127 protein-coding genes, 3 pseudogenes, 1 riboswitch and 2 other annotated features (2 of these 133 running past the window's edge) are annotated in these 115343 nt (G+C 36.4%); of the genes and pseudogenes, 42 read left to right on the forward strand and 88 right to left on the reverse strand.

The features are described from left to right. The 11 genes from ACVWXS_RS01950 to hmpA all read right to left on the reverse strand — a co-directional run. Window positions 1-707 carry the 5' portion of a c-type cytochrome gene (locus ACVWXS_RS01950; protein WP_427420313.1) on the reverse strand. It extends 244 nt beyond the left edge of the window, so only the first 707 of its 951 coding nucleotides appear in the window; it begins with the start codon at window positions 705-707; its stop codon lies beyond the left edge, outside the window. 233 nt (window positions 708-940) lie between these two features. After that, on the reverse strand, window positions 941-1645 hold the full coding sequence (locus tag ACVWXS_RS01955; RefSeq protein WP_456955641.1) for a DsbA family oxidoreductase: 705 nt from the start codon (window positions 1643-1645) through the stop codon (window positions 941-943). A 13-nt stretch (window positions 1646-1658) separates the two neighbouring features. Next, a complete protein-coding gene (locus tag ACVWXS_RS01960; RefSeq protein ID WP_456955643.1) occupies window positions 1659-2435 on the reverse strand; it encodes a sulfite exporter TauE/SafE family protein in 777 nt (258 codons plus the stop codon). 95 nt (window positions 2436-2530) lie between these two features. Further along, the gene (locus tag ACVWXS_RS01965) at window positions 2531-2758 is read right to left on the reverse strand and encodes a sulfurtransferase TusA family protein (RefSeq protein ID WP_368637536.1); all 228 of its coding nucleotides are present in this window, start codon (window positions 2756-2758) and stop codon (window positions 2531-2533) included. A gap of 90 nt (window positions 2759-2848) precedes the next feature. Continuing rightward, on the reverse strand, window positions 2849-3976 hold the full coding sequence (locus ACVWXS_RS01970) for an MBL fold metallo-hydrolase (protein ID WP_456955645.1): 1128 nt from the start codon (window positions 3974-3976) through the stop codon (window positions 2849-2851). 74 nt (window positions 3977-4050) lie between these two features. After that, entirely contained in the window at window positions 4051-4446 is a 396-nt protein-coding gene (locus tag ACVWXS_RS01975; protein WP_427497731.1) for a DsrE/DsrF/DrsH-like family protein, read from the reverse strand. 13 nt (window positions 4447-4459) lie between these two features. After that, window positions 4460-5014 carry a sulfurtransferase TusA family protein gene (locus ACVWXS_RS01980; RefSeq protein WP_456955647.1) on the reverse strand — a complete coding sequence of 185 codons (555 nt, stop codon included), beginning with the start codon at window positions 5012-5014 and terminating at the stop codon, window positions 4460-4462. 74 nt (window positions 5015-5088) lie between these two features. Next, window positions 5089-5385: a rhodanese-like domain-containing protein gene (locus ACVWXS_RS01985; RefSeq protein WP_456955649.1), complete on the reverse strand. Its 297-nt coding sequence runs from the start codon at window positions 5383-5385 to the stop codon at window positions 5089-5091. Window positions 5386-5397: 12 nt separating this feature from the next. Further along, window positions 5398-5760: a rhodanese-like domain-containing protein gene (locus ACVWXS_RS01990; RefSeq protein WP_456955651.1), complete on the reverse strand. Its 363-nt coding sequence runs from the start codon at window positions 5758-5760 to the stop codon at window positions 5398-5400. Window positions 5761-5781: 21 nt separating this feature from the next. Further along, window positions 5782-6042, reverse strand: coding sequence for a metal-sensitive transcriptional regulator (locus ACVWXS_RS01995; RefSeq protein WP_368637530.1), 261 nt, complete (start codon window positions 6040-6042; stop codon window positions 5782-5784). A gap of 263 nt (window positions 6043-6305) precedes the next feature. Continuing rightward, on the reverse strand, window positions 6306-7472 hold the full coding sequence (hmpA, locus tag ACVWXS_RS02000) for an NO-inducible flavohemoprotein (protein ID WP_456955653.1): 1167 nt from the start codon (window positions 7470-7472) through the stop codon (window positions 6306-6308). Between the two features lie 190 nt (window positions 7473-7662). Here hmpA and ACVWXS_RS02005 point away from each other — a divergent pair, with 190 nt between their 5' ends. Then, window positions 7663-8100 carry an Rrf2 family transcriptional regulator gene (locus ACVWXS_RS02005; RefSeq protein ID WP_068984961.1) on the forward strand — a complete coding sequence of 146 codons (438 nt, stop codon included), beginning with the start codon at window positions 7663-7665 and terminating at the stop codon, window positions 8098-8100. 53 nt (window positions 8101-8153) lie between these two features. Here ACVWXS_RS02005 and ACVWXS_RS02010 read toward each other — a convergent pair whose 3' ends face one another. From ACVWXS_RS02010 to ACVWXS_RS02030, 5 genes are all read right to left on the reverse strand, one after another. Beyond that, window positions 8154-9134, reverse strand: a complete 981-nt coding sequence (locus tag ACVWXS_RS02010) for a GNAT family N-acetyltransferase (RefSeq protein WP_456955655.1) — start codon at window positions 9132-9134, stop codon at window positions 8154-8156. An 85-nt stretch (window positions 9135-9219) separates the two neighbouring features. Beyond that, window positions 9220-9597 carry a VOC family protein gene (locus tag ACVWXS_RS02015; RefSeq protein WP_402987727.1) on the reverse strand — a complete coding sequence of 126 codons (378 nt, stop codon included), beginning with the start codon at window positions 9595-9597 and terminating at the stop codon, window positions 9220-9222. Next, on the reverse strand, window positions 9594-10031 hold the full coding sequence (locus ACVWXS_RS02020; protein WP_402987729.1) for a DUF1801 domain-containing protein: 438 nt from the start codon (window positions 10029-10031) through the stop codon (window positions 9594-9596). The genes ACVWXS_RS02015 and ACVWXS_RS02020 overlap by 4 nt, the downstream gene beginning before the upstream one ends. A 60-nt stretch (window positions 10032-10091) precedes the next feature. Then, entirely contained in the window at window positions 10092-10748 is a 657-nt protein-coding gene (locus ACVWXS_RS02025; protein ID WP_456955658.1) for a YdeI/OmpD-associated family protein, read from the reverse strand. A gap of 105 nt (window positions 10749-10853) precedes the next feature. Beyond that, on the reverse strand, window positions 10854-11348 hold the full coding sequence (locus ACVWXS_RS02030) for a DUF1648 domain-containing protein (RefSeq protein ID WP_456955660.1): 495 nt from the start codon (window positions 11346-11348) through the stop codon (window positions 10854-10856). Window positions 11349-11662: 314 nt separating this feature from the next. Between ACVWXS_RS02030 and ACVWXS_RS02035 the strand changes: the two genes are divergently transcribed. Further along, a complete protein-coding gene (locus ACVWXS_RS02035) occupies window positions 11663-13357 on the forward strand; it encodes a methyl-accepting chemotaxis protein (RefSeq protein WP_456955662.1) in 1695 nt (564 codons plus the stop codon). A 369-nt stretch (window positions 13358-13726) separates the two neighbouring features. On the opposite strand, the gene ACVWXS_RS02040 is transcribed toward ACVWXS_RS02035, so the two are convergent. Beyond that, window positions 13727-14476, reverse strand: a complete 750-nt coding sequence (locus tag ACVWXS_RS02040) for an HAD-IIB family hydrolase (RefSeq protein WP_456955664.1) — start codon at window positions 14474-14476, stop codon at window positions 13727-13729. An 83-nt stretch (window positions 14477-14559) separates the two neighbouring features. After that, window positions 14560-14703, reverse strand: a complete 144-nt coding sequence (locus tag ACVWXS_RS02045; RefSeq protein WP_456955666.1) for a hypothetical protein — start codon at window positions 14701-14703, stop codon at window positions 14560-14562. 351 nt (window positions 14704-15054) lie between these two features. Further along, window positions 15055-15293 (forward strand) — a binding site (T-box leader). A 127-nt stretch (window positions 15294-15420) separates the two neighbouring features. On the opposite strand from ACVWXS_RS02045, the gene ACVWXS_RS02050 reads away from it, so the two are divergent. Further along, window positions 15421-16992: a 2-isopropylmalate synthase gene (locus ACVWXS_RS02050; RefSeq protein WP_427520406.1), complete on the forward strand. Its 1572-nt coding sequence runs from the start codon at window positions 15421-15423 to the stop codon at window positions 16990-16992. Window positions 16993-17213: 221 nt separating this feature from the next. Here the strand turns inward: ACVWXS_RS02050 and metG are convergent, their stop codons facing one another. The 6 genes from metG to rsgA form a co-directional block, all read right to left on the reverse strand. Beyond that, window positions 17214-18848 carry a methionine--tRNA ligase gene (metG, locus tag ACVWXS_RS02055; RefSeq protein ID WP_456955668.1) on the reverse strand — a complete coding sequence of 545 codons (1635 nt, stop codon included), beginning with the start codon at window positions 18846-18848 and terminating at the stop codon, window positions 17214-17216. Window positions 18849-18962: 114 nt separating this feature from the next. Then, window positions 18963-19353: a binding site (T-box leader), on the reverse strand. Between the two features lie 144 nt (window positions 19354-19497). Beyond that, complete coding sequence (locus ACVWXS_RS02060) at window positions 19498-20145, reverse strand: HAD hydrolase-like protein (RefSeq protein WP_456955670.1); 648 nt, start codon at window positions 20143-20145, stop codon at window positions 19498-19500. Between the two features lie 163 nt (window positions 20146-20308). Beyond that, window positions 20309-21322: a DUF4179 domain-containing protein gene (locus tag ACVWXS_RS02065; protein ID WP_456955672.1), complete on the reverse strand. Its 1014-nt coding sequence runs from the start codon at window positions 21320-21322 to the stop codon at window positions 20309-20311. Next, window positions 21315-21848, reverse strand: a complete 534-nt coding sequence (locus tag ACVWXS_RS02070; RefSeq protein WP_456955674.1) for a sigma-70 family RNA polymerase sigma factor — start codon at window positions 21846-21848, stop codon at window positions 21315-21317. The genes ACVWXS_RS02065 and ACVWXS_RS02070 overlap by 8 nt, the downstream gene beginning before the upstream one ends. 108 nt (window positions 21849-21956) lie before the next feature. Then, window positions 21957-22379, reverse strand: coding sequence for a FosM family fosfomycin resistance protein (fosM, locus tag ACVWXS_RS02075; protein WP_456955676.1), 423 nt, complete (start codon window positions 22377-22379; stop codon window positions 21957-21959). Between the two features lie 143 nt (window positions 22380-22522). Further along, window positions 22523-23599 carry a ribosome small subunit-dependent GTPase A gene (rsgA, locus tag ACVWXS_RS02080; protein ID WP_456955678.1) on the reverse strand — a complete coding sequence of 359 codons (1077 nt, stop codon included), beginning with the start codon at window positions 23597-23599 and terminating at the stop codon, window positions 22523-22525. Between the two features lie 369 nt (window positions 23600-23968). Here rsgA and ACVWXS_RS02085 point away from each other — a divergent pair, with 369 nt between their 5' ends. Continuing rightward, window positions 23969-25051 (forward strand): type III polyketide synthase, encoded by a 1083-nt coding sequence (locus ACVWXS_RS02085; RefSeq protein ID WP_456955680.1) that lies wholly within the window; start codon window positions 23969-23971, stop codon window positions 25049-25051. A 1-nt stretch (window position 25052) separates the two neighbouring features. Next, window positions 25053-25595 carry an isoprenylcysteine carboxyl methyltransferase family protein gene (locus tag ACVWXS_RS02090; RefSeq protein WP_456955682.1) on the forward strand — a complete coding sequence of 181 codons (543 nt, stop codon included), beginning with the start codon at window positions 25053-25055 and terminating at the stop codon, window positions 25593-25595. A 24-nt stretch (window positions 25596-25619) separates the two neighbouring features. Here ACVWXS_RS02090 and ACVWXS_RS02095 read toward each other — a convergent pair whose 3' ends face one another. Next, window positions 25620-26813 carry a GTP-binding protein gene (locus tag ACVWXS_RS02095; RefSeq protein ID WP_456955684.1) on the reverse strand — a complete coding sequence of 398 codons (1194 nt, stop codon included), beginning with the start codon at window positions 26811-26813 and terminating at the stop codon, window positions 25620-25622. 366 nt (window positions 26814-27179) lie between these two features. Here ACVWXS_RS02095 and rpmG point away from each other — a divergent pair, with 366 nt between their 5' ends. Further along, window positions 27180-27329, forward strand: coding sequence for a 50S ribosomal protein L33 (gene rpmG / locus ACVWXS_RS02100; RefSeq protein ID WP_004231780.1), 150 nt, complete (start codon window positions 27180-27182; stop codon window positions 27327-27329). A gap of 110 nt (window positions 27330-27439) precedes the next feature. Here rpmG and ACVWXS_RS02105 read toward each other — a convergent pair whose 3' ends face one another. The 4 genes from ACVWXS_RS02105 to ACVWXS_RS02120 form a co-directional block, all read right to left on the reverse strand. Further along, entirely contained in the window at window positions 27440-28231 is a 792-nt protein-coding gene (locus ACVWXS_RS02105) for a hypothetical protein (RefSeq protein WP_456955686.1), read from the reverse strand. Window positions 28232-28245: 14 nt separating this feature from the next. Continuing rightward, a complete protein-coding gene (locus tag ACVWXS_RS02110; protein ID WP_427520415.1) occupies window positions 28246-28557 on the reverse strand; it encodes a hypothetical protein in 312 nt (103 codons plus the stop codon). Continuing rightward, window positions 28550-29125 (reverse strand): hypothetical protein, encoded by a 576-nt coding sequence (locus ACVWXS_RS02115; RefSeq protein ID WP_456955688.1) that lies wholly within the window; start codon window positions 29123-29125, stop codon window positions 28550-28552. Before ACVWXS_RS02115 ends, ACVWXS_RS02110 begins: the two co-directional genes overlap by 8 nt. Window positions 29126-29262: 137 nt before the next feature. After that, complete coding sequence (locus ACVWXS_RS02120) at window positions 29263-29892, reverse strand: BMQ_0737 family morphogenetic spore coat protein (protein WP_456955690.1); 630 nt, start codon at window positions 29890-29892, stop codon at window positions 29263-29265. Between the two features lie 258 nt (window positions 29893-30150). Between ACVWXS_RS02120 and ACVWXS_RS02125 the strand changes: the two genes are divergently transcribed. Both ACVWXS_RS02125 and ACVWXS_RS02130 read left to right on the forward strand, forming a co-directional pair. Then, on the forward strand, window positions 30151-31551 hold the full coding sequence (locus tag ACVWXS_RS02125) for a hypothetical protein (RefSeq protein WP_456955692.1): 1401 nt from the start codon (window positions 30151-30153) through the stop codon (window positions 31549-31551). 248 nt (window positions 31552-31799) lie between these two features. After that, window positions 31800-32453: an exosporium glycoprotein BclB-related protein gene (locus tag ACVWXS_RS02130; RefSeq protein WP_456955694.1), complete on the forward strand. Its 654-nt coding sequence runs from the start codon at window positions 31800-31802 to the stop codon at window positions 32451-32453. Between the two features lie 262 nt (window positions 32454-32715). Here ACVWXS_RS02130 and ACVWXS_RS02135 read toward each other — a convergent pair whose 3' ends face one another. The 13 genes from ACVWXS_RS02135 to ACVWXS_RS02195 form a co-directional block, all read right to left on the reverse strand. Next, window positions 32716-33231 carry a YfiT family bacillithiol transferase gene (locus ACVWXS_RS02135; RefSeq protein WP_456955696.1) on the reverse strand — a complete coding sequence of 172 codons (516 nt, stop codon included), beginning with the start codon at window positions 33229-33231 and terminating at the stop codon, window positions 32716-32718. Between the two features lie 150 nt (window positions 33232-33381). Beyond that, the gene (locus ACVWXS_RS02140; RefSeq protein WP_456955698.1) at window positions 33382-33864 is read right to left on the reverse strand and encodes a hypothetical protein; all 483 of its coding nucleotides are present in this window, start codon (window positions 33862-33864) and stop codon (window positions 33382-33384) included. A 92-nt stretch (window positions 33865-33956) separates the two neighbouring features. After that, window positions 33957-34607: a hypothetical protein gene (locus tag ACVWXS_RS02145; RefSeq protein WP_456955700.1), complete on the reverse strand. Its 651-nt coding sequence runs from the start codon at window positions 34605-34607 to the stop codon at window positions 33957-33959. 5 nt (window positions 34608-34612) lie between these two features. Further along, window positions 34613-35086: a GNAT family N-acetyltransferase gene (locus ACVWXS_RS02150; RefSeq protein ID WP_456955702.1), complete on the reverse strand. Its 474-nt coding sequence runs from the start codon at window positions 35084-35086 to the stop codon at window positions 34613-34615. 196 nt (window positions 35087-35282) lie between these two features. Further along, window positions 35283-36062: an alpha/beta hydrolase gene (locus tag ACVWXS_RS02155; protein ID WP_456955704.1), complete on the reverse strand. Its 780-nt coding sequence runs from the start codon at window positions 36060-36062 to the stop codon at window positions 35283-35285. Beyond that, window positions 36059-36841: an ABC transporter ATP-binding protein gene (locus ACVWXS_RS02160; protein WP_456955874.1), complete on the reverse strand. Its 783-nt coding sequence runs from the start codon at window positions 36839-36841 to the stop codon at window positions 36059-36061. Before ACVWXS_RS02160 ends, ACVWXS_RS02155 begins: the two co-directional genes overlap by 4 nt. Window positions 36842-36871: 30 nt before the next feature. Further along, on the reverse strand, window positions 36872-37903 hold the full coding sequence (locus tag ACVWXS_RS02165; RefSeq protein WP_456955706.1) for a FecCD family ABC transporter permease: 1032 nt from the start codon (window positions 37901-37903) through the stop codon (window positions 36872-36874). Beyond that, entirely contained in the window at window positions 37896-38903 is a 1008-nt protein-coding gene (locus tag ACVWXS_RS02170) for a FecCD family ABC transporter permease (RefSeq protein ID WP_456955708.1), read from the reverse strand. The genes ACVWXS_RS02165 and ACVWXS_RS02170 overlap by 8 nt, the downstream gene beginning before the upstream one ends. Before the next feature lie 114 nt (window positions 38904-39017). Beyond that, window positions 39018-40001: an ABC transporter substrate-binding protein gene (locus ACVWXS_RS02175; protein WP_456955710.1), complete on the reverse strand. Its 984-nt coding sequence runs from the start codon at window positions 39999-40001 to the stop codon at window positions 39018-39020. A 346-nt stretch (window positions 40002-40347) separates the two neighbouring features. Further along, entirely contained in the window at window positions 40348-41178 is an 831-nt protein-coding gene (locus ACVWXS_RS02180) for a helix-turn-helix domain-containing protein (RefSeq protein WP_456955712.1), read from the reverse strand. Further along, complete coding sequence (locus tag ACVWXS_RS02185; protein ID WP_456955714.1) at window positions 41160-41600, reverse strand: DinB family protein; 441 nt, start codon at window positions 41598-41600, stop codon at window positions 41160-41162. Before ACVWXS_RS02185 ends, ACVWXS_RS02180 begins: the two co-directional genes overlap by 19 nt. An 80-nt stretch (window positions 41601-41680) precedes the next feature. Further along, complete coding sequence (locus ACVWXS_RS02190; RefSeq protein WP_456955716.1) at window positions 41681-42247, reverse strand: nucleotidyltransferase family protein; 567 nt, start codon at window positions 42245-42247, stop codon at window positions 41681-41683. A 43-nt stretch (window positions 42248-42290) separates the two neighbouring features. Beyond that, window positions 42291-43103 carry an alpha/beta fold hydrolase gene (locus tag ACVWXS_RS02195; RefSeq protein WP_456955718.1) on the reverse strand — a complete coding sequence of 271 codons (813 nt, stop codon included), beginning with the start codon at window positions 43101-43103 and terminating at the stop codon, window positions 42291-42293. Between the two features lie 358 nt (window positions 43104-43461). Between ACVWXS_RS02195 and ACVWXS_RS02200 the strand changes: the two are divergent. Further along, a pseudogene (locus tag ACVWXS_RS02200) lies at window positions 43462-44186 on the forward strand (sulfite exporter TauE/SafE family protein). Here the strand turns inward: ACVWXS_RS02200 and ACVWXS_RS02205 are convergent. Both ACVWXS_RS02205 and ACVWXS_RS02210 read right to left on the reverse strand, forming a co-directional pair. Continuing rightward, window positions 44183-44542 carry a YybH family protein gene (locus ACVWXS_RS02205; protein WP_456955720.1) on the reverse strand — a complete coding sequence of 120 codons (360 nt, stop codon included), beginning with the start codon at window positions 44540-44542 and terminating at the stop codon, window positions 44183-44185. The pseudogene ACVWXS_RS02200 and the gene ACVWXS_RS02205 sit on opposite strands and share 4 nt — an antisense overlap. Window positions 44543-44639: 97 nt before the next feature. Beyond that, complete coding sequence (locus tag ACVWXS_RS02210) at window positions 44640-45599, reverse strand: proline dehydrogenase family protein (RefSeq protein ID WP_456955722.1); 960 nt, start codon at window positions 45597-45599, stop codon at window positions 44640-44642. Between the two features lie 113 nt (window positions 45600-45712). Between ACVWXS_RS02210 and pdxR (ACVWXS_RS02215) the strand changes: the two genes are divergently transcribed. Together pdxR (ACVWXS_RS02215) and ACVWXS_RS02220 are read left to right on the forward strand one after the other, a co-directional pair. After that, window positions 45713-47110 carry a MocR-like pyridoxine biosynthesis transcription factor PdxR gene (gene pdxR / locus ACVWXS_RS02215; RefSeq protein WP_456955724.1) on the forward strand — a complete coding sequence of 466 codons (1398 nt, stop codon included), beginning with the start codon at window positions 45713-45715 and terminating at the stop codon, window positions 47108-47110. A gap of 16 nt (window positions 47111-47126) precedes the next feature. Continuing rightward, window positions 47127-47618, forward strand: a complete 492-nt coding sequence (locus ACVWXS_RS02220; RefSeq protein ID WP_456955726.1) for an SRPBCC family protein — start codon at window positions 47127-47129, stop codon at window positions 47616-47618. A gap of 57 nt (window positions 47619-47675) precedes the next feature. Here the strand turns inward: ACVWXS_RS02220 and ACVWXS_RS02225 are convergent, their stop codons facing one another. The 3 genes from ACVWXS_RS02225 to ACVWXS_RS02235 form a co-directional block, all read right to left on the reverse strand. Beyond that, window positions 47676-48470, reverse strand: coding sequence for a hypothetical protein (locus ACVWXS_RS02225; RefSeq protein WP_456955728.1), 795 nt, complete (start codon window positions 48468-48470; stop codon window positions 47676-47678). Window positions 48471-48640: 170 nt separating this feature from the next. Further along, window positions 48641-50272 carry a ribosomal protection-like ABC-F family protein gene (abc-f, locus tag ACVWXS_RS02230; protein WP_456955730.1) on the reverse strand — a complete coding sequence of 544 codons (1632 nt, stop codon included), beginning with the start codon at window positions 50270-50272 and terminating at the stop codon, window positions 48641-48643. Window positions 50273-50740: 468 nt separating this feature from the next. Beyond that, window positions 50741-51130 (reverse strand): hypothetical protein, encoded by a 390-nt coding sequence (locus ACVWXS_RS02235; RefSeq protein WP_368638373.1) that lies wholly within the window; start codon window positions 51128-51130, stop codon window positions 50741-50743. A 159-nt stretch (window positions 51131-51289) separates the two neighbouring features. On the opposite strand from ACVWXS_RS02235, the gene ACVWXS_RS02240 reads away from it, so the two are divergent. Continuing rightward, window positions 51290-52150, forward strand: a complete 861-nt coding sequence (locus ACVWXS_RS02240; RefSeq protein ID WP_456955732.1) for an endo alpha-1,4 polygalactosaminidase — start codon at window positions 51290-51292, stop codon at window positions 52148-52150. Window positions 52151-52215: 65 nt separating this feature from the next. Here the strand turns inward: ACVWXS_RS02240 and ACVWXS_RS02245 are convergent, their stop codons facing one another. Both ACVWXS_RS02245 and ACVWXS_RS02250 read right to left on the reverse strand, forming a co-directional pair. Beyond that, the gene (locus ACVWXS_RS02245; RefSeq protein WP_456955734.1) at window positions 52216-52728 is read right to left on the reverse strand and encodes a DNA-deoxyinosine glycosylase; all 513 of its coding nucleotides are present in this window, start codon (window positions 52726-52728) and stop codon (window positions 52216-52218) included. Window positions 52729-52746: 18 nt separating this feature from the next. After that, complete coding sequence (locus ACVWXS_RS02250) at window positions 52747-53541, reverse strand: DUF2268 domain-containing protein (protein WP_456955736.1); 795 nt, start codon at window positions 53539-53541, stop codon at window positions 52747-52749. 108 nt (window positions 53542-53649) lie between these two features. Here ACVWXS_RS02250 and ACVWXS_RS02255 point away from each other — a divergent pair, with 108 nt between their 5' ends. Next, window positions 53650-53910 carry a hypothetical protein gene (locus ACVWXS_RS02255; protein WP_374964782.1) on the forward strand — a complete coding sequence of 87 codons (261 nt, stop codon included), beginning with the start codon at window positions 53650-53652 and terminating at the stop codon, window positions 53908-53910. A 102-nt stretch (window positions 53911-54012) separates the two neighbouring features. On the opposite strand, the gene ACVWXS_RS02260 is transcribed toward ACVWXS_RS02255, so the two are convergent. Beyond that, window positions 54013-54750: a polysaccharide deacetylase family protein gene (locus ACVWXS_RS02260; protein WP_456955739.1), complete on the reverse strand. Its 738-nt coding sequence runs from the start codon at window positions 54748-54750 to the stop codon at window positions 54013-54015. A gap of 284 nt (window positions 54751-55034) precedes the next feature. On the opposite strand from ACVWXS_RS02260, the gene ACVWXS_RS02265 reads away from it, so the two are divergent. The 6 genes from ACVWXS_RS02265 (at window position 55035) to ACVWXS_RS02290 (ending at window position 58255) form a co-directional block, all read left to right on the forward strand. Then, window positions 55035-55157: a hypothetical protein gene (locus ACVWXS_RS02265; RefSeq protein WP_368638368.1), complete on the forward strand. Its 123-nt coding sequence runs from the start codon at window positions 55035-55037 to the stop codon at window positions 55155-55157. Window positions 55158-55334: 177 nt separating this feature from the next. Further along, window positions 55335-55637: a YunC family protein gene (locus ACVWXS_RS02270; RefSeq protein WP_068985005.1), complete on the forward strand. Its 303-nt coding sequence runs from the start codon at window positions 55335-55337 to the stop codon at window positions 55635-55637. A gap of 130 nt (window positions 55638-55767) precedes the next feature. Next, the gene (locus ACVWXS_RS02275) at window positions 55768-56391 is read left to right on the forward strand and encodes a DUF2238 domain-containing protein (RefSeq protein ID WP_456955741.1); all 624 of its coding nucleotides are present in this window, start codon (window positions 55768-55770) and stop codon (window positions 56389-56391) included. A gap of 93 nt (window positions 56392-56484) precedes the next feature. Further along, window positions 56485-57135 carry an SIMPL domain-containing protein gene (locus ACVWXS_RS02280; RefSeq protein ID WP_427520439.1) on the forward strand — a complete coding sequence of 217 codons (651 nt, stop codon included), beginning with the start codon at window positions 56485-56487 and terminating at the stop codon, window positions 57133-57135. A 312-nt stretch (window positions 57136-57447) separates the two neighbouring features. Then, a complete protein-coding gene (locus tag ACVWXS_RS02285; protein WP_456955744.1) occupies window positions 57448-57609 on the forward strand; it encodes a hypothetical protein in 162 nt (53 codons plus the stop codon). Between the two features lie 250 nt (window positions 57610-57859). Further along, the gene (locus ACVWXS_RS02290; protein ID WP_456955746.1) at window positions 57860-58255 is read left to right on the forward strand and encodes a helix-turn-helix domain-containing protein; all 396 of its coding nucleotides are present in this window, start codon (window positions 57860-57862) and stop codon (window positions 58253-58255) included. Window positions 58256-58362: 107 nt separating this feature from the next. Here ACVWXS_RS02290 and ACVWXS_RS02295 read toward each other — a convergent pair whose 3' ends face one another. The 5 genes from ACVWXS_RS02295 to ACVWXS_RS02315 all read right to left on the reverse strand — a co-directional run bounded on the left by ACVWXS_RS02295 (window position 58363) and on the right by ACVWXS_RS02315 (window position 62614). Continuing rightward, window positions 58363-59013 carry a uridine kinase family protein gene (locus ACVWXS_RS02295; RefSeq protein WP_456955748.1) on the reverse strand — a complete coding sequence of 217 codons (651 nt, stop codon included), beginning with the start codon at window positions 59011-59013 and terminating at the stop codon, window positions 58363-58365. A 181-nt stretch (window positions 59014-59194) separates the two neighbouring features. Then, window positions 59195-59734 (reverse strand): histidine phosphatase family protein, encoded by a 540-nt coding sequence (locus ACVWXS_RS02300; RefSeq protein WP_456955876.1) that lies wholly within the window; start codon window positions 59732-59734, stop codon window positions 59195-59197. Between the two features lie 331 nt (window positions 59735-60065). After that, window positions 60066-60938 carry a DUF4097 family beta strand repeat-containing protein gene (locus ACVWXS_RS02305; protein ID WP_456955750.1) on the reverse strand — a complete coding sequence of 291 codons (873 nt, stop codon included), beginning with the start codon at window positions 60936-60938 and terminating at the stop codon, window positions 60066-60068. A gap of 61 nt (window positions 60939-60999) precedes the next feature. Further along, a complete protein-coding gene (locus ACVWXS_RS02310) occupies window positions 61000-61698 on the reverse strand; it encodes an ABC transporter permease (RefSeq protein WP_456955752.1) in 699 nt (232 codons plus the stop codon). Then, a complete protein-coding gene (locus ACVWXS_RS02315) occupies window positions 61691-62614 on the reverse strand; it encodes an ABC transporter ATP-binding protein (protein ID WP_456955754.1) in 924 nt (307 codons plus the stop codon). Before ACVWXS_RS02315 ends, ACVWXS_RS02310 begins: the two co-directional genes overlap by 8 nt. Window positions 62615-62771: 157 nt before the next feature. Between ACVWXS_RS02315 and ACVWXS_RS02320 the strand changes: the two genes are divergently transcribed. Next, the gene (locus tag ACVWXS_RS02320) at window positions 62772-63497 is read left to right on the forward strand and encodes a response regulator transcription factor (RefSeq protein ID WP_456955756.1); all 726 of its coding nucleotides are present in this window, start codon (window positions 62772-62774) and stop codon (window positions 63495-63497) included. Continuing rightward, window positions 63488-64597: a sensor histidine kinase gene (locus ACVWXS_RS02325; protein ID WP_456955758.1), complete on the forward strand. Its 1110-nt coding sequence runs from the start codon at window positions 63488-63490 to the stop codon at window positions 64595-64597. Before ACVWXS_RS02320 ends, ACVWXS_RS02325 begins: the two co-directional genes overlap by 10 nt. Before the next feature lie 59 nt (window positions 64598-64656). On the opposite strand, the gene ACVWXS_RS02330 is transcribed toward ACVWXS_RS02325, so the two are convergent. Both ACVWXS_RS02330 and ACVWXS_RS02335 read right to left on the reverse strand, forming a co-directional pair. Further along, the gene (locus tag ACVWXS_RS02330; protein ID WP_456955760.1) at window positions 64657-65520 is read right to left on the reverse strand and encodes a DMT family transporter; all 864 of its coding nucleotides are present in this window, start codon (window positions 65518-65520) and stop codon (window positions 64657-64659) included. Beyond that, window positions 65517-66428 carry a DMT family transporter gene (locus ACVWXS_RS02335; RefSeq protein ID WP_456955762.1) on the reverse strand — a complete coding sequence of 304 codons (912 nt, stop codon included), beginning with the start codon at window positions 66426-66428 and terminating at the stop codon, window positions 65517-65519. The genes ACVWXS_RS02330 and ACVWXS_RS02335 overlap by 4 nt, the downstream gene beginning before the upstream one ends. A 115-nt stretch (window positions 66429-66543) precedes the next feature. Between ACVWXS_RS02335 and ACVWXS_RS02340 the strand changes: the two genes are divergently transcribed. Both ACVWXS_RS02340 and ACVWXS_RS02345 read left to right on the forward strand, forming a co-directional pair. Beyond that, on the forward strand, window positions 66544-67881 hold the full coding sequence (locus ACVWXS_RS02340) for an aminotransferase-like domain-containing protein (RefSeq protein ID WP_456955764.1): 1338 nt from the start codon (window positions 66544-66546) through the stop codon (window positions 67879-67881). Between the two features lie 89 nt (window positions 67882-67970). Next, window positions 67971-68213, forward strand: coding sequence for a group-specific protein (locus ACVWXS_RS02345; RefSeq protein WP_368638355.1), 243 nt, complete (start codon window positions 67971-67973; stop codon window positions 68211-68213). Between the two features lie 52 nt (window positions 68214-68265). Here ACVWXS_RS02345 and ACVWXS_RS02350 read toward each other — a convergent pair whose 3' ends face one another. From ACVWXS_RS02350 to ACVWXS_RS02385, 8 genes are all read right to left on the reverse strand, one after another. After that, on the reverse strand, window positions 68266-68424 hold the full coding sequence (locus ACVWXS_RS02350; protein ID WP_068985017.1) for a DUF1540 domain-containing protein: 159 nt from the start codon (window positions 68422-68424) through the stop codon (window positions 68266-68268). A 664-nt stretch (window positions 68425-69088) separates the two neighbouring features. Then, on the reverse strand, window positions 69089-70351 hold the full coding sequence (locus ACVWXS_RS02355; RefSeq protein ID WP_456955767.1) for an erythromycin esterase family protein: 1263 nt from the start codon (window positions 70349-70351) through the stop codon (window positions 69089-69091). A gap of 104 nt (window positions 70352-70455) precedes the next feature. Next, window positions 70456-71193: an ABC transporter permease gene (locus tag ACVWXS_RS02360; RefSeq protein WP_456955768.1), complete on the reverse strand. Its 738-nt coding sequence runs from the start codon at window positions 71191-71193 to the stop codon at window positions 70456-70458. Further along, window positions 71193-71903 carry an ABC transporter permease gene (locus ACVWXS_RS02365; RefSeq protein WP_368638352.1) on the reverse strand — a complete coding sequence of 237 codons (711 nt, stop codon included), beginning with the start codon at window positions 71901-71903 and terminating at the stop codon, window positions 71193-71195. Before ACVWXS_RS02365 ends, ACVWXS_RS02360 begins: the two co-directional genes overlap by 1 nt. Beyond that, window positions 71900-72811 (reverse strand): ABC transporter ATP-binding protein, encoded by a 912-nt coding sequence (locus tag ACVWXS_RS02370; protein WP_427520453.1) that lies wholly within the window; start codon window positions 72809-72811, stop codon window positions 71900-71902. The genes ACVWXS_RS02365 and ACVWXS_RS02370 overlap by 4 nt, the downstream gene beginning before the upstream one ends. Window positions 72812-72870: 59 nt before the next feature. Beyond that, a complete protein-coding gene (locus ACVWXS_RS02375; protein ID WP_456955771.1) occupies window positions 72871-73068 on the reverse strand; it encodes a hypothetical protein in 198 nt (65 codons plus the stop codon). Window positions 73069-73317: 249 nt separating this feature from the next. Then, on the reverse strand, window positions 73318-74670 hold the full coding sequence (locus ACVWXS_RS02380) for a HAMP domain-containing sensor histidine kinase (protein ID WP_456955773.1): 1353 nt from the start codon (window positions 74668-74670) through the stop codon (window positions 73318-73320). Continuing rightward, window positions 74667-75335, reverse strand: coding sequence for a response regulator transcription factor (locus ACVWXS_RS02385; RefSeq protein WP_456955775.1), 669 nt, complete (start codon window positions 75333-75335; stop codon window positions 74667-74669). Before ACVWXS_RS02385 ends, ACVWXS_RS02380 begins: the two co-directional genes overlap by 4 nt. A gap of 231 nt (window positions 75336-75566) precedes the next feature. Between ACVWXS_RS02385 and ACVWXS_RS02390 the strand changes: the two genes are divergently transcribed. The 4 genes from ACVWXS_RS02390 (at window position 75567) to ACVWXS_RS02405 (ending at window position 80546) form a co-directional block, all read left to right on the forward strand. Next, window positions 75567-76301 carry an ABC transporter ATP-binding protein gene (locus ACVWXS_RS02390; protein ID WP_456955777.1) on the forward strand — a complete coding sequence of 245 codons (735 nt, stop codon included), beginning with the start codon at window positions 75567-75569 and terminating at the stop codon, window positions 76299-76301. 29 nt (window positions 76302-76330) lie between these two features. Next, window positions 76331-78298 (forward strand): FtsX-like permease family protein, encoded by a 1968-nt coding sequence (locus tag ACVWXS_RS02395; protein WP_456955878.1) that lies wholly within the window; start codon window positions 76331-76333, stop codon window positions 78296-78298. 75 nt (window positions 78299-78373) lie between these two features. After that, a complete protein-coding gene (locus ACVWXS_RS02400) occupies window positions 78374-79963 on the forward strand; it encodes an ATP-binding protein (RefSeq protein ID WP_456955779.1) in 1590 nt (529 codons plus the stop codon). Next, window positions 79932-80546, forward strand: coding sequence for a response regulator transcription factor (locus tag ACVWXS_RS02405; protein ID WP_423490114.1), 615 nt, complete (start codon window positions 79932-79934; stop codon window positions 80544-80546). The genes ACVWXS_RS02400 and ACVWXS_RS02405 overlap by 32 nt, the downstream gene beginning before the upstream one ends. Before the next feature lie 68 nt (window positions 80547-80614). Here ACVWXS_RS02405 and ACVWXS_RS02410 read toward each other — a convergent pair whose 3' ends face one another. Continuing rightward, complete coding sequence (locus ACVWXS_RS02410) at window positions 80615-81055, reverse strand: VOC family protein (RefSeq protein ID WP_456955781.1); 441 nt, start codon at window positions 81053-81055, stop codon at window positions 80615-80617. A 370-nt stretch (window positions 81056-81425) separates the two neighbouring features. Between ACVWXS_RS02410 and ACVWXS_RS02415 the strand changes: the two genes are divergently transcribed. After that, window positions 81426-82271, forward strand: coding sequence for an aldo/keto reductase (locus tag ACVWXS_RS02415; protein WP_456955783.1), 846 nt, complete (start codon window positions 81426-81428; stop codon window positions 82269-82271). 68 nt (window positions 82272-82339) lie between these two features. Here ACVWXS_RS02415 and ACVWXS_RS02420 read toward each other — a convergent pair whose 3' ends face one another. Then, the gene (locus tag ACVWXS_RS02420) at window positions 82340-82723 is read right to left on the reverse strand and encodes a winged helix-turn-helix transcriptional regulator (protein WP_456955785.1); all 384 of its coding nucleotides are present in this window, start codon (window positions 82721-82723) and stop codon (window positions 82340-82342) included. Window positions 82724-82833: 110 nt separating this feature from the next. Here ACVWXS_RS02420 and ACVWXS_RS02425 point away from each other — a divergent pair, with 110 nt between their 5' ends. Next, window positions 82834-84018 carry an MFS transporter gene (locus ACVWXS_RS02425; protein WP_456955787.1) on the forward strand — a complete coding sequence of 395 codons (1185 nt, stop codon included), beginning with the start codon at window positions 82834-82836 and terminating at the stop codon, window positions 84016-84018. A 72-nt stretch (window positions 84019-84090) separates the two neighbouring features. Here ACVWXS_RS02425 and ACVWXS_RS02430 read toward each other — a convergent pair whose 3' ends face one another. Beyond that, the gene (locus ACVWXS_RS02430; protein WP_456955789.1) at window positions 84091-84642 is read right to left on the reverse strand and encodes an SMI1/KNR4 family protein; all 552 of its coding nucleotides are present in this window, start codon (window positions 84640-84642) and stop codon (window positions 84091-84093) included. Window positions 84643-84782: 140 nt separating this feature from the next. On the opposite strand from ACVWXS_RS02430, the gene ACVWXS_RS02435 reads away from it, so the two are divergent. Together ACVWXS_RS02435 and ACVWXS_RS02440 are read left to right on the forward strand one after the other, a co-directional pair. After that, on the forward strand, window positions 84783-85181 hold the full coding sequence (locus ACVWXS_RS02435) for a hypothetical protein (protein WP_456955791.1): 399 nt from the start codon (window positions 84783-84785) through the stop codon (window positions 85179-85181). Between the two features lie 164 nt (window positions 85182-85345). Next, window positions 85346-85449, forward strand: a riboswitch (SAM riboswitch). 118 nt (window positions 85450-85567) lie between these two features. Further along, window positions 85568-86305, forward strand: a complete 738-nt coding sequence (locus ACVWXS_RS02440; RefSeq protein WP_456955793.1) for a cyclase family protein — start codon at window positions 85568-85570, stop codon at window positions 86303-86305. Window positions 86306-86357: 52 nt separating this feature from the next. Here the strand turns inward: ACVWXS_RS02440 and ACVWXS_RS02445 are convergent, their stop codons facing one another. After that, window positions 86358-86954 carry a DedA family protein gene (locus tag ACVWXS_RS02445; protein ID WP_402990910.1) on the reverse strand — a complete coding sequence of 199 codons (597 nt, stop codon included), beginning with the start codon at window positions 86952-86954 and terminating at the stop codon, window positions 86358-86360. A gap of 144 nt (window positions 86955-87098) precedes the next feature. Beyond that, window positions 87099-87875 (reverse strand): Cof-type HAD-IIB family hydrolase, encoded by a 777-nt coding sequence (locus tag ACVWXS_RS02450; protein ID WP_456955795.1) that lies wholly within the window; start codon window positions 87873-87875, stop codon window positions 87099-87101. Window positions 87876-88484: 609 nt separating this feature from the next. Between ACVWXS_RS02450 and ACVWXS_RS02455 the strand changes: the two genes are divergently transcribed. From ACVWXS_RS02455 to ACVWXS_RS02465, 3 genes are all read left to right on the forward strand, one after another. Next, window positions 88485-89180, forward strand: coding sequence for a DUF2225 domain-containing protein (locus ACVWXS_RS02455; protein WP_456955797.1), 696 nt, complete (start codon window positions 88485-88487; stop codon window positions 89178-89180). Between the two features lie 23 nt (window positions 89181-89203). Next, window positions 89204-89557, forward strand: a complete 354-nt coding sequence (locus ACVWXS_RS02460) for a hypothetical protein (RefSeq protein ID WP_068985038.1) — start codon at window positions 89204-89206, stop codon at window positions 89555-89557. A 488-nt stretch (window positions 89558-90045) separates the two neighbouring features. Then, window positions 90046-91470: an erythromycin esterase family protein gene (locus tag ACVWXS_RS02465; protein ID WP_456955799.1), complete on the forward strand. Its 1425-nt coding sequence runs from the start codon at window positions 90046-90048 to the stop codon at window positions 91468-91470. 221 nt (window positions 91471-91691) lie between these two features. Here ACVWXS_RS02465 and ACVWXS_RS02470 read toward each other — a convergent pair whose 3' ends face one another. The 3 genes from ACVWXS_RS02470 to ACVWXS_RS02480 all read right to left on the reverse strand — a co-directional run bounded on the left by ACVWXS_RS02470 (window position 91692) and on the right by ACVWXS_RS02480 (window position 95243). Continuing rightward, complete coding sequence (locus tag ACVWXS_RS02470; RefSeq protein ID WP_456955801.1) at window positions 91692-92867, reverse strand: DUF4272 domain-containing protein; 1176 nt, start codon at window positions 92865-92867, stop codon at window positions 91692-91694. 13 nt (window positions 92868-92880) lie between these two features. Continuing rightward, complete coding sequence (locus ACVWXS_RS02475) at window positions 92881-94155, reverse strand: SMI1/KNR4 family protein (RefSeq protein ID WP_456955803.1); 1275 nt, start codon at window positions 94153-94155, stop codon at window positions 92881-92883. 257 nt (window positions 94156-94412) lie between these two features. Further along, complete coding sequence (locus tag ACVWXS_RS02480; protein WP_423473876.1) at window positions 94413-95243, reverse strand: MerR family transcriptional regulator; 831 nt, start codon at window positions 95241-95243, stop codon at window positions 94413-94415. A gap of 159 nt (window positions 95244-95402) precedes the next feature. Between ACVWXS_RS02480 and ACVWXS_RS02485 the strand changes: the two genes are divergently transcribed. Both ACVWXS_RS02485 and ACVWXS_RS02490 read left to right on the forward strand, forming a co-directional pair. After that, window positions 95403-95870, forward strand: coding sequence for an N-acetyltransferase family protein (locus ACVWXS_RS02485; protein ID WP_456955805.1), 468 nt, complete (start codon window positions 95403-95405; stop codon window positions 95868-95870). After that, window positions 95857-97206 (forward strand): MATE family efflux transporter, encoded by a 1350-nt coding sequence (locus ACVWXS_RS02490; RefSeq protein WP_456955807.1) that lies wholly within the window; start codon window positions 95857-95859, stop codon window positions 97204-97206. Before ACVWXS_RS02485 ends, ACVWXS_RS02490 begins: the two co-directional genes overlap by 14 nt. Before the next feature lie 66 nt (window positions 97207-97272). Here the strand turns inward: ACVWXS_RS02490 and ACVWXS_RS02495 are convergent. From ACVWXS_RS02495 to ACVWXS_RS02515, 5 genes and pseudogenes are all read right to left on the reverse strand, one after another. Beyond that, window positions 97273-97395: pseudogene (locus ACVWXS_RS02495) on the reverse strand (excalibur calcium-binding domain-containing protein); the annotation flags it as partial. A 194-nt stretch (window positions 97396-97589) separates the two neighbouring features. After that, a complete protein-coding gene (locus tag ACVWXS_RS02500; RefSeq protein WP_456955809.1) occupies window positions 97590-98039 on the reverse strand; it encodes a GNAT family N-acetyltransferase in 450 nt (149 codons plus the stop codon). A 602-nt stretch (window positions 98040-98641) separates the two neighbouring features. After that, a complete protein-coding gene (locus ACVWXS_RS02505; protein WP_456955811.1) occupies window positions 98642-99181 on the reverse strand; it encodes a GNAT family N-acetyltransferase in 540 nt (179 codons plus the stop codon). A 128-nt stretch (window positions 99182-99309) separates the two neighbouring features. Further along, on the reverse strand, window positions 99310-99573 hold the full coding sequence (locus ACVWXS_RS02510) for a CD3324 family protein (protein ID WP_456955813.1): 264 nt from the start codon (window positions 99571-99573) through the stop codon (window positions 99310-99312). Between the two features lie 347 nt (window positions 99574-99920). Continuing rightward, window positions 99921-100961: an AI-2E family transporter gene (locus ACVWXS_RS02515; protein WP_456955815.1), complete on the reverse strand. Its 1041-nt coding sequence runs from the start codon at window positions 100959-100961 to the stop codon at window positions 99921-99923. 702 nt (window positions 100962-101663) lie between these two features. Between ACVWXS_RS02515 and ACVWXS_RS02520 the strand changes: the two are divergent. Then, window positions 101664-102003, forward strand: a pseudogene (locus ACVWXS_RS02520) (RidA family protein). A 99-nt stretch (window positions 102004-102102) separates the two neighbouring features. On the opposite strand, the gene ACVWXS_RS02525 reads toward ACVWXS_RS02520, so the two are convergent. From ACVWXS_RS02525 to ACVWXS_RS02535, 3 genes are all read right to left on the reverse strand, one after another. Continuing rightward, a complete protein-coding gene (locus ACVWXS_RS02525; protein WP_456955817.1) occupies window positions 102103-103503 on the reverse strand; it encodes an amino acid permease in 1401 nt (466 codons plus the stop codon). A gap of 364 nt (window positions 103504-103867) precedes the next feature. Then, entirely contained in the window at window positions 103868-104236 is a 369-nt protein-coding gene (locus ACVWXS_RS02530; RefSeq protein ID WP_427420403.1) for a YunG family protein, read from the reverse strand. A gap of 30 nt (window positions 104237-104266) precedes the next feature. Further along, window positions 104267-104791 (reverse strand): GNAT family N-acetyltransferase, encoded by a 525-nt coding sequence (locus tag ACVWXS_RS02535; RefSeq protein ID WP_423490136.1) that lies wholly within the window; start codon window positions 104789-104791, stop codon window positions 104267-104269. A 164-nt stretch (window positions 104792-104955) separates the two neighbouring features. On the opposite strand from ACVWXS_RS02535, the gene ACVWXS_RS02540 reads away from it, so the two are divergent. The 3 genes from ACVWXS_RS02540 to ACVWXS_RS02550 are packed head-to-tail and all read left to right on the forward strand — an operon-like array spanning window position 104956 to window position 107265. Beyond that, window positions 104956-105297, forward strand: coding sequence for a PadR family transcriptional regulator (locus ACVWXS_RS02540; RefSeq protein WP_402990957.1), 342 nt, complete (start codon window positions 104956-104958; stop codon window positions 105295-105297). Beyond that, a complete protein-coding gene (locus tag ACVWXS_RS02545) occupies window positions 105294-105791 on the forward strand; it encodes a hypothetical protein (RefSeq protein ID WP_402990960.1) in 498 nt (165 codons plus the stop codon). Before ACVWXS_RS02540 ends, ACVWXS_RS02545 begins: the two co-directional genes overlap by 4 nt. A 7-nt stretch (window positions 105792-105798) precedes the next feature. Beyond that, the gene (locus ACVWXS_RS02550) at window positions 105799-107265 is read left to right on the forward strand and encodes a serine hydrolase domain-containing protein (protein ID WP_456955820.1); all 1467 of its coding nucleotides are present in this window, start codon (window positions 105799-105801) and stop codon (window positions 107263-107265) included. Window positions 107266-107291: 26 nt separating this feature from the next. Here ACVWXS_RS02550 and ACVWXS_RS02555 read toward each other — a convergent pair whose 3' ends face one another. Together ACVWXS_RS02555 and ACVWXS_RS02560 are read right to left on the reverse strand one after the other, a co-directional pair. Next, window positions 107292-107837: a cupin domain-containing protein gene (locus tag ACVWXS_RS02555; protein WP_456955822.1), complete on the reverse strand. Its 546-nt coding sequence runs from the start codon at window positions 107835-107837 to the stop codon at window positions 107292-107294. A 326-nt stretch (window positions 107838-108163) separates the two neighbouring features. After that, window positions 108164-109288 carry a serine hydrolase gene (locus ACVWXS_RS02560; RefSeq protein WP_456955824.1) on the reverse strand — a complete coding sequence of 375 codons (1125 nt, stop codon included), beginning with the start codon at window positions 109286-109288 and terminating at the stop codon, window positions 108164-108166. Between the two features lie 382 nt (window positions 109289-109670). Here ACVWXS_RS02560 and ACVWXS_RS02565 point away from each other — a divergent pair, with 382 nt between their 5' ends. Then, complete coding sequence (locus ACVWXS_RS02565; protein ID WP_368638320.1) at window positions 109671-110510, forward strand: YitT family protein; 840 nt, start codon at window positions 109671-109673, stop codon at window positions 110508-110510. 239 nt (window positions 110511-110749) lie between these two features. Here the strand turns inward: ACVWXS_RS02565 and ACVWXS_RS02570 are convergent, their stop codons facing one another. The 5 genes from ACVWXS_RS02570 to ACVWXS_RS02590 form a co-directional block, all read right to left on the reverse strand. Continuing rightward, on the reverse strand, window positions 110750-111664 hold the full coding sequence (locus ACVWXS_RS02570) for a D-alanine--D-alanine ligase (protein WP_456955827.1): 915 nt from the start codon (window positions 111662-111664) through the stop codon (window positions 110750-110752). A 4-nt stretch (window positions 111665-111668) separates the two neighbouring features. Further along, window positions 111669-113117: a MocR-like pyridoxine biosynthesis transcription factor PdxR gene (gene pdxR / locus ACVWXS_RS02575; protein ID WP_456955829.1), complete on the reverse strand. Its 1449-nt coding sequence runs from the start codon at window positions 113115-113117 to the stop codon at window positions 111669-111671. A gap of 206 nt (window positions 113118-113323) precedes the next feature. Further along, a complete protein-coding gene (locus tag ACVWXS_RS02580) occupies window positions 113324-113512 on the reverse strand; it encodes a hypothetical protein (protein WP_456955831.1) in 189 nt (62 codons plus the stop codon). Between the two features lie 234 nt (window positions 113513-113746). After that, window positions 113747-113926, reverse strand: coding sequence for a GrpB family protein (locus ACVWXS_RS02585; protein WP_456955833.1), 180 nt, complete (start codon window positions 113924-113926; stop codon window positions 113747-113749). Between the two features lie 4 nt (window positions 113927-113930). Further along, entirely contained in the window at window positions 113931-114629 is a 699-nt protein-coding gene (locus tag ACVWXS_RS02590; protein ID WP_456955835.1) for a class I SAM-dependent methyltransferase, read from the reverse strand. A 182-nt stretch (window positions 114630-114811) separates the two neighbouring features. Between ACVWXS_RS02590 and ACVWXS_RS02595 the strand changes: the two genes are divergently transcribed. Then, on the forward strand, window positions 114812-115343 hold the 5' portion of the coding sequence (locus ACVWXS_RS02595; protein ID WP_456955837.1) for an ABC transporter ATP-binding protein. The gene runs 248 nt beyond the window's last position; 532 of the gene's 780 nt are visible here — the first part of the coding sequence; it begins with the start codon at window positions 114812-114814; its stop codon lies beyond the right edge, outside the window.

Raw genomic sequence — 115343 nt, forward strand, 5'->3', positions numbered from 1 at the left:
GCCATACCCGCTCCATCATTAAATGAATTTTCACCCCATAATGCCGGACCTGTATTAGCACCAGTACCTGAACCATCAACTGCATGGCAAGTAATACAAGACTGGGCATATAACTCTTCACCGTTCGTTACGTCCGGTATAGGAACGTTTTTCATAGTACTTGTACCTGCCCATTCACGCTCCGCTCCAATAGGTACACCTTCTGAAATATAGGTGAAGTATGAGACCATAGCTTCTAACTCTTCGCTGTTCATGTCAAATTTTTTACCGTTCATACTACGAACCATACAACCATTAATACGCTCTTCAATCGTTACAACATCTCCTGATCGTGCAATATATTGCGGATAATTCGCTGTAACACCAACTAATGACGCAGCTTGCTCATCATTGCCTGCTCCTGCATGACAGCTTGTGCAAGACAATTGATTCCCAACATATTCATCTGCAGCAACATGTGTATTATTGACAAGCTCATAGCCATTTAATATCGTTTCTTTCATAGGTCCATCTGGTACTTCTTCAATACTCGGCGGTGCATAGACAGCTGACTGAGCAGCTGCTGTTGTTGGTATTTTTGTCTGTTCTGCGGCTTCTTTGCTTTCTCCGTTAGCATCACCTAAAATTTTATCACTAATGACTGCCCCTACAAAAAGTGTACCTGCTAATAATACTGTCCCCGCTACTCCTGCTACTATAGGTTTCATCTACAATACCCCCCTTTGTATAATCACCTACATTTTAGCAAAACAGCATATTTTTCGATGTGATTTTCCTCACACCTCGCGCAAATAGAACCATTCAGATGATAAAAATGGATAAATTTTGTAGTAATTATTGTTATATAACACAATAAACACAACTTAATACCTGTTGCAGTATGTATAATTTCCTCCAAAAATGCCGAGCACAGCATCGTACCCGGCATTTTAGAATTCCTTTATAATTTACATTCACCATCAGCACAAGTAGCTTCACCGCCGCCTACCATCTTTAATACCGGCCGAATACCCGCTATCTCTGCCGCTTGATGCAAAGTTCGTACGAAAACCTCATTCGGCTCCGCCCCTTTAATTCCGTAACGATTTTCAAAAACAAAGAACGGTACACTTTGTACACCTAGCTGTCGGGCATCATATCGATCCTTATCTAAATCTTCACTGAAGTCCTTTGATGAAAGAACACTCTTCGCTATTTCAACATCTAAGTCTAAATCTTTTATGACCGTTAATAAAAATGTATCCTCATTTAATTCTTTTCCTTCTGTAAAATAGCCACTCATAAGCGCTTCTGTATAAGCTCCCTCTTTGTCAAACTGCTTTGTCCACTTTGCCAATCGATGAGCTTTTTCAGTATGCGCTGTTTTCATATTTTGAAAATTGTAATGTAACCCAACCTCTTCAGCACGCTTTGCTATACCCTCAGTTAGTTCCTTTACTTCTTCTAAAGTTGAATCATATTTTACAGCCATACTCTCATATAAAGTTGGCGCATTTTGCTTAGGCGTATCTAAACCAATTTGATATGCTTTGTATTCAATTTCTACTTGCCCTGTATAACCTGCTATGTCAATAGCACGTTCTAATTCTCGTTTGCCAATGTAGCAGAACGGACATGTAAAATCCGAGAAAACCTCAATTTTCATTTACTACAACCCCCTACAATATATCCATCCAAATTTTAATGGCCGTTGCTAAAATAAGCACCGCTAAACTGCCTTGTAAAACTTTTGTATTTAATTTTTTGCCTGCTTTTGCACCTAATGGGGCTGCTATTAAGCTAGCTACAATCATAATGAATGCAGGATAGTAATCAACTTGACCCGTCATCAATTTTCCAATTGTCCCACCTATTGAGGATATAAAGGTAATAGCAAGGCTTGTAGCGATTGTCATACGTGTTGGTATCCCTAATATCACTAGCATTATAGGTACTAACAAGAAGCCACCAGCTGCCCCAACAATCCCCGACCCAATACCAACAATAAACGCTAATATGGCCGCTATTGGCTTATTGAACGTCACTTCATCCAACGGCTTGTCGTCAATTTGCTTCTTAGGAATAAACATCATCACCGCGGCAATCAATGCCAACACACCATAAACGACGTTAACCCCCGCTTCTGATAAAAATTTGGAGCCATAACTACCAACGAAGCTTCCTACTAATATGGCACCACCCATATAAATAATCAGTGATTTATTTAAATAGCCACCTTTTCGATATGCCCATACCCCAGCAATAGAAGCAAAAAATACTTCTACTGCACTAATACCTGATACCTCATGTGCCGAAAATGCAGCAAAACCAAATAAAGGCGGGATATATAATAACATTGGATATTTTATAATCGCCCCGCCAATCCCTAGCATTCCCGATACATATGAACCCACAAAGCCAATCAAAAATATTGTAATGACCCATGCTAAATCCATCTTTTTTCCTTCTTTCTAGCCACTCATCCCTACCAATATCAAATGAAAGGAGGGTTGTTCTAAACTTCAAACCGAAGAAACAACCCTCACTAGCCTTAAGCTTTTTGAATAAAGAATGTAATAACACCAGCTTCTTCACATTTATCTAAAATTGCATGACCGCCAGCTTTTGCCCAAGCAGGGATATCCGCCAAAGATCCCTTATCTGTTACTTGAACCTCTAAAATTTCACCTGAAGCCAATGTATCGATAGCTTTTTTTGTTTTCACTATAGGCATTGGACAAGATAAGCCCTTTGCATCTAATTGTAAGTTTGATTTCATATTTTTCTCCTTTGGAACAGCAAAGGTTGTAAACCATTTTGCCGGTTCTAATTGTTTTCACACGACTTTACAAAAATAAGATATAACATACTATCGAACTGCACAGCGATTCGGACCAATTTCCATCTCTGTTTGCTCATCTTGCGCAGGGGTCAGCTTCCCCATATTTACTTGACGAATTTCTTGATAGGCATTTGGCTGCGGAGGCAAATGATCTGTCACAATGCTACGGAAATTAACTGCATCTTTAATATTTAAACCGTGATTTTCTGCAAATAATTGCCCAAGACGTTTTGCAACAGTCCCATCTCCATTTAATTCATCAATAATCATAAAATGAGCCGGTAAAACAATAAGTTCATCCGATAATTCTCTATATCGCTTGTAAAGTGTTTCGCGCAAATCACCCACCCAATCTTCAGCAAGACCCGCTAAATCAGGGCGTCCAATTGAATCAATAAATAAAATATCTCCGGTTAATAAATACTTGTTGTCCACAACGAATGACGTTGAACCAATTGTATGACCAGGTGAATAAATCGCTCCTACATCAATTTGGGATGCGCCAATTTGGACAGTTGTTCCATCAATTAAAGGTGCATAGTCAAACACAACCTCTTCTGCATCTTTTGGCGGTAAATAATACGTTGCACCCGTTGCAGCTGCGATATGGCGTCCACCAGATATATGATCCGCATGCAAATGTGTATCATATACATATTTAATTTTTACGTTTTTATCATCTGCAAAGCTTGTGAATGCGTCTGTAAAACGCACAGCATCGATAATAGCCGCTTCGCCACCAGAGATGACCATATAAGAAAGACAGCCCTTCCCTAAACGAACAAATTGATAAAGCTCACCACCACCTGTTAAATCCCCCACTTTAATCGGTTCTAAATATTCACTCCACGTTTTCATTCCACCTGCTAAATAAGCAACTGTACGTCCTGCTTCTGATAGCATCTCAGCTACCATCATCGATGATCCTTCTTTCGCACAAACGACTAACACATCTTTATCCGTTGGAATCTTCGGTAAAATATCCTCGACACCATCTAAAAGCTCAAAATACGGAATATTAAGATACTCAAATTTACGCCCATCAATTTTCCAATCTTCGAATGCATCCGCATTTCGAACATCTAAAATAAATAACTCCTCATTGTTAATTACTTTTTCCGCCACTTGGGCTGCGCTCCATTTTAGAACTGACACTTCACTTACCCCCCGCAGTATTATTCTATTGATTTTTTTAGCGGGTGTTTGGATACCCGCTAAAAGAAGTTAAATTAGAATGTTAATGATGGTGCTGCATCTTTAGCAAACTCCAAGAATGTCACTGCTCCCCCAACTTCGATACCATCAATAAAATCCTCTGTCGTTAAACCCATTACATCCATCGTCATTTGACACGCGATAAATTTCACGCCTAATTCCTGTGCCAATTCCACTAATTGCGGAATTGCTGGTACATTGGCTTTCGCAAATCCTTCTGCATAATGCTCCGCCCCCGCAGGCATCGGCAATGCATACATTCCTTGTTTATGAATTAAATTCAACCCTTCGAATGTGAAGAAAATAGCCACTTCTTTCTCTGAAGCTGCCGCTGCCGTTGCAATATTAAACACCTTATACGCATCAAAAAGACCACCGTTACTTGCAATTATCGCTACTTTATTTGACATAATAAAATTCCTCCTAAATGTTTTTTATTAAAGTGCCCTTCCAGGATGTCATACCTGGCAGAACGTTATATACCTTCGCAAAGCCATGTGCCGAGAGCCTTTGTGCAGCTAAATCACTGCGCTTCCCAGTTCGACAAATAATATAAATCTCTTGCTCTGTATCTAGCTCAGAAAGGCGTGCCTCCAGCTCCCCCATCGGTATAGACTTTGCTCCCTCAATATGACCAAAAGCAAACTCTACCTCCTCACGCACATCAAGAATTACCCCTCCTCTTTTCGTGACTTGCTCTAACTCAATTGTGTGTTCAAACGTTTTTTCATCCAACATGTCATTTGAACATTTACGAATGTAATGCTTAAGCACATTTTCCTCTTCCACTGTCCCAATATATTGGTGACCCACAGTTTCAGCCCATGCGGCAAGATCCGCCTTTGAACCTTTATCTGTTGCTAACACCTCTAGAATTTGACCATCCACTAACTCAGCCATCACCTTCTTTGTTTTAACAATCGGCATCGGACAAGAAAAACCTTTGGCATCCAGCTGAAAATCTACCTTAATACTCATAACTTCCGCCCCCCCTCTATACCTACACGGGTATTGTTTTTGCTAAAAAAATATAGCAAACTCTACAGATTCCCTTACTTTACTTCACCTTCCCAAGCGAGCATACCACCTACCATATTAGATACATCAAAACCTTGGCTTTCTAAAAATCGAGTAGCATTACCACTGCGACCACCAGATCGACAGACTATAACATATGGTTTATTTTTATTCAGCTCATGCATCCGAAATTCAAGTAAGCCTAGTGGAATATGAATGATACCCGGAATATGTCCTGACTCCACTTCGTCTAATTCACGTACGTCAATTAAATTTAATGCCTGACCTCGCTCTATAGTTTGTTGTACTTCCTTTGCTAAAGTCTCTTTCATGCTATTCTCCTCCTAATATGCGCTCATGCCACCACGGACATTTGTTACACGCTCAAAACCTTGTTTTTTCAATCGCTTACACGCCTGACTACTACGCATGCCACTTTGGCAAATCACAACTATTTCTTTATCTCTCGGTAATTTATCAAAGCTAGAGCCGAGCGGTATATTTTTAAATTGCAGTATATTGCGCCCCTTATATTCGGCTGGTGTGCGTACATCGATAAAAACTTTATCCTTGTCATTCAGTATATTTTTCAATTGTGCCGCTGAAATTGTCTTTACCCCTTTCGTTGGCTTCATTCGCCACACAAAGAACGCTATTACAACAGCAAGTATCACCCATGTTCCCAAGTAGTATCGCCTCCTTCCCATACGATTAAGGGTATATAAAATTTATCTACTTTTCACGACTAGATCCATTGCCTCCTGGATGACTTCATTCATCTTTTCAGCATCCCCTTCAGCAGTCGATACACAATCCAATAAATTTTCACTAACAATAACTCCAATAGTCCGATCAACCGCAGAACGCACGGCAGATAGCTGTGTAATCACATCTTTACAGTTTTTTTCTTCTTCCATCATGCGTAAGACACCGCGCAGTTGACCTTCTATACGCTTCACTCGATTAGCTGTTTTTGTACCGTAAGCCATACCGTTCACGCCCCTTTCAAAACGATTGATTGCACTCGCTTACGAGATTTATAATATACCCCATTAGGTATATTGTCAACGGGAAAGCTTGGACTTTTTGAAGCGCACAATCTGGAGAGTTCTTGTTCTATCTGTCGCTCCGCTACTTCTATCCGCTCTGAAGATTCTATCCGTCACCTTGCCACTTCTATCCGCCGCTCAACATCCCCAACAAAAAAATCCCTGCCATGAGTCGTTACTCATAACAGGGAAATTCATCATTATTATTTTGCTAGCTGCATTGCTGGACCAAAGAATTCATAATGAATTTTTTCGTCTTTCACGCCAATTTCATGTAACTTTTTAATAACTGCTTCCATAAAACCAACAGGTCCACAAACGTAAACATCTGTATTATTGGCTACTTTTTCAGCTAATAATTCTGTTGTGATCAGTTTATCTTCATCTGAATATAACGCTGTATAAGTTGCATTTGGCAGTGCATTCACTTTCCCTTGAATATCATCACTAAATGCCACTACTTTTTCATTGCGCGCACATTGGATAAAGTTCACTTCATTAGCCGCATCATCTTTCAATGATTGCAACATACTGTTTAATGGTGTTACACCGATACCGCCACTAACAAATGTAATTGGAGCAGCAGTTTCTTCTAAAACAAATAGCCCTGCTGGAGCACTTACATCTACTAAATCTCCAACTTGTAATACGTCGTGAATAAAGTTTGATACTTTACCATTTGGTGTATGATCGCTTTCACGCTTCACTGAAATTCGATAGCCCTCTTTTGCACTCGCTTGTGAGAGTGTATATTGACGATTCATTAAATATTCTTCGCCTGGTACTTTCACACGGATACTGATATATTGACCAGGCTCATAAGTTGGTAGAGGGGAACCATCTTCATTTTCAAAGTAAACAGATGTTACAAGATCACTTTCTACTACTTTTTTCGCCACTTTCAACGGTTTAAATAAGCGCCATCCGCCATTACCCTCAGCTTTTTGATAGAGCTCTTCTTCTACTTGAATGAAGATATCCGCAATGACACCATATGCTTCAGCCCAAGCATTAATAATGTCATCTGTTGCCGCATCACCTAGCACTTCTTTAATCGCTTTTAGTAAGTTTTCTCCTACTATTGGATAGTGCTCAGGTAAGATACCTAGACTACGGTGTTTATGGGCAATTAACATAACCGCTGGTAAAATAGCTTCTAAATTTTCAATATGAACTGCAGCAGCATAAACTGTGTTTGCTAACGCTGTTTGCTGACGACCTTGTTCTTGGTTTGTATGGTTAAAAATATTTAATAATTCTGGATGAGCTTGAAACATATTTTTGTAAAACGTCTTCGTAATCTCCACTCCGTGAACTTCTAATACAGGAACTGTCGCTTTAATAATTTGTACTGTTTCTTGTTTTAACATATCGCATACCATCCTTTCGTGATTACAATATAACGCTATCAATCCTTTAAAGCAATATATAAAATACATCTTTAACAAAATGGACATAATTAATGTATTTTAAATACATCTTTAAAAAAGTATTGAATTTATTATACTTCAATGTAAAAATGCTATAATTATTTTGAACTATAGAAAGTAGGGTGTTCTTATGCGCTTAACTTTATACACAGATTATTCTCTTCGAACACTCATATATTTGGGTGCGAAGGATGAAGGCCAATTATCAACGATCCAAGAAATTTCGGATGCTTATAATATATCGAAAAACCACTTAATGAAGGTGACACACCAACTTGGGTTATTAGGCTATATTGAAACGATTCGTGGGCGCGGTGGCGGTATACGTCTAGCAATTGATCCAACAACTATCACAATTGGTGAAATAGTACGTCATACAGAAGAGGATTTTCATCTTGTCGAATGCTTTGATAAAGAAAATAATTTATGTAAAATTGCTCCAGAATGTCAGCTGAAGGGCGTATTATACGAAGCACTACAGGCCTATTTAGCCGTCCTGGATCGCTATACACTTGATGATTTTTTACATTCGAAAGAAAAGTTGATGGCACTGTTGCTTGGCGAATAAAAATACCCGCACAACTCAAAGTTGGACGGGTATTTCTTTATGTCTATATTACTTTACAATGCCTTTGAAAAGAAAATCATATCTAGTGCACGAATTCCATTTTCATAGATTGGCTCTGGGTAATTACTGAAAAAATCTTTTTCAATTGCTTCCATACGAAAACCAGCTTTTTGATAGAAGGCAATATTATCAATACTAGAATTTGCAGTTCCAACTATTATCGTTTTATATCCCTGAGATCGACAAACTGTTGTGATTTGTCGCAGTGCTTCTTTCCCAAGCCCTTTACCTTGATACTTCGGTACAATCGCAATATTTTTTAACTCAACTGTCGTATCAGACTGTTCAAGAAGTAACGCTACACCCGCTAACTGCTCGCCACATTTAATCTCATATAATTCACCATCATTTAAATATTCTCGAACAGCGACTTCACTTTCATCAGCTAATAATAATTGTGGTAAATAGTCTCCCCTTTCGCTTTCAACTTTTTCTAAACTTGTGCGATATCGGACAAAATCTTTGCGTTCAAAAACATTTAAAACACACGGTTGCTTTTCTTTAACCTCTAACCATGAATGCTCCTCAGGAAAATCATTTTCTACTCCTAATCGAACAAAAGGCAACTTCTCCTGTGCCTTTTGCGAGCGAATATTGACCATTCTAGCGCCTGCAAAAACACGCTCTAGCCCTAACTCAAAAAATGCTATATCTAAAATGGCCATTTTTGATTCAAGATTGTAGCCTTTTCCCCAAAATTCATAGCCAAGCCATGAACCAATATGACAGCTCTTTTTATTGTGATCAATAAACATTAACGCCGTCACACCAATAAGTTGTCCTTCTTCATCTAAAACAACACGAGGGACTGTCTTTCCAGCCTCTTCGTCCACACATTCACGTTTAATAAAGTTAATCGTATCTTCAACTTTGCCAACAGGTAACCCTAGTGCATCTCGAACCTGTGGCATGGAAGACAACGCATGCATTGCTTCAGCATATTTTATATCGTGTCTTACTAAAGTTACTGTCATATTCTATTCTCCTTTTACCATAATTTTGCCTTATTGCATCGGATTTTATTTCATCCTCTACCGGCATATGAAGTTATTATTCAGTTCAATTATACGTTAGCTGCCAGGATACACCGAAGCGATCCTGAACCCAGGCAAATTGCTTAGAAAATCCATAATTATCAAGTGGCATTAACGCCTGTCCACCTTCTAAAATTTGAGCTACCAGACTGCCGATTTCTTCAGCAGACTCACATTCCACATAAATAGATGTTGACGGCGTAAATGTAAAGTTATGCTTTATCGCACTATCATTGACCATAATTTTCAAACCTTTTAAATGAAGAACAGCCATTGCAACCTGTTGTGAGTTTTCCATATAAGTTAAGCTTTCTACCTGTAAATCGGAAAACCACTGTTGATACTGCTGAATAGCTTCATCAGCTTGTCCCTGAAACATTAAAAATGTAGTGGCACTTTTCATTTATTAATCTCTCCCTCGTATTTTGAAATCCATTGTGCTGGTGTCATTTTTGAAACAAGCTCTCCAATTAATTCATACGGAATAGTTTTAGTGCTTGTAAAACGAATACAGCTTTTCCCCATATTGAGCTTTGTCGGTACTCGTTTCATATATTCCTCTTGGAACCAGGAGAGCAACGCTGGATCTGAATAAATGCCCATATGATATACTGCAATATGGCGTTTTTGTGCAGCTAGGCTTATAAAGGGGAGAGGTGTATTTGGCGTGCAATGATAACCTTTCGGATACGTTGATAAAGGGACAACGTAGCTAATCATGTCATAATTCATACTTTCTTCAAAACCTTCTGGTAAGTTACTTTCGACCACATCCACAAGCTTGGCAAACCCCTCGCGCCATTTTTCATCCACTTGTTCAATATATGTGTTTTTCATATTCTGCCCTCTCTTCAACATAGTATTAGCGCTACCTGATCCTAAAGATCCATTCGTCATTTACGCCTTACCCTCGGCTTTTGCCTTACGATACAATTCCTTTGTTTTGTAGCCTAATCTTATAATTTCACGCATTTCTCCCAAGCGTGCTACCTGCGTTTCTTCCTTTTTCGCACTATAAATATAACGAGCCCAGTCCTTTTGATAGCCTGGTGTTAATCCATCGTAAAATGCTAAATCATCAGGATGTTCTGCAAGTGAATTACGCAATGGAGGAATCATACTTTCATAGTCACTTACGCACTGACTACTGGCTGTTTTTTTCTTACCTTGCCCCTTGCCATCTTTCTTGATGCTCAATATAGAGAACGTCTCATCTAACGACATAAGACTTGCAAATTTATAATCACTGCCTACAATATATTTTTCATCGTCCACTTGAATAGCCGGGAAAATTTCATCACGATGGATAAACTGTTCATATTTCTTATTTCCCTTTTTCGGATAAACAAAAAATAAATATCCCTGTTCTGTGAGCGTGTTTAACTTTAATGCATTTTGTAAATACGTTACCATTTCGTCAATATTAAACACAAAAGCAATCATACGATCATATGGCATTTCCCCTGATTGAGAAATCCCCTCTAGTATCAAATCCTGTGGCTGGTGATGAATTGCAATGGACAATCCATCCTTAAGTTTAAATTTCTTTTGCATAGCTTTGGCCCTCTTCTAATTTTCCTCTTGGTTTTGATAGTATAGCTGATTTAGTGAAATTTTCGTACCAAAAAACGCTCGAATATTTTCTCGAGCGTTTGAGATTTACTTTATTTTTATAGTGGCCACTATTCCTTTAATAATCGGAATAGCTGTTCCAATCAGCACTATTGGTAGGAACCACCACCCTAGAGACTCTGCCTCTCCTAGAGAAATACGCACCATTTGGAATGATATAGCTGCAAATAAAATTAGGCAGAAGTTTTTTACTTCGTTTAATATTTTTCGGCTATTCAAATAAAATGCCTCTACATTTCTTTCGTTTAAGCGTGCTGGGTAATTATGCATATGCGGGGCTTTTTCGAGTAAACCCAGGAAAATCCATAGAAAAATTCCGATAAACGGAAGTATGAGTAATTCCATTTTTGGGCCCCAACGGTCAACTTCTCCTGCACCATTAAAGTGACCTGGAATCTCTTCGGGTAATTTGCCCCACATGACAAAAATATAAAAAATGGATAGCACAAATAATCCGCCACCAATACAGTCCCATATCTTTTCATATTTTGTTTTTGGTAATTTCAAAATAGGTCTATACATCTTCCCACACCCTCGCTTACTTCTTTATTCATTCTACGTTGCTATCGCTCATCAAGTTTCAAATTTACGAAAATTGTCATAATTTAAAATGTTATATCGGTAATTATCCGCTTCCACTAACAGTAAAACGGCAATTTATTCTGCTTTTTTTATCATTCTAGCTACAACTTACTTCCTTTTTTGATACTATTGTTTAATGTAAAAATACTCATAATACTTTGTAAAATTCATATAATCTGATATAAATGGTATATATACATATTTCAAAATTTTGTAACATTTCTACTAAATTACTGAGAAAGGGAACTACAACTATGCGATTTACAATCTATAAGAAATTAATACTCGCTTTTTTTATTGTTATTTTAGTGTTAGTCGGCACAATCGGATTAAATATCAAACAACTTAATTCCGTAAACGAGACGTATCGTGTGTTACTCGAAGAACAAACAACTAAATCTCTTAGTATTCAAGAACTACAAGTGATTGCTAAACAAGAAATTGTAAGTATGAGGGGTTATCTATTACTTGGGGATAAACACAATCTTCAAAGTAATACAGAGTCACGTGAAGAATTTAAAAAGAAATATGATGAATTAATGGCATCGTTCGATTCTAAAAAATCTATTGAATTATTAGAGGCTATCAATAAAAGTGAGCAGGATGTCCAACGGTTCGCAGATCGCATGTTTTCATTAAGGGCTGCCGGAGAAACAGAGAAATATGAAAAACTGGATAGCACACAAGGCCGCCTGATTATTAAACAATTCGACGAACGCGTAGAAAACCTTGCCGACTATCAAGAAGAATATATAGCAGGGAAAATCGCTGCTACATCAAAAGAGATAGAAGCTATTAAATCCCAAATGATTATTCTTGGCGTGTTTGCTGTTGTCCTTAGTCTGATCATTGCTATTGTCATAGGAAGACTTATTTCCCGCCCTATTAAAGGTATGGCAAAGACTGCTAAAAAGATTGCTGAGGGCGATTTAACAGCTGAACAAATTCACATAAAAAATCGAGATGAAGTGGGTGATTTAGCGCTTGCCTTTAATCAAATGGCGCTAAATTTAAAGGATCTTATTACAAATGTACGTCATAACACCGTGCAGGTAAGTGGCTCTGCTGCTGAGTTAACCGCAAGTGCCGAGCAAACAATCCAAGCAACAGAACAAATTACTTCCTCCATACAAGAAGTTGCAAGTGGCTCCGAAGCTCAAGGCAAAAATGCTACTGAGAGCTCAGAGGCTATGAAAAATATGACAAAAGGCATTCAACAATTAGCTACAACCACAACTGCCGTTTCTGAACTGGCTATAGAAACAAATACAGAAGCTAACAAAGGGAATGAATCACTACACCGTGTAATTGCACAGATGGACACAATTAATTCAGCAGTTTTAGAATCTGCTAGCGTTGTGAAAAATTTAGGAAATCATTCCGTTGAAATCGGAAATATTATTGGCCTCATTACGGATATCGCGGAGCAAACAAATTTACTAGCACTGAATGCTGCAATTGAAGCGGCTCGCGCAGGGGAACACGGTCGTGGCTTTGCTGTAGTTGCCGAAGAAGTAAAGAAATTAGCGGATCAATCCAAGCAATCTGCTGAACAAATTGCCGGTCTGATTTCAGAAATACAACGAGAGACAAATCGTGCAGTTACCGTAATGGATAATGGAACACAAGAGGTTCAAATAGGTATGCAAGTTGTAAACGTAGCTGAAGAAGGCTTTTCAAAAATCGTTGACCTGATCGCACAAGTATCCAATCAAATCCAAGAGGCAACGACAGTTTCTGAAGAAATGTCATCAAGTGCTGAGCAAATTTATGCATCCTTCGATGAAATTGCAATCATTGCACAAACGTCTTCTTCAAATCTACAAAATGTAGCTTCTGCTTCTGAAGAACAACTAGCAACTATTGAAGAAGTTGCCGCTTCTGCTGCTACATTATCAAACATGGCCGAAGAATTACAAACACAGGTTTCACGTTTTAAGGTGGAGTAAAAATGATAAGAGTAGGTGCAACTCCCCTTCAGCAATGATTAACATTAACGGCCTTAACCTAGATTTATTAACGAAATAATAGCATTAATTTCAAAACTGTTAAAATCAATTTTTTCAGGTATTCAAGCATATTTTGATAATTCAAATGAACCCTAAGAAACTTGATTAATCTATCTTGTTTTTTCTCTAAAAAGGGAGAGGTATTAAATATGATACCTCTCCCTTCTATATTATTTTTATCTACTTATATGTCATTTCATGCTCAATTACGAAAAAGAAGGCACCAACTTGATACACCACTGAGATACTGCGGGAAGTTGCGCCCATCAACTGCTCGGGTAGCCGAGGAATCCGCTTAGGAAAAGCCGCTTATTTGTACTTTTCACTTAACGTTTGTAGCATCTCAATCACCGCTGCTTCCTCACTTGATACTTGTAAGGACGCAAGCTCACGCACTTTATGCTCACCTACACAGACACTTTCTTTTGCCTTTACAAACATTGACGCATCATTCGCATCATTACCAAACGCTATAAAATCACCTTCAGATATACCCAATTTCGTTAAACCATTCCATTTATCTATGCCATTCGGGCTCATATCTACAATATTTTCTGATGCATGTTCATATATCGAGATTGGTAACTTCTTTAACTCTATTAATATTTCATTTAGATGCTCTCCTGGAAATAATACAATTTTCACTATACCCTTAAGATCCTGTAATGCTACTTTTTTCGCAAGCTTTAGTGGATCTAGATTTTGATAAATTGGATGTGCCTCACTACCTGTATATGCATAATCCCAATCACCGTCTACTAAATACGGCAGTTGAAATGCTGAAATAATGTTTTGAATCTCTTCTACTATTTCTGCCTCAAATGCTGTTACCTCAAGTGTTTCGCCATTTCGTGCTACAAATGCCCCATTTCCCCCGACCATTGGAAATTGACGCATTGTTTCAGGTAATACCGGCAATAAATCACGAATTGGACGAGCTGATGCAAAGATGATTTCATGCCCATTTTCTATACAAGCTTCTAGAGCTCTAGTAATTCCCTCACTTAATGGTTGTCCCTTAAAACAAATCGTACCGTCTAAATCAAATACAAATTTCATAGTCACGCCTTCTTTCTAAACTATTAATTACCCAAATATTATCTCATAAATATTTACATTAATTGTGGAAATAATGATTATTATCATAACGTAGGGTTGATTTCCGTTCCGCCTGGGCGCTTTGTTGTTGCTGTCGTTGCACTTTCGCACAGATAAAACAATGCTGACGCTTCGCTTTCGCGCAGAGCAGAGCTTCCTGGGGGCGTCCGATGAGCCGCTTGGGGCAACAGATGTTTTTTGCGCGAAAGCGTAGTGCTAACGTAGCGGCAGCAGCAGGATGTTGGTCACGAAGGCGTTATCACAGGACGTGATGGTTTTAGCCTTCGTTCCTCTATCGCTAATCCCCAAGGAGTCGCCCAGCCTCCACTCCAATCAACCTATAATACATGGCATACGATTTAACAACATCATCCCCAAATTGCGGAGATAAGTCATAAATAAGAGGGCTTTTTATTATTATCAAATGATTGACTTTATAATAAATTGTTGCCCCATCACAACAAGACAGAAAAGAAATAATTTTTAGAATATTATTGACAAAAGGACAATATCAAAGTATCATTGCTTTCAACAACACATTGTAGGCCAAGATTGGAAATAGTAGAAATGGTAAGTGTACTTCTAGAGAGTCGGTGGTTGGTGCAAACCGATAGGCACACATTTTGAACTCGTCCATGAGCTACTCCCTGAACCTCGAGTAAGGGATGTCGGTTTCCTCCGTTAACGGGATAGACAGTGATGGCTGTCGATAAGGGGACTTTTTCTGTAAAGAGAAGGTCAATTAGAGTGGTACCGCGAGCATAAACTCGTCTCTATATTTTTATAGAGACGGGTTTTTTTATTTTTGTAAAAATCCATTGGCCTAGATGTAGATTCCGTCTCTATTGTGCAAGGCTGAGACATGATCAATATAATAACAACTACTACAAAAGGAGTGTTTGAAAATGGGAAGAAAAATTTGGGTGTTTGATACAACTTTACGTGATGGCGAGCAAGTGCCAGGTGCAAAACTGAATTTATACGAAAAGGTAGAGATAGCACAGCAACTCAAAAAATTAGGCGTCGATATTATCGAAGCCGGTTTCCCTGCTTCATCACAAGGTGATTTTGATGCAGTCAAAGCTGTTGCACAAAGAGTTGGTAATACAAGCGACATAATGATTACTGCTTTAGCACGTGCTGTAAAGGCAGATATTGATGCTGTTTATAACGCTGTAAAATACGCTGAAAATCCTATGATTCATATGGTACTTGGTACTTCAGATATTCATGTTGAGAAAAAATTTAGCAAGTCCAAAGATCAAATTCTACAAATTGGCGTGGATGCCGTAAAGTATGCAAAAACGCTTCTACCACAAGTCCAATATTCAACAGAAGACGCATCTCGCTCTGATTTTGAGTATCTTTGGAAAACGATTGAAGCCGTTATGAAGGCTGGTGCAACAATGATTAATGTACCTGACACAGTCGGCTTTGCAGAGCCAGAAGAATTTGGTGCTATGATTTATAAACTAAATGATCGCATGAAAAATTTAGACGATAGTGTTTTACTAAGTGTTCATTGTCATAACGACCTTGGTATGGCAACTGCTAACACGCTTGCTGCAATTAAAAATGGCGCTGACAAAGTAGAATGTACAATTAACGGCATTGGCGAACGTGCAGGTAATGCGGCCTTAGAAGAAGTTGTAATGGCGCTGAAAACACGTAGCTCTGTGTACAATGCTGAGACACGTATCAACACAAGAGAGATTATGAATACATCACGTCTTGTTTCTAGCTTTATGGGTCTAGACGTGCAAGTAAACAAAGCCATTACTGGAGATAATGCTTTTGCCCATTCATCTGGTATCCATCAGGACGGTCTTCTTAAATCACGTGATGCTTATGAAATTGTCCATCCAGAAGATGTAGGTCTTGACGATATGGAGCTAGTCCTTACAGCTCGCTCGGGGCGTCACGCAGTGAAAAATGCCCTTGAAAAACTTGGCTTCTCAAACCTGTCGGCGGATGAATTTGAAGGGATCTTCGAAGGCTTCCTGAAGCTTGCGGATGCGAAGAAAGAAGTTTACGATCACGATTTATACGTTATTGTGGAAAGCTACTATGAAAAACATGACGCAAACAATGCAAATGCCACTCATTATAGCGATCAGTTCTTTAATTTCGATGATTTACAAGTCGTCAGCAACGCGAGCTTCCCTTCAGCTAGTGTAAAAGTTCGTAAAGGTGACGAGGTGTATAAAGCTAGTGCTGTTGGCTCAGGTCCAATTGATGCCCTTTATTCAGCTATCGCAGAAATTACAAATATTGATGTAAAACTTGTGGAATATAATATTAATAGTGTTTCTCGTGGTAAAGAAGCGCTTGGTAAAGTAAAAATTACAATCGAGCACGAAGGCGAAAAGTATATCGCAAAAGCTGCAGATACAGATATTTTAAAAGCCAGTGCGCTAGCTTATATTAATGCCATCAATAGCATTGTGGTCGCTAAATTAACGCCTGTTATGAACTAAATGGATCAATTATGCCTCTGCATAATTGCGTCCGGAGGCTTAACTTCTTTCGCGGATGTTTGGACACCCGCTGAAAAGTGACTTTAAACCGCATTTATCTCACCACCTATAGAGGTGGGAGAATTCTGTACCTATCGCTACGCTTTCGGTTCAAAAGACATTTGCTGAAAGAAGTTAAAAGCAGTATGACAATATTGAGTCATACTGCTTTCGTATTTTTCCTATCGACTGCCTTCCACTAACTTTTGATATTCCTCTTCAATCAATTCAACATTAAGACGTTCAAACAGTGGTGTCACTTCACTAATGCTTTCTGGCAATTCTACTTGCTCACGCCACTTCACTTCATCTATGCCTAACATTTTTCTCACTTTCTCAGCTGACAGCGGTAAGAATGGATGTAGTAGCTGACCTAGATTAGCAATTATATAAACACATGTTGCAAGTGTCTGATTTCCAGCTTCCACATTGTCTTTCACCTGTAGCCATGGCTGTTGCTCGTCAAAATAATGATTAGCTGCACGAATATATTCAAAAATAGCCTCTAAAGCTTGTTTAAAATGACCCGCTTCAATATGAGCCCCAACATCATGAAACAGCTGAGTCGTGTACTTTTGAATAGTACCATCTACCTCCGCATGAGGAACTTTACTATCGAATGATTTCTCTAAAAACTTCAATGTACGATTAACAAAATTACCATAAGCGCCAAGTAACTCACTGTTATGACTATAAATAAATTCTCGCCAAGAAAAATCAGTATCACGGTTTTCAGGTGCGTTCATTGTTAAAAAATAACGAATAGAATCTGCATCATAACGACTTAAAATATACGGCACCCATACCGCCCAGTTTTGGCTCGTCGATAATTTTCGTTTTTCTAATGTTAAGTATTCATTGGATACAATATGTGAAGGTAAAGCCTTTGCTCCGATTCCCATTAGAATGGCCGGCCAAATAACTGTATGGAACGGGATATTATCCTTCCCATGCACATAATACGAAATCGTTTCTTCATTCCATAAATCTTCAATAGCTATTTGATGTTGCTTTGCCCATTCGATACTTGCGGTGAAATAACCTGCTACCGCTTCAATCCACACATATATTTTTTTGCCTTCAAAGCCTGGTACTGGTACATCTATTCCATTTGGCAAATCCCTCGTTACAGCTCGATCTGGAACCCCTTCTGCTAAGTAACGCTCCGTTAACCCAATAGCATTGTTGCGCCACCGTTTCTCAGTCTTTGCCTCTGCTAAATAAGATTCGAGCCTCCCTTGAAACTGACTAAATGCAAAATAAAAATGCTCTGTCTCCTTGATTATTGGCTCATTCCCACAAATTTTGCAGCGTTTATCAATTAAATCGAGCGGATCTAAAATTGTAGCGCAATGATCACATTGGTCACCTCGTGCCTTCGCACCACAGTTTGGGCATATCCCCTCTACAAATCGGTCCGGCAAAAACTGTTTATCCGTTTCACAATAGGCGTGTTCAATTTTCTTTTTATATAAAAAATTGTTTGCTAGTAGTTGTAAAAAAATTGTCTGAACAGATTCATGATGGTGCTTAGCGTCTGTTCTCGAATACAAATCATACGTAAATCCTAAATCATTGAAGCATTGCGTAAACTCCTCATGATAATGATTAGCAATAGCCTCCGTTGTCGTGTTTTCCTGTGCAGCCCGAATCGAAATCGGGGTACCATTACAGTCACTACCTGAAACATATAAAACCTTCTCGCCCTTTTGTCGGTAATATCTAGCCAAAATATCACCTGGTAATAATGCGGCAACATGCCCTAAATGCAATGAACCATTTGCATATGGCCATGCCCCTCCAATAACAATCGTCATCCTAAGTTGCTCCCCTCGAAAAAATTATAAAAAAGTGTAAGGTGTGTTGATTAACCATTTTTATCTAATCAACATACCTAAAAAAGTGTATAAAAAAACGTCCTAATCAAAATTGATTAGGACGAGTATACCCGTGTTACCACCTATATTTACAAATAGCTCACGCTATTTGCCTCCATCAGTGCGTCTCATTTTATCCATTATGCCTCGGCATAATTGCGTCCGGAATCGGCTTTGTGCTTGCACAAAGCACTCCTTTCCGATTCCGTGACATCCGCCGGAGGCTTAAACTTCTTTTAGCGGATGTTTAGACATCCGCTAAAAGAAGTGAGAGATACTGCCGCTGTTGTAACGAGTGCCCATCTCGTCGTAATCTACTCGCAAACTTGCTTTCGGTACGAAGCTCAAAGGTCATTTTCAAAAGGGGTCATTTACCTCATTTCCACCAACAGAGGCTCTCTATTTAACGCTTACCCAATTTACTTTTCCTTATCAACGCTTTTACTATATATTGGAATCATTTTACTATTTTTCCTTATGAATTGCAATGAATGTCGATAAATGACTGAAAACTTTCGATAAACCATTCATAGTTCTCGATAAAATGAAAAAGTTGGTCGATAAAATAGAAAATGTAGTCGATAAAATTTTATCCTAGCTTTATAAAAAGTAATTCTTTTAAATCATCAATGACGATGTCTGCTTTTTGTAATTCCGTTTCTTGTGCGAAGTCAAAGCGAACACCAACTGAGAGTAGCTGATTGTCAATAGCTGCTTGAATATCAGAAGAACGGTCACCAACTACCGATCCTTGTTGAATAGCATTTTCCTCCATGACCTTTTTCACTAAATCAGATTTATGACCACTCGAAATGGACTGAATGCTATATGTATCTTCGATAAAACGCTGTAATTGATAAGTTTCTACTATTGCTTGTAAATACTCAGTTTGTCCATTACTTGCTATAAATAAATGATAGTTTTCTGCCAAAGCCTCAAGTGTTTGCTCTGCATTTGGATACAATGCGCCCTGGCGATTACGTATTTGTTCAATAAGCTTAACATGGAATAATGCATTGCTCTCTTCACGTGTCTCTAACGTATGCATAGGACATAACGTTTCCCACACAACAGGTAATGGAACACCCATAATTTCTCGGTACTTCTCTATCGGTGTATCTCCCTGCCACAAGCCCTTTGCACGCAATACATCGAACGTTGCCGATAGTGCAGGCTCTAATATTAGATTTGTTTGAAATAAAGTGCCATCCATATCAAAAATAATCGCTTTTTTCATAAAAACACCCCTTCTAAATATTAACAAATTTATTAGAAGAGTTGTTGCAACTATTTGACATCAAAAACTCCATATGCGTTTTTTCCTTTTTATTGTTTCTCTTTAATGCCATTTAAAATAATATGCCCCTCTAGTTCCTAAAACTAAAGAGGCATATTATTTTTTAAGGTTCTAGAGGTACTACCATTTCTAATTCCTTTATTTCCTCCCAATAACCTTGCTCATTCGTCTTACCTGGTTTAAGCGTGAAATATTTCGGTATTTTTTCCATAGGAGGAAGTGCTAGTATAATATGGTGTCCATAATCCTTGGTCGCCCCCATTTGTATATTAGCCCCATCGTATAACTCCCCTTCACTATCAGTCACCTCAAACTCAAAAAATGGCCATTTATCATTTCTGTCTAATTCGCTTGGATAATCTACTAGGACATCTATACGTGTCGATAGTGGTGTGAATGATACCTGTGCAACGTTTAACTTATATAACCCATCATTAGTACTAGATTTTACATTTGGATGGAAGGTAATAACTTCTTCCTTTAATTTTTTAAGAGTAAAATCCACATGCCAATTACCTTTGTATCCAAATAAATCTCTTCCATCTAACGCGACTTCTATTTTATCCCCGTATATATCTGTATTTGATAACGTTAATTCATGATGTTCAATAATTGTGTTTTTATCAATATCATCCTGACCTGCAGAACCTATCGCAACATCTATTGGCTCCCCATTGATTGTTAGCTCACTCGTACCTACAACATCTTCTTTTAAAGAAACACCATTCTGCCCTGTATAAGCAACCGTAACTAATAATCTATTACCATCATATACCGCTTCTTCAACAGCCATTGTAAGACCTGCATGCTTATCCTTATTTCCTATTTTTGTCATCAGATGGTTTTGTTCAATTTTTTTAGCTGCTATATCCCCAAATTCAGCATAAATGGCTCCAATATAAGGTACATTGGCTAGTGCAGTTGCTATTGCGGGGGAGAAAAACCCCGAACCTAGTAGCGCTATGCACAATCCACAGGCAATAAGAAGAGGTTTTATAATTCTAATGTTCAGCTTCTTCCTTTTTGCTGCACTTATTGCCGCTTGCTCTCTCATCAGCAATTGTTGAAGTGGAATATCGATTCGATCAATAGGTTGATTATTATTTTCTTTACTCATACAAGTAGCCCTCCCTTAAGATTGGTTTTAACTCTTTCTTAGCTCTATTAATATAGGATTTCACTGTTCCTTCAGGACATCCCAGCATTTTTGCAATCTCTTTAACAGAGAAATCATGATAAAAGCGTAACCACATAATCGTTTTATACTTGGCATCTAATGTTTCAATAGCCTCTTTTAAATCCAATGAACAATTAACATTGTCCATATTTTGATTTCCAGCTAACTTTGCAAAAAACTCCTCATCTCCTGAAGTAAATTTTCTTGAATCTTTTCTAATAAAATCAATAGATTTAAAAACAACAATCTTAACAATCCACCCTGGAAAACTGCTTGGATGCTTTAACGTTTTCAATGTTGTATAGGCTTTATAAATAGATTCTTGATAAATATCAAGCGCATCCTGCTCATTTCGAACATACGAGTAGGCCGTGCGATATAATTTCTCACGCATTAAAGCAATCAACTGCTCAAAGGCTTCATCATCCCCCCTCTTTGCGCTTTTAACCAATTTTTCTATATCCACCGAATCTCCTCCTTCTAGCTACACTTTAAAGTCGTTTGAGAAAAGGAAAACGTTGCAAAAAAAAATAGATGTCCTCCTTTTACAGATAGAGACACCCATTTTTTAATTTTAATCAAAAAACTCCATATGTGTTTTTTCCTTCTTATAGTAATCCAATCGATCCTGTAAAGTCCCTGTATGGAATTCGAATTTATGACCGTCTGGATCTGTGAAATAAATCGATTTTTTATCTCTTACATCTCTTTGTCTACCTTCCAGAATGTTGACATTATGTTGAATTAGCTTTTCATACATTTTGTCAAAATCATCCTCATGGATAGAAAATGCGATATGAGTATAGGATTGATGTATTTCATTGCGTGGAATATCCTTTTCTACATTAAGAGCAAGCCACAGCCCATTTACATCAAAATAGGCTGTACTTCTCCCCTTCACTAATAACTTGGCGTCAAAAACTTTTTCATAGAATGCGATGGATTCCTCTAGATTTGACACAGAAAATAATAAATGATTAATGTTCTGGATTGTCATGCGTATGCTCCTAACTTTGAAATCGCTGATAGAAGTGTGATTATCGCTGATAAACTGTTTAAAATCGATGATAAATCCTATCCCACCGCTGATAAAACCTTCAATATCGCTGATAACTCGCTCCTTCTTAGATCAAGAGTCATTTATTTTGATTTTTTACCTTTCTTTAAGCCTTTCGAGATTTGCTTCCATTTGCGTTGCTCAGTTAGTCTTGCCTGTGCATTTGTTTTTCGTTCGATAAAAGCAAGCTCTTTCTGTAGCTTAAAATAGCTTTGGAGACGCGATTGTTCCAGCACACCATCTGTAATTGCTTGCTGTACAGCACAATGTGGCTCCTTTTGATGTGTGCAATCCCGATAATGACAGGCTGCCGAAAGTTCCTCGATATCCTTAAAGCTAGAAGATAAACTATCACCCTGATCCCATAATTGTAGCTCTCGCATTCCAGGTGTATCAATTAAACAGCCACCACCTGGCAATACAACTAACTCACGATGTGTTGTTGTATGGCGCCCCTTCGCATCATCTTCTCGAATATCCGAAACCTTCATAAGTTCTTCACCACTAAGAGCATTGGTCAAAGTGGATTTCCCTGCACCAGAAGAGCCAAGCAATGCTCCTGTCACGCCTTCTGTAAATAGCGCGCGAATATCTGCTAAGCCTTCACCTGACAGAGCGCTAGTCACAAAAACATCTACACCGAACGCTACAGATTCAACCTCACTGATCATACTAGAAATATCTTCACATAAATCAGCCTTCGTCAATACAACAACCGGCTTCGCACCTGAATCCCACGCAGCTACTAAATAGCGTTCTAAACGACGAATATTAAAGTCTGCATTTAAACTCATAACTAAAAGCACGATATCAACATTCGATGCTACAATCTGCTCTTGTATTTCCGCCCCCGCGGCCTTACGTGAAAAGACTGATTTTCGTGTAAACAATTTATGAATAATCGCCTTTTCCTCACCAGGCATTTTCTCAACTAGCACCCAATCTCCAACCGCCGGGAAATCCTCACGTGCTAATGACGTATACGCGTAATGTCCAGCAATCGTCGCTAGCCACTCTCCTTCTTCAGCCAGTACACGATAGGAATGCTTATGTTCTAGGGTAACCCTAGCCGGTACACAGTTTGCCAGCTTAGCCTCCTGTTTAAATCCAGTCATTTGCTCTTCAAAATATGTTAAAAATCCTAAAGTTGTTAAATTCAATTTGTTTTCCTCCTAAATGTGCATATCATTTGTCATCAATTGATAAAAAACAAAAAAAACCTTGTCTCTGCGCAATTCGGCAGTTACAAGGTTCACAGGCACATTTAAGAGAATATACAAATCACCACAATGTGATTTAAAAACAATGCGTGGTTAATTTATATATTTTAGGCGTGTGAAATTGAACAAACCGAATTGCAGTTCGTTAAAAACGGCTCTATTCATCATGTCACATCACCTACTTCCGATATTAGTTGTTTTTAATATAGCGGAATTTTCCGAAAATGTCAATTACAATTTTACAAGCATGTATCCCCTCCTCCATTGCATACAATGAACAAGACCACTATTTGCAAAGGAGATGTTGAATTGTCAAAAATTATTTCTATCAGTACATACAAACCACCGTACACATTACAACAGACAAACGCAGAGGAACTAACGAAGGAGCTGTTTCATGCAAAAATCCCTAAATTAGAACGCTACTTAAAAGTTTTTGAGAATGGTGGTATTGCAACACGTCATTTTTGTGTGCCGCCAGAATGGCATCGTACGGATCATTCCTTTGAGGAACGTAACAATTTATATATTGAGCTAGCTACACAATATAGTGTTGAGGTCATTCAAGCCTGTTTACAAAATGAAGCGTTTTTAGAAACACCGATTTCTCCTAAAGATATTGATGCCATTATTTTCGTGAGTAGCACCGGCATTTCAACTCCAAGTATTGATGCCCGAGTTATGAATAAACTTCCTTTTTCAGACAGACTTAAACGTATTCCACTCTGGGGACTTGGTTGCGCTGGTGGTGCGGCCGGCGTTAGTAGAGCCTATGATTTTTGTCATGCCCATCCAGAAGCAAAAGTTCTAGTCGTTTGTGTCGAGCTTTGTAGCCTAACCTTTCAGCCAAATGATTTTTCAAAAAGTAATTTAATCGGTGCCTCTCTTTTTGCAGATGGAGCCGCATGCATTCTTGTCTGTGGAGATGAGGCGAAAATTACAGTAAAAAAATCAGTACCTGCTATTATCGGGACTGGATCTAAATGGATGCCAGATTCAGAAAATGTGATGGGGTGGAATATTAAAAATAATGGTCTACATGTCGTTTTTCAGAAAAGTATTCCTGCAATAATCACCAATTGGCTCGGGCCATTCATTGAACAATTTTTATTGGAACATGAACTATATAGTGAACAGCTTAACCATTTTATTGCACATCCTGGCGGTAAAAAAGTGTTAAAAGCTTATGAGGATACTCTGTACCTAGCTCCCAAAAAAACTGATATTTCTCGGGAAATATTGAAATTTCACGGAAATATGTCATCTCCTACGGTGCTATATGTATTGGAACAATTTATGTTAAACGAAGGACAAGTAGAGGATACCGGTTTGCTCGTCGCTCTCGGCCCTGGCTTCTGTGCTGAAGCTGTATTACTTAAATGGAGGGAGTAGCATGATTTTTTACATTATTTTGTTTCTCATCATTCTACAAAGATTGACAGAAGTTTCAATTGCAAAACGCAATGAAAAATGGATGCTTTCACAAGCTGCCTATGAAGTGGGCGCTTCACATTATCCATATATGGTTACGATGCACATTAGTTTTTTCCTCTTTTTAATCGTTGAAGTAGTTACTAATAACACTGGTTTATCACCCTTATTTCCGTTATTGTTCTTTTTGTTTGTTATCGTGCAAGCATTGCGTATTTGGTGTATTCGATCACTAGGAACTTTTTGGAACACCAAAATATTGATATTACCTGGCGCAGAAGTGGTAAAGAAAGGGCCTTATACATTTATGCGCCACCCAAATTACGCCGTTGTTTGTTTGGAAATTCTTCTTCTACCTTTAATGTTTCAAGCATATTTTACGGCATTTTGCTTTACACTTTTAAATATGACAATATTATCAGTACGCATTCCAATTGAGGAAAAAGCTTTGCGAGATGCTACAAATTATAATCATGTATTTCAAAAAAAGATTTCGGAATCCTAGCCGAAATCTTTTTTGTTTTTTTCTTTAATGCCATTCCCAATCGAACGGGTCTTGTAAATTCTCCCACGGTTTCTTAAACTCATCTTCCGTTAATAAACATGTGTCCAATTCTTTTATAATCGATTCTTTATCTAGATCAATCCCAATGAGCACAAGCTGGGTCATCCGATCTCCGAATTTTTCATCCCAATCTTCTAGTACCTCAGGGCTCTGCAAGAAAACATCTTGCTGCTGTTCCCTTGGCAAAGCGGCTACCCAATAAGAAACGGGTTCTATTTTTGCCGATGAGCCAGCCTGAGATAGTAATAATGCAACATCTTGATGTTTCGCACTCCAAATAATACCCTTTGCTCTAACAATCGATTCTGGCATATGATCACACCATTCTACAAAACGCATTGGATGAAATGGTCTACTACGCTTATAGGTGAAAGAAGAAATACCGTACTCCTCTGTTTCTGGTGTATGATTTTCATGACCTAGCTCTAATTCCTTTAACCAACCAGCAGATTCTGATACCCTTTTAAAGTCAAAGCGCCCAGTATTTAAAATTTCAGTTGGCTCTATGACACCATTAACTGTACGGATTAGCCTAGCTTCAGGTTGTAAAGCGCGCAAAATACGCTCTAATCTTTCAAGCTCGTCCACTGATACTAAATCACATTTGTTTAATATAAGGACATCACAAAACTCAATTTGGTCGATGAGTAAGTCGGCAACATCCCGCTCGTCTAATTCACCTACTGCCTCCTTACGCTCTAAAAGACTTTCACCTGATTGGAAATCGTGCCAAAAACGATTCGCATCGACAACAGTCACCATCGTATCAAGCTGGCAAAACTTTGTTAAATCAATACCAAGCTCCTCGTCTAAATAGCTAAACGTTTGGGCAACTGGTATGGGCTCACTAATCCCCGTCGATTCAATTAAAATGTAATCAATAGTACCGAGCTTCGCGAGACGTTCCACTTCCTGCAACAAATCCTCACGCAACGTGCAGCAAATACAACCATTCGATAACTCCACAAATTTTTCCTCTGTTCGTGAAATGCCACTTCCATTTGCGATTAGCTCTGCATCAATATTAATGTCACTCATATCATTGACAATTACAGCCACACGCATATCCTTTTCATTTTGTAGAACGTGATTCATCATTGTTGTTTTACCAGAACCTAAATAACCACTTAAAACTGTAACAGGAATTTTCTTTACCATTTTTACATTCTCCCTCAAATCGTAATCATTACTATTTATAATTTGTAATTAAACCATAGATTCCTACATAATGCAACAATCAATTATGCCTCGGCATAATTGTGTCCGGAATCGGCTTTGTGCTTAGGCCTGCACGATGCAGGTCAGTTAGCCGTTATCGCATGGATGCGATGATTTTAGGCTAACATCCTTTAAGAACTCCTTTCCGATTCCGTGACATCCGCCGGAGGCTTTAACTTCTTTCAGCGGGTGTTTGAACACCCGCTGAGGAAGTTAAAATTTTGTGAAATTACCTTATTGACAGATTTCATTAAAAATAATAATGTATAAAGCGTAATTATTACTATTTAAAGAAGGAGGCTTTTTATGCGCGTACAAGTAACTTTAGCCTGTACCGAAACAGGTGATAAAAACTACATCACAACGAAAAATAAACGAAATAATCCTGAGAGACTGGAGCTTAAGAAATATTCCCCTCGTTTGAAAAGAGTCACACTGCACCGAGAAACGAAATAATTCCCCTAAAACATAAAAATGGCTGTTTCAAAAGTGACTTCACTTACTTTTGAAACAGCTTATTTAAAATGGGATGAAAAAATGATATGATCCCCTTTCAACAACCTACTTTATACGGTTTTATTAGTGTTCATTTCTATAGCAAGCTCGTTCAATTTCTGCTCCATTTCATCAAGAAAACGTAATTTATGATTCAGCTGCCCTTCAAAGTCTACAGATTGAGCCAATACTTTATTTACCTGAGCATCCAATTGTGTAAGAACTCCCGGATGAATCATCGTTTTACCATCCAAGGAAGATATTCGTTTTTTTTCATCCGCTAATTGTTGCGATAATTTTTCTATCTCACTGCTTTTTTCCTCTATTTCTTTAGTTAAATACTTATTGAGATTATCTGAATTGGCTTGTTCTAAGCGCGATTTCTCCATTGCTTCAACGATTGCCTCCATTTGTTCGCTTATTTCTTTTGTAAAATCACTCACCTTGTTTTCAAGGCCAGCAATGTCCGCCTTATAATTAACATCTGTATTCACTGAAAGTAATTCAACTTTAGTGTCTTTTAATAGTTTATTTTCTGCACGCAGCTCTTCTATTTCTTTTAATAATGTCTCGATCGAAGAAATTTGTTTTTTTTTGTAAATTTCTCTTGTTTGAATATCATCATCGTTGGCCTGTGTTTCTTTTTCATAGTCTCTCTTCAGCTTTAAAAGCTCCATCGAAAGCTCCTTCTTTTGATTGGTTAATTGGACATTTTCTCGCTCTAGTCTTAGTACTAATGAATAATAATCACTATCTCTGAGCCTGTTAACTTCATTTTTATATTTCGCTAATTCAGCTCTTAAAAAAAGGATCATCTGTTGTAGCTGCACAGGATCATTATTTTTGACAATATCATTATCCATATTTGCACCTCCTATCACGAAAGCTTTTTAAGCAAATCAATCACTTCTTCAAATTGCTCCTTACTCTCCTCTAACATTTCATCAAGCTGCTTCATAATCTTCAATTCTAGTTCTTCGTTGTAAATTTCTTCATGACCAATTTCTCCAGTTTTTCTCTTTTCCCCTGACATTAAATAGGCAATGAGTAGATTCAATGTGCCTTTTTCGAGATAAGCAAAACTATTATTTTCCTTTTTACTATTGTTAGGTAGATTCATGAGCTGTTCCTTCATAAGTTGATGGAGAACACTATCTATTTTTTGATTCATATTTTCAAACTCACTCATTTTCATCCTCCTGTGTTTGACTAATTCCATTAAGATTAATAGGATTTAAGACAACGATGCCATCTTCCAGCTGATCACAATATGTAAAACCCATGATACTTCCTGAATAAGAAAAATTATGACCCCATTTGATTTGAAAGTTAGGGAATGATAATGTTTCGTTTGGCTCTAACGTTGTTTTTCCTATAGGTCTAAGCCAAAATTCCTCCTTGCTTGATTGATCATTGATTCGCTCCCAGCTACTGTTTCCCTTTAACTTTGGTGCGAAATGTTCATAGACGTACCTTCCAGAGAAAGAGAATGGAGAGTCTTCAGGCAGTTTTATACATAGATACGGATTTGTTATAGGCTGATTACCTATATTGCGAATATGATAAGAGCCCAAGCATAGGCTCTCCTCATCAGGATTATAAGAAATATTGAACGAGGATGTGAAATAACTAATGATGTTGACACTATCCGGAACAATAAGCTCCTCAACCGTTTTTTTAATTTCATGAACATAAAAATCCGTTTGTTTTTTTAGTTCATTGATCTTTTCTTCCACACGATCGATACGAGTAGTCATAATTAGTACCCCCTTGCCAATAGTATTAAATTAATCAACTCACTTTAAGCAATAGCTACTGTCTGAAATCCTTTCATAAAAAAAAGAGAGGATTATCCTCTCTTTACAATATGATTTTCTTCTATGTGTTAGTACCATTAACGAACATTTGGTGGGAATACAGCAGGGCATTGCGCTGGGCGAACTACACCCGGACATGCAAACGGTAATTCTGCTCTTGGCTCGCAGAAAGTTGCTAAGAATTCTACTGTAACTGGGAATGTAGATTGAATACTTTGGCAAACTGATATAGTAACTACTAATGCAGAAAACGTAATTGTGTTTGTTCCAGGAGTTAGAGTTCCTGTTGAACACACGAAACAATCTAAATCTGTGAATAAAATCTCTACATCTGTCCCTTTCGGCGCGCATAATGTAACTTGTTCACAACGGGAAACTGTAATATTATTGCTTGTAAACCTAGTACCATTTGGTAAAGTAACAACTAATGTAAGAGTAAAGTTCTTTTGAATAGTCAGATTTTGAAGACATACCGTTGCACCATCAATGGTGAATTGACGATTCTCACGGTTCAAAATAACAACAGGATTAGTTGCTCTTGGAACTACATTACATGTAACTACCGCACCTGCTAAGCTAGTCGTTGCTGTTACTCCTGGAAATGTAATTGGTCCAGTAGGGGAAAACTCAAACGACGCTTCCTTTACAATCCAGTCAAATACCTTATCGACATTTATACAAATTGGTTCCTGCAGTTGGGATGGCATACTATCTAGCATCCTTTTGACACCTCCATAATTTTTTTACCTTTCGTTTGTATCTTATGTTTTCTGACTAAAAGTGCATGGGCTAAAAAGTAATTCGTTCTGATTTTTATTAAAATACTTAAGTATCACTATGTACCGTTTTTGCTTACATCTCCTCTTCTTAAGGAGAAACTAAAATGTTTGAAAGGACCAGTATATTTGTAACAGAAAGTAAATATTTTTAATAAAATATTAGTGGACTGAAAGGGGTGAATTGCAATGGAAGATTCAAAATTGTACTCCACGCAAGACATTGAAAATTTGAAGCAAAGGATTGAAACGTATAGGGAAACGTTAACCTCATTAAAAATGGGGACTTCAATGGAAGATTACCTATTTATGAAAAAGGAATTTGATGCGATTAAAACACAAATCGCCCATTTAGAAGGGCTAACGGAAACATTAGACGATAAGCAAAATTCACAAATTAGGGGCTATGAGGAGCAGATAAGACTTTTTTCGTCGCAAATCGAGTCTCTAAATCAAACCATCGAGGGAATGAATCAAGAAATATTAACGGTTTTAAATAAATTAGTGATAGAAGATCCTAAAGCTACAACCACTACACCTAATACTGAAAACACTTCTACTTTTATGGCTAACGATGAACAAAGTCATCCAAGAATCAAAGAATCAGCAAATCAATCGGCTGTTACATCGGTGCCACCATCTTATAAATTGCTACAAAGTTTGGCGGGTAAAGCAATAAGTATACAATCAAATCCCAACAATAGAATACCTTCTTCTCGTCAGGATAATTTGGAAGACTTAACCCCAAAACGCCATTTTAATCAACAATACTTTCAATCAGTAAATACACATCCAAGCCAAATCTATAATGGCTTATATAGAAACATTACTGCAGAAACTACCGTCCATTTAAAAAATTTTACTGACGCGAAAGAAATCCCAATAAATAATTTTGAGACTACTATTACAATCCCTTCTCTTATAGCTAATGAATCTACGGCTAAAACTACTTCCGTTCCTTCGATTATTAATGAATCAGCCGATGTTATCGTGTCTGAAAGTCATCATGATTTTATGGATACGAATACTTCCGCTCCTTCAATTATTAATGAATCAGCCAATAATAACGTGTCTGAAAGTAACCATGATTTTGTGGATATGAATACCTCCTCATCTTCAATGGTTAATGAATCCGTCGATGATACCGTGTCTGAAAATAATCAAGATTTTGTGGACATTAATACTTCTGCTTCTTCAATCGTTAATGAACCCGTCGATGATACCGTGTCTGAAAATAATCAGGATCTTGTGGACACTAATACTTCTGCTTCTTCAATCGCCAATGAATCCGTCGATGATACCGTGTCTGAAAATAATCAGGATTTTGCGGACACGAATACTTCTGCTTCTTCAATGGTTAATCAATCGGCCGATGTTATCGTGTCTGAAAATAGTAATGATTTTATGGATATGAATACTCAGCCACCAACAATAACCGAGGAAGCAGAAAAAATTGATGCTATAGCAGAGGGATATGATGAAATGTCTCAGTCAACCGAAGAAGTAAACAAGCAAACAGAATCAGTAGAAAAAGAGCATAAGAAAGAGAAAAATTCCTTTATTTTAAACTTCCTAAGAAAATGGAGTTAATTTAAAATTTAAAATTGTGATGCTTCTGCTTCATAAAATCGTCCAATATGTATGAAAAATGCGTATTGGATTTTTTTGTGTTCCATTAAACTACAAAGATAAATCCATTTTTAAAGGTTACATTTAATAATCCCCAGATGGACTGAATTTGTTTATAAAATCTTTAAAGAATAGCGGCCCTCTGTAGATAATTGTCCTTACTTCCCTAGCCTTAGCTGAATAGAATAATGAAGAAAGGGGGTGTAAAAATGTGTATGAATCATTCAATGAATCATGGCGGGTGTGGATGTGACGGATGCTCGAATGGGGATCAATGCCACAACCTTGGGCCATTCTTGGCTGTTGATGCTGCATGTATTCCACAGCCACAACCACGTAATACTGGCTCAATTATCGCATTCTCCTCTGGTTTAACAACTCTTTTAACGACTGCAGCTAATGGCTTAATCGGTGCAGTAAGCCTTGTTGGATTCGGTAGTACAGTTACTGGTCTAGCTCTAGCTGGAAATAATGTTGACTTAACGAATCTTGCGTTTACTGAGGCTTTTACGGTACCTCGTACAGGTAATGTTACGTCTATTGCTGCAAGCTTCACAGTAACAACAGCTATTGCGTTGCCAGGCCTTCCAGGAACAACAGTAGTCAATGCTCGAATTTATCGTGCGCCTGCGGGAAGCGCAGTCTTCAGCCCTACAGATGTAAGTGTTAATTTAAACCCAGCATTGGTAGGAGTAATAAATGTAGGTACAGTATTAAGTGGCACATCTGATAGCTTCCCACCACTACCAGTAGTAGCTGGTGATAATTTATTAATGGTGTTCTCCATTACTGCTACAGGAACAGCACCTACTTTAGCCGCAACTGTTATAGGTACTGCAAGTGCAGGTATTACAATTGATTAAGAATTTATATCATTAAAAAAACAAGATAAACTATATTAAATTTAAAGCCCTTTTCACAGTGTAAAAGGGCTCTTATTTCTAAAAATTGCGACTGCCGAAACTTAACTTGATCGATGGTAACCCTCTATGCTACGGAATTGTAAGCTGGTGATATCAAGCCCAGCATTCATCTTTTCAACTGTTACAAATTAGACAACTTCTTGATTTGAACAAGAAGTCGTCTAATTTTGTCTGTAATGAATGCACTTAGTTATTTACAGTTTTATGATTTCCCTAAAGTATTCTGAATATGAGCAAGGTGATGCTTCCCGTGCCATGCATATAAGGCTAAGGCTTTTTCAAGTGTCATCAACCCTGAATCAGGATGATTAAATGCTCGTTGTAATTGCTCTGCTGTTAAGCTTTTCAGCAAATAAACCCAGCGTTCATGTAAACCCTCAACTAATTGATATGAGGCTGCGACAGGCATTTCTGTATCCGGGAGCTTTGCCCATTCTTCCTCATCGTAAGGCTTAATCGTTGGAGTATTTTCTGTCAAAGCTAGCTTAAAACGGATAAAGCTATTCATATGACTATCAGCAATATGGTGGACAAGCTGTGTAACCGTCCAACCATTTTCTCGGTAGGATTTTGTTAATTCTTGTTCACTTATTCCTTTAAGTGCCTCTCCTAGTTGTTTCGGTAATAGACGAATATCCTCCATCCATTCCTGTACTTGCTGTGCTGTAACTACTTCCGGAAATTGAAATTGTCCAATTGGATATCGTAAATCAGTCATAATAGCTATCCTCCATTTCTATTTTCTTACTTTTTATATTACCAATTTTATATTTTTCACGCTATTTGCTTTAATTCTTTTTAGTAAAACCCTCGTTTTGCAAGAATTATACTTACAAAAACGAGGGTCGTTGTGTGAAATATTCACTCTCTATTCATTTATATCGTAAATTAACGTATCAAAATAACTTTCATTAATATATAGTAAAATCGCCCACTCACCGGGTTTTGGTATTTTCACACTTGAAGGTGTATGAGCATCTGCACCATTAACAGGTCCACCAAGCCCTATAGTCCAACCATCTACTAAGATAGGATGCACTGTTTTAGATTCTTTATGATACCCGACAATGGTTAACTTGCTATCACGACCTTCTTCAATTCCCCAAAGATGCCACATCCATTTTTGAGTGCTTAAACTTGGCATATTGACCCCGATAACACCTGATTTATTCACATTACCGACAATACCTCTGTCTCCAAATTCTACTGCCTTTTTGTCCCAATCAATTGATGTAAAGTCACTTTCTTGTACAAAATCAGGTAAATTATCTGGCAGAGCAACCGTCTTCTCATTCATTGTACAGCCTACCAACAATAACAACACTGTTACCATAAGTACCCATCGCCTCATTACTACACTCCCTACAAGTCATAGTTATTTCCTATGAAACGAATATATCGCACAAATTGTTACAGAGTATTCCAAAAATTTTATACGAGCTATTATTCTATAGATCTCATCACAAATTTAACTAACGACTTTAACGGATGAGTAATCGTTACACCTGACTCTTTTTCGAGTTGCCGTGCAGCCTCAACCATCGAAAGCTGTGCAACTGTAATATGCTGCTGTTCCTCTGCTACATCAAGAAGAGCTTTTATAATAGCGTTATTATATGCATCCTTTTTCCCCTGGATAATTAATTCAAACGTTTTGTTGATAACTTTTATTTTAGTATTAATGGATTTTTCATGTAGTAAAGCATATTGTTGAAGTCTGTTCATCGTACCTTCTACGGTTTCAGGATTTGTAAAAAGAATCGTTTGAGGCTGTTTTTCTTCACATACTGTTTCAAAGAACGGCTCATCGATTTTAATAATTGGAATAGAATGTTCCAGCTGTTCATCCTTTAACAATGCGATATAATTTGTACAAGTTATTAAAATGGCGTCCATATCACAACTTTCCATCCATTCAAGTTGCTCTTTAACCTTAAAAGCTAACCCGTCAGTCCCTTTTGAAACTTGCTGTATAAGACCTGGATCCACAAAATGGACTAGCTCAACTTTCTCAATGTTTTGAAATGCTTGCTCTATATACTCAATATTTGAATGATGTGCATGTAAACAGCCAAGCTTTTTCCTCAAGTGCAATCCCCCTAATTAGTAAGCTGTTTTTCCATCGTCGCGATAGCAAGAGAGACGCCATTACGATTCTCTCCCGTTTCCTCTTTTATTACAACATAGCCTAATGAGCGATATAACTCAATATTTCTTGGTACACTCATGCGTACTTTACATTCGCTAGTACTTTTTCCATTAGCAAGCGCATATTGTTCAAGCTCTTCAATTAATGCCTTAGCCAATCCTTGTCCTTGCTTTTCTGGAATAACAGATAATCTAAAAAAATAAATCCCCTGAGCACTGAGTGTAAATCTTACCATTGCAACTGGTTGTTCATCGATATATCCGATGAAAGCATATTCTCCTTTTTTTATCGCCTGTTCAATCGACTCAACTGTTTCACTTAGTGCGCTTGACGGTGGTGTTGCGTGCTCATACTCTTTAAAGGCTTGCAACATTACTCTGTGAATTACTGGTGCATCCTTTACTTGCGCTAAAACAATATTCATCTTCCATCACCCCTTAATGAATTAATATACATTTTAACGTATTACCAGAAATAACAAAGAGGCTGGGACATAATTATATATTCTAAGCAAAATTCAAAACCTTCGCATCAGAAAAGCGCGAGAAATCAACGTTTCTAAAATTGATTTCTCGCGCTTTTTAAGGTTTTGTCCAGTTATGTCCCAGCCTCTATCAAAATTAATTTTTATTCACAAAACGAATTGCTCTACTCATAACCGTTGGAACAATTGAAGCATGATTTTCCTCCAACGCTTCATAAAAAGCAATATCCATAATTTTCTCTAAATCGCCGGCAATCTGTTTTGCATCATCAACCATAAAGGTTTCCAGTTCCCCCACCCCTATGAATAATTTTTCATAAGCAAATGGACGCTCTTTTATAAATGTTGAAGCATACTTTAATAGTTCATGCTCATTCCACCAAATAGAAGGACTAATCGCAATATAACGTTGGAAGCTTGCTTGATGATGGAATAATTGCCAAAGTACAAAGTAACCCGCTAATGAATGTCCGAACAGTGCTTGTTGCTGTACATTTACAGGGATTTGCGCCTGAATACTTGGCTTTAATTCCTCCTCTAAAAATCTACTAAAGTTCTCTGCTCCTCCATGTTTCTCATGGCCCTTCCCTTTAAATCTTGCGGGATACGTATACGTCTCAGCTTGTCCTGTAAAATCATAAAATCGTCGTTCGTGCAGATCAGCTCCATGCCCAATGCCAACTACAATAGCTGGTAAAATACCTGTTTTAGGTGCATTACGACTTTGCAGGCGGACTGCTTCCTTCACAAGGTGAAAATAGGATGAACCGTCCAATACATATAAGACTGGAAAACCACCTTCTGGTACGTCTCCATTCGGTACATAAATGTTTACCGTATACGTATAATCCGTAAAATTCGATGTTAATTGCTGCGTTGTATAATCAGATGCTGCTGCAATTTTGTCTATCATCATTTGTCGACCTCCTTCAAAACATCATAGCCATAGCATACGGGTGTTTTCGTAACAGGATCTTCCATAATACGTGCATTAATATTGAATACTTCTCGCATCACATCTGCGCATAAAATTTCCTGAGGTGTTCCCGTTTTCATCACAACTCCCTGTCGCATCGCAATTAAATGATCGGAATATCGTGCCGCGTGATTAATGTCGTGCAATACCATAACAATCGTACAACTATGCTGCGCGTTCAGGTTTTTCACAATTTCTAATACCTCTAACTGATGCGCCATATCTAAATAAGTTGTCGGTTCGTCTAATAACAAAATATTTGTTTCTTGCGCTAAGGCCATTGCAAGCCATACACGCTGGCGCTGCCCCCCTGACAGCTGTCCAAGCTCGCGATTGCGATAGTCATTTGTATTTGTAACAGTTAAGGCCCACTCAATCATTTCCTCGTCCTTCTTTGTTAAGCGATTCACATTATTTCGATGCGGATAACGACCATAAGCAATAAGTTCCTCAACCTTTAGCTGACCTGGTGCAATAGGCGTCTGAGATAAAATCGCTAGCTTTTTCGCAATTTCCTTTGTCGATAAATTTTGCATGTTTTGGTCCTGCAAATAAACCGTGCCCTGCTGCTTCTTTAATATACGACCAATTGTTTTTAATAATGTTGATTTTCCACATCCATTAGGTCCTATGATGGTCGTAATCTTCCCATCCTCTATCGTTAAATTTAAGCCTTCAAACACACGAACCTGCTCATAGCCGGAAGATAAATTTTCCATTCTAAATGCCGTTTGCACACCTATTTCCTCCTATGCCTTTGATTTCACTAATAAATATAAGAAATACGGAATCCCAATAATCGAGACAACGATTCCAACCGCTAGCTCAGACGGTGCAAATACTGTTTTTCCTATAAAATCAGCTATAATAAGCAATCCTGCGCCAATCAATGCACTTACTGGCATGACATAACGATGTTGTATACCAACAAGCTGTTTTGCAATATGTGGTGCCATCAATCCAATAAACCCGATACTACCTGATACTGATACACAAGCACTGACTAAGCCAACGCTTGCCATTAACAGCTTCTTCTTCTCTTTTTCTACCGGTATCCCTAAACTTGTAATACTATCCTCTTCCAGTTGAAAATAATCGAGCAAATACGCTTTCCGATGGACATAAAAGCCCAGTAATATAAGCCAAGGTAGCATAGTCACAACAAAAATCCAGTTTGCATTATAAATAGAGCCTGCCATCCAAACTGCGGCAGATTCGAAATCTTGAGCACTCATTTTTAATGATAAAAACAGTGACAGTGCCCCAAAACCACTGTTTATAGCAATCCCGGTTAAAATAAGTCGCTGCATATCTAAATGACCATTTTTCTGGGCAAATGAAAAAATAAGTAGCGCAGCCAAAGCACCGCCTACAAACCCGAACATGGGCATCATTAAAATCGATAACCAGCTACTTATATCTGCAGATGTGAGACGTAATTGAAAGAAAAACATGAATATAACCACTGCTGCCCCAGCACCCGCATTAATCCCTAAAATACCTGGATCGGCTAAGCCATTTCGTGTTATGCCCTGTAGCACAACCCCTGCCATCCCTAAGCCAACACCAACAAGCGCTGCAATGACAATACGTGGTAAACGGAATTCAAAAATGACAAGATCAAATTTTGGATTTGGATCAATACGTAGCAATGTTTTTAAGACATCTATCACCGTCATATCAAAAACACCATTTGTCATATGAAGATAACTGGCACCCAAAATAAATAAAATGAGTATTGAAACAGTCATAACGAATACACTCGAGGTTTTTTTACGCACCTTTTTCACCTCCGTGTTTACGAACTAAATATAAGAAGAACGGAACACCAACTAATGCCGTTAATACGCCAATTGGAGTTTCATATGGGTAATTAACAAAACGACTAAGCACATCACAAAGTGCTAAGAAGAACGCACCGATGACAGCTGCACATGGAATGATAAAGCGGTAATCTACTCCAACAAGAAAACGCGTAATATGAGGAATGACTAACCCTACAAAGGCTATCTTTCCTACAAGTGCAACTGCCGTACCTGTTAAACAGACAACAGCAAGCATGCTTATGATTCTCACCGCTTTTGTTTTTTGGCCAAGTCCAATAGCGATATCTTCGCCTAATGAAGTGATCGTAATAGCTTTAGCTGAAACGAATGCAAGGATTAAACCAATCAGCCCAAATGGAATCGATAGCATGAGCATATCCACATCCACCATATGTACCTTTGTGTTATACCAAGCACTTACTGTTTGTGATACTTGGAAATACATCGCAATGGCTGTGGCTATACTGCTTAAAAATGTACCAATGACTGTCCCAATAATGGCAAGTCGTACCGGTGATAAACCATTTCGAATTAAAGAGCCAAAACCAAATACAATACCTGCCCCTAATGCAGAACCGAGCATAGAGAGTAGGATCATTTGGTAATTTGGAAGCCCTGGGAAAAATACGATCGCTAACGTAATCACAAATGCAGAACCATCATTAACGCCCATTAATGAAGGAGACGCTAAATAATTTCGTGTTATGCCCTGCATAACAGCGCCGGCTACTGCTAAAAATGCTCCCACTAATAAAACTGCGGCAATTCTGGGAATTCGTCCTGTTCGCACAATTTGGTGGTCCACATTTGAAGGGTCGAATGCAGAAATCGCCTGCCACACCGTTATTGCGCTAATGTCTTTTGTACCGTACATAACGGAGACTAATGCCACAATCGCAATGAGGAATGGAGAAGCTGCTAATATTGAAAATGCCGCAATGTTTGTTTTTTTCAACTTCCACACCTTTTTCTTTATCAATTTCTCTCTCAATCTTATAAAAGGCTGGTAATAGCCTGGTGATGCCACCAAATCTACTACCAGCCTATCTATGCCAAGGCATAATTGATACTATTTAAGTAATTTTTCAGCTGCGACATCTAAGAATTTCACCTTAGACCATGCAGTACCACCTTGCGCTAAAGGATCAATCGCATTGACGAAAATTTGATTATTTTGTGATGCCTTCAAGCTTGCAAAAATCGGATTCTTTTGTAGCTCTTCCAGCGCTTTTGGTGCATCGGCATTTTCTGATTCCTCGAACTGAAGGAAAATAGTATCAGGATTTACCTCTGCTAATGTTTCAAGAGATAGTTCAGCCTGAGCCTTTGTAGTTTTTAAAATTTCTGGTATTGGAGCCCATAAATCTTCATATAGCACAGGGTTTAAGTAAACTCCTGCAGGATAAATATACATTACGCCACCGCGTACTCGAATAACTAGAATCTCCTTGTCCGCTAGTTGCTCTTTAGATTTGGCTTGCGCATCAACAACCTTCGCATCATAATCTGCAATGATTTTTTTAGCATCATCTTCTTTACCTGAAAGCTGTGCAAGTAATGTTAAGTTCTCTTTCCAATTTGTAGAGACATGTGAATACGGAATCATCGTTTGAATTTTATTTAGCTTTTCAGCAGTTTCCTCAGGGAACTTTGAGGTACCTAAAATAACATCTGGATCAAGACTTAGAATGGCCTCTGCATTCGGCTCCATTTTATTTCCTATAAGCTTAGCACCCTCTAATTCTGAAGCAAGATATGATGGAATTTTGCCACCAACTTCTAGTACACCGGCAGGCTTAATACCAAGCATCGCCGCATCTTCCATAGATTCTAAGCTTGCCGTTACAATGTTTTTCACATCTGCAGGAACTTCATATTTCTCTCCCAAATATGTAATCGTTTGTGTTTTCGCTTGATCTGCTTGCGTTTCTGTAGCACTTGTTTCTGCCGCATTATTTGTGGATGTAGTAGACTCTTCTGCCTTATCCGTTCCACACGCAGCCAAGGATAGCGCTAATAGAGCAGGTGCACACATTTTAAAATATTTATTCATCATTATTCTCTCCTAACAAATCGCTATCTACCGATAATGATAATCGTTTTCAATTATAAGTCAATAGGAATTAGCGATTCAATTGATATTCATTATCATTTACGGATACTATCCTAACAAAGCGAAAAACAATTGTGAATGGATAATTTCATGAACAACATGGACTTTTGCCGATTTTCAACTTCTTTCAACAGATATTTTTGTACCGAAAGCGTAGCGGCAGGTACAGAAGTCTCCTACCTCTATAGGTTGTGAGATGAATGCGGGTCTAAGTTACATCTTGTTGGCCCAAAGCCTCTGGCAGATGTCACAAAAAAAGCTGCTTCTTTTTCAAGAAACAACTTGTTTATACGTATTTTGCTTCCTCAAGCATTTTTTTTCGATACGCTGTCGGGGACACTCCCGTACACTTTTTAAATACCCGACTAAAATAAAAACAATCTGCATAGCCTACACATTCTGCTATTTCCGCTACAGTAGCATCGTCATATTGCAGTAAATCCTTCGCCCGTCGTAAGCGATACTCCGTTAAGTAGGCGCTAGGGTTCATACCCGTATGCTGTTCAAACAAATAGGCAAACCTACGACGCTCCACGCCAAATTCCTCAGCAATTTTTGAAACAGAAAGTTGTGTAGCATAGTTCTCATGTATGTATTGTAAAGCTTGCTCCATCTGGTCGCTTGCCGTATCGAGAACCTTCACTTTTGCCGACACAAGAATAGCTTCCAAAAGATTCATAAACAGAGTCTTTGCTTTGAATATGGACATATTACCTGGCAGTGAATGGCTTTCTATTATTTGCTGTACATAGTCAATAATTTTAGTATGATAACCTGTATGAATTAAAAAGTGCTGAGCTGCTAATGGATATAAAGATACGTCTTTCTGAGGAATATTATAATGGACAACTGCATACTCCCATACTTTATCGCCAGAAACTTTAATTTCAATTGGCATTTGTGGTCCTGCGTGTACGACCATACCTGGCTCCATTACATAAGGGATACCATTAAAACTAAATATGGCACTACCAGCAAGTGGCACAACTAACCCGCACTTCCCAGGAGCTGTTGTGCGTCCTGTATCTACTTGACCTGGCTCCATTTTATTTGTAAAAACATCCGTAAAACTTACAGACGCATGTGCATAGTAATCAATTAAATGCTTGATATCCACTTTATAGCTCCTACATTCTTTAAAACTTTTTGGATTTGTGAAAAGTGATGCAAATCATGATCGACTAAACTAGCAAAATACCCGTAAAGCGTTAATTCTGAAGCACCTATTGTAAAAGGCTGTCGCCACTGCTCATCCACTATATGATAAAGTGCGTCAATTAGCTGCTGTCTCTGATTGATAAAATCGGCTACCGTTTCTTCTTTACTTTGTGTACGACTATTCATTGCTGCATTTGCATTCATCTCTTCTACATCTGGCCCTTTGGGTAAGTTTTCTTCTGTAAAAAGAAACGGTAGACGTTGGTTTACCACGAATTCATCCCATGGCGTAAGATGGCCAATAATTTCTGCTACCGTCCATTTTCCAGCTTCAATAGGTGTACGCCATTGTTCTTCCGTAACATTTGCTAAATTTTCCACAAATGCTATAGATCTTTCATAATGCGAGAGGATCTCATTTTTATCGTGACACAAAATTCTTCAGCTCCTTTGCTCCTTTTTTAGTAGACAACCTGTAACTTTGGCCAAAGTGATTTCCACTGCTTGCTTTGAATCCTCTTCTTATAAACCTCATGCATTTGTGAACCATTTTGAAAGTATGGTGTAGGAGCGACCATCCCAGAAATTAAGTGCTGAATACCATGAGGTGCAGCAATCTCAAGTCTTCCATTAGTAAGTCTCACACCGATAGCTGTCGGTATTTCTGGAAAATGAGCCATACCATCAATAGATGATTGATAAGGTTCACTATTATTTACTACATGCATTCTCGCTTGATTTTTCACAGACCAAGGCTCATTCGGTAAATACTTCGTCAATTCTTGTTCATACTGCTTCTCATATTTTTCTAAAGAATTTACTTTATCAAAATATATCACATCAATATCGGCTAATGGTGTTCTATATTCCTTTTCATGTAGATGATCCCACACCTTCGAGCGAATAAATCCAGCACATACCCATGAATCAGGTAATTGTAGTTTCTCTAAGGTTGTTAAAATGTTCATCATCCATTCATCTTCTGCAATTAAGCTTTTTAGCTCTTCTTCTGTTTTTATCAGTTTCATTTACCTCTGAATTTGTCATACCAATGCTTGCGCTGTTTCCTTATTAATGATTCTCAACCCATGTTCTTATTTTTTTGGCAACATCCTTATGTGCTTCACGAAAAATATCATGGCCTGCATCAACTATTGGTTCAAAATTCAAGTTTTTAATTTTAGTTTGCAAAATTTGAATACTCTTCTTTCTAGTAGGTTCTAATTCGCTTGGTTTTGTAGCATGAATTAAAAAAGTCGGGCAATGCACCTGTTCCACTATATCTGTGACTGGTTCCGCATATAAACCTTTTATTATGGATTGTCCTGTAAAAGTGGAAATCGTTAGTCTGATTTCTCCATCCTGCTCCTTAACTTGTGCTTTTGACGCTTCTTCAAGCTCTTCAGACCAACGTGAAAGCTCTTCTTTTTCTGATTCAAAAAATACGTCCCAAGATGGGAATCTTACTTCATTGCAAAATTCCTCTATACCTTGTAATTCGTTTTCTAATGTCATGCCTAAATCTTGCGATGACAAGTAACCGCCATCTAACAAAATTATCCTCTTTATTCGTTTAGGATATTTAGCAGCATAATGCAATGCCAGATCAGCTCCAAAAGAATGACCAATTAAATAATGAGATTTACTACCTAACTGCTGATTTATTATTTTTTCTATACCTACAATCAAATTGGAAGGAAAATAAGCATTCTCTTCTTCCAAAGCTTTTGCATAACCATGTCCAGGTAAATCAAAGGATACAATATGATACTCTGGTAAATGTTTCGCTAGTTCCCCAAATGCTAAACCCGTACTCCCTAGTCCATGTAAAAAGATTAACGTTGGATTTTGTGAGTTACCCCATTGATATATATTTTGCTTCATTTCTACCATCCCCTTTGTCGAATAATCACTTCCATTAATTACAATAATAACTATTTTTAGTTCTATTTCAAAGGTGCTAAGGTGATAAAAATAAGCATGGCAAACTGGTGCGGTTAGAGCTTTAAGGGGACTGTATTTCGAGTAGTATTTATAGCAGAAGAGAAAAAATTTGCTGTACAATATACAGATTATATTTATAAATCTAATTTATACAAAACGGAAAATAATATATTAGAATTATGATTTATTTACCAGTACCCTTTAACTAATAACGTTAAAGGAGACGCATATGAAAAAATCTTTTATTTTGATTGTGTCCTTTGCCATTGTAGTTGGACTTTTTTATACAAAGCTTTCAATGACGCTTGTTTGTATCGGAATTTTTGCTGCTTTTATCGGTACCCTTGCTGGGGGTGGTGGGCTTATTACGATCCCTGCTATGATGCTTGTTGGCATACCTATTCAACAAGCATTGCTACGAATAAATTTTCATCAGGCATTGCAGCGTTGTCGAGTATCTTTTATCTTCTTTATCATGAAGAGCTTCGACTAGCATCTATTATAAAATACGTTGCAGTAGCCATTGCTGGAGGTATTTGTGGAGCACTTCTAACTGTATCTATGTCAGAGAAGGCCATGAATATTATTGCATGTACTTTACTTATTTTCGCCCTATTTGTAACGTTGAAAAATAAAGAATGGACTGTTACCTCGGAAGAAAATGACACGAAACACAATAATAGATTATGGCAGCCGTTTTTAATTGCGGCTTATGATGGTGGCTTCGGACCTGGCTCTTCAACCTTCAGCATACTACATTATTTACGCTACCATTACTCCTACATAAAGGCAGTACAGCTCACACGTGTGCTTATATTCGGGAGCTGTACTGGAGCATTTTTAGTATTTTACCAAACTGGCTTTATTCAATGGGAATACGCGATTGCGATGGCAGTAGGGTCTATTATCGGCTCTCAACTCGGACTTTTAGTTCTACCGAAAATTCCGATAAAAGCAGCTAAAATACTACTAATAGTTATTATTTCATTACTACTTATTCAAGTAACAATAAAAATAATTTAACGGCTTAAATGCTCATGAATTAGCTTCCACTCATTATTCTCTTTTGCAAAAACATTCGTCGCTCTTCCGCTACCTGATACAAATTTCCCGTTATGATACCCTTCATAATGGTATGTATAAAGACAGGTAGCAGATTTTTCATCAACCGTAAGCCATTGAACATCAGTAGCAGAATAAACTTCTTCCTTTATCAAATTCCATGCATTATTAAAATAAGCTCCTATTTCTTCTAAGGTTGTGCATGATTTATCGCTAAACCAATACACAGCTTGAGGATGCAAAATTTCCTTTACGTTATGAAAATCATGGGAATTTGTCGCTGTAATATAACGCTCTAAAGCTTTTTGATACATCAAGAAACCCTCCTTTTCCAACAATATTAGCTGAAATACCATTATATAGGAATATCATTATGGCTAATTACGAGAAGTACATGCTAGTAGTATTGCTTGTTTAATAATTTTCACTTCTAGTTAACATAGCTGGATTAATGATGTCTGCTACAGCCAAATATAGATTCTCCGGATATTCAGCAAGACGATGGCATAAGTATAAATACCAATCAGTTCCATACGTAAGATAAATCTTACAGCGGTACCCCTTCTCTTTTAATTGACGTATCAAATCAGGCTGGACACCATAAAGCATTTCTATCTCAACATTTGGCTGATTAAAATATTGTCTTTGTTCCATTTCTTGAATCAATACTTCATCATGCGTAGCTATCGAGATAGAATGCTTGGCATTAATCAACTGCTCTACATAATGAAGATAACGTTCATTCAGTGCTTCTGATCTTTTCATAGCAAGGTCGATCGGCTCCTGGAAAGCACCTTTAACAAGCCTTATTTTCCCTGGATATTGAATAAGCTGCTGTATATCCTCCTCTGTACGATAAAGATGAACTTGTAGTGTAATCCCGACATTGGTATATTGGCTTGCTATTTTTTTATAAATATCGAGGATATCGCTCGTCTTTGATGACTCCTCCATACTAATCATTAATGTAATTCTGAACTGATATGCTTTTTTAGCTAGCTCCATTAAGTGTTTATATGCTAGTTCTGCATTAACAGAAAGTCCAATATGCGACAAATCTAATGACACTGTTTGTCTTATCTCCAATGCACCCATTCCCTCAATAAGCTGCAAATATTCATCTTTAGCCTTTTGACATTCCACTAAAGCAGTTGTATTCTCCCCTATAAACTCTAGGGATATTTGATAATCCTTGGTGATGAATTCTCGAGCAATCGGAATAGCATCCTTTCTCCCTTCACCGGTAACATACCGTTTCGCTGCCTTCCATAATAACGGATAGAGTTCTGTTGACTGTTGAACGTCCTGTTTCATTTGAGCATTTCTTGCTGCAGATTTTAATGCTTGAATCACTATTTCTTCTGTCTTTTTCATTTTTATTCCTCCTCTTTTCTATTTTCCAGTACTTTAACATGATAAAATTGGTAGGAGTAGAACCACTTTATAGAATTTTTCAAGGTACCAATTTTAAGTAGGAGGAGAGAAAGTTGTTATGGATACCAATCGATCGTTCTTCAGATATACCTCTAAACCGGCAAGTTTATCAGCAAATTCGGGAAAAAATATTAAATGGCCATCTTCAAGCAGGTGAAAGGCTAGCATCAACACGTGAGCTCTCTTTCGAGCTGAAGGTTTCAAGAAATGTCATATTGGAAGCTTACGATCAATTGTTAGCAGAGGGATTTTTAATTGCACGAAGTGGTTCAGGTACATTTGTTGCAGAGGGGGCCTTTTTAACACAGCATGAGGCACCATTTTTATTTGAAGTCGATGAAAAAAAGATGAAAAATCATATTATTAATTTCCGTTCAGGTATTCCAGCATTGGACTTATTCCCCCGTAAAACATGGGCCAAGCTATCACATCAACTGTGGAATGATATTGAATCAACTAATTTTGGATATGATTTTCCAGAGGGTCGTTTAGAATTAAGACAAACGTTAGCACACTACTTATTAAGAACTAGAGGTGTTCACTGTCATCCAGAACAAATTGTCATTACATCCGGCGCTACACAAGCATTGACACTTGTTTCTCGATTGCTTTTATCACCTAATGATATAGCCATTATAGAAGATCCTATTACGAATGATATTCAAACGATTTTTAAATCTTCAGGTGCCTCTCTTTATCCAATACCTGTAGATGAATATGGGATGAAGACAGCCTTAATACCAGAAAATTTGCATCCTAAATTTGTCTTCCTAACTCCATCACATCAATTCCCACTAGGGGGTACGTTACCAATACAGCGCAGAATTCAATTAATCAATTTCGCCAGAAGGAATAATTGTTTTTTAGTTGAGGATGATTATGATAGTGAGTTTCGCTATGAAGGTCCACCTGTCAGCTCTTTACAAGGTTTAGATCTAGAACGTGTACTCTATATAGGCTCTTTTAGCAAGATTCTTTCTCCAGCATTAAGAATAGGTTACATCGTTCTCCCAACTCATTTAATCGAGAAATGTCGGCAGCTGAAATGGCTTACTGATTTACACACACCATCATTAGATCAGCTTATTCTTGCTCATTTTATTAAAGAAGGCTATTTAGAAAGACATATTGCAAAGATGAAGAAGTTTTATAAAAACCAGCGAGATTTTCTTATCCAATGTTTGCAAACAACCTTTTCAAATAAAGTGAAGATTTTAGGTTACTCTACTGGTATGCATTTAATTGCTGAATTAGAGGATATTCATTTTTCTAAAGAGCTATTGTTTAAAATCGAACAACTTGGTGTAAAGATATACCCTGTAGAGGATCATTCGATAGAGAAAGGGAAAAATACTAATCGGATTATTTTAGGGTATGGACATTTAAAGAAGAATGAAATAGAAGAAGGCGTGACAAGACTATTTCAAGCAGTCTATGATGAGGTAAAGTAAAAAAAGGGGATATCAAATGCTCGCTACTGTTCAGAAACAACAAAATAACTATGTCGTAAAATTTAATCGTCCACTGTCACATTCAGTTGATGCTGTTTGGGCAGTATTAACGGAGAATGGCAAACTTCAAAAATGGATGAATAATTTAGAAATCATTGATCTTCGAAAAAACGGTAAAATCCATTTTAATATGAATGATGGAACAGATGCTTATATGGAAATAACGATTACAGACTATGTTGAGAAGGAAGTGCTCGAATTTGAATGGGGTAAAGATACAGTCCGATTTGAACTCTCCCCCACTAGTAGCGGTTCCATATTAGTTTTACTTGAATCGATTGGTGAGCTAACTGAGCATACACCAAAAGATTTAGCTGGCTGGCACATATGCTTAGACCTGCTTTCAGACTTATTAAATGGAACTGTACATGAAGAATTTCCAATGGAAGAATGGCAAAAATGGTTTGCAGAATATAAGCAACTTGTGGATGACGTAGAAAAGATTTAACCATCATAAATAAAACTCCTAGGATGTGTGAAGTTCACCATGCCCTAGGAGTTTTTATTAATGATAAAAAGCTGTAGCCATTTCAAGTGCTTTTAGCGGCTCCTTGATTGAATCAAGTGTATAGACAAGCTTGTCGTCCTGCCACACGATTAAATTTCCTGATTCATATACATCTAAATGTGCAGATCCGTGTTGCTTTGGAATAGGAAGCATATGCGATTCTAAAAATTGTACTGCCTGCTTAGCAAGCTTTACACCGGCTTCCGGATTGTCTGTTCTTGTTTGAGTCGCTATTGCCCATCTTCCCTCATTCCAACCAGTCCATAAAGAGCCAGCACCTGCATCCTGATAGCCTTTTATGTTGGAACTAAGGTCAACCTCTTGACCGCCATTTTGATGATAGTTCTCAAAAGAAATTTGCTTACTTGCTTCGTCGGCACTTTCATATTGCTTCACTAAGAGACGAGCAATAACGGTCGCTCTATCTGGTTGTTTTAGTTTAATATCGTTGATTGGCAAATACTCTTTGCTTTCAAAAAATACTATTTCAACTTCGTTAGCTTCCGCCTTCGTTGTTGCCGTTAAAAATGTACCTTCTGTGATCGGTAGCCCTTTTGGTAAAGTTATAGGTAAATCCGTTTTAAGCTGGTCCTTAACATTTTTTAGTGCCCCAGCCTGTGTAATCGATGCTACTGTGTTTTCCTTATTCGTTTTAGAAGATTCCTGTTGATTTTCCTGCAATTGCTGCTCTTCTTGCGGCTTGTTTGGCACGTTAGGTTTTTCTTCTTTATCAGAGCATGCAGTGATTATACTGAAACTTAAAAGCATGAATGTAAAAACTACTTTTTTCATGGCGTTGGCCCCCCCTTTATTAAGAGCGATCGAGCTGACCTTAGAAGTAATCTGGTATGCCCCGAAGAACTGATCGGGTTCGATCCGAAACTGATCAGGTCCCCCCGGGTTCATCTCAGAACTAATCGTGTAAGGTCACTTCTTTCTTCCCTACCTAAAAACTATTTTAGTTACTTAAGTTCATTAATTTGCTTCGTCAGTTCGTTAAACTTTTGATCAAGCATAGCGTAATCCTTATCCTTTACCGTAAGAAAACTAAGCTTGCCGAGTATTTCTTGTCTTTCATTTTCAAGTTTTAAACGAAGAGCGGCTTTATCATCGACTTGAGAAGGAGCACTATCTCTCCATTTTTTCTCAATGCGTTTATTTTGAACTTCCCACACACTATCAGTTACCTTCTCAAGAAAATATCTATCATGTGAGACAACAAGTAATGTTCCCTTATATTGCGCAAGTGTTTTCTCTAACTGCTCCCGAGAAGGTAAATCAAGGTGATTCGTCGGTTCATCTAAAATAAGCACATTTTTATCCTCTAAAATATATGCCATTAGTTTACACTTTACACGCTCGCCCATACTCATTTTGCCTATTGGAGCAGTCCAATGTGCTGGTGTAAAACCTAAATGCTTCATTAAATTTCGAACTTTCCCTTGCTCCTCAAAGGTTTCTTTATAAAAGTATTGCTCCGGTGTCTGATCCAGTGGTAAATCAAATACTTCCTGTGTTAAATAGCCGATGTTTGCAGCAGGAGATAGCCAAATTTCCCCTTCTGCCTCTACCTGCCCTAAGAGTATCTTTAATAATGTTGTTTTGCCACTACCATTTGTCCCAATAATGGCAATTTTCTCACCAAATTTTGCAATTAAATTTACATCCTTCAATAAAGCTCGTTGCTCAAAGCACTTCGTTAAACTCTTTGTCTCTAAAAAACGCTTGCCCACTCGTTGATTTGTGTCTAAAGAAAAACGAATCTCTTCTTCAGGTTCTACAGCTTCAATTTTAACCTTCGCAAGCTCCTTCTCTAATCGTTTTTTCTTAGATTTAACTTGCGAGTCCATACGTTTTGCTTTTACACGATAAAATTCCTTAAAGCCCTCCTGCTTTGTAGACTGCGCATGTGCCTTCTGTGACCAGGATGTTAACTCTTTCATCTGTGCCTCTATACGTTCAATATTTTTTTGCTGTTTATCATAGGCACGTTGTTGTGTTAGTCTTTGGTGTTCTCTAGCGGCCATAAAACTACTATAATTGCCACTATGTTCAATGAGCTTCCCTTCTTCTAGCGACCAAATTTTAGTTGCAATCTCATCTAAAAAATAGCGATCATGAGAGACAACAATGATGGTACCATCGTAATTTTTTACTTGCTCAATTAACAATGCCGTACTTCGCTCGTCTAAATGATTCGTTGGCTCATCTAGTAAAAGTAATTGAGCATTTTGTGCAAAACCATCAGCAAGACGCATTTTTAGCTTCTCTCCACCACTTAATGCTGAAAATAACACATCTGGCACCTGCCATTTAGCAAGCAAATCAGCCTCGTTTGCAGTTACCTCCAGCGTATCAAAATGCGCACTCTCCTGTTCTACATAAGCAACTTTAGCAGACTGCAACCAACGTAACTGTCCCGAAGTCGGCACGATCAAGCCTGCAATCAACTGCAATACTGTGGATTTACCAGCACCATTTCTACCAATTATGCCGATGACCTCGCCCCTCTTCGCAGTTGCTGTTACCTGTTCAAAAATCTTTGTATCCTGTATTTCATAACGTACATCTTGTAATTTTAAAAGTTCCTTCATAACATCCATCCCTTTCCGTTCGGAGGGACAAAAAAATCCCTCCAAGTATTTTGGAAGGATTAGTCTTAAAAATATCATACACAAAAAAGCTTATGAACAAAGCTTTGTTTGTGTTCCATTACTAAGTAAGCCACTTCTCCTATCTGCTTCTAAATAAAGAGGTTCAGATGGAAAATGAAGCACTTGTAAGTATCGTACAACCTCGTATCGACAAAGCTTGTTCGATACGAGATGCGCGTTATGGAAAATGGGCAGACTAATCCTATTTTGATTCTGAAATATAAAATTTCATGCGCAAAAAATAAGATTAGTTAATCATTAGCCACCCATCGTCCCTTCATCTGTAATTACAATAATTGTAACATCATTGTCTTTAAAACAACAACGGTAAAGTTGTAAAATAATTCTTCACAAGTAACATCATACTAACCAGGCAATTCTTATTGGTTCATAGTGTCCTACACTTCATTACCATCTCGAGCAATCATACGAGCGAATCTCTCTTCTTGCAATGGTTTGGAAGCGCCAACCCCTTCTGCTACTCCATCGGAACCCAGCAATAGACTCTCTCCCTACAGCAGTTAGGAAGAACCAAAAGCTTGATCCATTAAACATCCATATATACGTATTTCTAAATAAGCATGATTGAATACCACTTGTACCTATTCCCCACGGTGGAGTCGATGGCACAAAACTAGGTGGTGGTCCAAGAGGCATTTGACCTGCTGGTGGTGGGCCAAAATTAGGCGGTCCAAATGATGGTGGTGGTCCAAATCCAGGCGGTCCAAATGATGGTTCGAAATTAGGTTCATTCCCGCTTGGAGGTCTGAAATCCTCTCCATATGGATTGTTATACATTAAAAACTCCTCCTTTTACATATTTCAATATATGTAAAAAGGCGAATAACCGTTGAGCAATTGCCTATCTTTAGGGGAGCTTTGTAGACTACACTCAACCAATTATTCCATTGGCTAATATTGTATAATGGGAGAGTATTTCCAAGAAAAGGAGCCCTTATGCGAAAACTATTTTTAATAATTACTTCCATAATTGTATTACTAGGCATTTGGTTACTAATTTCTTCGAATCAAGCCACTGAATCTACAACAAGTATCCAAGCGAAGCTAGCTGACGTAAAGGATTTCAAATATTATTTAGATCAAGGAAACGATAAGATTGGCAAGGAAATGGCTAACATGGATTTGGTCATTGTGGAACCAATCGAAATGCAGCAGAAGTATATCGACCATGCTCAAAAAAATGGAACACTAATATACGACTATATAAACGCTATGGAAGCAGACAAATGGAATTCAGCGCTTTATAGTCAATTAAATGAAGCAGACTTTTATAAAGATGCGTATGGAGAAAAGATGTATTTCGCTGAGTGGGATTCGTATTTAATGGATATGACCTCTCAACACTATCAAAAGCTTTTACTAGAAGAAATTCAGAAGCAAATTGTTCAAAAAGGATTGGATGGTGTGTTTTTAGACACTGTGGGCAACATTAATTCTTATTTACCTGAAAAAGAGCAGGAAGTACAAAATAAAGCAATGTTATCCTTCATCAAAAAAATAAAACAGCAATATAACGGCTTGTCTGTTGCGCAAAATTGGGGCTTTCAAACATTAGCTGATTATACAGCGCCATATATCGACTTTATCATGTGGGAAAACTTCTCGTATGATGTAGTTGGAGAAGATGACTGGGCATTGGATAAGATGAAGCAATTAGTTCACATACGAGATAAATTCGGTACTCAGGTGATGGCGATTGGATTTGAGGATGAAGAAAAAAGTCGTGCTTTAGCAGAGAACTATCAATTTAAATTTTTCTATAGCCCCGCTGGATCTCACTACAATACTTGGCAGTAAAGTCCTTTAATAGCACTATAATACCCTCTGCAACACTAATCAGAGGGTATTTTTTAGTAGTGAAATTATATAGATAAATAAGCTTGCATCACTCGCCAATCCTCAAGCTTTTCCTCAAAAGATTTAATATTTTTACCTGGTATCGGACTGGTCGAGGGCATTTTTTGATAGGCTCGACCAACTAAAACCTCAAAGCCAATATGTTTTTTAAAAACTTCGAATGCCTTTCCACCATTAAAAAGCACCAACTCAATATTTGGATACTGTTTAAAAAGCATTTTAAAATCATTCGGCTTTTCATTACGAATAGCTGCATCTAAGCTTCCTTTACGCTCGCACGATTCTATCGTATCCCAAAGGCCAATATGATTGCTCTTTAACAATTTTAATCTTCGTTCATAGTCATCTGGTATATTTACCTCTAATATTTCTCCTAAAATCGGCCAAAAGTGATTGCGTGGATTGCCATAATACTGCTGTTTCTCTAATGATTGCTTTCCAGGCATTGAACCGACAATTAGCACCTTTGTTGACGAATCAATAACTGGTCGCAAGACATTTTTTAGTTCATTTGACACTACAATCACTCCTTCCCTTTATTGTAGCGGAAAATCAGAGCCGACAAGTATTTCCTTCGAACTTTTTACATGAAGTTTATTTGATGAAAAATTTTTTATATAAGACCTTACGATTTCATAACCAATACAGTACCCTATCCATTTAGGAAGCTTTCCACCATATAAAAATTCAATATGATTGTCTAATCCTTGAATATTAATTTGAGGTAAAAAACGCTGCTTCCATATCTTCAACATTTTATCCAAAGAGTAGTAACTCAACCAAGGGGCTAACCATTGATCTCCGTAAATTTCTTCAACTGCACATTCTGCTAAGCCTTCTAAAATTAAAGAATCCAATAAGGACACTTCGTCTAGCGTCTTATTTAAATATTGTAAACGACAAACATGATTGTACTCATGTGCAAATAACGCTTTAAGTTCCTCTTTTTCAAGCTCTCCTATAAATAAAAACAAAGCATTTGGATAGGCGACACCATTTTTATTTGTCATTGTTTGTTCCTGTGTTATCGGAAAAATATAGATTGGTATATTTGGACCGCTCCATCTCTTTTTTAAATAAATAAATTCCTTTTGCACCACTTCCCACACATTTTGTTCCTTTAACTTTTTTAAATCTATTTTTTCATGTGGCTGAAAAAGACCCTGTTGCTGTAGTTCAAATTGTAGTTCTTCCGGATATCCACCATGAAAGATTTCAACTAAACGACTACAAAGAATGTAACACTGTATTTCATTAAGATTCCTACTGTGATTTTGCCTTTGAGTCTCTATTAATTCATTAAGCCACTCATCGGTAGGTATTACTGACATCCCCTCACCTCCTGCTATAGCTTATGTCTCAAATAGACAATCGGCTAGTGAGGAATGTATGAAACAGCATATATTAATTTGTAAGGAAGTCGAAAGGAGGGATATTTTATGAATCCAGCTGATACTTATAATCTTTGCTGTAAATATCATGGTAAACGTGTAAGAATTACAGATGCATCTGGCAGAGTACATGTTGGAGAGATAACGATGGTGGATAGAAAACATGTGTGGATTCTACCTGATAGACGATATGGAGGATATGGTTTAGGTTTTTTTGGTCGTCGGAATTTTAGAAGACCAGGTTTTGGTGTTGGGATTGTACTCGGAACTATTATCGGAATTGCACTCGCACCTCTATTATTTTTCTAAAATGAGATGTCCAATGATCAGTATCCGCTGCGATATGGCAGACTCATTTTTTTATTTGAGGGAAAAAAAGCCATTTCAATGGTTGAGATGGCTTATTTCCCCTTATTGTACTTGCTCTTGTTGTTGTTTGCTTTCAATCAACTCGGATATTGTGACAAATGTATAACCTTGTTTTTTAAGTTCTGGTACTATTTTTTCCAGTGCCTTAATGGTTTGCGTGCGATCGCCGCCTCCATCATGGAATAAAACAACATCTCCAGGCTTCGATCCCTTCAATACCTTTTGTGTAATTTTTTTCACACCTGGTTGTTTCCAATCTTGAGTATCCTGATGCCAAGACCACATAACTACTTTGTATCCATCCTTTACTGCAGCATTAATCATTTGATCGTTATAATTACCACCTACAGGACGGAATAAAACTGGGGAAAATCCAGTAATACTATTAATGATTCCCTTTGTCTGACGCAGTTCCTTCTGCAATTCAGCTACGGAAACATTAAACGGATGTGAATACGTATGATTGGCCAACTCATGACCTTCAGAATAAGACCTTAAAACAAGCTCCGGATATTTTTCTGCATTTTTTCCAATAATAAAAAAGGTAGCTTTTGCATCATACTTTGCCAGTACATCTAAAATAGCTGCCGTATACTTAGGATCGGGTCCATCGTCAAAGGTTAGGGCAATTATTTTGTCTTCTGTGTTAATGTCCCACACAACTTCGCCTGTCTCCTCATAATAATGTCGACCTTTATCCGCATAGATGGTCAGCTCTGTAAAAAATACCGATATGATTAAAATACAAAGGGTTAAAAGCAATACATATTTACGTGTCATAGCATCACCTCCCAAGTTCAAATTCACATAACTCCGTCAACTTACTATTTACGAATTACAATGAAATATACTCGTGAAAGATTGGCGGTTTTCATTACCTTGTATCACCGATAAATTGCTGTTAAATTTTGAACGAATTGTGAAAACACTCACAAACCACTTTATTTTTTACTAATTAATGTAAAATAAAACACACAAACTGATATACAACAACCATTGGTTTAATTAATTTTTATGCCTGTTGTTATAGTACAAAAAAAAAAAACAACAAAGGGGATTTCATTATGTGGATTATTACAGTTTTTGAACAAAATACTTATCGTATGTTCGAGTACGACACTAAAAACGAGGCAACGATTGCATTAAAAAAATTCAATCATACAGCAATGCTTTCTTATACGAAATAAATAAAAAGAATCAACTCATTCTTACAAAAGGGAAATCGGGTTGATTCTTTTAGCTTTTTACGAACAACATATCTTATTTAAGGTGGCAGAATTACGCTTACAATAATTTTTTTACGGAAAATGTCGAACACCTTTTTATCTATTGCCATATGTATATAGAGAAAAGGAGTGATATTAATGGTGACAATTGAGCCTATTATGATTAAGGGTCATTTTTTCACTGCAGTGATTGTTCAATTACCTAAAACAACACTACTGACAATTTCAAATGAAACGGGCTACATCATGTGTGGGGCTTTAGATATTGGTTTATTAAATGATCGCTTAGCTGACCGTAAAATTATTGCAGGTCGTGCAGTTGGTGTGAAAACAATCGATGAACTATTGACAGCCCCATTAGAATCCGTGACGTATGAAGCGCAGCAGCTCGGTATTACGGAAGGAATGCCTGGTGTAGAGGCATTATTAAAAATGATATAACCGGAAGTTTTTATGTATAAACAAAGCGTCAGTTCAATTTCGACTAGACGCTTTTTTTGTTGATGTATTATGTACAGTTTGAATAAGCTAGACACTCTTTCCCTATACTTTGGGCAAAGGAGTGTTCGTTTTGGATAAAGATAAACATTGGAAAATACATGTAATATTGTTATTAATAGTCGTTATTATTTTTGTCTGGTCTGTCATAAAACCAGCTACCTATTTGGATTGGCTCGCAGAAGTTAGCCCTGCTGTGGTTGCTATTATTATTGTAGTCGCTATTTACAACAAATTCCGCTTCACAACTTTCTCATATGTGATCATTGCCCTTTTATCCATCTTAACATTTATTGGCGGGCACTATACTTATTCAGAGGTTCCGCTTTTTAATTGGATAAAAGAAGAATTTCACTTACATCGGAATAACTACGACCGTTTTGGACATTTCCTAAAAGGTTTGATGGCCATTGTCATTAGAGAAATATTGATACGAAAAACACCACTAACGAAAGGCGCTTGGTTAACAGGTATTACAATAAGTATCATGCTGGCAACTGCTGCTCTCTACGAAATCATTGAGTGGCTCAGTACAAAAGTTTCAAAAGGCGGCAAGGGAGCTAAAGATTTTTTAGGGATGCAAGGAGATCGCTGGGATGCTCAGTGGGACATGTTTTTAGCCCTCATTGGAACCATTTTAACTTTACTGTTATTTACAAAATTCCATGATAAATTATTGAAAAGGCAGGCAAAGTAAATTAATTTCGCCTTGGGCTAAATGATGATAAACAATTTTCCTCTATAGTAAGCATAGCATAACTAATATGAACCTTTCGAAGGGTGGTATTCTATGTACTATGCAAATGTAAGTCAGCACTCGCCCCATCCATCTCGTGTGATTGACGTCACTGGAAACGGAAAAGTAATGGCTACTCCAAGTTATGTTCAACTTCAAATTGAAGTCCAGACAAGAGGAAAAAATGTTCAAGAAGCACAGCAGGAAAATGCAATCATTATGAATCGTGTTATCCAAGCTCTTTTAGATCTCCATATCCCAAGGGAAAATATTCAAACAGCTGTCTATACAATTTCACCACTTTATGATTATGAGGACGGCAAACAGATTTTTAAAGGCTATGAAGTCACAAATGGTATTACCGTTAAAGTAACGGATATGAATCAGATTGGTGTAATTATTGATACAGCTGTGGAAAATGGTGCAAATCGAATCTCCTCTATCCAATTCAACATTGACAATGCCGATGCCTATTATCAACAAGCTCTTAGTTTAGCCCTTCATAATGCGCAAATGAAGGCTAAAACGATTGCCGAGACAATGCATTTGCCTTTACAACCACAACCTATCGAAATTGTTGAGGAACTAGAACATGCGCCAGTTCTGTATAGATCAATGGCGATGGCCGATTCCAAAATTTCTACGCCTATTGAACAGGGTCAAATAGCCATTAATGCGACTGTTCGAGTGAAATTTCAGTATTGAAATGTATAATTCAAAAACGAAAACTCCTCTCTTGGTTTGTCTCGACAACAATTACAATACGAGAGTTTTCTCTTTTCTTCTACAGTTAAATGTAAGATTATTGAATTTATAGAAAAAATAATACGTCATCACCAAAAGTTGCGGATGATATTTTTAAAATATATGCCCTGTATATTAGTTGATTGGAGTGGAGACTGGGCGACTCCTTGGGGATTAGCGATAGAGGAACGAAGGCTAAGAGCATCACGTCCTGTGATAACGCCTTCGTGACCTACATCGTGTAGGCCCGAGACTCTGGAGCGAGCAACGCGAGTGAAGCGGCTCATCGGACGCCCCCAGGAAGCTCTGCTCTGCGCGAAAGCGAAGCGTCAGCGGCAAATGTTTTATCTGTGCGAAAGCGAAGCGTCAGCGGCAAATGTTTTATCTGTGCGAAAGCGAAGCGACAGCAAATGTTTTATCTGTGCGAAAGCGTAGCGACAGCAACAACAAAGCGCCCAGTCGGAACGGAAATCAACCACACGTTATGATGATGAGCCAAAATAACCGCAAGTTTTAATTAAGAACCCAAAAACATTCTTTCGAGAGGATTTAAAACAATGACACTCTCATTCCATATTTAATCTAATTGCAACGTAGCATTGCGGACTTGATACTATTGGTTTCGTTTGCAACAGCAGTAAATTTGGTATGGTGATGATATCAAATATAAAAAGGAATGATAAAAATGAAAATTAGCAAATCGATTTTAGATTATCGTAAAAGTAATAATTTAAGCCAAGAACAATTGGCAAATAAAATCGGTGTGACTAGACAGGCCATTTCAAAATGGGAACAAGAAAAAGGTGCTCCAGATATTGAAAATTTAATTTTGTTAAGCGATGAAATGAATATTAGTTTAGATAATTTGATTAAAGGTAACAGCCCTATAAAAAAGCAAATCGCGAATAATGAAAAAGCAGTAAAGTTTCATTTTCTAGTAATTTTATTTTTAGTTGCTATTGTAATTTATATAGCTTATTTTGCACTTGTACACGAAATTTTTATGATTGGATTTTTAATTGCAACGCTCTTTATGCTAGGTATTGAACTTTATGTTTACATGAGGAAACATTCGAATTAGTTACGTCAAAATCCCAAGGAAAAGAGGCCTATCTGCTTTTCCTTGGGATTCAACATGCATGCCAATACATATGGACATCAAGAATATTCCCCATACATGACTATATATTATTTAGGATTAAATAAATTTTTTTCTAAACACACTACTTCGTCAGACATTTTAAAAATAATATCAAATTGCTGACTATACGAATGCATAAACAATTCATATTGAATCCGACGTTCTTCATGGGACTGCTTTAAATAATTGATATCGGTTCCTCTTTCAAGTACATCACGACCCGACCTCCTTACAAATTCCGTCTCACTATCTGTATAAAAATAAATTTTTAAGTCAAATAATTTGGGATTAATAAATGCTACACTCATTCCCTCTACAATTGTTACTTTAGTTTTTGAAGAAATTAACGCACTTTTCATATAATGCGTATCTATTGTCAATAAATCTAGACCTTCTCGAACCATCTGAATATCTCTTTCTAAAGAAGGCAAATGATGGGCTGCTGGATGACAAGCCGTCATTTTAAAACAATGGTTTTCATTTTGATATGTATAGTCGATAATTGTTTGCTTACGTATATCTGAACTAACAATATACGGATCTGTATTCATATAATTCACTTCATTTTGATTTAGACAATTAACAAGTTTATTGGCAAACGTTGTTTTTCCTGCAGCTCCATGCCCAGAGATACCAATAATAATCCTTTTATCATTTAATTTTATCCAATTCAGTATTTCTTGTAGTATCTTCTCCATCTTCCTTCTCCTTTTACCAACAATCACAAAATAGATGGTATGAAATTCGATTCATACCACCTCATTAATTCGCAATTTTTTATTAGCTCCTGTTGCCGCCCTAACAAACGCAGGAAAACGTAGCTACAGAAGCGATCTTCTTGCTATATCGGGAGGCGAATTTAAGCAAAACAAACTTTTATCATTTCCATACACGTTCTATTGTTATTTCATTATGCTTAGTACTTAATTGAAAAATATCTGGATTACTTAAATTTCTCCAAACTTGAAAATCGACATCATTATTATAATGCTTCAATAGTAAAGTAATTATATTTCCATGACTAACAATAATGGAATGCTCGGCATCACTTCGGAAAGTTTCCTCCACTACGTGAACGATCCGTTTCATTGCTTCATTACTTGACTCTCCACCGTCAAACTTTAACTCCGTATCGGTAAAAGTTGCTTGAAGTTTTTCATACCAATCGGGTAAATCTCTACTGCTTAAAATGCGTTCTGAAAGCCGTTCATCGATCTCAATATTTATATTTTCCCTATTACTCAGCGGCTCTATAGTTTGAATTGCACGTAAAAAGGGACTGGCAATGATCCGATCAATTTTTATGTCAGCGAAAAAATCAGCTAAATCTTCTGCCTGATGAAAGCCATCTTCTGTTAAAGAAGCAGCCGACGATTGTCCTTGAGCTTCGCAATGTCTAATTACATAAATATGCTTCACCATATAAACCTCCTAGAGAAAATATGGAGAACCGACATCATTGTTATTAATCACAATATCTGCATTGTCTTGAGGGTTATGTTCCTTTAAATATAAACTTGATGCAGCATGATACCGGTTAATGAACATAGCCTCTGCACTTTCATAGCTTCCGAATGCAATCGCCTCCCGTTTTGCTCAGCAGTTCATTGGCAAAAGTTGTTTTCCCTGAAGCTGTTACTAATTGCTACTCTTATTGGATGGTGAAGTTGTAAATCTATAAACGTGTTGGCTACTTCTGAAATCAGTTCTCGTCTTAACATCTCTCATTGACCTCATAGATTTTTAGATTTTAATTTACAATTATTATACCTTCTTTACTAATTAGTTCCAATTTATTTAATGCGTCACCAATCTTACCTTTCTTTAATTGCTCCGTATGTTCTTCTTTCTGATAACCTTCTAAATCCACGCTTATGTCGGATGATTCACTATTCGCCATAAGCTCTAATGATTTGGGTGCCTCTTTGTAGGATATTGTAATATCTCCCGAAGCAGTCTCTACAAATAATGCTTTTCCTTCGATGATTTCTTTCATAAAAACTTCACCGCTAGTCGAAGTAATTTTCGTTTTCGGACTGTTGACTCTAGTCATATAGCTGTCACCATTTGTAGAGGCAATCGTTAATTCATTCACGGTACTATCCATCATTTTCAATTCTCCATCCTTCGATGTAATTTCACCTTTATCAGCAGATAGTCCCTTAATGCTTTTAGAGCCAGAATCCGTTGAAATCGACAGTTCTTCTGTTTCAATGTTGTTCATTTTAACATCACCATAGCTGTTTTTTATTGCAATCTTATTCACCGCATTTTTAGGAACAGAAATGTGAATAGTACCCTTTTTTCCAAAGCTAATGTTTTTCATAACCCCTCCTTCAGTGTCTTGTTGATATACTACAACTTTATTTCCGTCTTTCTTAATTTCAACAGGGTTGTTTTCCTGTTTTTCTTGTAGCTTACCTTCAACTTCAATTGTTATTTTTTCAGAATCTGTATTTTCTAATGCTATATCCCAAGACTCACCGTTTATTTCAAGTTCCTCAATTTGCTGAACATCAAAGGACTGTTCTTCGTTAATACCCTTTTCACCATTTGTTTTAAGGGTGAATATAATTCCTCCTATTGCAATTACAAATATCAAAACTATGATCGCTTTTTTCACTTTACATCCTCATTTCTCATATCAATTACGCCTCGGTACAAACAATATTTGCTGAAAAAATTTACGTTAAGTCTACTTTGTCGACTTTATAATAAGAGAGATAACCAATAATAAGCCCTAATAGACACATGATGATTGGGACACCGACAAATTGGAATAAACTAGCCGATGAATCCCCATTTGAAACTGTTGCATTAATAACAAATCCAATTAAGACCGCTGACGTAATTGTCGAAGCTGTTGATTTTCTTCGCATACCAAAGTACAAAGGAATTAAACTTACCCCGGCCATCATAAAAGCATTAACAAAAGTAGATGGGATTGTAGCTACCATCTCCTGAATCTCTACAGGCGTATCAAACAGGTTCATCATTGGATTTAAGAAATAAACAGCAATATTAATCATAAAAGTTGCAACGATAATACTAAAGAAACAAAATCCGAAAACTAGCGACAGCTTAGCAAGAATTATTTTTTTCCTTTTTAATGGATACGTAAATAATAATTGGACCGTCTTATTTTTATATTCGTCAATGACTAAACGCGATAAAATTACACTCGAAAAAATAATAAACACAATTCGAATTAAAATATTTGTTAAAGACATAAAATCTGTATAATCCCGAAACACCTGTTCATCTCCGGAACCCAAGGCCATAAGCACAACCGCCGCCAAAATTCCAACAATAGAAATGATTAATCCTTTAAAATAGCCAGCTATACAATTCTTTTTCCATTCAAGCCTTAATAGTTTAAGCAATTTGATTCCCTCCATTAATAAGATTTAAGAAATACTCTTCTAAATGCTGTTGCTGTTTTTCAATTCCATTGACAACAATGTCATTTAAAATAAGCTCTTTATTAATTTGAGATTGAGAAATATCATGTTCAAAAATTCGAATACAATGCTGATGGACAATTTCATATTTTCGAATTCCTAACTTGTTCTCTAGCACATGAATCGTTTTTTTCAAATCGTCTATTTTAATTTCCAAGTACTCCATGTTTTCTTTTCGAATATCCTCCATTTTTACTTCCTTTAATAATTTCCCATGATGAAGGATGCCGATTGTATCTGCTATTGATTCAACTTCTGACACGATATGACTTGATATTAAAATAGTGATTCCATGCTCTTCTTTTAACAGCATTAAAAGCTCGCGGATATCTTTAATACCTATAGGATCAAGACCATTTATCGGCTCATCCAGAATTAGAATCTCTGGTTTCGTAACAATTGCCCGTGCGATGCCTAATCTTTGCTTCATCCCTAGCGAAAATTCATGTATTTTTTTATGTTCCACTCCATCTAGACCTACAATAGCTAGTGCCTCTTGTATAGCCCCTTTTTCATAAATACCAACATACTCGCAGTGAAGCTCTAAATTCTCCTTCGCTGTTAGCCTTTCATAAAATTCCGGATACTCGATAATGCTGCCTATTTTGTTTAAATATTGATAGGAGGTCGTTGTGATTAGATTATTAAAAATTTTTATTTCACCTGAAGTTGGTTTTACTAAATTTAAAATCATCTTCATAATCGTCGTTTTCCCCGCTCCATTCGGACCTAAAAACCCATAAATCTCTCCCTTCTTAACGTTCATATTGACATTCGTGACCGTTTCAACTCCTTTAAAGCTCTTACTTAATTGTTGTATTTGAATAACAGTTTCCATGTTGTTTACTCCTTACCATTTTGAATTCGTTACATTTATCTTAATAAATGAAAGTAAAAACAAAGTAAACTCGATGGAAAATGACAGTAATTTTTGCAAGAGAGTAAGGATATAACAATCAGAAGCTGTTATGATGAAATTGAAATGAGGGATAAAAATGGAATCTACAGAAAAAATCTTAATCGTAGATGATGAGATTGGTATATTAAAATTATTAGAAATTACACTTAGAAAAGAAAACTTTACAAATATTGATACTGCATCGACAGGCAAAGACACATTACAGCTTGTCAAAACCAATATATACGATATTATTTTGCTCGATATCATGTTGCCAGATATAAGTGGCTTTGAGCTCTGTACGGAAATACGGAAACATACAAATACACCTATCATTTTTGTCAGTGCTCGCTCTACAGATTTTGATAAATTAACAGGACTAGGAATCGGTGGAGATGATTATATTACAAAACCTTTCAATCCGTTAGAGGTCATTGCTCGGATAAAGGTCATCCTTCGACGTCAAAAAATGTATGAGAATTCACAGCAACAGCAAAGTGTGAAGTTCGATTTCGGTTATTTTGCTCTTAATCCTGAATCTGCAACATTAATCGTTAATAATCAGATCGTCGAATGTACAGCTAAGGAGTTAGAGCTACTGCAGTTCTTTTGTAAAAATCCTAACCGTATTTTCACTACTACACAGCTCTATGAATTTGTTTGGGGAAATGACGTTTATGGTGAGGAGAAAACCGTTACGATCCATATTTCGAAGCTAAGGAAGAAGCTTGGAGATGATACGCGTAACCCTAAAATCATTGTAAACTTACGTGGAATCGGTTATAAATTTATTCGACCAAAAGAGGATTCACGATGCGAATAAGTACGCGATTTATGTTTCACCTCGCATTGGGGATAATTTTGTGGATATTTGCATCAGGTATTTGTATTTTGATTGGTGTAGAAGGAATCCTTCCACTTATCAATAAATCTGTCAATGAAGATTCTGAGAATATTATTGTACTATGGACTTTCGGGTTCAGCACTATAGCTTGTATCGGAGCATTTGGATGGTATTTTGGGGGTCCTCTTGGATTTATCATGACATGGATTCATCAGCTTTCACAAGAAAATTACGAAAAGCCGGAGGGATTCTCTAAAATCTATACTCGAAAAGGAAAGCTTCGTATGCGCTATCTTTTATATCAAGAGGTACTTCAACATTTACAAAGCTTATCTTTCAAATTACAAGCAGCGGAGATAGAACGAGAAAAAGTAGAGCAAGCTAAACAAGAATGGATTGCCGGTATTTCGCACGATTTAAAAACACCATTAACTTATGTTACCGGCTACTCTACTCTGTTATTAAACGAGCAATACGAATGGTCTCAAGGGGAAGCCCTATCCTTTATTCAAGAAATTGCAGATAAAGGCAAGCATATGGAGGAACTTATTCAAGATTTAAGTCTCGTTATTCAGTTAAATAGTGCGAATGGCTACTTACCTTTGCATAAAGAAAATCTGGATATAGTTGAATTTACTAAACGAATTGTTGCCAATATGAGCAATAACCCACAAGCTAATGACTATAGGCTTCATTTTGAGACGGATATTTCAATACTTAACGTTGAATTTGATGCCAAATTCATGCAACGGATATTGCAAAACATTCTTATGAATTCAATTATCCACAATCCACATAACACAGATATTTATACACAGATTTTTAATAGGTCAGAGCATGTAGAAATTCACATTGTGGATAACGGTGTGGGGATGTCCCAGCACATGTTAGATAAAATTTTCCAGCAATATTATCGCGGGACTACGACAGATGCGTCTTCTGAAGGTACTGGACTGGGCATGGCGATCGTTTATAAGCTTGTTCAAGCTCATAATGGTACCATTTCTATTGAAAGTGAGATTTCAAAAGGAACTACATTTAACATTACATTCCCTAAAAATAGAAGATCCACCTCTTAGAATTCTCAGAGGTGGGTTTGTTTAGTTTACACTAAAGATCCAGCTTCCTTGCCATTTGCCTAGTCGCTTTTGATAGTCTGTTTATTAGATAACAAAAGTGCACAAAGAACAATAAATATCCCTGTTATATGTTGCAATGATAATGATTCGTTTAAAATAAAATAACCCAACAGTACACCTACTACAGGAACAATGTAATTACTAAAGGAAGCAAATAATGCACCCTCTTTTTGAATTAAAAGATTATATAGCATGTATACAATCCCTGCGTGAAAAATTCCTAAAATAACAATCGAAGCTGTTTGTAGGCCATTTATATCCAAAAGTAATGGCCTTTCAAAGATAAAGGCTAATGGTAACAATATGATAGTAGCAATCCATAATACATTTCGCATATGAACAACTGGCGAACCATCATCTAATTTTTCCATTAAAATTAATGATAGTGCAAAGCTAATTGCAGCCAATAGCAGGAGCACATTCCCTAACAATGTTCCTGAGCCGTTCATTGCTTGTGTCGGCCATGATAGAATGATCAATCCTAAAAAGCCCAATAAAATGCCGACAAATTGAAACTGACTTACGTTCTTTTTAAAGAAAATAACGTAAAGGACTAAAGTGATGATTGGTACCGTCGCTATAAGCATAGATGCAATACTGCTCGATACATACTTTTGACCTTGGGCAATAAGGATAAAGGGTAACACTACTTCAAAAAAAGCAATTCCAACATACAATTTAATGTCGGTCGAGCTATTTTCCCTTTTTAAAAATAGGCTAATACAGGTTAAACATAGAGCACCGATAATGGCTTTTAGCAAGGATAGAGTAACTGCTCCAACCTCACTCGTTACTAACGCTACGAAAAAAAATTGAGAACCCCAAATACAGCTTATTAAAAGTAAAAGAATATATTTTCTCATTGTGCTCCCCTCTTATGTCCAAAATAGTTAGTTCCAATCACGCCTATAATAATGACTATTCCACCAATCAAATGGTAGACATGAAATGTTTCCTGTAAGAAAATGACGCCCGCAAGTATTGTAATAAGCGTGGCAAAATTACTAAAAACACTCATTTTAGAAGCTTCCAATATCGATAAAGTATAATTTGATAAGTAGGAAGTAATAAGGGAAGATAGAATACCTAAATATAAAATAGCTATAACAAAATCGACATGCTCAAAAGGTTTGAAAAATTGAAGAAGCGTACCATTTATTAAGTGATTTCCAATTGCTAGTCCATTAAAAATTACAAAACCGCATAATGTCATCACATATGTTAATGTCATTAATGAATATTGTTTTGTAAGCTTTCTTGCTAAAACGTTATATAGAGATGCCGCGCATGCTGAAAGTAATATAAACCCACTCCCGATTAAATTTTCTGAGCTAGCATTTCCATTGTTCATAAAAAGCATATAGATAACGCCAAATACTGATAAACTAATGAATGTAAGCTGTTCACGTGTAGCTTTTTCCTTTAAAATCACACTTGCAAGTACTAACGTAAAAATAGGAATTGCCGCTTGAATAATTCCAGCCTCTGTAGAGGAAATTCTTGCGAGTCCAAGCACTTGAAAAGTGAAAAAAGCTATTGGATATAACAGTGCCAAAGGTAGAATTCGTGCTACATCCTGTTTATTAATTTTCAACTTATTCTGTGTAAAGACTATGAAAATAACGATACCAATTAGTGCGATAGTAAACCGATGTGCAAGTGTATCTATTGGGCTTGCTACTGTCAATGTAACTTTAACAAACATAAATGAAAACCCAATAACGAAAGCATAAATAATCGCTGCCACATATGCCTTTCTTTTTGCTGTCATATGATATACTCCTTCTCTTCATTCCGGCCGGTAAAGATATCGTAATAAAATTTGAGGACTCGCACGATACAAAAAATACACATCTGTACCGATACAGATGTGTAGGAGGATGTATATGCTTAAGTATGAATTAATTTATTCTAAAATAATGAATCAAATACAAACGGGTGCCCTACAGGTTGGTGCAAAGCTTCCCTCTATCCGTACTTTATCTCAAGAATTTTCTTGTAGTAAAAGCACCATTTTGAAGGCCTTAGAAAAGCTAGTAGGTCAGCATCTTATATATGCCTTACCCAAAAGTGGTTACTATGTTGTGGACAATCAACTTCCGTATAAGCCACAAGTATACAATTGTATAGATTTTGCCACATCATCACCTAATTGGCATTCGTTCCCATATAAGGATTTCCAGCATTGTATCAATAAAGCCATTGATACATATCAAGCAGACTTATTTCGATATGGTACACCAAAAGGTTTGCCTTCACTAATTATAGAAGTAAAAAAATTGTTAGAAACGTATCAAATATTCACAAAGGAAGATAATATCTTTATCACTTCTGGTGTCCAGCAGTCTCTCTCATTGTTAAGTGTTATGCCCTTTCCTAATAATCGGACAACCATTCTAGTAGAACAGCCTAGCTACCATCTATATATGGATTATTTAAAAACATATAAAATACCAGTAATGGGCATCAAGAGAACTTTAGATGGCATAGATTTAGAAGAATTAGAGATTATGTTTAAAAAGCATGACATTAAGTTTTTTTATACAATGCCACGACTGCACAATCCTCTAGGTACTTCCTTTAGTAAAAAAGAGAAGGATGATATTCGTAAGCTCGCCTATAAGTACAATGTTTTTATCGTTGAAGATGATTATTTAGCGGATTTCGATCTAAATACAAAAAATGATCCACTATTTACAGATGATACTGAAGAGCAGGTTATATATTTAAAAAGCTTCTCTAAAATTATGTTTCCAGGCTTGCGCATTGGAATTGCTATTTTACCAAATACACTCATCGATGTTTTTCAGAAGCATAAAAATACAACTGATATCGATAGCTCTATGATTTCACAGGCTGCGCTAGAGCTATATTTAAAAAGCGGTATGTTTGAGCGTTACCAAAAGAAAGTTAGCGAAGCATATACTATACGTGCCAAGATGCTTCAGCAATCCATCAAAACTTATTTGCCCCAATATAAAGCTTCTTCCGAAATTTGTATGCACAGTCATATCGTATTGCCTAGGGAAGTCAATACCAATATGCTTATACAGCATTTAACACAGCAGGACATTTATTTAGATACAATTGATCGTAATTATTTAGATGGATCCTATCGTGAACGAATTTTAAAGCTAAATGTTTCGAATGTTGATGACAAAAAAATCGAGCTAGGTATAAAGGAAATTGCTCACTCCCTCAGCAGTCCTAACAACTACTTTTAATGGATCAGGATTCATTAAAAATCATTCATGAAAATAATTTGCATGTCATATATTTAGACATCATAAATAGGTTCAATAAGGAGGGTTCCATGCAATCTGAAAAATTGCGACTAAGAAAGATTCAACATCTAGCCTATGAAATTACGGATGAAATGAACAGAGGGAAAGAACTTACTCAGTTAGACACATTGATTCCTGTTATTGATAATTTATCGCGTGCAATTGGTGATCTAACTGATTCATTTGGAAAGTATTCTTTAGACAATGTAGAGGAAAGAGTAAAAAATGCTCATTCATTATTGTTTAACAAGGACAGCGTAAATATGTACTAATCGAACGTCGTTGGGAAAAGGGTAATCATAAAAATGATTACCCTTCCTACAATTAATGCGTATCAGGTTCAAATGTTTTGCAGTCGGTTTCTTCACTATTAGATGCCTGCTGTCCCTTTTGACTTACAACATAAATTTTTTCTGCAGTACATTTGTTTCCAGAATCCCAAAATGTACAGTTATTGACTTCACAGAGAATTTCTTGTGCCATCTTTTTCACACCTCCTCTTTTGTTATCATTAACAAAATCGAGGTGTTCAATACTTATGAATAGAAGGTTAATCCGCAAATAGGTTCTATTGTAATTAACGGAAGAACACCAATTCTGGCTATTTTCTAGTATCAAAGCCTGCGAATACCTAACCCCATAACCATTTGTGGACACTTTTTCCTTACGCTCTTTTCTTTCTTCTATATATATTTAAAAATGAATACTTGTAGAAGAAAAATAAAAGTCAACTTCATTTACAGGTTATTGGACTTACGGTCAACATTATTCAACTTTTCAGCTATTTCCTTTAACAACATATTACTTTCACGTTGAAGTTTAATCAAAGTCATCGCAAACCATATAACAAAAATGATAGGTAGAATATTAAAAGTTATAGGTATTATTGAAAAGAATCCGCTCATATGTCCCGTTCCTCCTGTACTTTTCTAGTTATGTTAGTACCATATCATTAGCTATAAAAGTTGCAAAATCACTTTTTTCTGTGAATTCCACAATTTTTGATAAAAATTATATTTATCTTCAAAAAGCTTCATTCTAATTATGCTATGATTACTTTATCCACAAGTGATGACATTTGGTTCATATACAAAAATACTATTACCTATTTGGAGGTAATAGCATTTTTATGTTACAGGATACGTTGTTATTCAATAACTTCTGTTGGTGTTGCCTCTTGAACAAGAATAATGCCATCATAAGCTTCTTGAGGTGTCATTTTAATTGTATAAAGCATCTGTGTGTACTTGTACCAAAAGCTAAAGTCATCACCGATATTCCCCATTCTCTGCTTCTTAGCCAAAATTTCTGCTAACTTGTCAGATTCACTCGCTTTTTCAAAATCTACATAGAAAATATTTTCCTTAACTTCGCTGAAAGCATCGATTAATGCATTATGATGCTTAACTGTATAAGTTTTTCTTTCACCAGATCCATTTTGTGCCTGAAACGTATTGTTAACAAAGTCAGTCCCAATGGCAAAGTACGCATCTTTATACTCTTCGTCTAAGTATTGGCCCATAGATGTGTATCCTGCCATATTTGCAGAAGTTTTCTCTATATGTCCATTATGAGCAGACATTAATACTTTATCATGACCTTGAGCCGCTTCAAATTCAACAATCCATTGTAAATTGTTAGCTAAATATTTATCACGAAGATTCATATAATCACTGTCATTTAAAAATAATTGCGTGCGCTGTTTCATGATTTGTGCATATTGGGCAGCAAATAAATAGGCTTCTTTCGATGATTGCTTTATATAATCTTCTTTATTTGTTTGCAAATCCTTTATAATTGCATCAATATTTCCGTCTAGTTCTTTTAGTTGATCATTCTTTAAATCGCGCATTGTCTTATTTGAAACGTGTTGTAACTGGGCTGCATATTCCTTTGCTTTGTCCTGATCAACTGCTTCATAATAATCCAATAACCCTTTTTTACTAAAATCATAGCGTTGCATATCGTTACCGTAAAAATAAATTTTATCTTTCTCATCGGCAGTCATGTTATAATCATGCATCCATTGAACAAAATCAATCATTTGCTCCGTTTTATAGATACCATAATCCAAAGCTTTTACCGCTTCCTCAGCTGTGCCAGTACCATTTAAAATAAACTGATTGATTTGCTGAGCGCCACCAAAATCGCCTTCTAATACAAAAACACGAACATTTTCATTTTTAATTAAAGCCTGAAAAACATCCTTCTTTAATGTTTGAAATTCAACATTTCCATGTGTCGCTTCGCCGAAACCAATTACTTTCACATCATTCGGAATATCGATATCCTCAACCGTAGCTGTATATTTTGCAGCATCTTTAACGGCTTCTCCCTTTCCGCAGCCCGCTAAAGCTAATAAAAGAAATAATGCTGAAATTAATAAAAAGCTCCTTTTAACAAATACCATTTTAAAAAATCTCCCTTAATCTATTAAATACCCGTACTCGCCCAATTGGTGAAGGCTGATCATCAGTGGAGATGAAGAAAACCCCCACTGATTAAAATTTCACTTTATACAGCTTTTCGTTGGAAGTATAAATATCCTCCAAGGAAAAACAGTAAGAACCCTCCGCCTACAACTGTTAATAATTGATCCCAAGGCACAAAGAATACCTCACCTGTATCGCCACCAACATTCATCATCAAGAAGGGCTGACCCCATGGATAGTAAGGTCCAAAACGTTCGGAATTGACTGCTAAGATAGAAGGTAAAGTAAAAATGACGTTTACTGCAAATGGAGCAGCAAAGCTTTTAAACATAACCGACGTCCACAGCTGCAACGCGACTAATGGCAATGTTGCTACCCATCCTCCAACAATACTTTTCCATACAATCTCCATTGGGAAAGGATCTGTGTAGCCTTTTATCAGACCTACTGCATATATAGAGCATAAATATAGTACCTGCATCGCCAACACAAGAAGCATAATTAATACATACTTTGCAACAAATACTTTCCCTCTTGTAACAGGTAATGCTAAAAGTTGTTTCCAGCCACCAGATTGATGTTCATATCTACAAATAACACTCGCAAATACGCCTGAAATTAAAGGCAGGAATAATAATGCATATGTTAAATTCATAGAAATTAAAGAGACGTACCATTCATTAATTTCAGAACCTATTAAACCATTCATAGTGTTTGATGCTAACCCTATAAAAAGTCCGATTATAGGTCCTGCCAAAATTAATGGCACCATTTTAGATTTTCGCAATTTAAACCATTCAGCGCTCAGTATAGATCCCATTACTTTACATCCCTTCTAGCAAAATCGATCGTTCCGATAATATACAGTACAATACCAATGCCTATTCCAAGCATGACATTAATAATCGGCTCATCCCATTGATTCATTAACGATGGCCATTTCCAAATCATCCAATCAGGTAAAAAATATGATGAGTAGGCAAAAATCACGCCAAAAATACCTACTGTTATTGGTATCCCCTGATTATGACAGACGCTTGCAATCCAAAGCTGAAGTGCTAATATTGGTAGCGCTGCAAAATATGGATAATAACTAAATTTAGCAAGTTCCCCAAATGGTATGCTATCACCTAAATCTAAAAACACTCCATAAGCCATCGTAACTAACATTAACAACGTGGAAGACAAAAACAATAAAATGGCTAGCACTGTGAATTTCGATAAATACACCGTTAATTTTGAAACAGGTAATGCAATTAATTGCTTCCAAGCATTTGTTTCGTTTTCAATGCTCGCCATAAATGAAGTTAAAATAGCAATCCCTAAAACAATAGCAAGCGGTGTAAATGAATGAACATTTAATAAATAGTAGCCCCAATCGTCCTCACTTTGTTGTAGCAAATAGTCCTTCCTTATGCCGTAATTCACCATTTGCAGTGCAACAACACCTATGGGTCCTAAAGCTGTTAAAAACCATAATCCTTTGCGTTTAATTTTCAAAAAGTCAGAAGTTAACAGTTTTCCTATCATAGCGCTGACTCTCCTGATGTCATTTGAAGGAAAATCTCTTCTAATGATCGTTTCTCTTCCTCTACTCGGTAAACCGAAATGCCTTCTTGTACGAGGATTTGTACAATATGTGCTACTTTTTCATCTGAGCATTCATCTAATAAAATCAGGTCATCCTTATGTTCTGCCTTAATGCCATTTGCTACTAGTGAACGCCAGCCCTTTTCACCATTGCTCACCTTAATTAATACCTTTGGCTGAGCAAATCTACGCATTGCTTCAATTGAATCTTGGAAAATCATTTTTCCCTTCGTAACGATCCCCACTTGTGTAGCCATTTGATCGATTTCCGATAGTAAATGACTTGAAATAATAACCGTCATTCCATATTCTGAAGGCAATCGTTTAATCAAATTACGGATTTCGATAATACCTGATGGATCAAGACCATTCGTTGGTTCATCTAAAATAAGTAATTCAGGATTGTGTAACAAGGACGCTGCAATACCTAAACGTTGCTTCATCCCAAGTGAAAAGCCCTTTACTTTTTTATTGGCAACATCCTTCAAACGAACAATTTCTAATACTTCATCGATGCGTGATTTCGGTACACCTAAAATTTTTCTTAACGCTTCTAAATTTTCATAGGCTGTTAAATGTGGATAATAAGAAGGATTCTCTACTAATGAACCGACCTTTGCTAAAATATTAATTCGTTCCTTCGTTAAATCTTTTTGGAAGATTTTAATTGTCCCTGAAGATGGCTTCATTAACCCAAGAAGCATACGAATAGTCGTCGTTTTTCCCGCTCCATTCGGTCCTAAAAATCCATATATTTCACCTTTACGTATTTTCAAATTTATATTTGATACAGCTTGCTCTTTACCAAAACTTTTTGAAAGATTTTCTGTTTGTACAATATATTCCATTGTCCTCACCTCTGTCATTATCATAGTCAATGAAGGTTAAAAGCAGGTAAGGGTCTAGTTTAAATTTTGTTTAAAAAAGACACTTTATCATAACGTGGGTTGATTTCCGTTCCGGCTGGGTGCTTTCTTTGGGGTGTCCGATGAGCCGCTTGGGCCGACACGATGTTGGTCACGAAGGCGTTATCACAGGACGTGATGCTCTTAGCCTTCGTTCCTCTATCGCTGACCCCCGAGGAGTCACCTAGTCTCCACTCCAATCAACTTATTTACATGGCGTACGTTTTATTTTTTAACCCCAAATTTTAATGACGGGTCTAAAAAAGAAGTTTCTGTATAAAAGCAATACCAATCATCTTACTATTACAAAAGGTTTTCTGTACTTTTCCACAGGAATCTGCACGATTTTCCACTTGGAATCAAAAAAACAGCATGCCATAAGCTTTGCTGGCATACTGTTTGGACAATTACAGAAATGAAGCATGCCTTAACATGCTTCACAAATTATTCTATTTGTAGTGTTTAATTAAAATTTTTGTACCAGATTCGTTAGACTCAATATCCCAGTCTAAATTCATGCCCTTTACCATGATATCAACAATGGATAAGCCGATGCCCGCACCTTTAGCATTGGATTCATTTTTCATGCCGTTTCCATGATCCTTAATGATAAATGCATCATAACGCTCCGTCGATTCGGTTTCCACGCCAATATATTTCCCGCTATTTGCATGGCGTAATACATTTTGAAATAAATTATCAAATATACGCCCAAGCCAAATCGGATCAACTTGCCACTCATTTTTCTCAAATGGATGTACCTCAATATCGATTTCAAAGCCTTCTTTTTCGAATACCGGATACCATGTGGTCATTTGCTCACGTACAAATCGGATAACGTTGATTTCTTTTTGCTCAAATTTATATTTACTAGCCATTAGTAAAGTATAGGACATTAAATTTTCTATTAAAGCATCGATATTTACAATCGATATTTCCATTGCTTTAATAGCCTGTTGCCCCTCTTCTGATAGTTCCTCTTTGCTAAGAGAATAAGATTGCGCTCTAATTTTCGTTAAAGGGGTACGTAGGTCATGTGATAGATTAGCAATCAGCTCTCTTCGTAGCTGTTCTTCCTGCTGCTCACGATTTTTACTCTCCCTAAGCTCACACACCATTCGGTTAAAGCTTTGTTCAAGTTGACCAATCTCGTCCTTCTTTTTGACCTTCGTTTCAATAGGTAAGCCATCTACATCGCGAATTTCCATCGCTTCTTGAAGGTGCAATAGTCTTTTCCGAATCCCTCTGAAAAATAAAAGGGAGACAATCATAAAAAACAAAATAATCCCAATAACACCCAAAAGTACAATGTTCCCATATTGTTCATTAACATTCACAAGCGGTGGGTTAAACACTTCCCTAGGAATCTCAAAAACGATAAATCCATTCGATTCATCCTGTCCTAAAAAAGCGATAACTGTAAATGGATCTCCCCCATAACTCTCCTTTATAAATTTAGTCGTAAATGACGGCGTCCATTTCGATGGTAACTGTTCCTTTACATTCACTTTTGTGAGTAAGGTCCCGTCCTCACTCACCCAAAACATGGATGCTTTAGGATACTGTCTCTCCCAAACCTTAAAACGTTGAGTAATTGTTTCCTCTGTAAAGTTTTTTATGCTTTTAGCTTCTGCATGCCATTTTTCCTCTATTGCGCTTTCACTGAGAACTTCATTTGAAATATTAGTTTGCCCAAATCCAAACACAAAAAGTGCGATAGCAAGGTATGATAGTTGAACAATAGAAATAGCTAGCAGAATTATTAGCATATACTTAGCTAATAATGATCGGAAAAATTTCATAGCTTCACCCTATATCCAATACCACGTATGGTTTCGATAATTGTCGGCTTCGCTGGATCTATTTCTATTTTTTCTCTTAAGTATCGAATATGCACCATTAATGTTTTATCGCCTTCTATGTAACTTTCACCCCAGACACCTTCATAAAGCTGTTCCTTTGTTAGGATTTGATTTAAATGGCGAATAAAATATTGAAATAAATAGAACTGCTTGCCTGTTAATTGAACCTCTTCATCTGTCTGCGTGTTCATGATTCGCATTTCTTTCGTAAAAATTTTAAGATGCTGAAGATCCAGTACATCGTCGTTCTTTTGATATCTTCTTAACAATACTTCCACACGCGCTACTAGTTCATCAGGATGGAATGGCTTCGTTAAATAGTCATCAGCGAAGTTAAGCCCCTCTATTTTATCCTCCACAGCCGTACGTGCTGACAACATCAAAATAGGGATTTCTTTATTTTCTCGCTTAATTCTTTTACCAATTGAAAAGCCATCTAATCCAGGCAGCATCACATCCAATATCGCGATATCCTTAAAAGCTATGTGTTGGTCGACCTCTTCACCAGATTCAAGCCATGTCACCTCATAGCCTCTTTCCGTTAAATCCTTCGTCACCCATTGGCCAATATCTTTTTCGTCTTCTATGTACAATATGCGAAACAATGTTCATCCTCCTAATCTATGTATTTATATAGCCTTAAAAATAACGTTATACTAAAAAACCATATTTTGCATTATATAGTTTCAAATATTTATTCTATTTGAAATTTATGTAACAGCTCTTCCCACTATCTCTCCCATCTCCATTGCCAAAAAGATTGCGTTTTTTACTCATGTGCCCTTTCGGATTGAATAATAAACTTGTCGTATTGATGGAATGAAAGGAGCAAAAAGATGAATACATTAGTTTCTGCAAAAAACGTGACAAAAATTTATAACGAAAATCAATTACCCGGACTTAATAAAGTATCTTTTGACATTCAATCTGGTGAATTTGTTGGAATTATGGGGGCATCCGGATCAGGAAAAACAACTTTATTAAATATTCTATCAACGATTGATACGCCTACAGATGGTGAAATTTTAATTGATAGTGTTGATATAAAAACACTTAATGATAACCAATCTGCTGATTTTAGAAAGGATCATTTAGGCTTTATTTTCCAGGAGTATTTTTTGCTTGATAGCTTATCCGTAAAGGAAAATATTGCAGTACCCCTAACTTTATTGCACAAATCTCCAGAAGAAATAGATTCAACGATCAACAATTTAGCAAAGCGTTTTGGGATATTCGAACAATTATCAAAGTACCCTAGTCAGCTTTCTGGCGGGCAAAAGCAAAGGGTTGCCGCAGCCAGAGCAATTGCGAAACAGCCAAGTATTTTATTTGCTGATGAACCAACAGGCGCATTAGATTCACACTCTGCAACTGAGTTACTTCAAAAGTTAAGAGAAGTAAATGGGGAACTCCATACTACTATTTTAATGGTAACTCATGATGCTTATGCAGCAAGTTTTTCAAGTAGAATTCTGCTATTTAAAGATGGAAATATCATAAAGGAATTAAAAAGAAACAATCAAACTAGAAAACAATTCTTTGAAGAAATATTAAAAGAAATCTCTAAATAAAGACTAAAGGGTGAAAGGAATGCATCATGGTGGGATTATTAACAATTGCAAAAAAGAATTTGAAGAATAATTTTTCCTTCTATTCGTTCTATTTCGTTTCTGTAGCCTTTGTACTGACGGTATTCTTCTCCTTTATTTCATTTTCCATGAACAGTATTGTTTTGGAGAAAATTTCGTCAGATGGCAGAGTAGAAACAATGTCAAGAGTAGTAGCGATGTTTGTTATGGCATTTGTATTATTCTATATGTCTTATTCTAATACCTTCTTTATGAAAAAAAGAACGAAAGAACTTGGGATTTATTCGCTCTTAGGGTATCGGAAGTCGACTATGGTAAAACTATTAACGTTCGAAAATATTTTAATTTGTTTTGCTGCTTTAATTGTTGGAATCATTCTTGGTGCTGTTGCTCATAAAGGAATTGTTGGAGCGATCGTCAAATTATTAAAATTACAAATTGAAACTTCCGAAATTCCATTTATTAATATAAACGCTGTAGTATTTACATTTATTTTTATATTCGCTATTTTAGCTGTCTTATTATTATCAAACTGGATAATCCTTCGGAAAAGTTCATTACTAATGTTAGTACGAATGGATAAGAAGGAAGAAAAACAAATAAAAATTAATACAGCCTTGTCGTTCATCGGGCTACTTCTTATTTTGTTCGGTTATTTTTTAGCGCTTGATATTACAAGAGGAACTCAATCGTTGTGGAAAACAATAGGTTTTTCACCTATTGCACTTGTAACAATGGTAAGTGTTGTTCTAGGTACTATTTTCTTTATTCATTCTTTTTTACCATTCGCTATTCTAAAGTTAAAAAAGAAGAAAAGCTGGTTTTATAACGAATCCAATATTATTATCATTCCAAACTTTATTTTTAAAATCCGTTCAATGGCAAAGACTTTAATTTTATTAACTTTATTAGTTTCAGGAACTTTAGCTTTATTAGGCTCTACTGTCCTGACTCTTTACCATCCAGTTGTTGCCACAGAACGTATTATTCCGTCAGCTATAGAATTCCCCGTGGAGGACAAACAACTGGCTACTGAGGCAATCAAAATTGCAGAGGGTACTGCTGGCAAAGAAAATGTGAAACACAAAAAAACAACTATTATCTATATAACATCGCCTTCTCATAATTTACCGCAAGAATACAGTATTAAGGAAGAGCCAGGATTTGATCTCATCTCCGAATCAGATTATAAGGAACTAATACGTAATCAAGGAAAAAATGTGGAATTCGAAAATTTAAATGACAATGAAAGTATTTTAGTTAAATATCGACCTGACAAAAAGAAGCTAGATAAAGGGAATATTTATACCTTAAACTTAACACCTACAAATAGTGTAGATATAAAAGTCAAAGACACGACATTACTTAACCCAATAGGATTTGCCAATAGTGTCGGAACGCTAATTATCTCAGACAAACTTTACAAGGAAGTAAAATCCTTCGGGCTACCAGAAAAGACGATGATCAGCATTAATGGGACGAATATGAGGGAAAGTAAAGAAGTTTACGAAAACTTAGCTCCGCTATTTAAAAATAACAACTATTTTTCAAGTAGCTACCAAAAAGTAGACTTCCTTATCCAACAAAATAGTTCAACATTCTTACTTATTAGCTTCGTTACAATTATCTTTTTTATTGCAACAGGTAGCATTCTATATTTCCAAAATCTATCAAATGCTATGTCAAAAAAAGATGAATTTGCTATTCTACAAAGAATGGGCTATAACAAGAAAAAAGTAAAAAAAATAATTAGTAAAGAAGTTTTTGCGATCTTTAGCATCCCCTATGCATTAGGGTTAGCACACAGTATTTTTGCAGTAATCACATACAAAACCGCTTTAATGGACGACTTATTAGGAAAAAACAGCGCCTTTATATTACCTATTCTATTCGCAGTCATAGCTTTCACTCTTGTATATATCATTTATTATTTGTTAACGAAACGAGCATGTAATAAAATTATTTTTGATAGTAAATAGTAAAAAATTACAGATAGAGCTGATGTACATGCATCAGCTTTATCTGTATGTAATCTAGTAAAGGTATGTGAACGGATGAAAAAGTACTATGAACACAAACAACTTTTTATTTTATTACATCAACTTTTTTTAATTATTTTTTTATGCTATGAGTTTTTGCAGGAAAGTATTATAGGAACAACAAAATTACTACCATTAGTACTTATAACGATTATGGTTTTCTACGGAGCATATATCCATTTTATAAATATTAAAGAAAATAAAACACTATCGCAATTTTCTAATTTGTTATTCCTTACAGCATGGCAATTTTTACTTACCCTTAATGGAAACCCCTTTTTTTATACACTAAGCATAGTACTTAGTGTAGTCATTCTATATATGACCGTACAATTTTTGCTCTTGTTCTTTTTCCAAGATTCCATCTATATTTATAAAAAAGAAAAAGATTCGATTTTAAAAATGATATGCCTATTAACACTCGTTTCAAAATTGATTAATGATACACTGTTTGCCTTTCTATTTTCATTTCAAATAATTGTAAGTTTCGCTTGCATGGTCTTTCTATTTTTGAAGCATCGAAAACGAATTATATTTGTCTTAAAAAATGAAAAAAAGCATTTACTTCAATCTGTTACGATTCTTATAGTTCCCCTTTTTGGATATGCTGTGTTGTTTGCAAATAGCCCTGAACACTTAAATAATTTAGGATGGTATACAGTCATTTTTTTACCTTTATTTAGTATCCACGCAATTGCTTTTAAAAATCATAAATTTATGAGGAAATATTTTCTTTTAAAAGAATATAAAATGGGGCTAATATTGTTATGTTTTCTTGTTTTCATTAGTTCACTTGGCATGTTGTTTCAATTCAATATGATTACCTATTTTATTATCCTACATACAATTTTTTGGTTTGTGTTGCTTTATTTCACCTTGTTATTTCATGACATTAAAACTAAAATGCTATATTTTGATACAGAACAACCAAAAACATTCCCTGAAAGTTCTTACGTACAGCATCTCGTACAGATAGTTAAAGAAGAGAAGTTAAAAATTTCTTTTTCAAATTATTTACATGATGAAATATTACAGGATATATTAGCCGTTAAAAATATGATGAATAAATCTAATAAACAAGAGGTTCGTGAAATAATCGTGAATACGCTGGATGATTTAAACTTGTCTATACGTGAACAGATGCAGGAATATCACCCGACCATATTAAAAACGCTCACATTAAAAGAAAATTATAGTAATTTAATTAATATGATTCAGCAGAAATTTGGAAATAAAAATATAGACATCACATTTAACTGCAATGATGATTTCTTTTTAGTTGAACCTTATCATTTAGTTATATATCGAATAGTAAAAGAACTAGTAACAAATGCGTTCAAACATTCTAAATGTACTAATCTGGTAGTAAAACTTGCACTGAATAATGACGAAATAGAGCTTATAGTAAAGGATAATGGGATTGGTCAAGTAGATCATGAAAATTATGAACCTAATGACCATAGAGGTTGGGCTTCTATCAAAGAGCAGTTATTTTTATTGAATGGCAACATGTTAATTTCAAAATGCTCTCCTTCTGGCTTATGTATTTCTATTGTTATTCCCATGAAAGGAGATGAATCCTATCAATATTTTATTAATAGATGATCACGCTCTATTTGCTAAAAGTCTTGAGATTGTCTTAGCAGATTCCCCTGAAATAGAACAATTTCATTCATTACAAAATATTGAAAATGTTATTTCTGTTATCAATGAGTTTAAACCTACAATTACGTTAATAGACATAAATTTAAGTAACATCAGTAGTGAGGACGGACTAGGATTAGCAAAGAACATTTTAGCTAATAAATGTTCTACAAAAATAGTCATATTAACAGGGTATGATTTGCCTGTTTATCGATATGAAGCTCAAAAAATTGGCGTCAGCGGGTTTATTAATAAAAACATTATGCCAGATAAGTTACTACAAACTTTAGTAGAAATTAATGAGGGTACCTACTATTTTCCGTTACCCACGGATTATATCGAGGAATTGACCGACAGTGAAAAACAAATATTACAATTGCTATGCGATGGATATAAACGTAAAGAAATTGCATCTATGTTATTTGCAAGTGAACGTACAATTTCAAACCATATTCAGCATATATTTAATAAGTTAGATGTGTCCTCCTCGCTAGAAGCAGTGACAAAAGGAATAAAATTAGGCTATATTCAGCCAAATTATTAACAAATGTAAAAACAGAGCGTGACAATCACAATGATGAAGTCATGCTCTGAAATGTCACATATATGGTTTTACCTAATAATCAACATATCATTATCATCAAACTGCCACATGTCTCCGTAGGCCACTTCCCAATAATAGCCGTTTGGATCTTGGAAATAGCCACTATAGCCTCCCCAGAATACTGTTTCGGGTTCCTTCACGATTGATGCTCCTGCTTCTTTAGCTAAATCAAATACTTGATCAACTTCTTCTTTAGACTTTCCGTTATAAGCAAGTGTCATTCCGCTAAAGCCATTACCGATCGCTGGTGGATTTGCTTCGTTAATATCTTTTGCTAAACGGTCAATCGGAAACAAGGAAATTTTTGTTCCTCCATTATTAAAGAAAATAACATCAGGATTTGTTTCTTCCCCATAAACAATCACTTCAAATCCTAGACCTTCTCGATAAAATCTAAGCGACTCGACCATATCTTTTACACCCAATGTGATTAAATTTAAACGGTTCATCTCACTATCTCCTTTATAAAAGTCTCAATTACTTATTCTATTTTTAGCATTGAATTCCCTTTTCGCCTTTGTAAATCACTCATTTTGCTACAGGCTAAACACTTTTTTAAATCAGTAACGTCCCCTATTGTTTTGGCTAATAGATGCAAATTATGAGCCTGAAAAAGTTTACATCCCTATAATTGCGACTTCTTTAATTTAAAGCTGAACCATGTGGACAAAGAAAAATTTCTTACGATGAACCTTTGATATCTCACAAAAGTAACCTCCACGTTTCTATGAAACCAAAAAGTGCGTACTTTTTTTTGCATTGGCATGAAAGCATAATAAGAAAGCAACGAAGCACAAACGAAAATTGGAGGACAGAAAAATGATTAATCATTTACAAGATAGAATTACATTAAATAACGGCTTACAAATGCCTGGTATGGGTCTAGGCGTATTCCAAGTACCGAATGATGTTACAGCAGAAATGGTAAAAAGTGCGATTGAGGTTGGTTACCGTAGTATTGATACTGCAGCTATTTATGGCAATGAAGCAGGTGTCGGTGAAGGAATTAGACAAGCATTAGCATCTACAGGCCTAAAACGTGAGGATTTATTTATTACGTCTAAAGTCTGGAACGATGGCTTGAGCTATGAAGAGACAATTGCAGCATACGAAGACAGCTTAGAAAAATTAGGGCTAGATTATTTAGACCTATATCTCATTCATTGGCCAGGTAAAAATAAATTTGCAGAAGCTTGGAGAGCACTCGAAGATTTATACGAGCAAGGGAAAATTAAAGCTATCGGGGTATGTAACTTCCAAGTTTCACACTTACAGGATCTTCTTAAAATAGCTCGTATCAAACCAGTTATTAACCAAGTGGAACTTCATCCACGATTACAACAAACTGAGGTACGTTCATTCTGCGAAGAGCACAATATTCAAATGGAAGCTTGGGCACCATTAATGCAAGGTGGGCTTCTTGAAAATGAAACTATTTCAAAAATAGCTGAAAAATACGGGAAATCAAATCCTCAAGTTATCTTGCGCTGGGATATTCAAAATGGTATCGTCACAATTCCAAAGTCTGTGCGCAGAGAACGTATGATTCAAAACGCTGATATTTTTGATTTCACACTAACTGATGAAGAAATGGCGATCATTAACGCCATGAATCTAGATCAACGTGTTGGACCAAACCCAGATGAGTTTGATTTTGTCATGTAAACGATAGTTATGTAAACGTGAAAGAGACTGTCTAATTTTCTTCTCTTAGACAGTCTCTTCCAATCTATTTAAGATGTATGCTTTATTGCGATATCTTCATCACGTTGCATTAACAGTACATCTTCACCTTTATCTTGAAGCATTTCGATATGTTTTTCACCCCAAGTGCAAAGCATGTTCAGCACAGGGTCCATCTCTTGACCATAAGATGTTAGCGAATATTCAACTTTTGGCGGTACCTGATTGAAAACCTTGCGATTAATTAACCCAGATTGCTCTAATTCACGCAATTGGCTCGTTAGCATTTTTTGCGAAATGCCTGGAATCAATCGGCGAAATTCATTCGTACGAATCTTACCATGGTGGTTAAGATGACAAAGAATAATAGGTTTCCATTTGCCCCCTATGACTTCGAGAGTGGCTTCAACACCAATATTATAAACTTTTTTCATTGTAAACCCCCTGTAATATTCAAAAGTAACTAAAAGTACCCTATATAACTTTTAGGTGCATATGAATATTACTATATACTATAAAAAAAATCAAAGGAGATATTATTAGAATGAAAGATACAAAAGTGCCGAATGCCAAACTAACATTACTCGCACTTGCAATCAGTGCATTTGGTATCGGCTCTACAGAATTTATAAGCGTCGGACTTCTTCCATTAATTACAAAAGATTTTGATATAACATTAAGTACTGCGGGTTTAACCGTATCCATATATGCACTAGGTGTAACTATTGGTGCACCGCTTTTAACAGCATTAACATCACGCTTTAGTCGCAAAAATGTGTTACTGCTCGTTATGGTGCTGTTTATTATCGGTAACTTACTTGCAGCCTTAGCACCCTCATTCTCATTACTACTAACTGGGCGTGTTATTTCAGCATTGGCACATGGTGTGTTTATGTCCATTGCCTCTGTTATAGCTGCAGATGTTGTGGCACCTAATAAACGAGCAAGTGCAATAGCTTTTATGTTTACAGGACTAACATTAGCGACTGTGACTGGTGTACCACTAGGAACTTTTATTGGACAAGTAACCGATTGGCGAATGTCGTTTATTTTCATAGTTATCATAGGTATTATTGGATTAATTAGTAATGCCCTGCTTGTGCCAAGTCACTTATCGAAAGGTAATCCAATTTCCATTCGAGATATTGGTAAAGTATTAGGGAATATTCGAATGTTATTAATCCTGTTTATTACTGCAATAGGGTATGGTGGCGCATTCGTTGTATATACCTATGTTTCTCCTATTTTAGAGCAGTATATGGGCTACTCACCAAAAGCAATTGTCGTGATCTTAGTTGGATATGGTATTTGTGTTGCCATCGGTAATACATTAGGTGGTCGTTTTGCGAATAATAACCCTTTACGTTCTATCTTTATTATCTTTATAGGCTTAGCATTAGCACTTCTCGGCATCAACTTCTTTTTAGAATCAACAATAGTTGGATTAATAATGGTCTTTATGATGGGGCTATTTATGTTTATGAATGTACCGGGATTACAGCTTTATGCCGTTCAGCTTTCAGAAAAATATATACCATCAGCTATTTCAATGGCTTCAGCATTAAATATTTCAGCCTTTAACATTGGTATTTTTCTAGGATCGTACATTGGAGGAATCATCGTTCGCCACCAATCATTAGCTCATACTCCTATATATGGATTCGGTATGGTGATGATTGCCGCGGTTACTACGTTCCTATGGTTAATCTTTGATAGAAAGAAGCAATAGATCCCTTGCTTTGTATGTATTAGAATAAAAATGATGAAAGGAAGCCTTAACAATAGCCAGGGCTTCCTTTTGTTATTCACCATATTTAAGGAAAGTATCGTCAAAGTACGCCTTAAAATTTGGATATAGATAGTCTAATGACGCTTGAATATCGGCATTATCATCAAATAAAATTTCATGATCAATTTCATATATTGCACAAGTCTCTTCATCTGCATTGTCATTTAAATCAATGCAAATTATTTTTCCATACTCTTCATCCCATGAAAACGGAAGATATCCTAAACTACATAACGATGGATTATACATATCTCTAACGTTATTTAAAGGTTCATCAACACTTTGTTCCGGTATGACATCAAAATAATGGTGATACGTTGAAATAAAGGCTTTATACCATTCAGGAAATGGAAGTCCGAACTCTTTTTCTAAAGCTTGAATATCATCTTCCGTTACTACAGAAGGGACCATCTTCCATCTTGACCATTCTTCATCAATATCTGCTAATTTCATCTCAACAGGAACATCCGGACGCATCCATCTGCAAAATCCATCTTCTGAAACCTGATTATAGTGCTCGTAGTAAACTTCAAAACCTTTTTTTATATATTCACGAATATTCATCTTTAAACCCCTTTTTATCTCAGAGTAAAATCTTTTCTCCCTAATCCCCTACAGTCCTAGGTTTTTCACATCAGTCACTAACACCGAAAACATTTTTATACATAAGATAGGGTATCAACTATAGGATAGGAGGAATTTAGTTGTATTACAATCCTTATCCGTATTTTGTCTACCCTAACTATTATCCAACATGGGCAATGGCCACTCAACAACCTTCAAGATATCTAGCAATGCCAACAAACTCAACAAATCGCAGCCCGTTTCCAACCATCAATACAAATAAATTGAAGACTTCTGCGAAACGAATCAAGGTTATTATGCAGCAAGCACAATTACTTACGGATAAAATTGACGAATCCGAGCAATTTGCGCATGATCTGATGGACGCCGCACAGCTGTCAAATAAAACAGAAGTTGAAAAATTAATTGCGTCAACAGGTATTACCATCAAATTCGAAACTAACTATACACCAGATGGGATCCGTATAATATTTACTGACAGTGACTGTTGTAAGCTAACCGTAAATTTGACCTGGTGACATCCAACTAAAGAGTGGGAACTATGTGTTGTCTATTTAAATTACTACAAATTGACACTTTGAAGGTTCTGGAAATTTTTTAACTATGTATCCCTATTGAACTTGTAAACTATAAATAAATATGCTAAAGTATTCGTAATCTATTTCTGAAAATTCTTATATTTTTCTTATCAAGAGAGACGGAGGGATTGGCCCTATGATGTCTCAGCAACCAGCCTATAGGTATGGTGCTAATTCCAATTGGCGAAATCAGCCTTGAAGATGAGAAGACTTACTTAATTGCTTTGCACAAGGGTCCTCTTTCTACAAGGAGGGCTCTTTTTTATTTTCGCTAGTAAACAAAGTCTAAGCATCCAAAAATAATTACAAGAAAGCAGGAAAATATTATGACAAACGACCTTTTACAGGCACTTCAACTATTAAAATCGAAAGAATGGGTAGATTTAACACATACATTTGGCCCTAATTCACCTCATTTCTTTATGTTTGATGATGCAAAATTTGAAACATTATTTTCCCATGAGGATGGTTTCTTTGCACAGCAATTCTCTTTCCCTGGGCAATATGGAACGCATATCGATCCACCTATCCATTTTGTGCGAAATACACGCTTTTTAGAAGAATTGGCGTTAAAAGAACTAGTCCTACCACTAATCGTTATTGATATATCTAAGGCAGCCGAATTGAATAACGACTACACATTAAGTATCCAAGATATTCTTGACTTTGAGGCCGAATATGGGGAAATTGAAGCGGGTACCTTCGTTGCGCTTCGTACCGATTGGAGTAAGCGTTGGCCAGATAAAGAGGCTTTCAGCAACAAAGATGTAGATGGTAATAATCATATTCCTGGCTGGGGATTAGAAGCGTTACAATTTTTATTCAACGAACGAAAAGTTAGTGCTATTGGTCACGAAACTTTTGATACGGATTCAGCAGCTGATTTTCGTAAAAACGGTAAGTTAGATGGCGAATATTTTGTGCTTGAGCAAGATACTTACCAAATTGAACTTATGACAAATTTGGATAAGCTACCTCCTAAAGGTGCTGTTATTTTCAATATTGTACCAAAACCCGAAAAGGCCTCTGGATTCCCTGTGCGTTCATTTGCAATAGTGCCTTAAAAATAGCAATAGGTCTGAATCAATCCATGATAGGTATTGAATCAGACCCTTTTTATTTAGGTGAATTCCTTTTTTTAAAAATAAAATAAACGATCAAAATTATTATGATGAACAATGCTATAAGATACATACTGTAGCGGGATAAATATAACCCAACATAACGCCATTCCTCCCCAAGTACTTCTCCTAAGGTAATAAAAGTAAATGTCCATATAATTGCTCCCGTATAAGCAAAGAAAGCAAACTTTTTAAAAGGATAATTATTGATAGCCGCAATATATGCTGTTAGATGACGTACACCAGGAATAAAATATCCGACTACTAATAATATTGGTCCTATTTTTGCAAATAATTTTTTAGTAACGTCAATTTTCTGTTCAGTAATATGGATTTTCGGACCGTATTTTCGCAATAATGGTAGCCCGAATCTATAGCCTATATAGTAGCTTAAGGTAATTCCCCCTGCCGCACCTACCACAGCGCTGATTAGAGCTGGAATATGCGAGAGAGTTTCTCGATATACGCTATACCCTACATAGGTTAAAAATATCTCATCGGGAAGTGGCAGCCCGACAATCCCTCCAACTAGGATAAGAATAATGCCAAAATACCCGTAATGTTCAATAAGAGATTGCACATGATGCGCCATAAATCCATCCCACCTAATGCATAATAATTTCTTTTCAATGTTAGCTTTATAATAACTCAAAGTAGGCAACATTATGAGTATTATAACGTTCATAAAGTTTTCCCCAACGTATAGTGGCTAGTCCATGCTATAAATATAGTTTTCTTAAACTATTATTTGTAGCTCACGTAGAGCAAACTCAATACCACCATCAGTTGATTTCTTCGTTATAAAATCAGCGACAATTTTTAATGCTTCACTACCATTGCCCATTGCAATACCAAAACCAACCTGTTCCAGCATGTCGATATCATTATCTCCATCCCCAAAAGCAAGTGCTTCCTTAGGACTCAAGTTGAAATAATCTAGTACAGCTTGAACAGCAATCGATTTGGAAACATCATGCTGCAAAACATTTGTAATGTATGGATGCCATCTTTTAAATAATAAATGCGGGAATTGTGATGCATATCTTCTCTCCATCTCCTCATCGGCATATAGACACATTAAATATACCTCTTGCGTTAAAATATCTTCATTAATAACAGGAAACTCCAGCAAAGATAATGTCTCTTGCATAGCTGTTAATGTCTCTTTTTCTTGGACGTTATTCATCGATAATTGTTCTGTAAAAAACGAGAGACTTTGTTTATGGTCATCAGCAAAAGCCTTAACTGCTTGGACAATTTCTTTTGCAATAGGTATTTTATGTAATACTTGATCTTGATGTTTAACATACGCACCATTAGCCGTAATAAACGTCTCTATTCCTATATTTCTTAACTGTTGGCACATCGACAAAGGTCTTCCTGTAGCAGCAACAATACGAATTCCTTTGTTTATTAATTGTTGTATAGCCTTCCTTGTACTTTCTTCAATACAGCCATCTTCATAATTAACAAGTGTTCCATCTACGTCAAAAAATACAATTTTATAATCCATCGTTTGCTCCTTATCGTTTGATATTATTTTGCCAGATATGTCGACTCACCCTTTTTATTAAGTAGTAGCTCATCAACATATATACATGCCATACGCTTCCCTACTTTTGTTGATGATTCTAATTAGAAAACGCAAGACAAGTTCGAGCTGCTTCATTGTCACTGTCTCTTCACATAAGAAATCCTTTTTTAGTCAAAAATATCCCTATATTTCCATAATCGGCACACCTCTAATTTTACCTGAATAATTGAAAAGATGGCATTTTTCTTCTTACATTACATATAGTTAATTTGACCTATATAAGCAATTGTAAAACATAAAAATTAGCAACAATTTAGTTAAACATTTGTACGTAATTTGACAAACTAAATTAAATATGTAACTTATTTCAACTACACCGATAAATACTATTGCGGATACAGTTCGAAATTTCAAATGACTAAAAAAGTTTTGATCATTTTTAATTTTTATAATTCCAAAGGAGTATACCAAAGAACACAGAATTGTTAATATAGAAGAAAGTAAATTAAACATATTGAACGATATAATCATCGTATACATAGAACAAAAGAAATAATAACCTAATTGGATGTAAAGGAGTTGATTCTTATGGCATTTAACATTTACTACTATGAAAGTAGTGTGGATTGCAAGTTTTGTAAAAAGCATTTTACCACATATAAAGTACGTCCCAATCGTTATAAAGTAGTCGAAGAGCAAACAGACTTCATGCCAGTCTATGAAGGTTTAAATCCACTGTTATATGAAGTTGCTGTTTGTCCGCATTGTGGCTATGCCTACCACAAATCTATGACAAGAACTTATGGACCTTTTATGCTTCTTATTGATGAGCTGTACATTAAAGAACTCCAAAAACCTATGGATATATGTAAGGAACGTACGATCGATGATGCCATTATAAGCTTTAAATTAGCTTATCTTGTATCAAGAGCATCAATGGAAGAATCACTTCTTATGGCCAATTTCGCACTGAAAATAGCTTGGCTCTATCGCTTAAAAAATGATGATCAATCGGAAATGCACTACCTCTTTGCGGCCAGAGACTTTTACAGTAAATCTTTTGCTTCCAATCAAGAGGGCGGAGAACGAATTCAATTTTTGCATGCTGAAATAAGCCTCCGACTTGGTGATATTACTGAAGCGAAGAAAGGTTTCTCTCGATTAATTGCGGACCGAAATATTTCCAATAAATATCGAAAAATAGCACGTAATCGTTGGGAAAACTATAAATATGACGTGCAGCCTATTCATGTTAATGAAGGTGTAAGCGAAATCATCAACTGAAGTAAACGAGGAGCGGAATAGACATGCAGCTATTTACAAAAAGAATTGATGTGAGAGAAGAAGATATTTTTTCAGAATTACATCATTTTTTACTAAGAAAAAATAATCGCTATTTAACGAATGATGAAGTAGTTGCAATAACAGGGGTTTCATCCGAGCTACTTTATAAATGGGTAAAATCAGGGAAATTAAAAAAATCAATTTTTCCTAATTTAGGCGCACCTTGTGAACGATGTGGACAGATTACTCAAGCAAAAATCTGTGTTAGCTGCTCATCAACCATCGTTAATACATTAAAGCAAGAGGAAAAGGATCGTGCATGGTTCAACCAAATACAACGAAATAATGTAAGAGCTAGCACGTATCACTATAAATAATAAATAGCATCTCCATAGCGTGATCTACCATCCTTATCTTGTACATATAGAAGTGCTCTATCATTACACTTACTTAATAGATTTAAGAATGGAAATCAACCCAAAATTATCGTAACAACCCAAATTTAAGGTTCATCACCAAAAGTTGTGGATGACATTTGTTAAAACATATACTATGTAAATAAGTTGATTGGAGTGGAGGCTGGGTGACTCCTTGGGGATCAGCGAAAGAGGAACGAAGACTAAGAGCATCACGTCCTGTGATAACGCCTTCGTGACCTACATCGTGTAGGCCCGAGACCCTGGAGCGAGCAACGCGAGTGAAGCGGCTCATCGGACGCCCCCAGGAAAGCGCCCAGTCGGAACGGAAATCAACCACACGTTTTGGTGATGAGCCAAATTTAAACAAAATTTAAACAAATACCCCCTTTACTTTAAACTTACCTACTTATAATTAGTCTTAACATAAAGAGAAGGACTGATAGAAAGTGTCAAAAGGGAAGAAGCGTAAGGTTTTATTATCATTAAGTATTGCGTTAACAAGCTTTGCAGCGTTCAACGGAGTATCAAATGCATCAACAGCAGTTCCGGCATTAGAAGAGCGTGTAGCTGTAGAGAACAATTCGGAAGTAAAGCAAGCCCGCACATCCAATGAGACATTACAAGATTGGAAAAAGTGGACAAACGACCATGCCTATAGCTTAACATCTATTCAGCCTGAAACAGTTGGTCAACAAAAAATCCCATCAGATAAATTTGAAGATTTAGAAATGCTTAAGCCTTTATTACACGATAAACGTATTGTTTTTTTAGGGGAAAGTTCTCACGGTGTGGCTGAATTTAACCTAGCAAAAACACGTATTATTCAATTTTTACACCAAGAAATGGGCTATAACGTTCTTGCCTTTGAAAGTGGTATGGGGAATGCCATGAATGCCCAAGGTCAAATTGATAAACAAACAGCGCAACAAACGATGAAGGATTCTATTTTCCCCGTATGGTGGTCGAAAGAAACACTACCATTATTTGAATATACTAAAAAAACACAGAATACAGATCAACCATTAAAATTAGCAGGCTTCGATATTCAACAGCAAAATCCATTTACGAACGGTGACTGGCTACAAAATAGTCAGCTTGCGAAACAGTTCAGTGAAGCAGAGAAGCAACTTGCAGAATGGAGCTTCGGTAAGGATTTAAAGGGCTATCAAAAGGCAAAACCAAGCATTATCGAAGTATATAAACAAGTAAAATCACAAATACCGCTTAAAGAAAAAGAGTTAAAAGCGGCTTATCCGAGCGAGCCTCATATTGTAAAGCTTATGGAACGTACTTTAGCTGACCGTATCCGTTTAGCAGACGAATATGTAGAACTATCCATTCAATCAAATATTGAATTTGAACAAAATAAATATGATTCCTTTTTAAAGACAATGGAATGGCGTGACCAAGCAATGATGGAAAACCTACTTTGGTTAGCAGAGGAAGTTTATCCAACTGAAAAGTTTATCGTCTGGGCGCATAATGACCATATTCGTAAAGCACAATCCGAAGTAATGGGTTCTCCTTATCCGATAAAATTAATGGGTGAGCGTCTACCAGATATCTACAAGAAATATAGCTATGTACTTGGCCTTTATATGGCTGGTGGCGAAACAGCAGACAATCTGGGTGGACCTATGGCCGTATTACCGCCAGTAAAAGGATCTATCGAGGATATTCTTTCATCGACAAATAAACCATACACATTTATCGACTTACACAATCGTCAAAATGAACGAGGAAACTCATGGATGTTTGAGCCACGCTTATCGTATAGCTGGGGATCCATGCAAGAAAGCCTTGTTCCACGCGATCAATATGATGGCATTCTTCTGATTGATAAAGTAAGTAAACCAAATTATATAAAGTAAAACTTTAATCAGTGGGTTTTCTTCATCCCCACTGATTATTAGTCTTTACCAATCGGGCTTTTGGGCAGTCCTTTCTTTGCTTTCATTGATTTGGAAGTGCAGTCTTGTACCTGACGTTTCGCTTTCGGTACAGACAAATTACTGCCCGTTAATACGGGATAAAATAAGAATATAAAAATGGCAAACTAGTTCATTCTTTTAGTTTGCTATTTTTTAAAAATTTAAGTATCCATCGAAATTGTATCCCAAGCTTCATCGCGATGCCCTATCATCCAGAACAAGCCTCTGCGTCTTTCCATGACAATACTTTCGTTCATACCAGCAGGAGCTGTCTGTTCTTGTATACGACTATCTACACAAGCCCAATGGTATCTGTAAATTTTGTCGGCTTCATCCAAAATCTCTTCCTGATTTCGCATTGTAGTTTCTTGATAAAATTGTTCAAACGTCTCGTAGTTAGAAACAACTTGGATGGCATGCTCGCAATCACATACTTCATCAGGAACATCCAGCTTTTCAACAAAGCCAAGTGCCCAAATAAGCGTCCAATAAGCCTCATATTGCCATGAAATATTAATGGCTTCTTGCGCATCTGGTTCAGAAGCTTGTAAAAAGTCTCTTTCATTGTTAGTTAGATCGTCTTCCACTTCATATTTACGTAACATATTGATGAAAAAGTCTCGCGATTCTTCCACGTTTCCACCTTGCGCCACATCACAAGCAAATTGAATGACAATTAACAAGGCTACAGCTCTTCTAGCAATGTCTTCTTGGGTTTTAAACTGACAAGCCTCTATTGGTGGAAGCTGAGGAAGAGACGCTGCATATGGGATCGCGTTTTCTTTTAGAAACGCTATCGTTTTATTTTTTCTTTGCTCGCCTTCTTCTGATGACACCGCTTGTCCCATTATCTTTCTTGTACAAGCGTGGGGTCTAAAGTCAAATGGTCCTGATTGCCCGTCAGGATAAACAATTACTACCCCCTCATCATCTAATAACGTGCCATTCGGTAAAAAGCCAATGCCACCTATAGTTGATAACAACCTCGAAAATAACAGCAACTGTTCTTCAGTTATCTCTTTTTCTGATTCAATAGCTATCACTGTATTTAACACGGATATTTGAGTCAACACTAATTCTTTTAAATTGTCATCTTCAAAAGGAATATTATCGTAATAGCCCATCATTCCAGGAATGTTTTTAGTGAAGTAATCTGGATTCGTATCTTCAGACATAACCCTAATGGTAAATTTATGTTTTTTAAACAATGCTTTGGATTTTATCGAATACTCATTTTCACTTTTAACAATAGCAAAGCCCTTTGCAAAGGCGTCTGAAATTTTTAACTCGACATCCTCTATGTCGTTCTTAGAAGCAAATATCGTGAAATGGTTCAATCTTCTCTCTCCTTTACAATGAATTATCCAAACCTTCGAGAGCTTGGCTAAATAGCTGTTTATTTTTTCTTAGTATTTCATTTTCTTTCCAAAAGCTAAGCAATTGTCGCCATTGCTCCTTGTCTACAAGAGTCGTTGGCTTCATTCCTTGCCGCATCATTTGACATACTGCGCGAATAGCCGTAAGTCGCTCTACTTCACTGCCATTCAGCCATTCAAATAGTGTCTCTGCACTTGGCTGTGATTCCGAAAAAAGTGTGTCCCACCCATCTATAGGAAATGCAACATAATGCTTCATCCACGTTATAATATTCGGATTATGGAAATGGCGTAGTCGATGTAAAGCTGTATAGGCATCAACTGTCTGTTTCCCGATATTTTGAAGAACAAGTGATAAACCTTCTTCGGCTGGTAGACAATAGGCGGTTAAATAATCACGAATCGAGCTAGGCATATCATTTTGGTCACCCCAAAGCGTTCTTACCCAGTCTCTTGCCTCCACCGCACAGACATTTACTAGTACTTCACTCCATACTTTTTTATCAGCTGGTGGCAGTGTTTGTTCAATTTTATTCCGAAGTACATGGTACACTTCCGATGAATCAAACTGCGAGAAGACTTCCTGAACATTAGTATCTTTCACCCCATGCATAGATACATAGATGAATAATAACTCCAAATTAGACATCGCTTGCTTTAAAGTTAGTGTTAAATATTGTTCAAGCCAATTCAGCCATATTTGAGAGCTAGTTAGGCTCAAATCCAATCCATCCTCACTACAAAACTGTCGATGCTGTCCGCAATCTGCACCTATACAACCTAATGCCGTAACTCGCTCTACATAATCATGAAAGCCCCCTGCCAGCAGATCAAACTCATCTTCCTCGTGACTCCAATACCAAACAGAACCATCATTAATCCTAATAAGGAGCGCATCGCCATTGCCAGCCGTATGAAACTGTAAGTATAGTTGTTCATCTGAACCTTCATCATCTCCCCCAAAATAAGGGAAATCTAGCCCTTCCAAGCTCCAACCAAAGTCACCAGAAGGCGTATCATCTAATTCAATAGGAAGCAAAGCCTCGTCTGGCAAATACCAATACATCCCCACTTGTTGAGAAAAATGTAGTAATAGATTACGGAACTCAGAAGGGATTCGAACACCAAGCCGTTCCTCTACCATTAGTAGCTCATGCTCTGTAACTACAGGCTTTATCTCAAGTGGATACACCCTGGCCCCTTGCTGTTCAAGCCGTTTTAATAAATGCTGCCAACGTTCAATCCACATCTTATTTCCTCCCCTACGTTAAGAAAGATACTCTTATTTAAGCTTGCACCAAGTATTACTAATATTTATAGACTCTCTACTATATCGTCAGGAAATCATTCACTTATTAGGATTAGACTTCAATTTGCTTTAAACACTAGGATTTTACTTCCATTAAAGCTCAATATACATGCTAAATTGCTTACCTTTACTAGTTCTTTTCTAATTGTTTAGAGTGACTCTTTCTAATAGTGAGTTGTTGATAAGCAAAAACCTTATCAACAACCTTTTTTAATTTCCACCATAATTTTCGTTACATATTCCTCCTCACGATTTTTAATAACGGCGTCATAAATATATTCCTCATATACGTACTGCCCTAATTCGTAACCTTTTTCTCGCATTACTTTAAATAATCGCTCGTATGTTTCACCAAGTGTAGTGGCCAGTCCTACGTGATAACCAACGATAAAATCTCCTTCAATCGCTTTAAAATATGGATGGCCCTCTCTCGGCTGTGGCTGCTCTATATATAAGTAACTATAATTATCATAGTTTCCGGCTAATACTTGCTCTCTTCTTGTCATACCCCCAATAGGATAACCTGTGTCTAATTGAGAACGATCTAACTCATCTATAAAATCTGAAACAGCCTTCGTAAACTGTTCTTCCATCGAATCCTCGATATTTTTACTTAAATATAATGTGGCCTCTGGTAGGTGCTCAATCGTAATGCTATCAAAATCAAGGTGTAAGGCTTCCTCTGTTAAATCGATTTTTACATCGATAATGTTTTCAATCATCTCAAGCTCTCGACGTTTTTTCGCTACAATGTCCTTTTGCTGTCGCATCAAGTCTAAGAAATTTTCAGGTGATTTTTCTGCCATATATGTTTGAATATCCTTTAAAGACATACCTACCGCCTTCAATAGCTCTATCACACTAAAAAATTCATATTGCGCAATGGAATAATAACGATAGTCCTTACTATCCTTCATGATTGGTGATAATAAACCAATTTGATCGTAGTAAATGAGTGTTTGTTTATTCACCTTACAAATTTTAGCGAATTCACCAGTTGTAAAATATTTTACATTTTTATTAAACATTTTAAAGTTTCCCTCCTTGACTATATAGTTACTATATACATTAAATTGTAGCTATTCACAACCAATTATGCCACGGCAAAATTGCGTCCAGAATCGTCTATTTCAGCGGATTTCTAGACATCTGCTGAAAGAAATTAATAACAGAAAGGTTTTGACATTATGTTCACGGAAATTCGTGACATTACAGCTTTAAACAAAAAGGAAATTTTATCATTACGCATTGCAGATAATCAGCAGGATTTTATTGAGAGTACCTTGCAATGTTTGGCGGAGGCAGAAACTGATACACGTTATATTCCAGTCGGATTATATAGAGAGGACATTGCAGTTGGCTTCGCTATGTATGGTGCGTTCCCATATAAGAACAATACGCAGCGTGTTTGGTTAGATCGCTACTTCATTGATGAACGCTATCAGCATCAAGGATTGGGAAAATACTTTTTACAGCAACTTATTAAATATTTAGTAGCTAACTTCAGCTGCCAAAAAATATATTTAAGCGTTTATGATTACAATATAGTAGCCATTCAGCTATATGAAAAATTTGGATTCGTTTTTAATGGTGAACTAGATGAAAACGGTGAAAAGGTAATGCTATTGGAGGTACATGCTCATGACAACCATTAATCCTATTGAAACAAGACCGCTGAAGCCGTTATTTTTATCATACTTATTCCCAGCGATGATTGGCATGTTGCTGATGTCGGTGAATATTTTAGTAGATGGTATTTTCGTAAGTCACGGAGTTGGAACAACCGCTCTAGCTGGAGTAAATATCGCCGTACCAATTTTCTCTATTTTGCTATCCATTTCCCTTTGGATCGGTATGGGTGGGGCTACACTATTTTCAATTTCTCTTGGTGAGGGCAATAAAAAACGGGCGCATCAGCTCTTCACATTAGCATTTACAACCATGATCGTTGTCGTTATGACACTGGTTTTAATACTTTTATTAAATTTAAAGGAAATCTCGTATATATTCGGGGCAAGTGATGCTACCTATCCCTATGTCCAAGAATATCTACATGTTATTTTGATTTTCGGTGTGTTTTATACGATTGAAAATTTACTAAGTATTTTTATTCGAAATGATGGTAATCCAAAGCTCGCCATGATGGGCTTAATTACTACATCTGTTTTAAACATAATATTAAACTATATCTTTATTTTCGTGCTCAATTATGGCGTAACAGGTTGTGCCCTAGCCACATCTCTTTCCACAATTATCGGTATGTCCGTGCTATGCCTTCATTTCTTCAGAAAGCAATCCGAATTAAAATTTGTGCGTAATTTTTTCAGCCTATCTGATTTAAAGAAAATATTTGCTATTGGGCTACCAAGCTTTATCGTTGAAGCTTCTGTCGCTGTAATGGTCATTTTATATAATGTTACATTTTTACATTATTTAGGATCAAATGGAGTTACTGCATACGCCATGATTAACTATATTCATACGGTACTGTTAATGGTATTCCTTGGTATTGGTATGGCTCTACAACCTCTAGTTAGTTATCACCACGGTGCAAGATTAACAGAGAGGTTAACAGCGCTGTTGAAAATCGGTATTGCCACTGCCCTTATTTTAGGTTTAACTACTGCCATCATCGCTATGTTATTTCCTACACAGCTAATAGCACTATTTGGTGATAGCACGCTGGAAATTCGCAACATGGCGGCACAGGGCTTTGCATACTTTGCAATTGGCTATGTATTCCTTGGTATGAATATGGTGTTTGCAGAATTCTTCCAATCGATTGAAAAAATCCGACTTGCAACAACTATTATGTTATTACGCAGTATTATATTATTTATCCCTGCGCTCGTACTGTTACCTAAATTGCTTGGCCCACAAGCTATTTGGTGGACCTTCCCTGTCGCAGAAGGCATTACTGCATTGCTTATTTTTATCTTTATGAAGAGAAAATCACATACGATTTTTTCAGAGGTAAGCAGCTTAAGTTAGAACTATAACCGAAGAAGAAAACCCCTTTCGATTATTGTTTCGAAAGGGGTTTAAATTGTTTAATTTCTATTTTTCACAAGCCCAACCATCTTTATCTCTGTCAAGCTTATCTTGATAGGCAGGATGATCTTTTTTCACACCTTTAGGGTATTTTTTGTTTAATTCTTTACAGTTTTTAAATGTCTCTTTCGCTTGTACATCAGCATTAAATGATGTGACTGAGAATACTAAAGTTGCTGTTAATAAAGTTATAAGTAGTTTTTTCACTATAACACCTCCTAATGGATAATATTACAGAATATAGAATATATAAACAATACTAAAGTAACAGACTTACTGAAAAAAAATACAAAAAGGACCTTAAATAGGCCCCTTTTATATTATTATAAATATTTAATGACAGCCATTTCTTTACCAAAGCGATCACCATAATCTTTGAATCCCAAGCTTGAATATAAATAATGTGCACCTTTATTTTCTGGATGATAACCTACTATAATTTTTTGCGCATTTGGTAATTTAGCTATTTCTGCAATCATTAGCTCAGTAGCTACTTTCCCTATACCCTTACCTTGAAAATGCTTATCTATCATAATTCTATATATCCAATAGCCATCAAGCTCTTCTATTACAGAATTAAACATTAAGAAACCTGCTACTCGCTCTTCAAAATAAATAACGTATGGTTTTAATGTTGGCTCAAACTTTGATTGTGCTATTGAAATAGCGTTTGGTTCAATATAATCTCTTTGCTCTTCTGATATTTGTAATAGGCAACACTCATACCAATTCTCTGCATTGACTTCTACAATTTTCACAGCATTCTTACTCATACATTTTTTCCCCTTCCGAATTCAGGGAAACGCTTCATATCATTGTTAATTATGCGTTATCCCCCAGTATTTCATTATAAAAACAGTTTTGTTTGTCATAATGACCGCCCCCTTTAACAAATATTCACCATAATATCATATTTTTCCATATATTAGCCCTTTTGATTAAAACTAGCTCATCACCACAGCGTGTGTGGTTGATTTCCGTTCCGACTAGGCGCTTTCCTGGGGGCGTCCAGTCGGAACGGAAATCAACTTATATTCAAGGCATACGTATCAACAAATGTCATCCACAACTTTTGGTGATGAGCTTTAAAACTTCAAACAAAAGCAATAACTACCTAAAGATAGATATGAAAGCCAGAATTAATAACATAGTTGTTCTTCATATATTGACAGCAAGAGGTCTCCAAACCACGGATCTAAATAAGTACCTCGCCAATTTGGTGGAGTAATTCCATCTACTTGAACATAACAAAAAAGCACCTTCAAAAGAGAGATGAATTTTCTCATTTAAGGCCGCTTTGTTAAGATTCCTATTTTAAAATTTCTTGTTTTCTTCAATACTACCATCCTGCAAAAACTACCTTCGTAAAAATCTTTTAATGGTTCTTTTTTAATTCCATATATTCATCACGAAGAATACTCATAATAATTTCATCAGAATACTTATCGTTCATATATAAGGATTGCCTTAGTATGCCTTCCTTTTTGAAGCCCACCTTCTCGTAGGATTTCATTCCACGGATATTATGAGAGTAAACCTGTAATTCTAAGCGATTAAGCTGAAGCTCCTCGAACGTGAATTTTTGAGTAAGCTGAGCCGCTTCAGCCCCATATCCCTTGCCGCAATTCTCTATACTGTGTAAAGCTATACGGAACATGGCCTTTTTATTGTCTAAATCTATTTCCATAATGGCTAAATCACCGATAATTTGGCTATTTTCTACTAAACAAATTGCAAAATCATGGCGTGTGGAATCTTCGCTAAATCGATTTAAAGCCTCTCTAATCTGATCCTTCGTAAAAATATTACGCGTACCCGTCATATACATAATTTCTTCATTTTGAAGACCCATGTAAATACTATCTACATCTTTTTCAGTAATAGGTCTTAAAAATACACCTTGCCCTATAATCATTAAAAAACCCCTCCCTTTAACTATATTAAAAGGGATTTCGATTAGAAAGAATATGCCTAATTCAATTAGGAACTGTTTTATACATACGAAAAGCACCAACATATTAGCTGCCAGTGCTCATTAATAAGTTACTTTGTATATACAATTTTTTTAATCGTTTCTACTGCTAAATGATACTCAGTAGATAATTGTTCAATTGAAGTTCCATTCGTAAACGCTTCTTTTATCGACTTATTTCTACCTTCAATATATTTCTTTGTGCCTGAACGTGCACCCCACTCTAAATAAGTGTTTTCTATTTTAGGAATATAAATCATTTCACCTTGAACATATTTTTGGATTTCTAGTAAAAGCTCTTTCGGTAAGATAACTGAAGCCTTCTTATAAGCCATATTGCCAACCCCTCATTTTTATTTTGAAAATAAAATAAGGTAGCAAAGCTAATTTTATAAGAAATACTTCGAGGCAAATAATCAATTATGCCTCACCACCTATAGAAGTGGGAGACTTTTGCTGAAAGAAGTTAAAATTTACCCCATGCAAAGTATTGCCATAGTAAAATTAGGCTTTGCATGGGCTGCTTCCGAATCTAGTAGCTTCACATATTTACTCACTTCTATCCCCCCTTAGGTTGTAAATTTATTCAAGTTTATCTTAGCATGTATATTTTTTTCAATTAACAAAGACAAAAAGGAATCATACACACTTGATTCCTTTTTGAACAAAAACTTTATTCAATTTACTTACCTGGCACTGCCGTGGCATGTTGCTCTTCACCCTCTGAGGACGTAACCCCCAGAATATCGAGTAAGAACATAAATAATGGAATACCGATAATTAAGCCCCACACACCGAAGAAATGCTCTGAGAAGAGAATAACGATAAACGTATAGAAAATCGGTAAATCTGTCTTCGCCGACATAAGCTTTGGATTTAAGAAGTATGCCTCTATTGCATGTAAAATCATAACAATAATCAAGATATAAAAAATGTACATGAAACCACCGATACTGTATGCAATGATACTTAGAGGAATCAAAGACATAATGACCCCTGCGACAGGCACTAATCCTAGTATAAAGAGCATAATTCCTAGTGCAATCAAATGTGGGAAGCCCATAATATATAGGGCAATAACAGATAAAACACAATTGACGGCTGCAATTATAAATTGTGCCTCAATCACTTTACCAAAAGAACGAATGAATATTTTTGAGAAATATTGTAATTCATAGTAAAGGTGACTTACTTTGCTATCCTTAAATTTCGCTGTAAATTCCGTAATACGTTTCTTCTCAAGCAAAATAAACAAGCTTAAAATTAGGGCAATGAACACATGCAAGATGATTTTACCAATATTCGTAATATTTTTAAGAGTTAGGTCCACACCCTGCTCTAAATATTTACCAAGTTCAATTTTCTCAAAAGTTGGAGCTAAATACCTTGTAATCTCGTTATCATCTGGATCGAGACTAAAGCTAGCGATAAGGTCAAAAAGCTGCGTAATTTGTTGGGTTACGACAGGCAAATACTTATAGATAACAGCCACAATCCCTGCAACAAGTAAAAGATAGAGGGTAACTGTCACGGCTTTCTCGTTCATCGGTACATACTTTCTAATCTCTTTTGTTGTCTTTGTGGTAAGCTGGTTCATCAAGTAAGTAATAATGAACGTGAGAAGAACAAGATTAATCATACTTCGCATCAAATATAGTGCAATAGCGATCCCAACTAGAATTATAAATCGTTTAAATCCATTACTTCGAAAGAAATTACTCATGTATTCACTCCTTCTACAATACGGCTTCGCTGTCTTTACTGCCTGGGTGTCGCTATCAAATGAACATAAGCAAGTAAAAAATTGGTGTAAAACATTACGTATCATCCTTATGTAAATTCCCTCCTTCATTGGAATATTATTTCCATCACCACTTAAATGCATGCGCTTTTTAAGTCTTATTAGAAAATAATTAATCCAAGGAGCGAAAAGAATTGTATGCCTTATCATAATAAAAATTAATGACACTACTTTTGTACTTTATTGAAAGCTGTATCAGCGTTATAAGCCTTGATTCTATTATTCTATTATAACCTTTTGAACCATCATATCCAATGTAAGTTCTTTTATGATGGTAGTAAAATTAGAATTAGTTTTAGTATGATATTATTATTACCATTTTCACCATAAACAGGGTTCATCACCAAAACGTGTGGTTGATTTCCGTTCCGACTGGGCGCTTTCCTGGGGGCGTCCGATGAGCCGCTTCACTCGCGTTGCTCGCTCCAGGGTCTCGGGCCTACACGATGTAGGTCACGAAGGCGTTATCACAGGACGTGATGCTCTTAGTCTTCGTTCCTCTTTCGCTGATCCCCAAGGAGTCACCCAGCCTCCACTCCAATCAACTTATTTACATAGTATATGTTTTAACAAATGTCATCCACAACTTTTGGTGATGAGCCATAAACAGAAAGGATTGATTATATGAAAGTTGCCAGAAACCCGGAGGACATTCATCTACCAGTTGCTCCTTATGTACATCAGATTGAGGTGACAGGACCACAGAGATGGTTAACATTATCTGGACAAATAGGAATGGAGAAAGACGGGACTGTACCTGAAGGGCCATTAGCTCAAATGAAGTTAGCATTAGAAAATATCCAAAAGAATCTTGAAAGTGCAAATATGGAAATTCAAGATTTAACGAAGCTAGTCTTTTATTGCGTTGGGGCACCTTCCATGTACGACATTAATTTACGTAGTAGCACTTGCTGCCCCTCCCCTAAAGGTTGAGATTGATGCCTGGGCATGTAAGGAAGTTTAAACTTAGAATATGTTGGTATGAACAAGAATGTGCGACCTGCTCTGTATGTAAGTTAGTTACAAAAACACCCCTTTAGAACCAAAGGGGTGTATGTCACATTTATAGATTTTCATTTTTAGCGTTCATTTTAGCATGTTTATATCCATGGGCAAAATAAATAACTAAACCTATTGCCAACCATAGCAAAAAGCGTAGTATCGTAAATAATGGGAGACTAAAAATTAATACAAGACATCCTCCAACACCTACAGTTGCTACAAGCCATAACGCTGGTACTTTGAATACACGTGGTTGATCTGGTCGTGTATAGCGAAGAACAACAACACTAACTGTTGTTAAAGCAAAAGCAGTTAAACCGCCGATATTAGCAAATTCCGCTAATTCTCCGATCGATAAAAATCCTGATAAGAGAATTCCTGTTCCAACCACAATTAAAGTTGATAATACAGGTACTCCTGTTTTTTTATTTGTTTGTGCAATACGTTCTGGTAGAAGTCCATCACGGCTCATTGCAAACAGCACGCGTGTCGCACTAGTTGTATTGGCAATCATCGTAGCAAGCAATCCAAAAATAACTGATACTGCAATGATAGCACCTCCCCATTGAATACCAACAGATTGTAGTGCATATACAGTAGGATTTGGAACATCTAACTCAGGGGATGGTACAATACCTGTTAATACTAGTGCAACAAGTGCATAAATAAGCGTTAATACACTTAAACCACCAATTAAAGCTTTTGGTATTGTTTTTTGCGGATTTTTTACTTCTTCCAGAACAGTTGTTACACCATCAAATCCAGTAAAAGCAAAGAACACTAATGCTGCTCCCGCCATTACACCTGACCAGCCAAATGGTGTAAATGGTGTCCAGTTTATAGGATTAACGTGAAAAGCCCCAATAGCAAGGAACAAGATAATCGCGCCAACCTTTGCAGCTGTAAATAACATATTTGATCGGCCCACATTTTTAATTCCGCTTAGTGCAATCCAAGCTACAATTAGCCAACCAGCCACAGCAGGTAGATTCACAATCCCACCATGAGCAATATCCTTTGTTAAAACTCCTGGCAAGTGAATTCCCACAGATTGTAAAAACGAATTGACGTATCCACTCCAACCAACTGCAACTGTACTAGAAATAACGATAAACTCTAATAGTAAGTCCCAACCGATTATCCAAGCAATAATTTCACCTAATGCAATATAAGAATAAGTATAAGCGCTCCCGGCGACAGGTACCATCGCTGCGAATTCGACATAAGCAAGTCCAACTGCAATTGTTACAAGACCCCCAATTAAGAAAGAAACAACGACACCAGGACCTGCATGTAAAGCAGCTGTAGTTCCTGGCAGTACAAAAATCCCCGCTCCAATTGTGGCTCCTAGTACATACAGCAATAATTGCAACGATCCCAGTTCACGTTTAAGTTTAAAGCGTTCAACTTCAGTTATTTTATTGGCTTGCTCGATTGACTTTGTTCGTAAAAAATTTGCCATAATAACCACTCCATATTCAATAAAGATAGTAAACATACTATTTATACATTTTTTAAAATAATTATTATATTATCTATCTTTTAGAATTGAGTCAATAATAAGATTATTGACTCAATTTATATCTTGCTAAAAACGAAGCTACCCGACATATTATTTTATACAGAATTTACTAATCTCAGGTTACTAATTCACAGGGAGGTGCGACGATAGAAGATGATTCAATTTCCATATGTGAGGGTTTCAAAATATGAATAATGGGGTTTCTTGCTTTAATTGTCTACTACTTTACAAATTTGAGTTTTGCTTATGCTTAAAAATTGAGAAGTTATTAAAAATCGCCTTTATACTATTAAAAATGTAACTATTAATATTTCCACGTACAGATACTATAATTTAAGGGTAGGCTCCTATAAACCTGTGTTTGAAGATAGCTATATTGAGCATCATTGGTATCTTGAAAAGCCTCTTCTCTGCTTGAACAAAGGTCTTGATATTCGAGGTTGTACGAAAACTGCTCTTCTGTAAAATCTCTTCTTTCCCCTGCGAGCATATTATAGAAATGCCAGCCTTCATCAAGCCATGTTTTATAAATTTCGCCTCCAAGAATATCATTTACAACTAATGCAGTAACTCCGCATTGTCCTCTTGCCGGATTATCTAGACTCCATTTTGAACTTGATTGACTTGACCAGGATTTTTTTAAAGCTCTTAGCAAATCTTTTTCTGTGTACATTCCACAACACCCTTTTCTAATCGAAAATTTTTAATAGGGCACATCATCCATTTTTATAGGCGTTGTTCTACCTAACATCCAATCATCTTTAATTGCACCATATAAGATACTATCTGTCACAGTACCATCTGCATTTTCCCAAGCATTTCTTAAATAACCTTCTTTCACAAAACCTGCTTTCGTAAAGCATTTTCTCATACCAATATTATCAACTCTCGTATAACCTTCAATACGAATCTTACCTCTTTCTCCAAACAAGTAATCTTGTAACCAGAGAAGTGTCTTTACCCCGTATCCTTTTCCTCTATAACGTGCATCTAAACGGATATCGAATAATGGGATTGTGTCATTTATGTCATGAATTATGATAATCCCAACCTTTTCTTCATTATCAATGATCCAATGCGTTTCGCGATCGTTGTGATAGTATCCTTCTGCATACGCTTTTCGAATAGATTCCTCTTTTAAAATTTGGTCAATATGATGAATCCACTTATTTTGAGTTAATAATTCCACTAAATTTTCAATTTCGTCTACTAATAGTTTATATTCCATTCATATAATCCTCCAATGAATAAAATTAGCGTTCTTGAACTAAAAATACCACTTTACTCCTTTCTACTGCATGATATATGCTTTGAAATTCTATGTCCTCCCAAAAGTATTCGTAACAAAAACATATACTTGAAAGAAGTATATACTTTTGTTAAAGTCAATTTATGGATAGAACAAGTTTAATAAAAGGTCATTTAGAAATGTGCGTGTTGTCTATATTGTCGCAGAAAAAAAGTTATGGTTATGAAATTATGAAGGAGTTAGAAAAACACAACTTAAAACTGAAAGGAGTAGGCAGCATTTATCCCATTTTGACTAAGCTGAAGGATCAAGAATGGGTTGATACTTACCGTGAAATGACGGACAACGGGAAGGTTAGAGTTTATTATGAAATCAATGAAAAAGGAGAAGTGTATCTTCAAAAAAAAATCAACGAGTGGTTGGAGTTACAACAAGATATAAAATCCCTACTGCAAAGTGGTTTGAAAGGAGAACTTTTTGAATGACTATGGAATTGAGTTTAGCAGAAAAGCAATATTTAAACGAAGTCCTAAAGGAATTAAAACAGTATCGTATCAGCACAACAGAAAGAAGAAATATCAAACAGCAGCTGGTAGAACATATTCAAGAATGTCGTGACTATGGAATAGATAGTATAGATGAATTGGGAGATACTACGACATTTATTAAAGATTTTCTAGAGATTAAGGGGATCGACCTTCATTCGGAAATACAACAAATACGGAAAAGTAGACCCGGATTATCATTAATTATTGGATTTTGTACTTTTATTGTTGCCTATCTTGGCTCCCAGCTAATACTATCGATGTTTTTAACGGATTCCTTTAACCCGCAACATACGAACGCAACATTTGATTATCATATTGTCTACCAAATTTCTGATAATGCTTGGTGGAATTCCTTACTGATGTTAATGAGTATTTCTATTTCCTGTTCAATATCTATACTTGCAGTGAAATTTATTGGAAGAAATAGGTGAAATGACAATGAAAACATTTCCGATATTTAAAGTTTTATTAGTATGTTTATTATTCATTCCGTTCAATCTATTTCTACCAGTCTCACAAATTTCCGCACAACAAGACATCAAGAGTACTCTAGATAATTATGTCGAAAACTTTTTAGAAGAACAGCGAATTCCTGGGGCATCTATTGCCATTGTTCATAATAATGATCTTTTTTACTCCAAATCGTGGGGCGTAACGGGAGAATCTGCTGAAAAAGTAACTACTGACACTCCATTTGCAATTGGCTCTATTAGTAAATCATTAACAGGCTTAGGCATATTGAGATTAATTGATGAAGGCAAGGTTCAATTAGATGATTCAGTCCAAAAGTATATTCCATGGTTTACGCTTAAAGATAAACAAGCAGCATCCCAAATTACCATTAAACATTTACTCACACAAACAAGTGGGATAAGCACTTATTCTGGCTTATCTATTTCAGATAAAGAATCTAAAGATTTAAGTGCTATAAAGGACAATGTAGAAAGTTTATCAAATGTTAAGTTGACCGCTGCACCTGGGGAAAAACACCAGTACAGTAATGCTAACTTTTCTATTCTTGGTGCTCTCATCGAAGAAGTTACCAATCAAACCTATTCTGAGTATATGGAGGAACAAGTTTTTTCACCATTAGGGATGAAAAACGCAGCCGCTAATGAAAGCATGGCCTATAAAAAAGGGTATTTATCTGGCTATCAGTCATGGTTTGGTCTTCCAAGAAAAAGCTCAGTAACCTATGATAATGGCGGGGCACCATATGGATATATAACAGCAAGTGCAACAGATATGGTCCAATACATTAGACTTCTTAGTCAATCTGACAATAATAATTTTTTAAGCAAAAATGCTATGGACCTTTATGTATCCCCTCTCGTTCAAACTAGTAAAAATCGATATTATGGCCTTGGTGTACGCATCACAAATCCAAACTCAGAAGAAGAGATGATGTGGCATTCTGGTTCAAACCCTGATGCACGTTCAGAAGTATTTTTTATACCGGAAACAGGTTGGGGCGGTGTGATTCTTACTAATAAAAGCCATATATTAGAAGAAGAGGCACTTCTATATCTTAAACAAGGGATTATCAATATTTTAAACGGAGAAGAACCGGTTGATGTACCTAAATATAAACCTACTATTCAACTCATAACAATTGCTCTATTATGTTTACTTTTCGCGATGTTTATTTGCCTACTAATAAAGGCTAAATCAAAAAAATCGAAAAAAAGACGTATGTGGCGTATTTTCGGTATGACACTTTTAGTTTTGGCAGTTATCACCGTTCCGTTATTAAGTTATAGTACAGGATCACCTTGGAACACTATTAGATCGTTTTCTCCTGATATTGCATTTTTGACTATATTAACGATTACTCTTTTAGCATTAAATGGCTTATTGTCTATTTATATTTCATTTAAACGACATCAAAAAAGACAACTTCTCTAAGTAGGAGTTGTCTTTTTCATTAAACCTTAATCACCTGCAGCCATCGCATCTGCTTTCGTAACATGTACAGTGCCAAATGGGTGGTTTGGAGGAGCATATATCGTGTAAAGTTTTAAGGGTATATCCCCTGTATTCGTTACGTTATGCCATGTTCCAGCAGGTACCATTATTGCGAAATTTTCGTTTACATTTCTTCGGAAGTTTAAATTGTCTTTGCTAGGACCCATCTGAGTGACTCCATTGCCTTGTTCAATACGTAAAAATTGATCAACATGGGGGTGCATTTCTAAGCCAATATCTTCTCCCACATTAAGACTCATAACTGTAACCTGTAAATTTGATCCCGTCCATAGCGCAGTACGGTAATTATTGTTCTGCTTAGTAGCTTCTTCGATGTTAACGACAAAGGGCTTTGGTCCATAATCCTTTAGTTGGGGATTGTTGTTGCCATTGTTGGCATAATAGAAGGAATTCGGTCTGTTATCGTATGTTAAGTGGTTAGGATAAGACCAGTACACAGGTTGATAACCATAATTATACACCGATGTATTTCCGTAATAAGGATAGTACATTTACTTCAATCCTCTCATACATTATCAATTTCGCCTTGGCGTAATTGCGTCCGGATTTTGAATTGCGCCTGCACAATTCATTCCTTTCAAAATCCGTGACATCCGCCGGAGGCTTTATCTTCATTCAGTATATGTTTGGATACCCTGAAAAGGGACCACATCCGCATTCATCCCAGTACCTTCAGAGGTAGGAATTTCACTTTCGTTACAAACATTTGCTGAATGTAGATAATAGTATCGTATGCAAAGCACTGAGGAAATGTACTTCATTTTCATATGTCATCATCTAAAAGTCATGCTTCTTCGACCATTGATATATGAGAATTTTATATCTCGGACAATTCTTTTTTTAGTTGCATACGGAACTTCTCGTCTTTTAAAAATTTCAATTGAAAACCATTCATGTTTTTAGTTAATTTTGTTTGTTCTATCGTATTTAAGTTATTAGCAAAAAAGGCCATTTCCGTCTGATTACCATCTTTATCTTCTGCATAGAACGCTAGTGTCAAAACAAATGCAGTAGATCCGCCCTTTTGACCTGCATGAATTAGCCATTCGCGATTTTTAGGATTTTGCATTAACTGTTCCATAACTGGATCAAGATACTTATGTACATCTTCATTGAAGTATTTTTTACTATTGAGCTTTTCTAAAATAGAAATATATTCCGTTGTAGTTGCTTTTACCAAACGATCAGACCATACTTTTTGTATATCCATATTTAGAATTTTTAATGACTGTTTTTTCTCCTCATCAGTAAGAGGATTCTTTAACCAGTTATTATGAATATTCAGCGCTCGATCCCGATATTCAATCATATCCATATTTATCATAGCTTTTAATGTTTCTTCGTTAGTTAGATTTTTTTCATTCATCAATTGAATAGGTATATACACTGCACTTGTGATTGGATATAAGGGGTCATGATCTAAAACATTTAAACTCTTTAGAACCTCATTAATATTTTGAAGCCCCAGCACATGCATTAAATATTCCGTATTTGCATTAGAACTATAAGCAATCATCCCATTGGCTACTTCACTTAAAGGCACACTATAAATATTTTTGCTTTGATTTAACGCAGAGATCCATGCCTCATGTGCCCCACCGTCTGTTTTTGCAATATAAAATGTTTCTAATTCCTTTAAACTAACTTGTTGCTGAGGATTTATACGTCCGTCTGCTGCCTGTTGTGCATATTCTATGGCTATAATAATTTTAACCGTGCTGGCTAAAGGAAATTGCTTATTCGTATTAACATCTACCCATTTCTCATTATTGTAATGAATCGCTAAGGATACATTTTCACTAGCTATATTTTCCTTGATGAATTGTACAATATATTCAGGATTCTCTTCATTTATTTCTTTCTTAAACATCCAAATTCCAATTCCCATTACTAAACCACCGCAAACTAATATACCCACAATAATCCAAAGTACTATATTCAAATTAATACCTCCATTATTAATAAGCCCCTTCCTGCAATGCTGTGGAGTTAGCATTATCCACACGCAATGCTATCTGGACTTTTAGTAGCTCCCCACTTTAATGCCTCCGAGATGTTAAGAGCATAGCCCTCCTCAATAGTGTAGCTTACCATATCTATATAGGCAATTTTTTAAAAATACGCCAATTTACACCAACACCAATCCACATCACCATTGGCAATCTCTTCTTCGCAAATATAATATTCAATTTTCTCTCTGACAAAGGACATACTAACAATTACATATTTATCACAAATGAACATTCCAAAAAGTATATAATATGAATAGAACTTGATATAGTATGTTCTTTAGGAAAAAATCAATTTTTTATGGTGGTGTGTGTATGAAGAAATACATTATGGATATTTTAATGATTATGGTTGGGTCGCTGCTTTTTGCGCTGGCTGTAAACTTATTTGTTATTCCTAATGATTTAGGTGAAGGTGGCGTAACAGGTATAACCATCATCGCGTATTATCTGTTTGGATGGTCGCCAAGTATTGTGAGCTTTTTGCTAAACGCAGTTTTATTAGTGATTGGTTATAGATTCTTAAGTAGACAAACGACCATTTATACGATTATTGCCGTATCCTTCCATTCACTCTTTTTACATTTGACAGAATCATGGTCTATTTCTTCAAATGAAATTATTGTGAATACTATTTTTGGCGGGGTTTTTGCTGGCGTAGGTATAGGCTTAATTATAAGAGTTGGCGGAACAACAGCAGGTTCAACAATCTTAGCTAGAATGACGAACAAATATCTAGGCTGGAGTGTAAGTTACGGCTTATTATTCTTTGATTTAATTGTTGCTTTTTCATCTTATTTTATTATTGGGGCAGAAGCATTAATGCTCACTATTATTATGCTATATGTCGGAACGAAGGTAATGGAATTTGTGATTGAAGGGGTGAACCCTAAAAAGGCAGTTACGATCATTTCGAAAAAGCCCGAAGAGATTGCCAGCCATGTGAGTGGTTTTATGAATCGAGGCGTCACAGTCCTATCAGGTCATGGCTATTATACGAAAGAGCAAAAAGAAATTCTTTATATTGTCATTAGTAAACAGGAAGTTGTAAAGCTAAAGAAAATCGTTAAAGAAATAGACAAAGATGCTTTTATCGCCATTCACGATGTAAGAGATGTGTTTGGACAAGGATTTATTGAATTATCGAAAGCTTAGTTTATAAGAACTGAATTTGAAAAACACCTTTTGTTGAAAATGCGTTTAATCCCTTATCAACATAAAGGTGTTTTTTCCATTGGAACTATTATCTACTCATACTTACCCATTTTGGATTATAACCATAACGTGTGGTTGATTTCCGTTCCGACTGGGCGCTTTCCTGGGGGCGTCCAGTCTCCACTCCAATCAACTTATATACGGTATACGTTCTACAAATGTCATCATCTTAAATTTTATCAATTTTCCCCATTTCCCCTAACCTGTAAGGAAATTTCGATAATTGTATCTAGAAGTTGCGTATAGGTAATCCCTGCCAAGGATGCGCTTTTTGGCAGTAAGCTGTTTTTTGTCATCCCTGGCAATGTATTGACCTCCATGACATACGGGATTCCATCCTTCACCATCAAGTCAACTCTAGCATAAACACTGCATTTTAATACGTTATAGCAGGCTTTTGCGGCTTTAGCAACACGTTCATGGGTTGCAGGCGGTAACTCAATAACCTCTTCAATCGTTGCTGCATCATCATACTTCGCCTTATAGTCAAAAAACGCTGCTGTATGTCTGATTGAGATGATAGGTAAAAGCTTGCCATCAATAATGGCACATGTTATTTCATCGCCCTTAATATACTTTTCAATAATGATTTCAGAGCCCCATTTGAATACTTCAGCAACAGAGGCTAGTAAAGATTCACTATCATGTACTATTTGTACGCCTACGCTAGAGCCACCCGAATTTGGTTTTACGACTAGAGGATAGCCCATTTTTTCTACTTGATCTAACTGAAGCTCTTCTCTATTTGAAAAATGAAGCCAGTCCGGTGTTTCAACGCCCTCATAACGAAGAATTTTTTTTGATATATTTTTATCCATACAAATACTGCTTGATAGTATCCCACTTCCTGTATATGGAACACCCAACGTTTCTAGGGCACCTTGAATCGTTCCATCTTCTCCAAATTCACCGTGAAGCGCTAACAAGGCTATATCCAGGTTTTTTACCTTTTCTATAAGCTCTTTTTTGTCATGTAGTTCAATTGCTACAACTTCATATTTACTCTGATCTAAATGAGCAATCATTTCTTGCCCTGTCATAATTGAGACTTGTTTTTCTGAGGATACCCCTCCCATAACAACGCCAACTCTCATTTTTTCAACTCCCCATGTCATTTTTTAAAGTATCACCAATGATTTGAATACCACGGACAATATCCTCGTCCTGTAACCGAGAAAATCCTAATCGAAATGTGTTACTTCCCCCACCATTCGTGTAAAAAACATCTCCAGGATAAAAAACAACTCCCTTTTTATAGCACTTTTCTAATAAGATCCGAGCGTTTATTCCTTCCTCTAACTCAATAAAGAGATGAAGTCCACCATCTCCAGTCATTCTTTTAAAAGGAATGTATTGCTTGCAAGCTTGACGGGCTAGTTCATATTTTTTCTTATAGACCGATCTGGCCTTTTTTAAGTATTTTTCAAAATAGCCGTCCAGAAAATATTGGTAAAGGACAGCTTGATCCAGTGTTGATGTATGAATAGTCCGCGCTCTTTTCATACTTTCTAAACAGTGGATGAGTTGCTTATCTGCTAAAATCCAACCAACACGTAAGCCTGGGAATAAAATTTTTGAAAAGCTACTAATATAGACAATACTGTTACCCGCTCCAATGAAAGTCATAAGCGGCGCTAAATGGGAGCCTGAATAACGTAATTCCTCATTAAAGCCGTCCTCTACAATAGGGATTTGGTGTTTCGAAAAAAGTTGAATGATTGCATTCCTTTTTTCAGAGGAGGTAACGATCCCTGTCGGATTATGATAGGACGGAATTAAATATGCAAAATCAAAATCCTTTTCTAATAAGCTTTTCTCTACTTGATCAATATCGATGCCATCATCCTGCATGTCAATTCCGTGTATTTCAAGTCCATGTAAGCGAAAAAGCTTTAATGCAGCATGGTGTGTAGGGTTTTCACAAAGCACTCGGCCGGATTTTTTAGCTAAGGAGGATATTAAAATATCCAGTCCCTCCGTAAAACCATTCGTAATCAAAATGTCTTTATTGGAAATATCGACGCCCTTTATTTCCATATAGTGCAGCAGGTACTCGATTAGAGGTTTATAGCCCTTCGCATAGCCATAATTCAAAACGATATCCCCTTCCATGGACATCCGCGTCAAAAAAGCCCTCTTAAAATTTTCAACGTCAAATAGCTTTTCTTCCGGAGCAACACTATTGAATGAAATCATCCCTTTTTTCCAATGAATATCTTGCCTTATTAAATCTAATTCATCGGCTAACAAGGTAGCCTTATTAAGTCTTTCCTTCCAGTTCAATTCAATGGATGGTGTTTTCAATGTTGTGACCTTTCCTACAAAATTGCCTTTTCCCTTCACCGCATAGATGATGCCCTCTTGCTCTAAATCTGCATATGCATTCAGTACCGTATTTCTACTGACTGATAATAATTTACTTAGTTCACGGGTAGAAGGAAGCTTCTGATGCTCCAGCAGATGTCCCTTCATAATCATTTCCTTTAAATAATCCTTTAATTGCACATATACCGGACGATCATCTACAAGCTTAAAATCATTAAACACTCCCTTGACCCCCTTGCTTCATTTTTGCATAACTACATTTAACCTAAAAGGTCCACACCATATGTATTTTTCTTTCGTAGTGGTTGCTCAAAGAAACCACATTATTGCAAGCGTTGTGTTTATAATAAAAGAAAAACTCCCATTTTGAAAAATAATAGATCAAAATGGAAGTTATATTCATTCACAGGTGTATTGATTAATCATTTTTATCCACCTTTATTGATTTGAAGGCTCTGATTTCCGCTACGGGCTACTCGCTTTGTCGCTGACGCTTCGCTTTCGCGCAGAGCAAGGCTTCCTGCGGGCGAGCGTCGAGCCGCTTCCTCCGCTAGTGTTGTTGCTGTCGTTGCACTTTCGCACAGATAAAACATTGCTGCCGCTACGTTAGCACTCACGCTTTCGCACAGAAAACATCCGCTCCGTGCAGGGTCTCGTCTGTCTCGCTTTCCCGCGGGAGTCGAGTAGCCCTACGCTACAATCAGTTAAAATGGAAATATAGTAGCAAAATAGCAACAAAAAATCCTTTTATTGCTCAATAATAAACCTATTTTTTCCTAATCAACACGCCTGATTCATTTATATAGCTATTTTAAAATAACAAACTTCTATTTAATTTTATTATGATTCCATTACATAATATTGAGTGTCCTCTCTATCAGGACACAATAGCCCCTTATCGATGTACTTCCAATATGCTCAATACCAACTACTTTATTACCTAAAGCATCTACAATTCTGTTTTTCTCATATACAAATTGTTCTTCCCAATATGGATTATACTCGGACAGTTCAATTTTTATTTTCTTCATCTGCTTATTTCTTTTTAAATAAACCTACTATAAATCCTTCTAAACCGAAATATGGCTCTTCATTAGACATGGCTATCATTTCTCGTATTTCAAGTGCTTCTAATGACTGAAATATTTCTCTTAGCTGATTTTTTGTATACCCTAATCCACCTTCTAAACTACGTTTAATATAAACTTCTTCATCTGAGATGGTAGAACCACCATATACACCTTGTTCTTCAAACGAGCATAAAGCGAAGTATCCATTAGGTTTTAATAATGTATGAATCAATTCAATATACGTCACACGTCGGTGAGGGGCTATGTGATGGAAACAGCCTGAATCATAAATAAAATCAAAACTCTCCTCTTGTAGATCCAGCTCAAAGATATTGGAACCAATTAACTCTACATTTATGTTAGCTTCATCAACCCTTTCTTGCGCCAATTGTAATGCTCTATCCGATACATCAACACCAACAACTGAACAACCTTGCTTCGCTAAGTAAATGGCATTTCGTCCTGCACCACAGCCTAGCTCTAAAACTTTACTAGGCTGAATCATCTTTTTTTCTAAATAACTGACTAGATTTTCATCAGGTTTATTAACAAAGAAAGGTATCTTTTTAAATGTTTTATCATAAAATTCATTCCAAAAATTTTGTGGTTCACGCAATAAATTATCCAGTAAAACAAGCAATTGTTCATTCGACTTAATTAGCATTTTACGCCTCCATTTATTACTTATTATCCCACTCGAAATTATAAAATTGCCCCCGACTGGGAATGAACTAGTTTCATTTTATCACAAGGATTATTGTCCCTTTTATATGCTACACTATATTTATGGATATATTTACTAAGTGATCCACACTTAACATAAGATACACAGAAAGGAGCTGCAAAATGGAAGAAATCTTGACGATTACCAATTTAACAAAGAGCTATGGCAGTAAGGAAATATTAAAAGGAATCGACTTGCACGTTTCAAGAGGTGAGATTATTGGCTATATCGGTCCGAACGGCGCTGGTAAAAGTACGACTGTCAAAATCATTTTGGGAATTGAAGGCGAATACGGTGGAGAAATTAAGCTTTTTGGAGAGAATATTGGGCAAGATCGCGTTGACTATAAACGAAGAATTGGCTATGTACCGGAAATAGCCGATGTGTATGATAATTTAACGGGCTATGAGTATTTAACCTTCATCGGCCAGTTGTATGGGCTAGAATTAGAGATTGCTGCCGATAAATCAAAAACCTTAATGGAATTGTTTGGTGTTGGAGAAGCGTATCATGCTAGAATCTCTTCTTATTCAAAAGGGATGCGGCAAAAGCTATTAATTATTGCTAGCCTGATACATAATCCTGATCTACTATTTTTAGATGAACCCATAAATGGATTAGATGCAAATAGTGTTATGATTTTCAAGGAGATTT

It is taken from the genome of Lysinibacillus sp. TE18511, assembly GCF_054062295.1.

Coding starts and splice junctions, on each gene's coding strand:
- ACVWXS_RS01955 (WP_456955641.1), bottom strand. CDS start 1,645: ATGAAAATTGAGGTTTTCTCGGATTTTACATGTCCGTTCTGCTACATT.
- ACVWXS_RS01960 (WP_456955643.1), bottom strand. CDS start 2,435: ATGGATTTAGCATGGGTCATTACAATATTTTTGATTGGCTTTGTGGGT.
- ACVWXS_RS01965 (WP_368637536.1), bottom strand. CDS start 2,758: ATGAAATCAAACTTACAATTAGATGCAAAGGGCTTATCTTGTCCAATG.
- ACVWXS_RS01975 (WP_427497731.1), bottom strand. CDS start 4,446: ATGTCAAATAAAGTAGCGATAATTGCAAGTAACGGTGGTCTTTTTGAT.
- ACVWXS_RS01980 (WP_456955647.1), bottom strand. CDS start 5,014: ATGAGTATTAAGGTAGATTTTCAGCTGGATGCCAAAGGTTTTTCTTGT.
- ACVWXS_RS01985 (WP_456955649.1), bottom strand. CDS start 5,385: ATGAAAGAGACTTTAGCAAAGGAAGTACAACAAACTATAGAGCGAGGT.
- ACVWXS_RS01990 (WP_456955651.1), bottom strand. CDS start 5,760: ATGGGAAGGAGGCGATACTACTTGGGAACATGGGTGATACTTGCTGTT.
- ACVWXS_RS01995 (WP_368637530.1), bottom strand. CDS start 6,042: ATGGCTTACGGTACAAAAACAGCTAATCGAGTGAAGCGTATAGAAGGT.
- hmpA (WP_456955653.1), bottom strand. CDS start 7,472: ATGTTAAAACAAGAAACAGTACAAATTATTAAAGCGACAGTTCCTGTA.
- ACVWXS_RS02005 (WP_068984961.1), top strand. CDS start 7,663: ATGCGCTTAACTTTATACACAGATTATTCTCTTCGAACACTCATATAT.
- ACVWXS_RS02010 (WP_456955655.1), bottom strand. CDS start 9,134: ATGACAGTAACTTTAGTAAGACACGATATAAAATATGCTGAAGCAATG.
- ACVWXS_RS02015 (WP_402987727.1), bottom strand. CDS start 9,597: ATGAAAAGTGCCACTACATTTTTAATGTTTCAGGGACAAGCTGATGAA.
- ACVWXS_RS02020 (WP_402987729.1), bottom strand. CDS start 10,031: ATGAAAAACACATATATTGAACAAGTGGATGAAAAATGGCGCGAGGGG.
- ACVWXS_RS02025 (WP_456955658.1), bottom strand. CDS start 10,748: ATGCAAAAGAAATTTAAACTTAAGGATGGATTGTCCATTGCAATTCAT.
- ACVWXS_RS02030 (WP_456955660.1), bottom strand. CDS start 11,348: ATGTATAGACCTATTTTGAAATTACCAAAAACAAAATATGAAAAGATA.
- ACVWXS_RS02035 (WP_456955662.1), top strand. CDS start 11,663: ATGCGATTTACAATCTATAAGAAATTAATACTCGCTTTTTTTATTGTT.
- ACVWXS_RS02040 (WP_456955664.1), bottom strand. CDS start 14,476: ATGAAATTTGTATTTGATTTAGACGGTACGATTTGTTTTAAGGGACAA.
- ACVWXS_RS02050 (WP_427520406.1), top strand. CDS start 15,421: ATGGGAAGAAAAATTTGGGTGTTTGATACAACTTTACGTGATGGCGAG.
- metG (WP_456955668.1), bottom strand. CDS start 18,848: ATGACGATTGTTATTGGAGGGGCATGGCCATATGCAAATGGTTCATTG.
- ACVWXS_RS02060 (WP_456955670.1), bottom strand. CDS start 20,145: ATGAAAAAAGCGATTATTTTTGATATGGATGGCACTTTATTTCAAACA.
- ACVWXS_RS02065 (WP_456955672.1), bottom strand. CDS start 21,322: ATGAGTAAAGAAAATAATAATCAACCTATTGATCGAATCGATATTCCA.
- fosM (WP_456955676.1), bottom strand. CDS start 22,379: ATGACAATCCAGAACATTAATCATTTATTATTTTCTGTGTCAAATCTA.
- ACVWXS_RS02090 (WP_456955682.1), top strand. CDS start 25,053: ATGATTTTTTACATTATTTTGTTTCTCATCATTCTACAAAGATTGACA.
- ACVWXS_RS02095 (WP_456955684.1), bottom strand. CDS start 26,813: ATGGTAAAGAAAATTCCTGTTACAGTTTTAAGTGGTTATTTAGGTTCT.
- rpmG (WP_004231780.1), top strand. CDS start 27,180: ATGCGCGTACAAGTAACTTTAGCCTGTACCGAAACAGGTGATAAAAAC.
- ACVWXS_RS02105 (WP_456955686.1), bottom strand. CDS start 28,231: ATGGATAATGATATTGTCAAAAATAATGATCCTGTGCAGCTACAACAG.
- ACVWXS_RS02110 (WP_427520415.1), bottom strand. CDS start 28,557: ATGAGTGAGTTTGAAAATATGAATCAAAAAATAGATAGTGTTCTCCAT.
- ACVWXS_RS02115 (WP_456955688.1), bottom strand. CDS start 29,125: ATGACTACTCGTATCGATCGTGTGGAAGAAAAGATCAATGAACTAAAA.
- ACVWXS_RS02120 (WP_456955690.1), bottom strand. CDS start 29,892: ATGCCATCCCAACTGCAGGAACCAATTTGTATAAATGTCGATAAGGTA.
- ACVWXS_RS02125 (WP_456955692.1), top strand. CDS start 30,151: ATGGAAGATTCAAAATTGTACTCCACGCAAGACATTGAAAATTTGAAG.
- ACVWXS_RS02130 (WP_456955694.1), top strand. CDS start 31,800: ATGTGTATGAATCATTCAATGAATCATGGCGGGTGTGGATGTGACGGA.
- ACVWXS_RS02135 (WP_456955696.1), bottom strand. CDS start 33,231: ATGACTGATTTACGATATCCAATTGGACAATTTCAATTTCCGGAAGTA.
- ACVWXS_RS02140 (WP_456955698.1), bottom strand. CDS start 33,864: ATGAGGCGATGGGTACTTATGGTAACAGTGTTGTTATTGTTGGTAGGC.
- ACVWXS_RS02150 (WP_456955702.1), bottom strand. CDS start 35,086: ATGAATATTGTTTTAGCGCAAGTAAAGGATGCACCAGTAATTCACAGA.
- ACVWXS_RS02155 (WP_456955704.1), bottom strand. CDS start 36,062: ATGATGATAGACAAAATTGCAGCAGCATCTGATTATACAACGCAGCAA.
- ACVWXS_RS02160 (WP_456955874.1), bottom strand. CDS start 36,841: ATGGAAAATTTATCTTCCGGCTATGAGCAGGTTCGTGTGTTTGAAGGC.
- ACVWXS_RS02175 (WP_456955710.1), bottom strand. CDS start 40,001: ATGAATAAATATTTTAAAATGTGTGCACCTGCTCTATTAGCGCTATCC.
- ACVWXS_RS02190 (WP_456955716.1), bottom strand. CDS start 42,247: ATGAAACTGATAAAAACAGAAGAAGAGCTAAAAAGCTTAATTGCAGAA.
- ACVWXS_RS02195 (WP_456955718.1), bottom strand. CDS start 43,103: ATGAAGCAAAATATATATCAATGGGGTAACTCACAAAATCCAACGTTA.
- ACVWXS_RS02210 (WP_456955722.1), bottom strand. CDS start 45,599: ATGAAAAAGACAGAAGAAATAGTGATTCAAGCATTAAAATCTGCAGCA.
- ACVWXS_RS02220 (WP_456955726.1), top strand. CDS start 47,127: ATGCTCGCTACTGTTCAGAAACAACAAAATAACTATGTCGTAAAATTT.
- ACVWXS_RS02225 (WP_456955728.1), bottom strand. CDS start 48,470: ATGAAAAAAGTAGTTTTTACATTCATGCTTTTAAGTTTCAGTATAATC.
- abc-f (WP_456955730.1), bottom strand. CDS start 50,272: ATGAAGGAACTTTTAAAATTACAAGATGTACGTTATGAAATACAGGAT.
- ACVWXS_RS02235 (WP_368638373.1), bottom strand. CDS start 51,130: ATGTATAACAATCCATATGGAGAGGATTTCAGACCTCCAAGCGGGAAT.
- ACVWXS_RS02240 (WP_456955732.1), top strand. CDS start 51,290: ATGCGAAAACTATTTTTAATAATTACTTCCATAATTGTATTACTAGGC.
- ACVWXS_RS02250 (WP_456955736.1), bottom strand. CDS start 53,541: ATGTCAGTAATACCTACCGATGAGTGGCTTAATGAATTAATAGAGACT.
- ACVWXS_RS02255 (WP_374964782.1), top strand. CDS start 53,650: ATGAATCCAGCTGATACTTATAATCTTTGCTGTAAATATCATGGTAAA.
- ACVWXS_RS02260 (WP_456955739.1), bottom strand. CDS start 54,750: ATGACACGTAAATATGTATTGCTTTTAACCCTTTGTATTTTAATCATA.
- ACVWXS_RS02265 (WP_368638368.1), top strand. CDS start 55,035: ATGTGGATTATTACAGTTTTTGAACAAAATACTTATCGTATGTTCGAG.
- ACVWXS_RS02270 (WP_068985005.1), top strand. CDS start 55,335: ATGGTGACAATTGAGCCTATTATGATTAAGGGTCATTTTTTCACTGCA.
- ACVWXS_RS02280 (WP_427520439.1), top strand. CDS start 56,485: ATGTACTATGCAAATGTAAGTCAGCACTCGCCCCATCCATCTCGTGTG.
- ACVWXS_RS02290 (WP_456955746.1), top strand. CDS start 57,860: ATGAAAATTAGCAAATCGATTTTAGATTATCGTAAAAGTAATAATTTA.
- ACVWXS_RS02295 (WP_456955748.1), bottom strand. CDS start 59,013: ATGGAGAAGATACTACAAGAAATACTGAATTGGATAAAATTAAATGAT.
- ACVWXS_RS02315 (WP_456955754.1), bottom strand. CDS start 62,614: ATGGAAACTGTTATTCAAATACAACAATTAAGTAAGAGCTTTAAAGGA.
- ACVWXS_RS02320 (WP_456955756.1), top strand. CDS start 62,772: ATGGAATCTACAGAAAAAATCTTAATCGTAGATGATGAGATTGGTATA.
- ACVWXS_RS02325 (WP_456955758.1), top strand. CDS start 63,488: ATGCGAATAAGTACGCGATTTATGTTTCACCTCGCATTGGGGATAATT.
- ACVWXS_RS02330 (WP_456955760.1), bottom strand. CDS start 65,520: ATGAGAAAATATATTCTTTTACTTTTAATAAGCTGTATTTGGGGTTCT.
- ACVWXS_RS02335 (WP_456955762.1), bottom strand. CDS start 66,428: ATGACAGCAAAAAGAAAGGCATATGTGGCAGCGATTATTTATGCTTTC.
- ACVWXS_RS02340 (WP_456955764.1), top strand. CDS start 66,544: ATGCTTAAGTATGAATTAATTTATTCTAAAATAATGAATCAAATACAA.
- ACVWXS_RS02345 (WP_368638355.1), top strand. CDS start 67,971: ATGCAATCTGAAAAATTGCGACTAAGAAAGATTCAACATCTAGCCTAT.
- ACVWXS_RS02350 (WP_068985017.1), bottom strand. CDS start 68,424: ATGGCACAAGAAATTCTCTGTGAAGTCAATAACTGTACATTTTGGGAT.
- ACVWXS_RS02355 (WP_456955767.1), bottom strand. CDS start 70,351: ATGGTATTTGTTAAAAGGAGCTTTTTATTAATTTCAGCATTATTTCTT.
- ACVWXS_RS02360 (WP_456955768.1), bottom strand. CDS start 71,193: ATGGGATCTATACTGAGCGCTGAATGGTTTAAATTGCGAAAATCTAAA.
- ACVWXS_RS02365 (WP_368638352.1), bottom strand. CDS start 71,903: ATGATAGGAAAACTGTTAACTTCTGACTTTTTGAAAATTAAACGCAAA.
- ACVWXS_RS02370 (WP_427520453.1), bottom strand. CDS start 72,811: ATGGAATATATTGTACAAACAGAAAATCTTTCAAAAAGTTTTGGTAAA.
- ACVWXS_RS02380 (WP_456955773.1), bottom strand. CDS start 74,670: ATGAAATTTTTCCGATCATTATTAGCTAAGTATATGCTAATAATTCTG.
- ACVWXS_RS02390 (WP_456955777.1), top strand. CDS start 75,567: ATGAATACATTAGTTTCTGCAAAAAACGTGACAAAAATTTATAACGAA.
- ACVWXS_RS02400 (WP_456955779.1), top strand. CDS start 78,374: ATGAAAAAGTACTATGAACACAAACAACTTTTTATTTTATTACATCAA.
- ACVWXS_RS02405 (WP_423490114.1), top strand. CDS start 79,932: ATGAATCCTATCAATATTTTATTAATAGATGATCACGCTCTATTTGCT.
- ACVWXS_RS02410 (WP_456955781.1), bottom strand. CDS start 81,055: ATGAACCGTTTAAATTTAATCACATTGGGTGTAAAAGATATGGTCGAG.
- ACVWXS_RS02415 (WP_456955783.1), top strand. CDS start 81,426: ATGATTAATCATTTACAAGATAGAATTACATTAAATAACGGCTTACAA.
- ACVWXS_RS02420 (WP_456955785.1), bottom strand. CDS start 82,723: ATGAAAAAAGTTTATAATATTGGTGTTGAAGCCACTCTCGAAGTCATA.
- ACVWXS_RS02425 (WP_456955787.1), top strand. CDS start 82,834: ATGAAAGATACAAAAGTGCCGAATGCCAAACTAACATTACTCGCACTT.
- ACVWXS_RS02430 (WP_456955789.1), bottom strand. CDS start 84,642: ATGAATATTCGTGAATATATAAAAAAAGGTTTTGAAGTTTACTACGAG.
- ACVWXS_RS02440 (WP_456955793.1), top strand. CDS start 85,568: ATGACAAACGACCTTTTACAGGCACTTCAACTATTAAAATCGAAAGAA.
- ACVWXS_RS02445 (WP_402990910.1), bottom strand. CDS start 86,954: ATGGCGCATCATGTGCAATCTCTTATTGAACATTACGGGTATTTTGGC.
- ACVWXS_RS02450 (WP_456955795.1), bottom strand. CDS start 87,875: ATGGATTATAAAATTGTATTTTTTGACGTAGATGGAACACTTGTTAAT.
- ACVWXS_RS02455 (WP_456955797.1), top strand. CDS start 88,485: ATGGCATTTAACATTTACTACTATGAAAGTAGTGTGGATTGCAAGTTT.
- ACVWXS_RS02460 (WP_068985038.1), top strand. CDS start 89,204: ATGCAGCTATTTACAAAAAGAATTGATGTGAGAGAAGAAGATATTTTT.
- ACVWXS_RS02475 (WP_456955803.1), bottom strand. CDS start 94,155: ATGTGGATTGAACGTTGGCAGCATTTATTAAAACGGCTTGAACAGCAA.
- ACVWXS_RS02480 (WP_423473876.1), bottom strand. CDS start 95,243: ATGTTTAATAAAAATGTAAAATATTTTACAACTGGTGAATTCGCTAAA.
- ACVWXS_RS02485 (WP_456955805.1), top strand. CDS start 95,403: ATGTTCACGGAAATTCGTGACATTACAGCTTTAAACAAAAAGGAAATT.
- ACVWXS_RS02490 (WP_456955807.1), top strand. CDS start 95,857: ATGACAACCATTAATCCTATTGAAACAAGACCGCTGAAGCCGTTATTT.
- ACVWXS_RS02500 (WP_456955809.1), bottom strand. CDS start 98,039: ATGAGTAAGAATGCTGTGAAAATTGTAGAAGTCAATGCAGAGAATTGG.
- ACVWXS_RS02505 (WP_456955811.1), bottom strand. CDS start 99,181: ATGATTATAGGGCAAGGTGTATTTTTAAGACCTATTACTGAAAAAGAT.
- ACVWXS_RS02510 (WP_456955813.1), bottom strand. CDS start 99,573: ATGGCTTATAAGAAGGCTTCAGTTATCTTACCGAAAGAGCTTTTACTA.
- ACVWXS_RS02515 (WP_456955815.1), bottom strand. CDS start 100,961: ATGAGTAATTTCTTTCGAAGTAATGGATTTAAACGATTTATAATTCTA.
- ACVWXS_RS02525 (WP_456955817.1), bottom strand. CDS start 103,503: ATGGCAAATTTTTTACGAACAAAGTCAATCGAGCAAGCCAATAAAATA.
- ACVWXS_RS02530 (WP_427420403.1), bottom strand. CDS start 104,236: ATGTACACAGAAAAAGATTTGCTAAGAGCTTTAAAAAAATCCTGGTCA.
- ACVWXS_RS02535 (WP_423490136.1), bottom strand. CDS start 104,791: ATGGAATATAAACTATTAGTAGACGAAATTGAAAATTTAGTGGAATTA.
- ACVWXS_RS02540 (WP_402990957.1), top strand. CDS start 104,956: ATGGATAGAACAAGTTTAATAAAAGGTCATTTAGAAATGTGCGTGTTG.
- ACVWXS_RS02545 (WP_402990960.1), top strand. CDS start 105,294: ATGACTATGGAATTGAGTTTAGCAGAAAAGCAATATTTAAACGAAGTC.
- ACVWXS_RS02550 (WP_456955820.1), top strand. CDS start 105,799: ATGAAAACATTTCCGATATTTAAAGTTTTATTAGTATGTTTATTATTC.
- ACVWXS_RS02555 (WP_456955822.1), bottom strand. CDS start 107,837: ATGTACTATCCTTATTACGGAAATACATCGGTGTATAATTATGGTTAT.
- ACVWXS_RS02565 (WP_368638320.1), top strand. CDS start 109,671: ATGAAGAAATACATTATGGATATTTTAATGATTATGGTTGGGTCGCTG.
- ACVWXS_RS02570 (WP_456955827.1), bottom strand. CDS start 111,664: ATGAGAGTTGGCGTTGTTATGGGAGGGGTATCCTCAGAAAAACAAGTC.
- ACVWXS_RS02585 (WP_456955833.1), bottom strand. CDS start 113,926: ATGAAGAAAATAAAAATTGAACTGTCCGAGTATAATCCATATTGGGAA.
- ACVWXS_RS02590 (WP_456955835.1), bottom strand. CDS start 114,629: ATGCTAATTAAGTCGAATGAACAATTGCTTGTTTTACTGGATAATTTA.